This is a genomic window from Stenotrophomonas sp. 364 (assembly GCF_009832905.1).
Taxonomy (GTDB): domain Bacteria; phylum Pseudomonadota; class Gammaproteobacteria; order Xanthomonadales; family Xanthomonadaceae; genus Stenotrophomonas; species Stenotrophomonas maltophilia_AP.
In genome coordinates, this window is the sequence record NZ_CP047135.1 from 940,999 (window position 1) to 1,056,341 (window position 115,343).

Annotated in this window: 94 protein-coding genes and 3 pseudogenes (2 of these 97 only partly in view); 46 read left to right on the plus strand and 51 right to left on the minus strand. The window is 61.0% G+C overall.

The features are described 5' to 3' along the window. The 3 genes from katG to mutS form a co-directional block, all read right to left on the minus strand. Window positions 1-312, minus strand: the beginning of a protein-coding gene (gene katG / locus GQ674_RS04460) for a catalase/peroxidase HPI (protein ID WP_159496111.1). The gene continues 1,914 nt to the left of window position 1, outside the view; only the first 312 of its 2,226 coding nucleotides appear in the window; its start codon is at window positions 310-312; its stop codon lies off the left edge, out of view. Window positions 313-634: 322 nt separating this feature from the next. Beyond that, window positions 635-1,240 carry a DUF937 domain-containing protein gene (locus GQ674_RS04465; RefSeq protein WP_159496112.1) on the minus strand — a complete coding sequence of 202 codons (606 nt, stop codon included), beginning with the start codon at window positions 1,238-1,240 and terminating at the stop codon, window positions 635-637. Window positions 1,241-1,393: 153 nt separating this feature from the next. Continuing rightward, complete coding sequence (mutS, locus tag GQ674_RS04470; protein ID WP_159496113.1) at window positions 1,394-3,949, minus strand: DNA mismatch repair protein MutS; 2,556 nt, start codon at window positions 3,947-3,949, stop codon at window positions 1,394-1,396. Between the two features lie 202 nt (window positions 3,950-4,151). On the opposite strand from mutS, the gene GQ674_RS04475 reads away from it, so the two are divergent. From GQ674_RS04475 to GQ674_RS04485, 3 genes are all read left to right on the plus strand, one after another. Next, window positions 4,152-5,639 (plus strand): tyrosine-type recombinase/integrase, encoded by a 1,488-nt coding sequence (locus GQ674_RS04475; protein WP_159496114.1) that lies wholly within the window; start codon window positions 4,152-4,154, stop codon window positions 5,637-5,639. A gap of 32 nt (window positions 5,640-5,671) precedes the next feature. Next, window positions 5,672-6,253 carry a hypothetical protein gene (locus GQ674_RS04480; RefSeq protein ID WP_159496115.1) on the plus strand — a complete coding sequence of 194 codons (582 nt, stop codon included), beginning with the start codon at window positions 5,672-5,674 and terminating at the stop codon, window positions 6,251-6,253. Between the two features lie 304 nt (window positions 6,254-6,557). Continuing rightward, the gene (locus GQ674_RS04485) at window positions 6,558-7,157 is read left to right on the plus strand and encodes a hypothetical protein (RefSeq protein WP_159496116.1); all 600 of its coding nucleotides are present in this window, start codon (window positions 6,558-6,560) and stop codon (window positions 7,155-7,157) included. A gap of 7 nt (window positions 7,158-7,164) precedes the next feature. Here the strand turns inward: GQ674_RS04485 and GQ674_RS04490 are convergent, their stop codons facing one another. The 3 genes and pseudogenes from GQ674_RS04490 to GQ674_RS21570 all read right to left on the minus strand — a co-directional run bounded on the left by GQ674_RS04490 (window position 7,165) and on the right by GQ674_RS21570 (window position 9,423). Then, window positions 7,165-7,593: a DUF6216 family protein gene (locus GQ674_RS04490; protein WP_159496117.1), complete on the minus strand. Its 429-nt coding sequence runs from the start codon at window positions 7,591-7,593 to the stop codon at window positions 7,165-7,167. Between the two features lie 325 nt (window positions 7,594-7,918). Continuing rightward, window positions 7,919-8,656: a hypothetical protein gene (locus tag GQ674_RS04495; protein ID WP_159496118.1), complete on the minus strand. Its 738-nt coding sequence runs from the start codon at window positions 8,654-8,656 to the stop codon at window positions 7,919-7,921. Between the two features lie 104 nt (window positions 8,657-8,760). Beyond that, a pseudogene (locus tag GQ674_RS21570) lies at window positions 8,761-9,423 on the minus strand (HAD-IA family hydrolase). Window positions 9,424-9,744: 321 nt separating this feature from the next. Here GQ674_RS21570 and GQ674_RS04510 point away from each other — a divergent pair. The 6 genes from GQ674_RS04510 (at window position 9,745) to GQ674_RS04535 (ending at window position 15,551) form a co-directional block, all read left to right on the plus strand. Beyond that, a complete protein-coding gene (locus GQ674_RS04510; protein WP_159496121.1) occupies window positions 9,745-10,368 on the plus strand; it encodes a glutathione S-transferase N-terminal domain-containing protein in 624 nt (207 codons plus the stop codon). A 511-nt stretch (window positions 10,369-10,879) separates the two neighbouring features. Then, on the plus strand, window positions 10,880-11,962 hold the full coding sequence (locus GQ674_RS04515; protein WP_159496122.1) for an ankyrin repeat domain-containing protein: 1,083 nt from the start codon (window positions 10,880-10,882) through the stop codon (window positions 11,960-11,962). A 66-nt stretch (window positions 11,963-12,028) separates the two neighbouring features. Continuing rightward, the gene (locus GQ674_RS04520) at window positions 12,029-12,697 is read left to right on the plus strand and encodes a hypothetical protein (protein ID WP_159496123.1); all 669 of its coding nucleotides are present in this window, start codon (window positions 12,029-12,031) and stop codon (window positions 12,695-12,697) included. 88 nt (window positions 12,698-12,785) lie between these two features. Beyond that, window positions 12,786-13,019, plus strand: coding sequence for a hypothetical protein (locus GQ674_RS04525; protein WP_159496124.1), 234 nt, complete (start codon window positions 12,786-12,788; stop codon window positions 13,017-13,019). Between the two features lie 158 nt (window positions 13,020-13,177). Further along, window positions 13,178-13,840 carry a hypothetical protein gene (locus GQ674_RS04530; protein WP_159496125.1) on the plus strand — a complete coding sequence of 221 codons (663 nt, stop codon included), beginning with the start codon at window positions 13,178-13,180 and terminating at the stop codon, window positions 13,838-13,840. A 1,486-nt stretch (window positions 13,841-15,326) separates the two neighbouring features. Then, window positions 15,327-15,551, plus strand: coding sequence for a hypothetical protein (locus tag GQ674_RS04535; RefSeq protein ID WP_159496126.1), 225 nt, complete (start codon window positions 15,327-15,329; stop codon window positions 15,549-15,551). Between the two features lie 636 nt (window positions 15,552-16,187). Here GQ674_RS04535 and GQ674_RS04540 read toward each other — a convergent pair. Continuing rightward, window positions 16,188-16,787: a TetR/AcrR family transcriptional regulator gene (locus GQ674_RS04540; protein ID WP_159496127.1), complete on the minus strand. Its 600-nt coding sequence runs from the start codon at window positions 16,785-16,787 to the stop codon at window positions 16,188-16,190. Between the two features lie 115 nt (window positions 16,788-16,902). Between GQ674_RS04540 and GQ674_RS04545 the strand changes: the two genes are divergently transcribed. Together GQ674_RS04545 and GQ674_RS04550 are read left to right on the plus strand one after the other, a co-directional pair. Continuing rightward, entirely contained in the window at window positions 16,903-17,643 is a 741-nt protein-coding gene (locus GQ674_RS04545; RefSeq protein ID WP_159496128.1) for an SDR family oxidoreductase, read from the plus strand. A 7-nt stretch (window positions 17,644-17,650) separates the two neighbouring features. After that, complete coding sequence (locus GQ674_RS04550; RefSeq protein ID WP_159496129.1) at window positions 17,651-18,394, plus strand: SDR family oxidoreductase; 744 nt, start codon at window positions 17,651-17,653, stop codon at window positions 18,392-18,394. Window positions 18,395-18,419: 25 nt separating this feature from the next. On the opposite strand, the gene GQ674_RS04555 is transcribed toward GQ674_RS04550, so the two are convergent. Next, window positions 18,420-18,560, minus strand: a complete 141-nt coding sequence (locus GQ674_RS04555) for a hypothetical protein (protein ID WP_236546273.1) — start codon at window positions 18,558-18,560, stop codon at window positions 18,420-18,422. Between the two features lie 614 nt (window positions 18,561-19,174). On the opposite strand from GQ674_RS04555, the gene GQ674_RS04560 reads away from it, so the two are divergent. Then, the gene (locus GQ674_RS04560; protein ID WP_159496131.1) at window positions 19,175-19,687 is read left to right on the plus strand and encodes a hypothetical protein; all 513 of its coding nucleotides are present in this window, start codon (window positions 19,175-19,177) and stop codon (window positions 19,685-19,687) included. Window positions 19,688-20,140: 453 nt separating this feature from the next. Here the strand turns inward: GQ674_RS04560 and GQ674_RS04565 are convergent, their stop codons facing one another. Beyond that, window positions 20,141-20,644, minus strand: a complete 504-nt coding sequence (locus GQ674_RS04565) for a hypothetical protein (protein WP_159496132.1) — start codon at window positions 20,642-20,644, stop codon at window positions 20,141-20,143. 333 nt (window positions 20,645-20,977) lie between these two features. After that, window positions 20,978-21,439: a hypothetical protein gene (locus GQ674_RS04570; RefSeq protein WP_159496133.1), complete on the minus strand. Its 462-nt coding sequence runs from the start codon at window positions 21,437-21,439 to the stop codon at window positions 20,978-20,980. Between the two features lie 1,296 nt (window positions 21,440-22,735). Between GQ674_RS04570 and GQ674_RS04575 the strand changes: the two genes are divergently transcribed. Continuing rightward, complete coding sequence (locus GQ674_RS04575) at window positions 22,736-23,026, plus strand: hypothetical protein (protein WP_159496134.1); 291 nt, start codon at window positions 22,736-22,738, stop codon at window positions 23,024-23,026. Window positions 23,027-23,053: 27 nt separating this feature from the next. On the opposite strand, the gene GQ674_RS04580 is transcribed toward GQ674_RS04575, so the two are convergent. From GQ674_RS04580 to GQ674_RS04590, 3 genes are all read right to left on the minus strand, one after another. After that, window positions 23,054-24,793 (minus strand): sensor domain-containing phosphodiesterase, encoded by a 1,740-nt coding sequence (locus GQ674_RS04580; protein ID WP_159496135.1) that lies wholly within the window; start codon window positions 24,791-24,793, stop codon window positions 23,054-23,056. A 355-nt stretch (window positions 24,794-25,148) separates the two neighbouring features. Continuing rightward, the gene (locus GQ674_RS04585) at window positions 25,149-25,445 is read right to left on the minus strand and encodes a hypothetical protein (RefSeq protein ID WP_159496136.1); all 297 of its coding nucleotides are present in this window, start codon (window positions 25,443-25,445) and stop codon (window positions 25,149-25,151) included. A 1,558-nt stretch (window positions 25,446-27,003) separates the two neighbouring features. After that, window positions 27,004-27,489 (minus strand): PaaI family thioesterase, encoded by a 486-nt coding sequence (locus tag GQ674_RS04590; RefSeq protein ID WP_159496137.1) that lies wholly within the window; start codon window positions 27,487-27,489, stop codon window positions 27,004-27,006. Between the two features lie 485 nt (window positions 27,490-27,974). On the opposite strand from GQ674_RS04590, the gene GQ674_RS04595 reads away from it, so the two are divergent. Next, window positions 27,975-28,994: a PLP-dependent aminotransferase family protein gene (locus tag GQ674_RS04595; RefSeq protein ID WP_236546184.1), complete on the plus strand. Its 1,020-nt coding sequence runs from the start codon at window positions 27,975-27,977 to the stop codon at window positions 28,992-28,994. 111 nt (window positions 28,995-29,105) lie between these two features. On the opposite strand, the gene GQ674_RS04600 is transcribed toward GQ674_RS04595, so the two are convergent. Continuing rightward, the gene (locus tag GQ674_RS04600; RefSeq protein WP_201290216.1) at window positions 29,106-31,352 is read right to left on the minus strand and encodes an ATP-binding protein; all 2,247 of its coding nucleotides are present in this window, start codon (window positions 31,350-31,352) and stop codon (window positions 29,106-29,108) included. 843 nt (window positions 31,353-32,195) lie between these two features. Between GQ674_RS04600 and GQ674_RS21755 the strand changes: the two genes are divergently transcribed. Further along, window positions 32,196-34,466, plus strand: coding sequence for a methyl-accepting chemotaxis protein (locus tag GQ674_RS21755; RefSeq protein ID WP_159496139.1), 2,271 nt, complete (start codon window positions 32,196-32,198; stop codon window positions 34,464-34,466). 269 nt (window positions 34,467-34,735) lie between these two features. On the opposite strand, the gene GQ674_RS04610 is transcribed toward GQ674_RS21755, so the two are convergent. From GQ674_RS04610 to GQ674_RS04620, 3 genes and pseudogenes are all read right to left on the minus strand, one after another. After that, window positions 34,736-35,074 carry a hypothetical protein gene (locus tag GQ674_RS04610; protein WP_236546185.1) on the minus strand — a complete coding sequence of 113 codons (339 nt, stop codon included), beginning with the start codon at window positions 35,072-35,074 and terminating at the stop codon, window positions 34,736-34,738. Then, on the minus strand, window positions 35,071-35,388 hold the full coding sequence (locus GQ674_RS04615) for a hypothetical protein (RefSeq protein ID WP_159496140.1): 318 nt from the start codon (window positions 35,386-35,388) through the stop codon (window positions 35,071-35,073). The genes GQ674_RS04610 and GQ674_RS04615 overlap by 4 nt, the downstream gene beginning before the upstream one ends. A gap of 29 nt (window positions 35,389-35,417) precedes the next feature. Next, window positions 35,418-36,188 (minus strand): annotated as a pseudogene (locus tag GQ674_RS04620) (hypothetical protein). 110 nt (window positions 36,189-36,298) lie between these two features. On the opposite strand from GQ674_RS04620, the gene GQ674_RS04625 reads away from it, so the two are divergent. Both GQ674_RS04625 and GQ674_RS04630 read left to right on the plus strand, forming a co-directional pair. Next, on the plus strand, window positions 36,299-36,634 hold the full coding sequence (locus GQ674_RS04625; protein ID WP_159496141.1) for a helix-turn-helix transcriptional regulator: 336 nt from the start codon (window positions 36,299-36,301) through the stop codon (window positions 36,632-36,634). A gap of 538 nt (window positions 36,635-37,172) precedes the next feature. Beyond that, entirely contained in the window at window positions 37,173-37,316 is a 144-nt protein-coding gene (locus GQ674_RS04630) for a hypothetical protein (RefSeq protein ID WP_159496142.1), read from the plus strand. Between the two features lie 417 nt (window positions 37,317-37,733). Here the strand turns inward: GQ674_RS04630 and GQ674_RS04635 are convergent, their stop codons facing one another. Further along, complete coding sequence (locus tag GQ674_RS04635) at window positions 37,734-39,314, minus strand: sensor domain-containing diguanylate cyclase (protein ID WP_159496143.1); 1,581 nt, start codon at window positions 39,312-39,314, stop codon at window positions 37,734-37,736. Window positions 39,315-40,945: 1,631 nt separating this feature from the next. Between GQ674_RS04635 and GQ674_RS04640 the strand changes: the two genes are divergently transcribed. Continuing rightward, the gene (locus GQ674_RS04640; protein WP_159496144.1) at window positions 40,946-41,551 is read left to right on the plus strand and encodes a hypothetical protein; all 606 of its coding nucleotides are present in this window, start codon (window positions 40,946-40,948) and stop codon (window positions 41,549-41,551) included. Window positions 41,552-42,963: 1,412 nt separating this feature from the next. Beyond that, a complete protein-coding gene (locus GQ674_RS04645) occupies window positions 42,964-43,350 on the plus strand; it encodes a hypothetical protein (protein WP_159496145.1) in 387 nt (128 codons plus the stop codon). A gap of 65 nt (window positions 43,351-43,415) precedes the next feature. On the opposite strand, the gene GQ674_RS04650 is transcribed toward GQ674_RS04645, so the two are convergent. Continuing rightward, window positions 43,416-45,215, minus strand: a complete 1,800-nt coding sequence (locus GQ674_RS04650) for a sensor domain-containing phosphodiesterase (RefSeq protein ID WP_236546186.1) — start codon at window positions 45,213-45,215, stop codon at window positions 43,416-43,418. A gap of 558 nt (window positions 45,216-45,773) precedes the next feature. Between GQ674_RS04650 and GQ674_RS04655 the strand changes: the two genes are divergently transcribed. Beyond that, on the plus strand, window positions 45,774-46,220 hold the full coding sequence (locus GQ674_RS04655) for a BLUF domain-containing protein (RefSeq protein ID WP_159496146.1): 447 nt from the start codon (window positions 45,774-45,776) through the stop codon (window positions 46,218-46,220). A 145-nt stretch (window positions 46,221-46,365) separates the two neighbouring features. Further along, a complete protein-coding gene (locus GQ674_RS04660) occupies window positions 46,366-46,545 on the plus strand; it encodes a hypothetical protein (RefSeq protein ID WP_159496147.1) in 180 nt (59 codons plus the stop codon). A 68-nt stretch (window positions 46,546-46,613) separates the two neighbouring features. On the opposite strand, the gene GQ674_RS04665 is transcribed toward GQ674_RS04660, so the two are convergent. The 5 genes from GQ674_RS04665 to GQ674_RS04680 form a co-directional block, all read right to left on the minus strand. After that, window positions 46,614-47,267 (minus strand): response regulator transcription factor, encoded by a 654-nt coding sequence (locus GQ674_RS04665; RefSeq protein ID WP_236546274.1) that lies wholly within the window; start codon window positions 47,265-47,267, stop codon window positions 46,614-46,616. A gap of 684 nt (window positions 47,268-47,951) precedes the next feature. Next, window positions 47,952-48,500 carry an isochorismatase family cysteine hydrolase gene (locus GQ674_RS04670; RefSeq protein ID WP_159496149.1) on the minus strand — a complete coding sequence of 183 codons (549 nt, stop codon included), beginning with the start codon at window positions 48,498-48,500 and terminating at the stop codon, window positions 47,952-47,954. Window positions 48,501-48,519: 19 nt separating this feature from the next. Continuing rightward, entirely contained in the window at window positions 48,520-49,158 is a 639-nt protein-coding gene (locus tag GQ674_RS21490; RefSeq protein WP_201290217.1) for a DUF6766 family protein, read from the minus strand. Window positions 49,159-49,686: 528 nt separating this feature from the next. Then, window positions 49,687-50,181 (minus strand): DUF892 family protein, encoded by a 495-nt coding sequence (locus GQ674_RS04675; RefSeq protein ID WP_159496150.1) that lies wholly within the window; start codon window positions 50,179-50,181, stop codon window positions 49,687-49,689. An 80-nt stretch (window positions 50,182-50,261) separates the two neighbouring features. Further along, complete coding sequence (locus GQ674_RS04680; RefSeq protein ID WP_159496151.1) at window positions 50,262-50,690, minus strand: low affinity iron permease family protein; 429 nt, start codon at window positions 50,688-50,690, stop codon at window positions 50,262-50,264. A 684-nt stretch (window positions 50,691-51,374) separates the two neighbouring features. On the opposite strand from GQ674_RS04680, the gene GQ674_RS04685 reads away from it, so the two are divergent. The 7 genes from GQ674_RS04685 to GQ674_RS04715 all read left to right on the plus strand — a co-directional run bounded on the left by GQ674_RS04685 (window position 51,375) and on the right by GQ674_RS04715 (window position 59,129). Further along, a complete protein-coding gene (locus tag GQ674_RS04685; protein WP_159496152.1) occupies window positions 51,375-52,337 on the plus strand; it encodes a Ku protein in 963 nt (320 codons plus the stop codon). A gap of 190 nt (window positions 52,338-52,527) precedes the next feature. Next, the gene (locus GQ674_RS04690) at window positions 52,528-52,806 is read left to right on the plus strand and encodes a hypothetical protein (protein WP_159496153.1); all 279 of its coding nucleotides are present in this window, start codon (window positions 52,528-52,530) and stop codon (window positions 52,804-52,806) included. Between the two features lie 327 nt (window positions 52,807-53,133). Beyond that, a complete protein-coding gene (locus tag GQ674_RS04695; RefSeq protein WP_159496154.1) occupies window positions 53,134-53,310 on the plus strand; it encodes a DUF3606 domain-containing protein in 177 nt (58 codons plus the stop codon). 12 nt (window positions 53,311-53,322) lie between these two features. After that, on the plus strand, window positions 53,323-55,920 hold the full coding sequence (ligD, locus tag GQ674_RS04700) for a DNA ligase D (protein WP_159496155.1): 2,598 nt from the start codon (window positions 53,323-53,325) through the stop codon (window positions 55,918-55,920). 41 nt (window positions 55,921-55,961) lie between these two features. Beyond that, window positions 55,962-56,771, plus strand: a complete 810-nt coding sequence (locus GQ674_RS04705; RefSeq protein WP_159496156.1) for an OBAP family protein — start codon at window positions 55,962-55,964, stop codon at window positions 56,769-56,771. 131 nt (window positions 56,772-56,902) lie between these two features. Continuing rightward, complete coding sequence (locus tag GQ674_RS04710) at window positions 56,903-58,678, plus strand: YbhB/YbcL family Raf kinase inhibitor-like protein (protein ID WP_159496157.1); 1,776 nt, start codon at window positions 56,903-56,905, stop codon at window positions 58,676-58,678. A 100-nt stretch (window positions 58,679-58,778) separates the two neighbouring features. After that, complete coding sequence (locus GQ674_RS04715; RefSeq protein WP_159496158.1) at window positions 58,779-59,129, plus strand: hypothetical protein; 351 nt, start codon at window positions 58,779-58,781, stop codon at window positions 59,127-59,129. A gap of 27 nt (window positions 59,130-59,156) precedes the next feature. On the opposite strand, the gene GQ674_RS04720 is transcribed toward GQ674_RS04715, so the two are convergent. The 4 genes from GQ674_RS04720 to gcvA all read right to left on the minus strand — a co-directional run bounded on the left by GQ674_RS04720 (window position 59,157) and on the right by gcvA (window position 63,999). After that, window positions 59,157-60,839: an ATP-binding protein gene (locus GQ674_RS04720; RefSeq protein ID WP_159496159.1), complete on the minus strand. Its 1,683-nt coding sequence runs from the start codon at window positions 60,837-60,839 to the stop codon at window positions 59,157-59,159. Between the two features lie 16 nt (window positions 60,840-60,855). Continuing rightward, complete coding sequence (locus GQ674_RS04725; protein WP_159496160.1) at window positions 60,856-61,572, minus strand: response regulator transcription factor; 717 nt, start codon at window positions 61,570-61,572, stop codon at window positions 60,856-60,858. Window positions 61,573-61,598: 26 nt separating this feature from the next. Next, on the minus strand, window positions 61,599-62,399 hold the full coding sequence (locus GQ674_RS04730; RefSeq protein WP_159496161.1) for a MipA/OmpV family protein: 801 nt from the start codon (window positions 62,397-62,399) through the stop codon (window positions 61,599-61,601). A gap of 655 nt (window positions 62,400-63,054) precedes the next feature. Next, window positions 63,055-63,999: a transcriptional regulator GcvA gene (gcvA, locus tag GQ674_RS04735; protein WP_159496162.1), complete on the minus strand. Its 945-nt coding sequence runs from the start codon at window positions 63,997-63,999 to the stop codon at window positions 63,055-63,057. Between the two features lie 101 nt (window positions 64,000-64,100). On the opposite strand from gcvA, the gene GQ674_RS04740 reads away from it, so the two are divergent. From GQ674_RS04740 to GQ674_RS04755, 4 genes are all read left to right on the plus strand, one after another. After that, window positions 64,101-64,955 (plus strand): MBL fold metallo-hydrolase, encoded by an 855-nt coding sequence (locus tag GQ674_RS04740; protein WP_159496163.1) that lies wholly within the window; start codon window positions 64,101-64,103, stop codon window positions 64,953-64,955. Further along, a complete protein-coding gene (locus GQ674_RS04745) occupies window positions 64,952-65,812 on the plus strand; it encodes an MBL fold metallo-hydrolase (RefSeq protein ID WP_159496164.1) in 861 nt (286 codons plus the stop codon). The genes GQ674_RS04740 and GQ674_RS04745 overlap by 4 nt, the downstream gene beginning before the upstream one ends. A gap of 59 nt (window positions 65,813-65,871) precedes the next feature. Beyond that, window positions 65,872-66,570 carry a hypothetical protein gene (locus GQ674_RS04750; protein WP_152153247.1) on the plus strand — a complete coding sequence of 233 codons (699 nt, stop codon included), beginning with the start codon at window positions 65,872-65,874 and terminating at the stop codon, window positions 66,568-66,570. Window positions 66,571-66,920: 350 nt separating this feature from the next. Further along, window positions 66,921-68,219: an alpha/beta fold hydrolase gene (locus GQ674_RS04755; RefSeq protein WP_236546187.1), complete on the plus strand. Its 1,299-nt coding sequence runs from the start codon at window positions 66,921-66,923 to the stop codon at window positions 68,217-68,219. 883 nt (window positions 68,220-69,102) lie between these two features. Here the strand turns inward: GQ674_RS04755 and GQ674_RS04760 are convergent. The 12 genes from GQ674_RS04760 to GQ674_RS04815 all read right to left on the minus strand — a co-directional run bounded on the left by GQ674_RS04760 (window position 69,103) and on the right by GQ674_RS04815 (window position 83,588). Beyond that, the gene (locus tag GQ674_RS04760) at window positions 69,103-70,221 is read right to left on the minus strand and encodes an alpha/beta hydrolase (RefSeq protein WP_159496165.1); all 1,119 of its coding nucleotides are present in this window, start codon (window positions 70,219-70,221) and stop codon (window positions 69,103-69,105) included. Window positions 70,222-70,416: 195 nt separating this feature from the next. Beyond that, window positions 70,417-71,463: a sialidase family protein gene (locus tag GQ674_RS04765; protein WP_159496166.1), complete on the minus strand. Its 1,047-nt coding sequence runs from the start codon at window positions 71,461-71,463 to the stop codon at window positions 70,417-70,419. Between the two features lie 5 nt (window positions 71,464-71,468). Beyond that, window positions 71,469-73,028, minus strand: a complete 1,560-nt coding sequence (locus GQ674_RS04770; protein ID WP_159496167.1) for a sodium/sugar symporter — start codon at window positions 73,026-73,028, stop codon at window positions 71,469-71,471. Continuing rightward, complete coding sequence (locus GQ674_RS04775; RefSeq protein WP_236546188.1) at window positions 73,025-73,966, minus strand: SMP-30/gluconolactonase/LRE family protein; 942 nt, start codon at window positions 73,964-73,966, stop codon at window positions 73,025-73,027. Before GQ674_RS04775 ends, GQ674_RS04770 begins: the two co-directional genes overlap by 4 nt. Next, window positions 73,963-74,718, minus strand: a complete 756-nt coding sequence (locus tag GQ674_RS04780; protein WP_159496168.1) for an SDR family oxidoreductase — start codon at window positions 74,716-74,718, stop codon at window positions 73,963-73,965. The genes GQ674_RS04775 and GQ674_RS04780 overlap by 4 nt, the downstream gene beginning before the upstream one ends. Before the next feature lie 14 nt (window positions 74,719-74,732). Further along, a complete protein-coding gene (gene dgoD, locus GQ674_RS04785) occupies window positions 74,733-75,881 on the minus strand; it encodes a galactonate dehydratase (RefSeq protein ID WP_159496169.1) in 1,149 nt (382 codons plus the stop codon). Then, window positions 75,878-76,513, minus strand: a complete 636-nt coding sequence (locus GQ674_RS04790; protein WP_159496170.1) for a 2-dehydro-3-deoxy-6-phosphogalactonate aldolase — start codon at window positions 76,511-76,513, stop codon at window positions 75,878-75,880. The genes dgoD and GQ674_RS04790 overlap by 4 nt, the downstream gene beginning before the upstream one ends. A gap of 10 nt (window positions 76,514-76,523) precedes the next feature. Then, the gene (locus GQ674_RS04795) at window positions 76,524-77,240 is read right to left on the minus strand and encodes a FadR/GntR family transcriptional regulator (RefSeq protein ID WP_159496171.1); all 717 of its coding nucleotides are present in this window, start codon (window positions 77,238-77,240) and stop codon (window positions 76,524-76,526) included. Between the two features lie 102 nt (window positions 77,241-77,342). Then, window positions 77,343-80,087, minus strand: a complete 2,745-nt coding sequence (locus tag GQ674_RS04800) for a TonB-dependent receptor (protein ID WP_159496172.1) — start codon at window positions 80,085-80,087, stop codon at window positions 77,343-77,345. Window positions 80,088-80,160: 73 nt separating this feature from the next. Beyond that, window positions 80,161-81,309, minus strand: a complete 1,149-nt coding sequence (locus GQ674_RS04805) for a cellulase family glycosylhydrolase (protein WP_159496173.1) — start codon at window positions 81,307-81,309, stop codon at window positions 80,161-80,163. Window positions 81,310-81,419: 110 nt separating this feature from the next. Next, on the minus strand, window positions 81,420-82,523 hold the full coding sequence (locus tag GQ674_RS04810) for an aldose epimerase family protein (RefSeq protein ID WP_236546189.1): 1,104 nt from the start codon (window positions 82,521-82,523) through the stop codon (window positions 81,420-81,422). Window positions 82,524-82,658: 135 nt separating this feature from the next. Then, window positions 82,659-83,588 carry a 2-dehydro-3-deoxygalactonokinase gene (locus tag GQ674_RS04815; RefSeq protein ID WP_159496175.1) on the minus strand — a complete coding sequence of 310 codons (930 nt, stop codon included), beginning with the start codon at window positions 83,586-83,588 and terminating at the stop codon, window positions 82,659-82,661. A gap of 104 nt (window positions 83,589-83,692) precedes the next feature. Here GQ674_RS04815 and GQ674_RS04820 point away from each other — a divergent pair, with 104 nt between their 5' ends. Beyond that, entirely contained in the window at window positions 83,693-84,703 is a 1,011-nt protein-coding gene (locus GQ674_RS04820; RefSeq protein WP_159496176.1) for a glycoside hydrolase family 43 protein, read from the plus strand. Window positions 84,704-85,306: 603 nt separating this feature from the next. Then, window positions 85,307-85,759 carry an ankyrin repeat domain-containing protein gene (locus tag GQ674_RS04825; protein WP_159496177.1) on the plus strand — a complete coding sequence of 151 codons (453 nt, stop codon included), beginning with the start codon at window positions 85,307-85,309 and terminating at the stop codon, window positions 85,757-85,759. Between the two features lie 123 nt (window positions 85,760-85,882). Here the strand turns inward: GQ674_RS04825 and GQ674_RS04830 are convergent, their stop codons facing one another. From GQ674_RS04830 to GQ674_RS04850, 4 genes are all read right to left on the minus strand, one after another. After that, the gene (locus GQ674_RS04830) at window positions 85,883-86,179 is read right to left on the minus strand and encodes a hypothetical protein (RefSeq protein ID WP_159496178.1); all 297 of its coding nucleotides are present in this window, start codon (window positions 86,177-86,179) and stop codon (window positions 85,883-85,885) included. Continuing rightward, window positions 86,164-86,643, minus strand: a complete 480-nt coding sequence (locus GQ674_RS04835) for a glycoside hydrolase family 15 protein (RefSeq protein WP_236546190.1) — start codon at window positions 86,641-86,643, stop codon at window positions 86,164-86,166. Before GQ674_RS04835 ends, GQ674_RS04830 begins: the two co-directional genes overlap by 16 nt. A gap of 1,766 nt (window positions 86,644-88,409) precedes the next feature. Beyond that, window positions 88,410-89,267, minus strand: a complete 858-nt coding sequence (locus GQ674_RS04845) for an IclR family transcriptional regulator (protein WP_159496180.1) — start codon at window positions 89,265-89,267, stop codon at window positions 88,410-88,412. A 64-nt stretch (window positions 89,268-89,331) separates the two neighbouring features. Next, window positions 89,332-90,003: a hypothetical protein gene (locus tag GQ674_RS04850; protein ID WP_159496181.1), complete on the minus strand. Its 672-nt coding sequence runs from the start codon at window positions 90,001-90,003 to the stop codon at window positions 89,332-89,334. Between the two features lie 148 nt (window positions 90,004-90,151). Between GQ674_RS04850 and GQ674_RS04855 the strand changes: the two genes are divergently transcribed. The 7 genes from GQ674_RS04855 (at window position 90,152) to GQ674_RS04885 (ending at window position 96,676) form a co-directional block, all read left to right on the plus strand. After that, the gene (locus GQ674_RS04855; RefSeq protein ID WP_159496182.1) at window positions 90,152-91,414 is read left to right on the plus strand and encodes an MFS transporter; all 1,263 of its coding nucleotides are present in this window, start codon (window positions 90,152-90,154) and stop codon (window positions 91,412-91,414) included. Window positions 91,415-91,432: 18 nt separating this feature from the next. After that, window positions 91,433-91,636: a tautomerase family protein gene (locus tag GQ674_RS04860; protein ID WP_159496183.1), complete on the plus strand. Its 204-nt coding sequence runs from the start codon at window positions 91,433-91,435 to the stop codon at window positions 91,634-91,636. Continuing rightward, window positions 91,633-92,427, plus strand: coding sequence for a fumarylacetoacetate hydrolase family protein (locus GQ674_RS04865; RefSeq protein WP_159496184.1), 795 nt, complete (start codon window positions 91,633-91,635; stop codon window positions 92,425-92,427). The genes GQ674_RS04860 and GQ674_RS04865 overlap by 4 nt, the downstream gene beginning before the upstream one ends. Before the next feature lie 40 nt (window positions 92,428-92,467). Further along, the gene (locus tag GQ674_RS04870; protein WP_159496185.1) at window positions 92,468-93,406 is read left to right on the plus strand and encodes an acetaldehyde dehydrogenase (acetylating); all 939 of its coding nucleotides are present in this window, start codon (window positions 92,468-92,470) and stop codon (window positions 93,404-93,406) included. A gap of 10 nt (window positions 93,407-93,416) precedes the next feature. Continuing rightward, the gene (gene dmpG, locus GQ674_RS04875; protein WP_159496186.1) at window positions 93,417-94,457 is read left to right on the plus strand and encodes a 4-hydroxy-2-oxovalerate aldolase; all 1,041 of its coding nucleotides are present in this window, start codon (window positions 93,417-93,419) and stop codon (window positions 94,455-94,457) included. Next, window positions 94,454-95,242 (plus strand): 2-oxo-3-hexenedioate decarboxylase, encoded by a 789-nt coding sequence (gene dmpH / locus GQ674_RS04880; RefSeq protein ID WP_159496187.1) that lies wholly within the window; start codon window positions 94,454-94,456, stop codon window positions 95,240-95,242. Before dmpG ends, dmpH begins: the two co-directional genes overlap by 4 nt. Before the next feature lie 81 nt (window positions 95,243-95,323). Then, window positions 95,324-96,676: a DcaP family trimeric outer membrane transporter gene (locus GQ674_RS04885; protein WP_236546191.1), complete on the plus strand. Its 1,353-nt coding sequence runs from the start codon at window positions 95,324-95,326 to the stop codon at window positions 96,674-96,676. Window positions 96,677-97,265: 589 nt separating this feature from the next. On the opposite strand, the gene GQ674_RS04890 is transcribed toward GQ674_RS04885, so the two are convergent. From GQ674_RS04890 to GQ674_RS04905, 4 genes are all read right to left on the minus strand, one after another. Continuing rightward, complete coding sequence (locus GQ674_RS04890) at window positions 97,266-98,402, minus strand: sensor domain-containing diguanylate cyclase (protein WP_159496188.1); 1,137 nt, start codon at window positions 98,400-98,402, stop codon at window positions 97,266-97,268. 1,284 nt (window positions 98,403-99,686) lie between these two features. Then, window positions 99,687-101,150, minus strand: coding sequence for an EAL domain-containing protein (locus GQ674_RS04895; protein WP_159496189.1), 1,464 nt, complete (start codon window positions 101,148-101,150; stop codon window positions 99,687-99,689). A gap of 252 nt (window positions 101,151-101,402) precedes the next feature. Next, window positions 101,403-101,690 (minus strand): TetR/AcrR family transcriptional regulator, encoded by a 288-nt coding sequence (locus GQ674_RS04900; RefSeq protein ID WP_236546192.1) that lies wholly within the window; start codon window positions 101,688-101,690, stop codon window positions 101,403-101,405. A gap of 10 nt (window positions 101,691-101,700) precedes the next feature. After that, on the minus strand, window positions 101,701-102,099 hold the full coding sequence (locus tag GQ674_RS04905; RefSeq protein WP_159496190.1) for a response regulator: 399 nt from the start codon (window positions 102,097-102,099) through the stop codon (window positions 101,701-101,703). Window positions 102,100-103,897: 1,798 nt separating this feature from the next. On the opposite strand from GQ674_RS04905, the gene GQ674_RS04915 reads away from it, so the two are divergent. From GQ674_RS04915 to GQ674_RS04930, 4 genes are all read left to right on the plus strand, one after another. Beyond that, window positions 103,898-104,785 (plus strand): NAD(P)H-binding protein, encoded by an 888-nt coding sequence (locus GQ674_RS04915; RefSeq protein WP_159496192.1) that lies wholly within the window; start codon window positions 103,898-103,900, stop codon window positions 104,783-104,785. Between the two features lie 534 nt (window positions 104,786-105,319). Further along, complete coding sequence (locus GQ674_RS04920; RefSeq protein WP_159496193.1) at window positions 105,320-106,513, plus strand: OsmC family protein; 1,194 nt, start codon at window positions 105,320-105,322, stop codon at window positions 106,511-106,513. Between the two features lie 108 nt (window positions 106,514-106,621). Then, entirely contained in the window at window positions 106,622-109,633 is a 3,012-nt protein-coding gene (locus GQ674_RS04925) for a TonB-dependent receptor plug domain-containing protein (RefSeq protein ID WP_159496194.1), read from the plus strand. A 5-nt stretch (window positions 109,634-109,638) separates the two neighbouring features. Beyond that, the gene (locus tag GQ674_RS04930; protein WP_236546276.1) at window positions 109,639-110,616 is read left to right on the plus strand and encodes a DUF1684 domain-containing protein; all 978 of its coding nucleotides are present in this window, start codon (window positions 109,639-109,641) and stop codon (window positions 110,614-110,616) included. Window positions 110,617-111,348: 732 nt separating this feature from the next. On the opposite strand, the gene GQ674_RS04935 is transcribed toward GQ674_RS04930, so the two are convergent. From GQ674_RS04935 to GQ674_RS21585, 3 genes and pseudogenes are all read right to left on the minus strand, one after another. Beyond that, a complete protein-coding gene (locus GQ674_RS04935; RefSeq protein WP_159496196.1) occupies window positions 111,349-111,657 on the minus strand; it encodes a hypothetical protein in 309 nt (102 codons plus the stop codon). Further along, a complete protein-coding gene (locus GQ674_RS04940; RefSeq protein WP_159496197.1) occupies window positions 111,654-111,905 on the minus strand; it encodes a hypothetical protein in 252 nt (83 codons plus the stop codon). Before GQ674_RS04940 ends, GQ674_RS04935 begins: the two co-directional genes overlap by 4 nt. Window positions 111,906-114,330: 2,425 nt before the next feature. Continuing rightward, a pseudogene (locus GQ674_RS21585) lies at window positions 114,331-114,444 on the minus strand (IS3 family transposase); the annotation flags it as partial. Window positions 114,445-115,235: 791 nt separating this feature from the next. On the opposite strand from GQ674_RS21585, the gene GQ674_RS04945 reads away from it, so the two are divergent. Then, window positions 115,236-115,343, plus strand: partial view of a hypothetical protein gene (locus GQ674_RS04945; protein ID WP_159496198.1) — the start only. It continues 1,206 nt past the right edge of the window; 108 of the gene's 1,314 nt are visible here — the first part of the coding sequence; its start codon is at window positions 115,236-115,238; the stop codon falls past the right edge of the window.

Below are 115,343 nucleotides of genomic sequence, written 5' to 3' on the forward strand. Positions count from 1 at the left end.
ACGCCCGTCGCCGATGCGGTAGGTGCCGGCGCTGTGCCAGGCCATGCGCACGAACAGGCCGCCGTAGTGGCCGAAGTCGGCTGGCCACCACTCCTGCGAGTCGGTCATCAGTGCGGTGAGGTCGGCCTTGAGTGCGGCGTAGTCCAGCCCCTTGAACGCGGCGGCGTAGTCGAAGCCGTCATCGAGCGGGGTGGAGCGGTTGGAATGCTGGTTGAGCAGGTCCACGCGCAGCTGCTTGGGCCACCAGTCGCGGTTGGTGGTGGCATCGCCGACAAGGGCGTGGTTGAACGGGCACTTGGCTTCGCTTTTCATGGGTCGCTACCTGTGTACTTGCGAATGTGGGCACCTGCCGCGATTGGGCAGGGCGATCGGAAAGAGCGCATCGCTCAGGGCGAGGAGCATCCGGCACGGTCGATGGGCAGGGATTGGACGCGCGTGCGCGATGGGGTCAATCGATGCATCCGACGATCTCCTGCGGGAATGCCTCTACGTTAAGCACGTTCAGGCATTCGGTAAATTCGAACGAATCAACCAAAATGATAGGCCTGCCCTATAGCGAGGCGCGGGTAGTGCCGGCCGGTGGCCGGCTCCACGCGCCCTTGCCAGCGGCACCCCCCCCAAGGTCCGCGCGAGATCATCGCTTGCCGAGCAACCCGCCGCCCAGCTTGAGCAGGTCGCCGATGCCCAGCTGGCCATCGCCGTCCTGGTCGAGCACCGAGGTGAGCAGGCCGCCGCTGCTGGCCGCTTGAGCTTCCTGGCCGAGTGCCTGGCTGAGCTGGCCGGCATTGCCGCCGTTGGCGAAGCGCTGCGCCAGGTAGGACATGACGATCGGGGCGAGGATGGCCAGGAGCTGGCTGGTCTTGCTGCTGTCCAGCCCGGTGGCCTGGCTCAGGCCTTGGGCCGCACGGTCGCTGTTGCCGCCAAAGACATGGCCGAGGATGCCGGCGCCGTTGGTGGCATTGCCACCGCCGCCGCCGAGCACGCTGCCCAGCAGACCGCCCAGGTCGAAGCCGCCTCCGGCGGCCGGCGCGTGATCGCGCTGCAACGCGCCAAGCAGTGCATCGGCACCTTCCGGTTGCTGGGCGTTGCGGCCCATCGCGCCGAGCAGCAGCGGCAGGGCCGCGCCCACGGCGCTGCTGGCCTGGGCAGGTTCGATGCCCAATTGCCGGGATACCTGCTGCAGGCCTTGGCCCTGCTGCAGTTGTTGGAAGAGGGAGGCGGCAAGCGATGCGTTGTTCACGACGGACTCCAGTCAGGTGGATGACCGCCCGAGCATACCGCCGGATTTACTACGGCAACGCGAAGGGACCACCCGACCAATGGTCGGGTGCCGCCGGCTGGGCGATGCCGCATCACCCGGTGGGGCACGACCGTTGGTCGTGCCGGGCGAAGGTCAGATCAGCGCCTTCAACCGGTACAGCGCTTCCAGCGCCTGCTTTGGGGTGAGCTCGTCGGGGTCGATGGCTGCCAGCGCGTCTTGGGCAGCGGTGTTGGGGGCGTTGAACAGGCCGAACTGCTGCGGTGCATCCAGCGCTTGCGGGGTGACCGTGGCGACATGGGTTTCCCCGCCCCGCTGCTCCAGTTCGGCCAGGCGACGGCGGGCCTGGGCGACCGTCGATTTCGGCAGGCCGGCCAGTGCGGCCACCTGCAGGCCGAAGCTGCGGTTGGCCGGGCCATCCTTCACTGCATGCATGAACACCAGCGCGTCGCCGTGCTCCACCGCATCCAGGTGCACGTTGGCGATGCCGCTGGGGCCGCCTTCGTGCTGCTCGTCGGCCAGTGCGGTCAGCTCGAAGTAGTGGGTGGCAAAGAGCGTGTAGCAGCGGTTCTGGTAGGCGAGGTGGCGCGCCACCGCATCGGCCAGGGCCAGGCCGTCGTAGGTCGACGTGCCGCGACCGATCTCGTCCATCAGCACCAGCGAGTGGGCGCTGGCGTGGTGCAGGATGTAGCTGGTTTCGGCCATTTCGACCATGAAGGTCGACTGCCCGCGCGCAAGGTCGTCGCCGGCACCGATGCGGGTCAGGATGCGGTCGATCGGGCCGATCACCGCGCGGCTGGCCGGCACGAAGCTGCCGATGTGGGCCAGCAGCACGATCAGCGCGTTCTGGCGCATGTAGGTGGATTTACCGCCCATGTTCGGGCCGGTGATCACCAGCATGCGGCGGTCCGGGTGCAGGTCCAGGTCGTTGGGCTCGAACGGCTGCTCGCGCACGGCTTCCACCACCGGGTGGCGGCCACGTTCGATGCGCAGGCACGGCGCGGTCTCCAGCTCCGGGCGCGCCCAGTCCAGCGCCTGTGCGCGCTCGGCGAAACCGGCCAGCACGTCCAGCTCGCTCAACGCACCGGCGCATTCCTTGAGCGGCTCCAGCTGCCCGCCCAGCGTGTCCAGCAACTGCTCGTACAACACCTTCTCGCGCGACAACGAACGTTCGCGCGCGGACAGCACCTTGTCCTCGAACGACTTCAGCTCTTCGGTGATGTAGCGCTCGGCATTGGTCAGGGTCTGGCGGCGGGTGTAATGCACCGGCGCCTTGTCGCTCTGTCCCTTGCTGATTTCAATGTAGTAACCATGTACGCGGTTGTAGCCGACCTTCAGCGTCGCGATGCCGCTGCTGATGCGCTCGCGCTGCTCCAGGTCGATCAGGAACTGGTCGGCATGGGTGGACAGGCGGCGCAGTTCGTCCAGCTCGGCATCGAAGCCTTCGGCGATCACGCCGCCATCGCTCAGCTTCATCGGCGGCGTCGGCGCGATCGCACTGGCCAGCAGGTGCGCGCATTCGTCATGCTCCCCCAGCGCTGCATGGAGCGCCACCAGCCGCGGCGAATCCAGCGGCGCCAGTACCGCGCGTACCTCGGGCAGCAGGCCCAGGCCGTCGCGCAGGGTGGAAAAATCGCGCGGGCGCGCCGAACGCAGCGCCACGCGGGTGAGGATGCGTTCCAGGTCGCCGAGTGCCCGGAAGGCATCGCGGATGTCGCCCTCGGCACCCCGGTCGATCAGCGTGGCCACTGCATCGTGGCGGTGCACCAGCACATCGCGCAGCCGCAGCGGGCGATGCAGCCAACGGCGCAGCAGGCGCCCGCCCATGGGCGTCACCGTGGTGTCGAGCACGCCCAGCAGGGTGTTGCGGGTATCGCCGTCAACGCGCGTGTCCAGTTCCAGGTGGCGGCGCGTGGCCGCGTTCATCGCAATGGCTTCGCTGGCCGTTTCGGTGGCGATCGCGGTCAGGTGGGGCAGGCGCTGCTTCTGGGTCTCTTCGACATAGCCCAGCAGCGCGCCGGCCGCGGCGGTGGCGCGCGGCTTGTCGTCGATGCCGAAGCCGGTCAGGTCGTGCAGTTTGAAGAAGGCGAGCAACTGGCGGCGGCCGCTGTCGGCATCGAACAGCCACGGCGCACGGCGGCGGATGCCGTTGCGGTGCTTGAGGAACTCGGGCCAGTTTTCTTCATCGGGCACCAGCAGCTCGGCCGGCTCCAGCCGGGCCAGCTCGGCTTCCAGCGCGTCTTCCGAATCGACCTCGTTGACCAGGAAGCGGCCACCGGCCAGGTCGGCCCAGGCCAGGCCATAGCCGTGCTTGCCGCGCGACAGCGCCATCAGCAGGGTGTCGCGGCGCTCGTCCAGCAGCGCTTCGTCGGTGACCGTGCCAGGGGTGACGATGCGCACCACCTTGCGTTCCACCAGGCCCTTGGCCAGGGCCGGGTCGCCGATCTGCTCGCAGATCGCCACCGATTCGCCCAAGGCCACCAGCCGTGCCAGGTAGCCTTCATAGGCATGCACCGGCACACCGGCCATCGGGATCGGCGCGCCGCCGGAGCTGCCGCGCTGGGTGAGGGTGATGTCCAGCAGCCGCGCGGCCTTGCGCGCGTCGTCGTAGAACAGCTCGTAGAAATCGCCCATGCGGAAGAACAGCAGCAGGTCCGGGTACTCGGACTTTGCGGCGAAGAACTGCTTCATGAGCGGGGTATGCTCTGCCGCGCTTCCGGATTTCTGCTGCTTTTCAATTTTTGACATATCAATCAATGCTTTAAGTAATCTGTGTGGCAGCAACTGTGAACGAGTAGGGACATCTATTCCCGTCTTTGGACAGTCACCTGTAGCGCCAAAGTAGCACCCTAGGATAACGTCCAGCGAAACAGGGTCGACCCGGAGCTACACGATGGAAAACAAGGCCTCTCGACGTCTGGCGCTCACGGCGACCATGGTCAAAGAGCAGCTGTCCTTCACGCGCGTGCCGGAGGTCAACGCCGACGGCAAGATCGTCAAGTTTGCCCCGAATACGGATCAGAAGCGCTATGTGGTGTTCGACAGCCACCGAGATGCGCCGGTTGGCTTTGGGGTGGCGGTGAACAGAACCGGGATGAGCTACATCTTGCAGCGGCGCATCGGACCCCGTGTGCTCAAAGCGACGTTGGGGAACTGCCGGGACATCACCCTTGCCAAGGCCCGTGAAGACGCCAAGGTTGCACTGGCCTCCATGCAAGCCAGCGGAAAGACGCCCGCCCAGGCCAAGCAAATCGACAAGGACGAGATCCGGGTAAGCCTGATGACGGTGGAGGCGTGCTTCGCGCTCTATCGCCGTCACCTGATCGAGCGGGCAAGGCCCGCCAAGGACAGCAGTCTTCGGGGGCTCGAATACGCGGAGAAGCGGCTCGGTCGGGCTGAGGTGGATCTGTTGGATTTGCCTATCGGTGACTTGGTCAACGAACAGCGGATCTTGGACGCGTTTGACGAAATCGCCAAGGGCAAGCGCCATCTGGCCGAGGGGACGAAGCGTGCAAATGCCACAACCACGGCTTTTGATAAGCCAACCGTTACCACCGCAGAACTGACCTTCCGCTGGGCCAGCCGCGCGGTGGGCTATTGCATGGATCGGGAAAAGCGAATTGCCGCCAACGCGGGCCGGTCGCCTTCGTTGCAGATCAATCCGTTTACGGTGCTTCACCAAGAAGGGCGGTACCGAACGCGGGAGCAGTTGGAGGCGGACTATGAAGCAAGCCAAGCTCGCAACCCGATGCAGCTTCGCGATGGTTCACTCGGGCGCTTCTTGGCGGCGCTTTGGGAGCGGCGAAAGGTTGATAACTACCGCACGGCGTGCGACTACCTGCTTTTGACGCTTCTCTGGGGCACCAGGCGGGGTGAGGCAGCCCCGTTGAAATGGCGCCATCGGATCGATAAGCGAGATCTTTCGATCAGCTCTTGGGTGGATCTGGAAGGCGGGTGGGTGTCGTTTGCCAATACCAAGAACGGCTCCACCCACACGCTCCCGCTTGCGCCAGGCGCCAAACGCCTTTTGACCCTGCGCGAGGAGGCGTCTCAGAAGAGCCAGTCTCCCTGGGTCTTCCCCGCTCGGAGCAGCAGGGCCGCGCGAGGCCACTACTTGGACAGTAAGGCGATCTTGCAGGGTTTGAAGAAGGCTGGCGAGATCGAGGCGCTTCGGACCCACGACCTGCGTCGGACCTTTGCTACAGTGGCCGAAGAAGTGGCTTCGTATGCGGTGGTGAAGCGGCTCCTCAATCATCGTAACAGCCGGGACGTTACCGGCCGCTATACCAAGGTGGACGATGCGCGATTGCTGGAAGAGATGACGCGAGTTGAGCGAGTGATGCTGGGAGCAGATCCTCTGCTCATTTCCGTTTTGACTTAAGCGCTTTAACCTCAAATATCAAGGAATAGATGATGAGTAGCTTTTTCTTCATTAGTTTGGCTAAGGCAGGGCTGAATGATCCGATCTGTGGGACAGGCCTTGAAGATGACGCGCAGCGAGGGGGAAGTCAGTTCGCCGTCTTGGATTATGAGCCCCGAAATTCCGGCAACAATGCGCCCGATTTCAATCTCTTGATGCATCCTGATGGCTTCACCGGACAAAAATCATTCGATGCCTTCGCTAAGTATGCTCACAGTGACTGCGGGTGCAAGATCGCAGCAGCCGGAACTGATCCCGCAACCATAGAGTCAGTATGGAGTGATCTTAGTGACTCTTTTTCCGTAAACACGTATGAGGGGATGGAAGAGTTTGCCGGTTCTCCCGATAACCGGTTTCAAGTGATGTTTATGACCATTTTTCTCCCGAGCGGAGAGAGGGCGCCGTGGCAACCCGGTGCGAGATATGTGTTATTCGCGAGAGATCAGGGTCTCGTCTTAAAGGCATTTCTCAACCCGGTAGCCGCTTATCATGCAGCGATGGTGCAGGAAAAGAAAGAGCATCAGGCCGATGATGGCATCAAGGCCCGTGTTCGGAGGCGGCGGAAGAGTATTTGAGATGGGGTCTATTTCGCGGAATTTGCGTCAGGGAAGGCCCGAGAAATATCCTGATCTTTCCAGTGAACTAAGTAGGCCGGTTCCCAATGCCGTTGATGCGACCGCCAATGTTCAATACAGAGTTCAGTGGCAAGGTCTGCCTCGCGGCGGGCGTCTCTGGCCGGCAAGCGAGTGAGTGCGGCGATGTATGCGCTGTTCCAAAATTCTTCGATGTTCATAAATAGTTGAGAAGTTGAAGTTCTCCGTGTTTAAGGCAAAGCGCGCACCTGTCAAGTATGAATGCTTGGCAGGAGTGGAGGCTCTTATGAACGAAAGCAGTGACATCCCATTCCGATTGACCCAGGTTGCGCAAAAGCGCCTGACCGCTGATCAGCTCGCGGAAGTGCGGCGCCGTTTGGAAGAGCGTCCCGAAAACGCCGACTTCAATGCTGTAGAAGCGGCGATCTATGTGGGTAGAAGCACCAAGACCTTGAAGCGCGCGATTGATGCGGGAGTCGGACCGGCTCGGGCGAAGAACCCTGACGCCAGTGGCCTTTACGCAACCAATCGTCATACGCGCTACCGAAAGGGAGACCTCGATGCGTGGCGTTCGAGCTTGATTGGCTTTGCGGTCGAGTTCAAGCGATTCGACGACCTCACCTCTGATGCACCTTGGATCGTGACAAGCGAGGGAAAAATCTGGGGACACCTTTGGGACGCTGAAAGCGTCGATGACGTCCTGCGCGCGCTGAGCGAGGAAGCGGTAGTCCTTGTCCCTCTCCATGAAGCACTGAGAGAGGCATGGTCGAACATGCCTGCGCGCCGGGCCTACGAGGCGGTCTTTGATGACCTTGTGGAGCATGAGTGCGCTGCCATCAAAGCAGCAGGCCAGCGTGACGAACTTCGTTTAGATATCGGTGCTTAGATCAATATCAGTCAGTCGCAGCAGTCTTTTCAGAACGCTGGGCTGGGAAAGCTGTCGCCAGCGCAATGCCGTTCATCGCGTACCCCCACTTTCCAGGCGACTTGTGCGGCTTGACTGCAAGTGCCTCACGATCAAACGCGTCGCCCGCAGCACCAATGAGGTGAAGCGGCAAGTTATGCGTTTTCGCGCCCGTGATGAGTGACTCGATTTCGGTGGTGGTATCTAGATGGATGCCGTAGATCATCCCGAAGGAAACGACAGCGGAGCGGTCAGAAATACTGTCCCGAATGGCGCCGTGCTCCACGTTGTCGCGGCTGATGAGAAGCCGCATCAGTCGATTTCGAAGCGGGTGAATCGTTCCCGATGTGTAGCAAAGATAGAGTGAGATGCAGGGTAGCGTCAGCAATGTCACGGCCGCTTCAAGCAGCGTGAACATCTCGTTCCAAGTCGCAGTCGTTTCCATCGTGCGTCCATGCAGTAGCGGTAGCTCGTTAGCGACTGCTGGCGCGAAATATTGAGGTGCAAAACGACAGTTCTCGATGCGTGCGCTGGGACGGGAGGCGCTTAACCGCGAGTGGCATTGCCTACCCCGAATTTTGCCAACTCGCTAAGCCCCCTTAACACGTGTCGACGAGGCCAAGTGAGGTGTGAGTCAGAGCTTTTGGAGGCGCCAGATAAATCTGCCAGCCATTGCTTAGACCGTCACAAGTGCTAGTAGTTCGCTCTCAGACAGTGCGGAGGCCCAACTGGCGCAAGTGCGCTCACTTGCCAGTAAGTGGCGCTTTCCCTGATCGGATTTCATACCCAGTGCGTTCGAGCGTGCGAACCAAGTCAAGATCTTGGTCATAGATGGCAACCAGCGCCTCAGAAGAGGCGATGATCTTGCCGCTGACCTCCTTCTTTCCGTCTCGCCAGAGTTCAGCAGAAGGAAGCTTGGCGCCGTCCTCGTTTTTGATCGCTTCGCGCTCTTTCAAGGCTTGATGATGCCCGGCCCGTTCACCAAGCCACCCAGGGATGAGGGCGAGAAGTGTGCCGATCAAAGTCATCGTTAGCGCCACATAGAGCACGGCGGCGGATCCCGCCATCGCTTTGACTGGCTCGCGGACCCAGAATGGTCGTGCTGCGAACCAATCGTGAAAGGCTGTGCGTTGAACGGTGGGCAGGTTTGCGACAAAGATGGCTATCGTCATGCCACAGAACGCGTAGAAGACAAGAAGCCAAGGGATATCAGAGATCAGTTGGCTGCCTTGGAGCACGATGGCGTAGTAGCCCCTAACGACCTTCCAATCCGCTGTTTGCGGGAACAAGCCCTCTTGCACGCCCCAGTCGTTGAGGTAAGTGCTGTATGCCACATGGCCGCAGCCATGAAGAACAAATCCAAGCAGCGTGGCTAATGCCACCAGGCCGCCGGCAATGGTGGCCAGTGTCATCAATGCACTGGGGCTTGGCTTCTCAGAGGGGGCGGTTGGCTTGGCGGCAGGTGTCGCGGGAGCGTTCATTGGCATCCGTCCGTGGAATGGGAGGGCAACAGTAGGGAGGTTCACGCGTGTGGCCTCCCTTTACACATGGAGCACTGATCAGCACCCCATACTAATGCGAGTAACTACGGGTTGATGTTGCGCTCAACATAGCCAATGTTGAGTGCCTCTCCAATGACCTCGATTGTGAGGTCTTCCAGCGAGGCAATGTCGATGACACGAGCGTTTTGCTCGGGATGTCGCGGACCGACATTCAAGACGACGGCTCCTGCGGCAAGGCCAGCCTCTATCCCAGCGCGAGCGTCTTCAATGACCACACAGTCCATGGCGTCGAGTCCGAGCCGCTTTGCGCCGAGTTGATAGCAAAAAGGGTTGGGCTTGCCAGGATTGGCATCCTCAGCGAAGACCGCCGTCGTCGGCAGTTGGAGCCCTGCTGCGTTCATTCGATTTTGCGCAAGCTTTTAGCCGGCCGAGGTCACCAGAGCGACTTGATGCGATGGAAGCGAGCGGAGCAGCGCGGCAGCACCGGGGGTGGCGACGATCCCTTCGACGTGTTCTTCCTCATAGCGCTCCAATATTTTGGCTTCTTGCCACGCCGCCTCTGTGTCGCCCAAGTAGTGCCTGACAAGATCGATGGTTTGCATGCCGTGAGCCCTTGCTCTCACTTCCTCATATTCCAAACCGTGCTTGGCGGAGAACAATCCAAGAACGTGCTCTACAAGGACCAGGGAGTCGATGAGGGTTCCGTCCATGTCTAGGAGGAGGGCTTTGCAGTGCAGGGTTGGCATAAGGCGATCCAGGTGGGGTAGCACAGAATAGCGGGGCTCCGTGCCGCTGTCCTTGCACGGAAGGCCCGTTCTCAGACAAGGGCATCCGTAAGCGGATCGGATGCCTTCAACCCGGAAAGGCGAGGAAGCGCTCGTTTGGGTGGTTCTTCTTCCAGTCGCTGTGCGCAACGGTCCCTTCCCAAGCGAGAAACGCCTTTGGCGGACGGCCCCGACCTGACGGCGCTGGAGGACCAGGCCGCCTGACAGTGACCCCAAATCGACCCAACCTACAGGCAACCCGTTGTACGCTCAGCGATCTCATCGGTTGCGTCGGAAGGGTACATGTTGGAGCTTTATGGGAAGTCCACCTCGATCAACGTGCGCAAGGTCCTGTGGCTGTGCGATGAGCTGGGGCTCGGGTACCGCCACGTGGTCGGCAACGCTTCTTCGGACGCCTACTTCGATGCCCGCCTAGCCCGAATCAATCCCAATCGGCAGGTGCCCGTACTGCGTGACGGTGACTTCGTGCTGTGGGAATCCAACAGCATCTGCCGCTACCTAGCCGCGCACGCGCAGCGCCACGACCTATTGCCGACCACGCCGCGGGCAAGGGCTCTTGTGGAGCAATGGATGGACTGGCAGGCCACCGATCTGAACTCGGCGTGGCGGGGCGCATTCATGTCCCGCGTGCGAAATCACCCTGACTACCCGGACGGCCCGGCGGCCGAGGCAAGCTTGGCTCGCTGGAATACATTGATGGGCCTGCTGGACCAGCAGCTCACGCGGACCGGTGCCCACGTCGTGGGTGCGTCCTTCACACTTGCCGACATCGTGCTGGGACTGTCGACCCAACGCTGGCGGATGACCCCAGGTAATAAACCCGACCTGCCGGCCGTGGAGGCGTGGTTTGCGCGCTTGGCTGGTCGCGCCGGCTTTTCCCAGCACGTCGACAACGGCGTGCCGTGACCGCACCGGAAGCCGTTCGAGGAAGATCAGGCGGCCTGATCCGGGCGGAGCGGCACCACGTTGCCGGTGCGCAGCCGGCCCCAGGTGGTCCGCCCATCCTGCATCACGCGGTCAGTCATATGAGGGTGTGTTGGCTAATACGCTTACGAGGTATGTGCGGCCGCATGCCCCGCACCTGCTTTTCCTACCATCAGGATTCGCAGCGAGCGGGTGTTCCAGCCAGGCGCTACGCGGCGAACCCCTGGTGGTGCTGAGCAACAACGACGGGCGCGCGGTCGCCCGAGCTGGAACTCTGACTGTGCGTTGTCTCATGAAGGATAGGCAGGCTGATCAGCGGCCGACCGGCGACGTATCAGCCTCTACGACGAGGCCTCAGAATTGAGCCATGGGAAAGACTGTCGGGGAAAAACTCCGCTGGGGACGTGGTAAGGCGGCCGGGCTCTGGGAGCGGCTGAACGCTCTACTCGTCGTTGAGTCTTGACGAAGTCAATTATGGCGATACGTTGGAAGGATGAGCAATAAGAACAGAGAAAAGTTCTATCGAGGACTTAAGAAAGCGATCTATGAGGGCGATTTGGGCACGATCGTATCCCTCTGCGAGAAGCAAAAGGATGTAGACGAGGCGGCTCGAAATGCCATCGTCTTGGCGATCAGGCTGGATCGTGACAATGTGATCGAACAGCTCCTACCGCTGCTGACGGGCTCCTGGCAGAGCGAGCCACTGAACGAAGCCGCTAAGTCTGGCAGGACAGAGTGCGTGGCGAGACTAATCCCGTTCTGCAACGTCGAAAGTGGAGATGCGCTTATCCACGCAGCCAGGCATGGGCACGTTGACGCGGTCAAGCTGCTTATGCGCTCTTGCAGCCCTTTGGAGGGAGACTCCCAAGCGCTATATGAGGCCTCGCTTCATGGCCACGCCGATGTCGTTTTCCAGTTGGTTCTATTCTCGAATGCCAAGGTCAGGGGCAGTCGAGCACTCATCGCTGCTTGTAGGGCAGGTCATCTAGAAGTGGTGAAGCACCTTCTACCGTTTTCTTCCAAGATCCAATGCGCGCAGCGGGGATTTGAAGCTGCGGCGGAGCACAACCATGAGACCATTATCAAGTTCCTGATCGGGGCCGGACTTCCCGATCCAGAGGATACGTACAGCGTAGGATTGAACATCGCAGCTGCAAGGGGGCATGTCTCGTTGGTCCGAACTCTGCTTTGGGCCATTGTCCGAACTGGCTTTGCGCCGCGCGACTTCGGCCAAGAGGCCTTATTCGTTGCCGCCAAGAACGGTCATGCCGAGGTGGTGAAGTCGGTAATGGAATTTGCGCATAAAACTGCTTATCCCGAAGCGGCCCTATACGCCGCATTGCTCGGCGCACACGATGCGGCGGCCGATCTATTGGTTCGCCGGGTCAATCTGGATCACGTGCGTGAACTGATTTCAGACGAGGACGTTGAGGTGAGGCTCGATCGATCAATCGCGAGAGTTGCTGCCGCAGCGCAGAACAAAGAACTGCGATTCAATGAGAAGAGTCGGCAAAGAGAGCGTGAGGCGGCGGCGGGAGGTCTGCCTAAAAAGTCCCATCCTGCGCGCAGACTCTGATGTGAAATTTAAGGCATAATTTACGCAGATTTGGAGTGGCGTTGGGGCAAGGGAGGGCTCGAACTAATGACACTGATTAGCAATCAAGACAGCTTGGAAGAGGGGTTCATTCGCTCCGCCTTAGAGATCATTGCCAACCCTGGCAAAAGATCGTCCGTTGTAGCGCGATCAGACCATCAAACGGTCCGCCAGCTCTTGGATCAGGCGCCAAGGACCACACTCTTCACGCAGTCAATGGCCGAGTTCTATTTGGCCATCCCACGGCGACAATTCGAGGCTCTAAAACGCGCACATTCCAACCCGTTCGCCAAGAGTGTTGGCCGGCCCAAGATGATCAGCAAGGACGACCTCTTAACCTGGTTCGGGCTGGTCAACAAGTCTGTGCATGCCATGCCTGAAAAATTTGAAGGGCGTCTTGGCAGAACGGCAAACGGGACGCCCTTCATCGTGATGCGCGACAAGCATAAGAAGATCAATCGCATCATCTCGCATGCCGGCATCACAACCCTTGATCTAGACGCGATAGAAGAGGCCTTCGCCCGTGGCGCCAAGATCGCCGCGCTCGGTGTTGATCAAGCATTGATGCTCCCCTGGGCTAATCTTCCCGAGAAGTGTCTATGGCGACAGGCCTACCGAATCCATATCGACCGCACTCATTCAGAAACAGTGGCGCTCTTGGATAGGCAGGAGCTCGATGAAGCAACGGTCATTTCGCCTGAATCGACGGTCAGCTAGTCGGTACGGTTCCGTACTCGATGGTCCAAGCAACTCACTGTAACTTTTGCTCCGAAGCCGGGCAGGGTGCTCGGCAAGGAGAAGCTCCATGAAGTACGAAGTTGAGTTCAATGGCTTTGCGCAGTGCGCGTATTATTTGGAACTCGAAGCTGAAAGTCCGGAAGACGCCTTGAGGATGGCCAAGGAGGCGGTCCTGTCGGATGCGTCATTTGCCATCGAGGAATGGGTGAATAAGCCCACGATTGAGAGCTTGAGCGAAGATGGCATGCCCATCGCAAGCAACTACGAGTTGGACATCGCGAACGTGGAAGACTACGAATGACAGAGGGACTCTTGCCCGCATCGGTCCCAAGGGTTGAATTGAAAGCCCTTGCCGTGCATGTCCTCGCGTTGCGGCTCTCTTTTTCCGGCAGGTCGCAGCTTTCAGGAGGGCGCTGGAGCACACGTTGACAGTTAAGGACGTTAAGCTAACGTGGATGAATGGATCAAGCTTCGAATTCTGACAGATCGGCGACTCCGTCTGATCTTGAGCAAGGCCAAGATGAGGAACAACGCCGCTGTCTGTTGATTGCAGTGTTGAGGGGCGACTGTTGTGCTGTGAGACTGGCGCTGGCATCTCTGTCGGATGGGAAGAGCGCGCAACACGCGCTGAGAGTGGCCGCAGGTTTGGGTCATGCCAATATTGCTTCGATGATCATTCAAAGTGCGCTTCCCGATGCTGCCGATGCCTTGGATGCGGCGTTGGCGGCAGCGATCAAAGACAGTCAGGCCGCGACCGTCCGCCAATTGCTTTACGAGGCATCACGGTTCGCTGAGCCCCCCGCGTTGATGAAATCGCTTTGTGCCGCTGGAAGTGTCGGCGCTGTGGATCTAATCGATGAGATCATGTTCACGTATCGCCCGTCCAACAAGTCGCTTATCACCGCTTTTCGTTTCGCGCTGGTCGAGAAGAGATGGCCGGCTGCTGTGCATATCTTCGATGCGGCCGATGCCAGGCTATTTGATCGGTGGATAACGGAGACCGATCGGAGTTGCATGAATGCATACCGCGCAATTCGGCAGTCCGATACTGTCCGGAAAGAGTTGGATCATTGCACCAAGCCTCTGGCAGTAAAGCATAAGCTGCCTCAGCCGAGATTTTGAGCGCCCCCCAAAGATGCGTGAGCAGCGGCCGCCAGTGCTCTTGCTGCGAGGCTCAGAGACAGCAGCCTGACTCCTCGATCGCTGACAGCGCTTTCCAGGCGCGCCGAAGTCGGGCCACATGCTCCCATCTCGGTAGCGTGACGAGTACCCAACAATCGCTTGGGCTGCCTTGAGTCAGTTTCCGCGATGAGCGTCGCTGGCGGTAGGCTTAGGGATGTGCGTTCTGATGCCAACTCGCCAATCGAGCCAATCTCCGCACTTCAGCAGCATGACGAGCTTATAGCGGCTTTTCCCCGAAGGGGCGTCGGCCTGTATCGAGGGCCGCGGCAGGGAACGAGCAAGAGCGCGGATTGCAAAAGCGCGCCTGAGCGCGTCGAAAAGCATGAGACAGGTCCACGCCAGAAACGCTGAGGCAAACAAGAAAGTCAGGCGTTGTTCGCGAACCGATCTTATCAGTTCCACGGACGTCCTCGGATCTGCCCAGATGTCGCAGAGGATATCTGGGTCGGCTGGACGAAATCCATCCGCGCCTTGGTCTTCGTACTTTGTTCCTGAGGTATCGGTGCACGACGCGACGGAGAAGATCGGGCGCTCTCCTGAAAGGGTAGGCTTGGCAATCTGTGCTTGATCCTTCCCGAGCCAAAGCCAAGTTCCCGTGGCATTGAGTGAGACAAGTAGTCTCTGCTCGGTCGCACCGTACGCGAGGATCAACATAAGCCAGAAGCACGCAAAGAGCATCAGGCCGCAAAGGGCGACACCGATTCCGCGTGGGCGTTTCCTATCGATGACCGTAAAGTTATCGAGATCGAACGCCCCCCGGCCAAGCCCACGAGGGCAAGCGGCACGTTGCGCGCTTCTGCCTTCCCGATGATCTTCTTCGCGTCAGCCAGCGTTTGGGCATGAATTCCGTAAGTGAGCCGAAAAACCGTAAGCGCGGAATAATCCGAGAGATTCTTCTTAACCAAGGGATCCTGGATGTCGTCGCGGCTAATGAACAACCTCAGCAAACGATTGTTCAATGGGTGCAAGGAACCGGCTCGCCAGCAAATATGAAGTGCTGCCCCGACTAGCCCGATCACCGAGAGCCACTCTGGGGCTCCAGAGTAAATGCTATCCTAATTCATCCTAACGTCCTGTTTGTTCTGCGATTGGAAGGTTTATCTCCTCTCGCTATCGGCATAGGACAGGCGAAACTTGAGATGGTCTTCGGGGAGGCGACTGGGTACGTGGACCGCGTTGGTGTGGAGAAGGCGATCGTTTTGGCTAACGTTATGTGCGTGAGGAGAGGCTTGCCATGGACCTACGTCCGCCTTTGGCCTTTTCACCGTGGCTCCGCCAGATCAGTGCTTTCTCAGCGCGCTGTTCCACTGGTTTCAGTTAGGCGCCAACCGCGCTGACACCGATTAAAACGAGGACGGAGGAAAATCTGGGTGGACAGTTAAGTCAGTTGGGCGATAGTCTCCGTGTTTTGATCAGTGGCGATCTGATGAGCATCCTCAATGTGTTGCTTCGCGCCGACCAACTGCTCGTCGCGGTCGATACGTGGGCTGAGGACGCGCCGACTCAGAAGCCATCGGTGGGCGCCAAGCTCTTGCTCATCCCTCAGCACAACCTTGCCAACTTGCCCTTGGCATCATCGTTAGGCCTCCGCAGCCGCAGGGGAAAGCCCAGCCTGCCAGGGGAAACCTTGTTTTCATCGTTCTTCCCTTAGGGATGAAGCCCCCCACCGCACGCGGCCTATAGCTGGACCAGTCGAGGTGCGCCGCAGATGACCGCACAGAGTCAAGCCGACCTGGCAGTGAATAATAATCGCCATTGCTCGGGCGAGCTGGGGTTGCTTCCGCTTTCAAGTTGGGCGCTCTTTCGTACCGCGGCCAGCCGGAGCATAAAATAATCGGTGAGATCCGCCTGCCTTTCGCCTTCTAGCAGGCAACCCAGAACCCGCCCGCCATCTATCCCCATTCATTATTCCCGCCACCGAAAGGCTTGACGAGGGGATGGACATTGTGTGATATGCATCACATTATTGGTCCGCCGGGAGCCTCCTGGCGGGTTGTCCCACATTCGATAGAAGGAGCTTGCGATGGCTGGTGGTAACTATTGGTCGGGCCAGGAGTGCCAGAAGACAGCAACCTATGGGCAATACAACGATGCGAGTGGAACGTATGCGGGCAATGCGAATGACCGGCGCGTCGAGAAGGGGGAGCGGTTCCCCCCAAGTTTGAACAACCATCACTTTAGGGAGAAGTGATGAAACGGAGGGAGGGCTTAGGCCCTCCCTTCTCAGCGGCACTCGTCAGGCAGCGTTGGCCTCAGTGCGCCGTCCTCGAGAATCAAAAAATCCTCTTCAGATCTCCAGCAGTTTTTTGCAGTTTTCCACCAGCCGTTCGCCGTACTCAGGCGTCAGGGGAGTCACCTTGAGCAGCAAGTTGAAATAGAGGCTTCCGAAGATTGCATCGACCACAAGCTCTGGATCGACGTGTGCAGGCACCAACCCCTGATTCTGGGCGGCAACGATCTCGTTGACCGTCCCCGCTCGCCGCGGCTTGATGTATCGCTCACTGAACTCGCGGAGCACCTCGGGATCGCTCTGCGCCTCGGCAACAATCTCCGCGATTACTTTCCCGAAAAAGCCGTTGAAGGCCGAGATTAGGTTGCCCACCTTCTGGCGGATGGCGTCTTCGACGGACGTGGCCATGGGGGCATCCAGCGCCGGAATGATTCGCTCCTCAAACATTGCGATGACCAACGCGGCCTTCGTTTTCCACCAGCGATAAAGCGTCGGTTTGCCGACGCCTGCACGTTTGGCCACGCGTTCCATCGTGAGTTCGCGCAATGACATCTCCTGCAGCAGGTCATACACCGCCGTCAGGATCGCCTCATGGGAGTCTGCGATAGCGGCGGGAGGTCGGCCGAGGCGAGTTCCCGCGCTTGTCTTCGTATTCATGCACATGCCACCCTGTTTAAGCGATCCACGTTAGCATGACGGTACGTTTCAAAAAAGTGTTGACGTCCAACCTTCGTCGCCTACGATCAGTTTCAATATATGGAGGGAGAAGAAGATGACGACCATCAGATCCAAGGTAGCGCTGGTCACCGGCGGCTCGCGCGGCATCGGTGCGGAAATTTCCAGGCGTTTGGCAGGCGAGGGCTTCGCAGTGGCCATCAACTACGCCAGCAACCCCGACGCCGCTCAAGCGGTAGTGAGGAAAGTCCAAGCGTCAGGAGGCCAAGCGTTCGCGATCCATGCAGACGTCAGTGACGCACATGCTGTGGAGACCATGTTTGCCGAGGTTGCTAAGTCGCACGGGGAGGTCTCGGTCTTGGTCAACAACGCAGGAATCATGGAGCTCGCTCCGATTGCCCAGATGGATGGCGAGACGTTTGATCGGATGCTGGCCATCAACTTCAAGGGCAGTTTCAACACCTTGCAGCAAGCGGCAAAACGGATGGAAAGCGGTGGGCGGATCATCAACCTGTCTACCAGCGTCACCAAGCTCAAGCTTCCCAACTATGGCCCGTATGCGGCCACCAAGGCCGCCATTGAGACCCTGACGGCGATTCTTGCCCGTGAGTTGCGTGGCCGTGGCATCACGGTCAACGCCGTCGCGCCTGGTCCGACGGCGACCGAGCTGTTCTTCAAGGGCAAGTCGGACGAGCTGATCGGCAACATCCAGAAGATGGCCCCCTTGGAGCGCTTGGGTGAACCCCGGGATATCGCGGCTGTTGTGTCCTTCCTAGCCGGTCCAGACGGGGCGTGGGTCAATGGACAGACGATCTTTGCTAACGGCGGCGCAATCTGAGCGGGGTATGGGCATCCTGAAACCACAGAAGACTGCGCTCGTGACTGGTTCCTCCCGCGGTATCGGGGCCGCCATCGCTGCACGGTTGGCGCAGGATGGTTTTCTGGTGGTGGTCAACTACGCCAAGGGCGAAGATGCCGCCCAAGAGGTCGTCGAGCGAATCGAGGCCGCCGGCGGCCAGGCCGTGTCGGTCCGGGCGGATTTGACCAAAGATGACGAGCTCGTGCATTTGTTCGAAAGGACCGCCGGCCTGGGTGGACCGCTGCAAGTTGTCGTCCACAACGCCGGCATTCAGTTGCTGGGATCGCATGCAGAGATGAGCGGTGAAGACTTAGACCGCCTGATCGCCGCCAACCTGAGAGCAACGTTCTCTGCGGTTAGTCAAGCTGCGAGAAGGGTCGTGGAGGGCGGACGAATCATTGCGCTCTCCTCGGGAACGTCGGTGGTACTTCCGCCCCGGTATGGCGTTTACGCCGCCACAAAGGCGGCGACGGAAATCCTCATCGGGGTGTTGGGCAAGGAGCTGCGGGGGCGAAACATCACCGCCAACGCCGTCTCCCCCGGGCCCGTTGCCACAGACCTGTATTTGAAGGGAAAGAGCGCGTCGGATCTGGAGGCCGCGGCTTCTCGCTCGCCGCTAGTGCGCATTGGGAAGCCGGACGACATCGCTGGCGTCGTGGCCTTTTTGGCCAGTCCCGATGGGCAGTGGATCAATGGGCAAACCCTGCTCGCCAACGGCGGCTTTGCCTAATCAAGGCGGCATCCCGCGCAACTGCTCAGCGCTTGGCGTAATCCCTCCCCAAGCCGTGAGCCAAGACAATCACGGCGCGAGCCTCGAGAAGTGAGCGTCCGTCCGTTGTTAGATTGTTGATCAGGGATTCGCCGAGCTTCAGGATATCCACGTTGATCTCCGTCATATATGCAAAGTTGCTGTATCCACTTCCAAAATCATCCACGGCGAGGCCGATCCCGCAAAGCCATGATCTTGAGGTGCCGGCCCGCCAGCGATTTTGCCCGCAGCAACTCCTCTTCAGTGATTTCTATTTCGACGTCTTTACAGGGATGCAATGGGCGCATCCAATCAGCTGACGCCGTAAGCTGTGATGGAATTGGCCTCGGAAGCAGTGGTGGTGCGGTTGCCGCCCGCTTGGGCGCGATCCCAACTGCCACCACGACCAGACCAACGGGGACAAGGTTAGATCCTGCTTTGGAGGTTCCAGGGCCAAAGACGAACGCTCAGCCTTTCGCTGATTGGAACAGCTTCCCAATCCCCAGCGTCCCGCGCGTCGTATCAAGACTTTCACCGAAGTTTGGCTGGCCCTCGCTGGGCGATGTGGTATCGAATCGCTTGGAGCGCGGGCCTCTAGCCTCCCACACAACTTGTACTCGGACTGGTTCGTTCCCCCGCTAAGGCGGTCGAGTAGTTCGCCTGATCGAATTAGCTAAGCGCCGCGAGTTTGATGCCGCCAATGCGGGGCGTTACGATGCTCTGGGGCTGCCGCATTTCACGGGGGCTTGGAGGAGTGTGAGGATGCGCTTTGAGCGCTTGAGGTTCTATTTGTCAGGTCTGGCGGCTGTTGTTTTTTATTTTTACATGTTTCATGCGTTAGAGCGGATCGTCAATCGATGTGGAATTATTACCAGAATCCACTATTCGTCGCCCAAGAAAAAATGGACCTACATCGGTGACAACTGGTATTTTGACGAAGTAACGGATGATTTCACTAGCGTTGTGGTCTTTCTTTTTGTACCTGCGTTGGTGCTGAGCTACTATTTTGCAAGGCTGGTATATTTTTGGGACCTCAAGCGCGTATTTTCGACGTGGTGCGATGCGGGGCTTGCATCGGGCTGGATAGTTGGGTCAGCCGTACTCATCGCAGAGCAGACGCTTCTTGCGAATCTATCGTATGAGTGGGGACTGCTGGAACGGTGGCCGAACGCTACCGGTTGGGCGATCCTCGGCATCCTCGTTGTATCGGTTCGCCTCATCGTAGATGGCTGGACGGCGATGCTGCGGAATTGCGCGCGATCAAGTGCAAAGTGATCCTGTCTGCGGGCCTCAACGCGGAATTTTCCGGGTGTCGTCAGAAGTGGTAATTACTTCCTTGGTGTCATCATCGGGCAGTTATGCCTGGACGAGTACTTATGCTCATCCTGGAAAGGAACTAAACTCGGAAATCAATTTGAAAAGAGTTGCATGCGTGTTCGGCTGCGGCCATCAAATGGTGGAAATCTAACAGGGACGTATCAAGGGCCGACGGCTCGTTTCATTCTGCCCACCGGAAAAACGGTATCGGCTCACTTGCCAGCGCAGCCAAGGTCGCCCGTTTGGGCCGAGCTCAGCAAATTGGACGCGGCTTTAACGTCGTCACATTGCCCTGTGGGAGGGCTGACCTACCTCGAGTCTCTGGGCTCAAGGCTCTTGTCTTTCGATCCGAGGGACGCATCGCCGGAAAAGAGCGGGAAGCTACTCGACGCGCCCGCCGCCGTGCGTTTTCTACTTAGAGCGAGAAAAGCCGATTGATTGCGTTCCGCGTTTCTGTGACGGCTTCATCGTCTCGTTGCCTTTATCATCGGAAGTCGCGCCCAGCGATTCTGGGCGCCAAGGGGCGAGCATTGGTGGTTCCTGCCATAAGATGCGGCGCAGATCTTCCAGCGAGAACTGAGCATTGAGCATCGTGCACGCCAAAGCGTAGATGACATCGTCTCCGCATATGAAAAACAGCGCATCCTTTCTCTCTGCGGCAGCGAAAGCATCCCTCATTCTCACGGGGACCTCCCAGCCGGACGAAAGCTCAATGTGCGTGGCGTTTAATGCGGCGCGCTCAAGAGTCGTCAAGGCCAAGAATGCATTGCCCCCGACTTCTAGCTTGCCTCGTCCGCCACCCTTGCCCACAGCGCAAGCAACCCGCACGAGCTTGCCTTTGAAGCGGGTGTGGAAAACAGTGGCTTCCGGAGTGCCATTGGCCGGAAAACGATGAGAAAAGGCGCTCCAGATCACCGGTGATCCCAGGGTAGTGCAGTGCCGCAAAATGCTATCACGTTCGCGTGCCTACGGTTTTTGCATCGCAAGGCCTATCACCGATATCGCTACGACACCGCTAGGGGGCGGAACACGGACGATCTGTTGTAGTGCCCGGTGTATTTCAGGGGAGCCAAGAGGTGCAGTGGCATGGCGAGGGTGCGAGGCCCGTGTTGAGCAAAGAACCCCGCCATGGCCGCTCGTGACGCTCTTCCTGCTTTGGGTAGCTGTCGCCCTAATGGCCTTTTTGGGGCTGGCATCCGTCGTCGTGGCAAGGTGGAAAAAGGTGGATATGACCTGTGGCACGCGGGGTCAGCGAGAGGGCTGTACCAAGAGGACGGACCCACTGATCGCGTCGATATCAACCCGATAGATTGCTTGGTCGCGTTTCTTGGTGTACATGCAGCTAAACACACTCTTCGAGTCGTGGGGGAAGTACTCAAGCCATGAGAAAGTACCCTCTTCAAGCTTGTCGTTGATAGCTAGACGATCGGGAATTTTCGTCAGCGATTGAGTGCTGCCGTCAACCACGTGGAGCGTAGCAATCAACCGTGACTCATCGGTGTTCAAAAGAATCGCGAGCCGCTCACGGTCCGGTACGACGATCGCTAAGAGGCCGAGTGGGTTCGCCAAGCTTAGGCTTTCACCTCCCCATTTCCAGCGAGCCTCTACCACGAGAGATGGCTTCCATCCCAAAGCACTCATCCGATCAACCGTTATGCCTTCGTCGATGATCTTGCCGTCTTCGCGAAGAAGCAAAAAATCGGTTATCACAAGTTCTCACTCCAATTCGTCAACCGTGGCACCGTGCAGCGGGTGTAAGCTGCGGCGGCGGGGACTGTAGCCTACACTGCCTCGGTATCTTGGGTGCGAATCAGGAACCGCGACGGAGGATAAAATGGCCTGTATGGGGCATGGCGGAACCTCTGATTTGCGGGACTCATGCTGCGACCTAATAAACGCTCCTTCCACTAGGTTGCCGGTGATTGATTCATCACTGCGGCGTGGAGCGAAGAGTGGGCCATTTTGATTCCATTGCGTAGCGACCTCTGAAGCACCTTCGATATCCAAGATCCTCTACTCCGATGGGAACTCAAGGGAGCTGGAGGAATGGAACGTGCCTTATGGCTACCCAAGATCCGAACTGCGAGTCGGCCCTCTCTTCCGCGCGGCTGCGACCCGGGTCCGAGGCGGGGTGGGCGGGGCGGTATCGCAGGGATGGGGGTCAAAGCGAACGGGCCGCAAATGGACTAACTCGTACTCTGGGCACGCGGTGTTCGCTTCGCACCGCAAACGGTGGTCACCGAAGACGGGGCGGACGATGGCGACGACCCGCTCTAAGGATCCGCGTATTGGCCCAGCACGGATGCAGCCGCTGGAAGGCGGCGTGGCCTAACCTGGGGAGCCGCTACGCGGGCGGCAATAAAGCTTCAAACTTAGGGCCGACTTGGAGGCTGGACGGCTGCAGACGGCCTACCTCAACAGGAGCCCGGGGCGGACCGTTGCTGGAGGGGAGGGGGGCTGCTGGTTGCCGATATGCGCAAGGGACAAGTGATCATCACCGATGTGGCGGGGCTGTAATCTCACCGTCACGCCTCAATCGGGTGCATGTGCTCGTAGGCGGACTTGCAGGTTGATGGGAGTTCCCTGCGGATAGACTCTGGGCACCTTATTAGAGGTCCAACAAGTTGTCCCCACTTGGGGTCCGAAGCTTGGCTCGCTTCCCTTTGGCATGATTATTGGGCTACAGGCGGCTACTGTGAACGCGGTCGCCTGGCTGGCGAGGACAGGCCTGGTTTGTTTTCCACACTTGAGGCCGGAAGGCCGTGATTGAGAGCGGGCGAGGGTCAAATGACGCGCAATTTCCATGACCAGCGTTCGGGCGGCCAATCCACCTCCCAAAGCCTGCTTGGGGGAGGTATTCATGTCCGTCCCCTAACAGAAGGGGTGCGGGAACCTTATACAGCGAGCGATCAAGCCGATTCGAGCCGTCGCGTATTCACGCCCAGGACTCTGATCTCAAGAGATGATGCTCAGGAGAAAGGAAGTCGAGAGGAAAGGAGAACAGCCATGAACCGCGCGAATGAGACGGAGGTCCGCTGGCTCAGTTTTCGCCTCCGGAACGGCCAGTCGATTGGTCCAGAGAAGCTGCGGGCTGCTTGGGAACAGGCCGCGGAGACAAGGAGGTGTGCCGTCCGAAGAGAGGTCTTGCCGGGCGGTCTAGCTGTTTACTCGCTCTACGGCCCAGGGTTTCTCATCTCACCTCAAAAGGCAGAAGAAAGCATTCGGGCGTTTCTTATAAAAGAAGGCTATCTTTTCACCATGACACACGTGGTTGGGAAAGAAAGAAGCCCCACCTGACCTAAACTAATCTTGTAAATCCTACGATTATGAAGAGCCAAAGCCGGACACGAGCCGATCTGCGAGATCCGTTGCGCTCATGGGCTTGGCTAAGGCAAAACCCTGTATTTCGTCGCAGCCTAAGCTCTGCAATAAAGAGACTTGCTCCTCGGTTTCGGCTCCCTCGGCCACCGTGATGTATCCCAAGCCGTGAGCCAAGCCGATGATGGCGCGAGCCTTGAGAAGTGAGCGTTCGTCTGTTGCCAGATTGTCGATCAGGGATTTGTCGAGCTTCAAGATGTCCATTGGAAGCTCTGTCAAATATGCAAAGTTGCTGTATCCACTTCCGAAATCATCCACGGCGAGGCGGATCCCGGCCAAGGCCATGAGTTTGAGCTGCCGACCTGGCAGCGAGTCTGCCCGAAGCCACTCCCCTTCAGTGATTTCTATTTCTACGTCTTCGCAGGAAAGGCCTTTCGATTTGATCTTTGCGATGAGCCGTTCGGCGGCGTCGGCGCGGGCTACATCTTTGGCGGACAGGTTGATGGAAAGCCCCAGCGTCAAGCCGAGCCTTCGCCAGGCGGACAGTTGGTCGAGCGCGTGGTCAACGACCCACTCAGTGACGCCCTCCATCAATGCGGTTCTCTCAAACACGGGAATGAACTCCGCCGGGCTGACGGAGCCCAGACGAGGGTGGTTCCACCTGATGAGCACCTCGGCAGAGACCGGCTGCAGGTCGCTGGATCGAAATCTCGGCTGGTAGACCAGATGGAATTCGTCTTCCTTCAAGCCGCGCTGGGCGTCGGCGGCAAGCCGATAGCCCCGTCTCAGCCCGTCATCCCTGCCTGCCGAGTACCAGGCAAAGGAGACTTGGTCCGCTATGGATGCATGCAAGCCAATGAGCATCCTTCGGATCACGTCATCCGCACCGTCCACACCCAGCGTCACCGCACAGATCCCCGCATGAAAAAGAGGGGACATCGGGACAGCCGCAGCGACCAGCGGCCGAAGCATCCGCGAACGCAGCTCCTCGACTAGCCGCTCCACATCTTCAGCAGTGGGTAGGTCGACGAGAAAGGCAAAACGCGTCACGCCAACGTGATAGACGACCGCCAAGCCTTCAAGCGCAACGTTGAAGCGCACGCCTGCCCGCTTAATGAGGGCCTCTAGTGGGCCCATCCCGAGCACCTGGCCAGCTTCGTTTGCCCTTGGAAGATCAAAGATGTCAACGAGCACGGCATAGAGCGCCTTGTTAGGTTCTCTCTCCGACCAACCTGCATAGTCGATCGTGAACTGGTGGCGGTTGGGCAGCCCGCTCACGGGCTCTCGCCGCCCTGAGAGCACCCGCAACTCCAGTTCATTCATCGCAGCACGGGCCAACGTCTCAAGCTGTCGCGTTTCTGCCGTTGTAAATACCCGAGCCACCTTGTCCATGACGCAAAGGGCGCCGATCGGCGTGCCGTTCTGGGCGATCAGCGGGCACCCCGCATAGAACCGTAAGTGAGGCTCGCCATCGACGAGCGGGTTCTTCGCGAAGCGCTCGTCCTGTTGAAGGTCGCTGACGACCAGGGTTCTTCCCTGACTAATGGTGTGCGAACAAATCGAGTCGTGGATGGTGGTTTCTGTGACCTCTAGCCCACGGCGCGAGATCAACCTCTGTCTATCGGCATCGACTAGTGAGACGAAGGCGACCGGGGCATCGAGGGCGTAGGTGGCCAGCTCAATGAGCCTGTCCAAGGAAGCGCCCGCTGCATAGTCCAGGACGTTTAGCCCTTCCAGCGCAGACATCCGTTCTTCAGAGGCAGTGGGGGCCATGCGCAGTTTGAAATGTGGGAGGGTGATTGCAACCATACGCCCGAGAGGTCACGTTCGGGAAGGGGCCCCCCGGAAGAGCGCTCAGTCCGCACGTCTAAATTGAAACCGTTCCTGCTGTCCGTCGAGTGAATGGGGCGCAGCGCTCGTTCCTGGCATGCTACTCCGCATCTTCCCAGCACCTAGAGGGTCGCTGTCGACTGATCTCATCGCGGCGTTGACACCTCCGGGGCTTGGCTTACTCCAAGTGCCAGCAGGGCCGCGGCATCTGATGCTCGCTGGATGAGAGGCAATTCCCTAGCCAACGAGGCATCTCTTTGGCTCTCGTGCCCTAAAAGACAAAGACGACCATCTTCTCGGCAGGCACGCCGGGCGGGGCAGGCACCGAGCTCAGCAAGCGCTCAAACTCTGCAGTGTCCGAGTGGTGGATCACCAACGGATGGTAGTCGGTGCAACTTGCGGACGGCACTCGGCTTGATGTGTCCAGATGGCAGCTGTTGACGATTGTGATGCTTATCCGCAGCTCTTCCTCATGGGCCTGCGCATGCAACACAGCCGGGCAAAAGCCGAAGAGAAGTGCGGTGTACAGGGCCGTCCGATTGCCCGGCGCAGTCGTGTTAGGTTTCATGCGATTGTCCCGTATCGAGCCTCTTCATCAGGGAGGCAAAGCGCGCCCCTGAGATGGCCTGCCGATTGCAGCATTTTGGACAGCTGAGCACGACTCCCCGACTGATTTGTTCCAAGCCGCTGGATGGAGATGTTGCAGTGAACTCAGCGGAACATCCCTGGCACTGTGCGGTCACCGACCTGAGTTCTTCCAAGACTTCGTCCCTGTAGCTGGCCTTACCTACAACAGAAAGCAAACGGAATGCGCCAGTATTTGGCATGGCTCGCGGCTCCTTGGCGAGATCGACTGAGTGGGCAATTGGTTCGGCTCATGACCGACACCACGGCGCTATGTTATGCGTCGACGACCTCTTCACCGGTGAAAGGCCCGTCGAGACGGCGTCTAAGTCTGGACCAAGGGGCAGGGGCCAACAGTGAGTGAGGACGTGGATGTGGCCTACAGGTCGTTCGCGCAGTCGCTCAGGCAGCGCCCAGCAATTGGGGATGGTTCCTCGACGCTCTGGGCTTTGCGTGCGCGCAATGGCCGGCGGAGGGAATCGTCCCAATAGTTAAGTCGCCCTTCTGCTGCGCACGTCCGCAGCACGAAACCCAGGCCGGACGTGACTAAAGCTCGGCCCTATCCGGCCGCTATTCGTGTATGGAGGATACATATCAGGACGCCAGCCCGCATAGCCCACGCGAGTCGGCGGCCTTGCGCACCCTCGACGTTGAGCTATTGTTTCGGCTGGAAATGACGGCCAGGCAAGTTAGGGTGCTATTTGCTCACCCCGGTTGGGCGGGGCAGGAGGCCCAGAGTTCGGAATGGGTCGTTGATGAGGTCTGGACGGGCCCAGCTTGGGGTGGGCAGCTACTGAAGGACGCTGTGGAGGTGATACAGAATTCTTTCGAAGAGGTGGCGAGAGCGCCCATTTTTGGGCCTGCTTCGAAAGCAACCGCATTGGAACGTGAGAGCCTGCTTCGAGCCCGCCTGCTGGCCTATCCTGCGGGACGCGCGATCTTCATGCCGTCGGGACTAAAAGATGGCGAGGAGAGATTCTTCACCATCGTCGTTGGGTATATTGCGAGGCATCAGATCAGCGTCAAAAAGGACGTATTCGTTGCCAATTGGCTTTTGCAACATCCGGAACAGCTTCAGCAGCTTTTTGAGCTGGTCCGACGCTCCCAATCAGCTGGTATGGATCCTACGGTGGTTGCGGACGCATTCTTAGGTCCATTCCTTCAACGACACCGCCACGTTGTTGTGGCTAGTACGCGCGGAGACAGTGGTACGTCGGTTGGTAGGTTTCCTTGCCCGCAGCAATCGGCTGGTTTCGCGATTCCTTGTCGAGCACTCTGCCGCCCGGGGGAGCGAAAGAGGCACCAATGATAGTCCATAGCTACGCCAAGTCACCGTGCGTGCGAAAAGCGTAGACGGCGCCGAATAGGCCGGCAGGCGGTGGCCTTGTGGTGGTTTCCTCCTAAAGCTCAGTCGAGAAACCATCACGATCGCGGCTACTCTTTTGGTGTTCTTGTTTGCTCTCGATGTGCTCCGGTAAAGGTTGCCCGTCCTAGCCGAGTAGTCACCTGCCCTCTGCCCGATCTTGCGTGAGCGTCATTACAATGCTGGTTGCTGTAGCGACGGTCATGCCGTCCTCGCGCTGGATATCGCATCTATAGTGGCTAATCGTCCGACCGCGATGCGTGGGCCAAGCGTGAGCCCTTAGCCTGGCTTTCCACACAGGGCGCAAAAATGAAATGGACAGCTCGATGCTTGTGAAGCTCGTTGCTGGCTCGATCAGGGTGGAGTGAGCGGTGCCAATTGCAGCATCAGCTAGCTCGGCCAAAATGCCACCATGGACCGTGCCTTGCTGGTTGCCGTGTTTGGCCGAATCCGCTTCAAGCTCTAGAGTTGCCATTGCCTCTCGTATGGCGATGAGCTTGAATCCGAGAAGTGCCGATATAGCGGTGGGATAGCGAAGGTGAGTAGTTTGCGCTGCCGATAAGGTTCCATTGAGTTGCTTTTTCAAAAACTCAAGGACCGGTAAGTGTTGGGAACCTGCTTTCACGCTGCCCTCCTTTAGCCTTGTCTGGGTTAGACGAATTTTTAACGGCCTGCCACGCTCGCCCACGTTGCTGTAGCTTTAGCTAGCCGGCCAGCTGAGGTCTTTAGGTTGGGAGTTTGTAGGTGTAATTTAGGACAATCAATTTATTGTCCTAAGGACGCCGCATGAGATCCCGTTCCATCTCATCAGTGACGGAAGCGCTTGTTAACCGAATTGACAGTGGCGACTTGGCGCCCGGGGTGCAGCTTCCGACGCACCGAAAGTTGGCCGCCCAATTCGGCATAGCAGTGGCGTCCGCCACCAAGGTCTATGCCCAATTACAAGCGTCCGGACACGTTATAGGCGAAATAGGCAGGGGGATGTTTGTCCGTGCACGCCGAAGAGAAGTGGCCTGGGACCCGGAGAACGAAGCGAGGTCAAGTTCTAGTGCGATCGACCTGTCATTCAATCACCCCACGTGGCCAGGGCAGGAGGCGATGGTGAGATGCATGTTGCGCGAGTTGGCAGCTTCCGCGGAGGCAAGGTCACTCCTGCATCAGCAGCCGCCCGGTGGACGCGGACGGGAGCGGCAGATCATGGGCGAGTTCTTGTCCGACCAGCGTGGAGTCAAATGCGCGGTTGGCCGGACCTTCTTGGTTGGTGGTGCTCAGCAGGGCTTGGACGTCGTCGCGAGGGCGGTGCTTGGGGTCCACGACCGTGTGGCCGTTGACGCGCTGACTTATCCCGGTTTTAAGATGCTGGCGAGGAGCCATGGGATCGAGTTGATGCCCGTTGCTTGTGCGGCCACTGGCCCGGACCTCGACGCTTTGGACGCTGTGTGTGATCGAAACCGTATCCGAGCCGTGTACACAATGCCTACGATGCACAATCCCTTGAGTTGGGTAATGAGCGAGTTGCATCGGCGACGGCTCGTTGATATCGCCCGCCGCCACGACCTTCTGATCATTGAAGATGCCTCCTACTCTTTTTTGGCCGAGGGGGCGCCAGCGCCGTTGGCCTGCCTAGCCCCTGAAAGGACTTTCTACATCACCAGCCTTTCTAAGGGGCTGGGAACCGGGCTTCGCTTTGGGGCCATTGTTTCGCCGATTCAATTTAAGGACCGCGTCACCTCAGCCATTCGCGCAAGTTACTGGAGCCTGCCCAGTATTGTTGCGGTGATGGCGACGCGTTGGATTGAGGATGGCACGCTCAGTCGTGTTGAGGGGGATCTTGTCGAACAAGCGCGCCGGCGTCAGCTGGTTGCTGCAGAGGTGTTTAGAGGAATGAATACCGTCACCGGTCCAACCTCAATGTGCTTGTGGATGCCTCTACCCGACGGGCTCCGAATGGACCAGGTTGCAGCGGCATTGGCCGAACAATATGTGGCGGTCTCTAAAGCTAGCGCATACGCCGCGACCCCGCAGGCGCCACATGCGCTCCGCATTGGTTTGAGTTCGGTGGAAAGTGAAGGACTTTTGCGAGAGGCCTTGATGACGGTGAGGAAGACTGTAGAGTCCTTTCCAATCTGAGGGAACAACTGAATCTGCCCTCCTCAAATGCGCCGTCATACGTGTGAAGGCGCGCAGAGTGAGTGGGAAAGGGCCGTTTAGGCTCGACCAAGCACTCAGTCATGCGCTCATTCACCGGGATATCAGTTCCTTTACCCGCTCGGTTAGAACGCCAATATTGAAAGGTTTGGTTAGAACCGACATTCCCGGTCCTAAATGGCCTTCGTTCAGCATCGCATTCTCAGCGAAGCCAGTGACAAATAGAACTTTGAGGGAAGGGCGCGATACGCGAGCCGCCTCTGCCATCTGACGGCCGTTCATGCCACCTGGCAGCCCTACGTCGCTGATGAGCAGATCCAGCCTGATATCGCTCTGCAATATGCTCAGCCCAGTCAGGCTGTCTGCAGCTTGGATAACGTGGTAGCCCATGTCTTCCAATACATCGGAAAAGAGCATTCGGATGGTAGGCTCGTCGTCGACGATCATCACGGTCTCGCCGGCGTCCGTGGGGACCAGCCGTAGAGGTTCGGTGCTGTGGTCATTGTCCATTGCACTGCCGCTGTAACGGGGCAGATAGATGCACACGCTCGTTCCCTCGCCGATCTCCGAGTAGATCCGAACGTGCCCGCCAGACTGCTTGGCGAAGCCATAAATCATTGAGAGTCCTAGACCAGTTCCGGCACCTATCGGTTTGGTGGTGAAGAACGGATCGAAGGCTCTGGCCACCACCTCCGGCGGCATGCCCGTTCCATTGTCACTGACGGACATTGAGAGGTATTGTCCTTCTGGGATGGAAAGCTCCTTGCCTACATCTCGGTCGACCCGGCGGTTGCAGGTTTCGACGGTCAGTAGGCCTCCGTCAGGCATGGCATCCCGAGCGTTGATGCATAAGTTGAGCAAGGAATTTTCAAGTTGAGAGCGATCGACCAGTACGGTCCAAAGGTCGGCGGCGCGCATACTTTCGACCCGTATCCCAGGACCGACGGTGCGCTGGATCATGTCCAGCATGTCCCCTATAAGTCGGTTCACGTCAGTCGCAACGGGCAATAATGTCTGTCGACGTGCGAAGGCGAGCAATCGATGCGTAAGGGCAGCGGCCCGGTCGGCTGCGTCCTGAGCCGTGCTGACATATTTTGCTAAGTTTTCAGTACGGCCTTGCTCTACGCGCATGGAAATCAAATCAAGGGCTCCAGATATCCCGGCCAGCAAGTTGTTGAAGTCATGTGCCAGGCCGCCAGTCAGATGCCCCACTGCCTCCATCTTTTGTGACTGACGCAAGGCTTCTTCTGACTGCATCAGCTCTCGCGTGCGCTCTTCAATCCGGTGTTCCAAGGCAGCATTGAGATTGCGTAGCTCTTCGATAGCTTGGTCGCGTTGAGCGAGAAGTTCACGCTTCTCGTCGAGATCTAAGATGACGCCTGGGAAGCGAAGCGGGGTCCCATCATGTGCATGCTCCACTCGCCCGTTGGCTTCCACCCAGTGATAGTCTCCGTCCTGCCTGCGGACGCGATACTGGTGCGCGTATGGACCACCTCGGCAGATCGCATCTCTAATGGCGTTGGCCAATCCTTCTTGGTCACTGGGATGCACATTGGAAATGATCCCAGCAAGCGGGATGTCGTCGAGCCGGTTTAAGCTCTCAAGACCAAAGCTTTCAGAAAATCCTTCGTCGATGGTGAAGCAATCTTGAGTAAGGTCCCAACTCCATGTCCCGACGATGGCGCCAGCAGCCAGTGCAAGCTGCACGCGTTCTGCATCACGCGCGGCGACGAGTTTGGCTTCAATCGCTTTGTCTCGCTCCAGTGTACGAGAATCGATTGCCTCGGCTAGGCTGATGTTCTTTCGGCTGAGCAGCTTGTGACGAGCATCTCTTGTGTGGTTGGCGATAACTTGATCGCTGGTTTCGATGGCGACATTCAGTATCCCAACGATGGAGCTATCTTCTCCAAAGACCGGGGAGGCCGTGGCATTCCAGTAGGTGGTCTGGCGGACACCCGACCGGGTCATGGGAAGGAGGATCTCGTTGCTCCCAAAGCCTTTGCCGCTGGTCATGACCTCGGCGAACGCATCGGCAATCGGGGCGTAAGTTTCTCCCCATACCTCCGTCACGGGCCTCCCCAGCGCCCAAGGGTGCCGGTCCCCAAGCATTATGCGATAGGCATCGTTGTAAAGAAGCCGGAGCTCCGGTCCCCAGAGCACCGCACCCAGCAGGGTTGAGTTGAGGACAAAGCCCAATGAGGTTCGTAGGGACTGGGGCCAAGCCTCGGGTGCACCCATCGGCGTCTGATCCCAAGCATAGGAGCGGAAGAACTCCCCCATCTGTCCTCCCGCTGAGAGAAAACTGAGCGCTTCGGACTTCGGGCCAATGGAAGGGGACATCGTTTGGGCTCACACCGGGTCGTCGTTGATGCCGTAGTGTCTCATGCCGACCGCGAGGCCAACTCGACGACGGTAGGTTCTGTACGCTGGAGCGTGGTCTGCCTCGTCCCTCGAGCAGGCGAACGATCCCAACTCCCGCACTCACGCCATTTTTTACCTGTTCCTGCCTGTACCTATCGCAAAAGCATGAAGTATGCGCCCCGTCTGGTCACGCTCACATGTTTTTCTTAGTGCGTATGGTAGGCCCGCCCGCTGTATCAAGAGCTAGCTGCGGCAAATCGATAGGATAAATCTCTCGATCCGGGGCTTCAGATTGTTCGTGGGGCGCCGCTACTTTCCAATCGCCGCTCTCAGACCGCCGCCTTGCTCGATGCTCCCTTCAAAGCCGCTCCTATCAGGACTTTCCGCATGCTCCTATTCGGCGATGCAATGCGGCGAGCATTGGGCCTCGCAGACTCCAGTGGAGATTAGGGGCTCAGGGTGCAAGAGAGATTGGGGCGCAGTTGGTTCGGCGCGGGCGGCGTGACGCTCAGAGACGTTAGCTGCCAAGGATGTCCCAGCCTTTGACGATCGGTCTTGGCGTTGCCCCCTCGGAGTGCGGCCCCTCACCGACTTGTCTGCCAACGCTGCGGCCCTTTAGGTGGGCTGGCCGCGCGGCGAACGATGGCTGCGGCTAACACAGGGGCTGAAGTCAAGCGGCGATTTCAATCTCCCGGCCGGTGAAACGCTTTGGAGGATGTTGTGAAAGCAGGTTTTGGTATGCGATGGATGCGACTCAACCGAAAACCAGAAAAGAACAAAGTCGGTAGCCATGTCGCAACTTAACGAGCAGGATCAACCTTGATGAATTGGTTCAAAAATCTAAGAATATCCCAGAAATTGATGCTGGCCTTCGCGGTGACCACCGCCATGACGTTGGCCTTGGGCGTGTTTACGGTCATTCGCGCCTCCCAGTCCAAGCAGGAGCTTTCGCGTATTGCAACAGTGTGGGCGCCCGGCAACTATGCCATAGGTGAAATGCGTGCCCAGTTGGGCGACCTCCGGATCTACGAGATATCCCAAGTTAACGAAATCGCCTCCCCTCAGGTGGTGTCAGAGTATGAGGGGCGAATCAAAGTAAGTAAGGCCAAGATCGACGAGCTAGTGCTTCAATACCAGGCGTCTTTCGCGAACAAGGAAGACGAGGCGTTGTTCAACCCTGTCATGCAATCGTTGGCGGAATACTTCGCCATGCATGACACCCTTCGCGACGCCGTGGTCGCCGGCGATGTCGAAGAGGCCAAGCGGATTTCCAACACCGAGTCCCGTGCCAAGCGCGTCGCCTTGTTCAAGAACATGGAGAAGGTCAGCGAATACAACCTCGACGGAATGAAGACCGAGCTGGCTACGAACGCGGCCAGCTTGGATAGGCTGATGTCCATCACGGCCGTAGTTGTACTCGTGCTTTGTGTGGTTGCCAGCGTTCTGGGCTGGGCAATCAGCCGTTCGGTAACCCGCCCAATTGGTCAAGCACTTGAGGCCATTCGTAACGTCGCGAAGGGCGATCTGGCTGTGCGCACCGACTACTACAGCCGGGACGAAGCAGGTCAAATGCTGGCATCCCTGCGCGAGATGGTCACAACCTTGGATCGGTTCTCCAGCGACACCAAGGTGATGATCAAGAAGCACGAATCCGAAGATATCTCGCATCGTATTCCCGAAGACCTGCCGGGGGTGTACGGTGAACTAGCCAAAGGCATGAACACCATGGTATTCGAGCACCTCGATGCCATCTTGGATGCCGTTGCGGTGCTCAACGAGTATGCCGCGGGCGATCTGCGCCGGGATGCGCGCCGACTGCCTGGCTCGCGAGCTTTGCTTCACGAATCCATGGACGCAGCCAAGGCTAGCCTCCTGGCCATCAACACCGAGGTCAAGCGCTTGGCGGTTTCGGCAGCCGACGGCGACTTCTCGGCTCGTGGCGACTCGTCCGTGTTTCAGCATGACTTTGCCATCATGGTGGGCGACCTTAATCGCTTGATGGAGACTGCGGACCACAGTTTGGAGGCAGTTTCCAACTTGCTCCGTGCAATTGCGTCGGGTGACCTGACACAGCGCATGGAAGGGGACTTCCGTGGGGTGTTCGCCACCATGAGCGAGGACGCAAACGCAACCATCGCGCAGCTGACAGGCATCGTTTCGCGCATTCAAGTTGCGTCTTCGGCGATCAATACCGCCTCGTCGGAGATCGCGTCCGGCAATGATGATCTGTCGCGCCGCACCGAGCAGCAGGCGGCAAACCTGGAGGAGACGGCTGCGTCCATGGAAGAGCTTACTTCGACGGTCCGGCAGAACGCCGAACATGCCCGACAGGCCAGTGCGCTGGCGAATGGGGCGTCCGAGGTTGCGGGGCAGGGCGGTGGCGTAGTCAGCCAGGTGGTCGTGACCATGGCTGAGATCGAAGCGTCTTCGCGTCGGATCGGCGACATCATTTCGGTCATTGACGGCATCGCGTTCCAGACCAACATACTGGCCCTTAACGCTGCCGTGGAGGCCGCGCGTGCGGGCGATCAGGGAAGGGGGTTCGCCGTCGTCGCATCGGAGGTCCGAAACCTTGCTCAGCGCTCAGCGTCTGCCGCCAAAGAAATCAAGGCCTTGATCGAGGATTCGGTAGCCAAGGTTGCCCATGGATCTGAACTTGTAGATCAGGCGGGTCAGACAATGACGGAGATCGTCAGCTCGGTGGCGCAAGTTTCGACCATCATCGACGAGATCTCCGCAGCGTCCCAGGAGCAGGCTTCGGGGATCGAGCAGGTGAACCAAGCCGTGGCGCAGATGGACGAAACGACGCAGCAGAACGCGGCGCTTGTGGAGGAGGCAACAGCAGCCGCCCGTGCAATGGAAGATCAGTCGGTTCAGCTGGCAGATGCCGTGTCGGTCTTTAGGCTGGAAATTGGTGGCGATCCTCGCTCTCCGAGTAAAGAAGCGGGAAATGGAGCGAAGCATTGTGGAGCACGTGCTGCGGCTACCGCCCTGCGCCTCAAGCTTCCCAACGGTGCTTCTCCTACTGCTAATTCTAGAAGTCCGAACCCAGTTCTGGCCGCTGCTGAGACGACGCATTGGCAAGAGTTTTGATGGAGGCGGTTTGCCAATTCTAAATTTGGTTTGACTTGGACTCGTCCTTTGGCAGGGTGGATGAGGGCGAGCCCGGGCAGGCTGAAAGGCATGCTTGATCGTCTTCCTTGCTAAGTTTTTCGGGGGGGGGCACCTCCTCCAGAGCATCGACCGGGGTCAGCCGCTAGTGCGGCTGGCCATGGTCCGGCGGACGGCGCGCGGTGGATACCAGCAACGCTTTTGGGAGACGCACGTTGCCAAGCGTAGCGTTGCCGCCCATTCTTCAGGGCCTACTGGGTAAGCTGCGCGTAGAGCAGCAAAAGCATCATGGGAAGAGTGCTCAGCGCCGCGATTGCCCAAAACGCGCCCAGCACGGTCAACGGCGTCATGTGCCACCACTGCCAGGTGAACCCATGATCCCGTTGCCGAGCCTCCCAGGCCGCCGCAGGGTGATTCTGTTCTACTTTCCGCGTTGCTCGCCGGGCCATCAGCGGCCCGACAATGAACCCGAAAGGTCCGAGGAAGAACAGGGCTCCCGAATACCACCAGAAGAAGCGATCGCGCGGGGTCATCAGCCTCTTATGGTTGACCGGAGTGGTGGCAATTTCAGGGCTGGGAATGGCGGTCATTGAGCGTGGGCCCTCCAAGCCCCGTTTGCTTTCGCATACCTCAGATTCTTGTCCACCGGCAGCGGCACCCGGTTGCCCATCATGTCCAGGATCACGGTGCCGCGGGTATCGCATCGATAGCCGTCCGCGTCCTCCGCCCGCGTGCACCCGGTCAGGGTGAACCCATCGATCGTGACGACGGGGGCCGAGGCGCTTTGTGCCATCAGGTCGGCAAGGGCTTGCTTGGCCTGCTCTTCGGCAGGCTTGCTACTGCAGGCGGTCAGAGTGAGGGCCGCCGCAGCGGCCAGAGTCCATGCTTTCATGTCATTTCTCATCCTATTGGTGGGCGCTCAGGTCCCGGTGTTCATCGATCGCGGTTGCCGTCGGCGTTAAACCCTGCGATCCACATCCTGGCGTCCTTGAACCGGGTCAACATCCCCGAGGCCCCCGGATGGAGTTCGCTGGTCTGGATGAAGCCCGAGACCCACGCGACCCGAAGGGCCACATCGACGGCTCGGTCGGACACCCCCGGGCGACTCACGTTGACGACAAAGGGCTGGCTGGGCGGGTTAGGACCGGTAGAGCGGCCGGCGCCGGTGTCGGGCTTGCTTGCAGGCACTCGAATGCCCGTCAGCGTGTCCTGCCCCTTCCAGAGCGCCGACGTGTTGAGCTCCGCCGTGTCGCCCAGGTCGTCCGTCTCGTTCACTGCCGCACTGGCGCAGGTCCGGAAGGTCTCGGTGGTTGAGGCAGAAGAGCTAGTCCAGATGCGGGCTTCGACCGTCCAGCACGGCAGAGAGGTGCCCCATTCCTGGAAGGTCAGCGTCACCCTCGGCCAATCAAGCTTCCCAAGCTGCGCCTGTTGGTGGTTGTCCGCCCTGAACAGCTTGGGCAGCTTGCCGGCTCCACTGAGAGGCGTGTAGATGGCTCCCAAGCCGTTCGAGTGTCCAGGCGCCGCCCGCTTCGTGGGGGACTTGACACCGATTGCCTGCTGCCCGGCGTCCTTGAGACTTGTCCCAAGCTGGCGAAAAAAGCCAGGCTTGTTCGGAGCCGCCGGCACCTCCTCCTAGGCGAGGACGGGGAGGGAGATAGACAGTGCAAGGAGCGAGGCGACCGCTCCGTGTCGTGAGTGCTTCATATGCAGCCCTTATAGACCGCCAACCGGCGACATTTACGAGAATCGCAGATGTGCAATCCAGTTCCAACCGTCAGACTTGGATGGAGTTCAGTCGTGGTGCAAGATTTCCGATGCAGCCCAAAACCCCTTCGACGGTCTATGGCAAACGCCTGCGCAATGCGCGGCTGGCCAAAGGCTGGACGCAGGCGCAGCTCGCCGAGCGTATTGGGATGGTGGACTCAGGCTCTGGGGCGACCCGGGTGAGCCGCTACGAGACCGGGCAGCACGACCCGGACCCAGCCACGTCTGAGGCGTTGGCTAAAGCGCTCGGCCTGCCGGTCGCGTATTTCCACGCGACATCAGACGTGTTGGCCGAGGTGATTCTGCTCGTCAGCAAGCTGCCCTTAGCCAAACAAAGGGAGGCCCTCGAGAAGCTTAAGGAGTTTGCTGGCAAGACCAAGGCCTGAGTTTCGCCGGCGTGCGGCTTGCTGCAACGGGGCGGGTCGAAAGGCTTTCGGAGTCGCGACGCGCCTCCCTCGGCCTTTCATACGGCTTGGGCGGGTGTCTGTCTTAAGGAACTCTGGTTGCTGCCGATAGTCCATGAGGCGCCCAGGACGGCCCGGCAAGAAGGGCTTCGTCGGGCCCATCAGCAGTGGTCTTCAGTTCGTGGTCTGAGCCGGATTGTATCTGTGACAATCAATAGGGAGCGTTGGATGGGCATGGAATCAAGAGCTGAAACCTCGGGTTGGGGCAGGGCATACGCGACAAACCCCGATTTCAAAGCGATCTTCGACGAAATGCACGAGGCCTTGGATGGGCTGCCTCCGCCCTCCACGCCAGGGGGCAAGAGCTTCCGTTCCCACAGCTCCATCACGCATGCCTCGGCGCAGATCTGCAGCTGGTGGCTGCCCTCCTGGATGCCGGTATTGCGGCCGACGTATATATCCCTGCACCGAAGACGAAGACGACGAGCCGGCTTTGGTGTGGCTCGCTCGAGACGACCTCTTGAACACTGACGAAAAGATCAGGCTCGCGACCCTGTTGCTTGACCGCGGCGCGGACGTGAATGAAGGTGATCCGCTGGAACACGCCAAGGAGGCCGACCAGCCGCAGTTCGTTGTTTTTCTGTTGAGCCGTGGAGCAGGATGAAATGCTGTTGCTCTTGCTTGGGGCGATGTAGTGCCGCCTGACGCGGCCAAGGAGGATCGCCGGCCACCGACTCGGGCTTTGCAAAGCAAAAACGCGGTCATACGCTGGCGTAGACCAGAGGAATGCGTTGGTTGAATTTGACTTGCTGGAGCTAAACGTTCTAGAGGTTGAAACGATGGCCGCAAGAGTCGGCGGCTGGAGTGAGCGGACCTGGGGGTTGCTCAACCTCGCGCAGGAGCTGTTGCTGCTTCCTAGGACGGACTCCCTGCCAGATGAGCGGTGGGCAGTGCTGGCAGCGCCAGCGAGGAGCTTGAACAGGCGCCACGCATGTCATGCACAGTTGCGTTGATTGGTAACAGCGCCGGAGGTGCTGGACCCAGCGCATGGGCCTGCGGCCAGCAGCCAGCCGCACCTGACTCAACGCCCCGCCCTCCTACGGTGATAGCTGACCACCCGATCGCGCCCCTCGCCCTTAGCCTTGTATAGGGCCTTGTCGGCCTGCCGAATGGCGTGGTCGGCGTCCTCGTGCGTCTCTGGGAAATGACTGACGCCCATGGAGGCAGTGATGCTGCCGACGATGGGGAATGCGTGGTCATGGATGCTTCTGCGGAGCCGCTCGGCGACGAACTCAGCGGTCTCAGCGCTCACGTCGGGCAACAACAGCAAGAATTCCTCGCCCCCGATGCGGCAAAGGATATCTTCTGCCCGGGAGTTCTGTCGCATCAAATCGGCCACACCCGCAATTACCCCATCACCTACCTCATGACCGTGGCGGTCATTGACCTTCTTGAAATGGTCGATGTCCAAGGCAATGATCGCAAACCGCGTTTCCGAGTTCTCCAAAATACCGAGCGCTCTTTCGAGCCCCCGGCGATTGAGCAGGCCAGTCAGCGGATCGGTCAAGACGGCCTGATCCAGTCGACCAATGCGATCGTTGAACGCATTGAAGCTGATCAGCACAGCCTTCTGCAATTCATCTGCTTCGTAATACCAGGTATCTACGGCGGTCACGGTCAGAATCGCCTGAGACACATCGCTGTTTTGGGCCGTCGATGCCAGTTGCCACAATGGCCGTGAAATGCGTCTGGAAACCACCCAGATCAGGAGAAGCGAGAGGATGCCCAAAGGAGCAGCGTTGAGTAGCACCGTGTTCATCAAGCGTGCCAGTGGCGCCAAGGTTGCCTTGACGGGACGTTGAGAAACGATTCCCCAATGTACGGCTGGAATAGGGGCATACCCGGCCAGCATATGAACCCCGTGGCTGTTAACCGTGGGCATGGCACCGGCTTCTCCGCGAGAAAGAGCCTTGACCACTTCATTCTTTAGCGCTGATTCACCCACCCGGTCGGGCTCGGGGTGGTAGAGAAGCTTTCCGTCTTGGCCTACGACGTAAAGATATGACCCGTCGCGGTAGTAGTGCGTTCCAAGTAAGGTATGGAGCACGTTCGGCTCTTTCAGGTGGATGGACGCGCTGATGTAGCCTTGGTAGATCCCAGCCGTGTCAAAGATCGGTTGCGAGATGGTCAGGACCAACTTGCCGGTCACAGATACGTACGGGTTGCTCACAAGAGGGGCGCGACTGGCAATCGCCAAAGAGTTCGCTAAGTCGGAAAGAACTTGGCCATCGATCTGCGGTAGGGTCGGGGAAGATGCCGTCACTCGTCCCTGGTTGTCGACCACCACAACCGAGTTGAACGCATTTGTCTGGGATTGCAGCCGATGTGCCTCGGCGGAGTCGGCGCCACTGCCGACGCCATTTGCGCCAATGGCCCGCGCGCTGTATTCCAGCTGCTGCTGCGTCGATACGAGAAAATTATGAGTTGTCTGCGCGAGCTTGTGGGCATAGACGCGGTTCGATTCAAGCGCGTTATTGATCAGCTGCTCGCGTTGGACCTGATATGCCGCAAACACCGCATTTGCCAACATGACCCCGGCTGAGAGGATGGCAAGGCCGACGATCAGCCGTTGGAGGTTAAGGTGTTTGGCGATTTTCCTCATATGTCCTACCCTTCGAGCGATTCCATAATTGTCTCAGGCAAGCAGCACAAGCGTCGGTATTAAGGGTGGGGGCAACCGGGTAGTTGGGCATGATGTGCGTCCATTTTGTATCTCAAGCCTACGATGACTGCGGCACATGAACAAACAGCGTTAACCGGACGGCCCCGGGGCGAGCTAGCCCTTAACGGTTAAGCACACAGGGGTTGGACCCGGCCCCAGATCAGTAGCGCAAAAACAGTGCCGCACCCGCTGGTCACGACGGCCAGCACTGGAGCGTCATCGCCTGGATTTCACTACGATAGTTTGGGGGGAACATCGTGGGAAGACAATCAGCGGCGCGCGGCTGCCTTAGTCGAAGTTGGATGACGCAAGGCGGTTTTTGATCATCCCACCCAAGATGTAGAGCGCGCGTGGACAGGCGGTGAGGAGGTCATTCAAAGACTGACCACCCAATCCGGGTGCTTTCGTGCCAGGAGAGCAGAACCCGGTACGGCACCCGGGAAGAAAAGGGGGCTGGGGATTTGGGTACGGTCCGGCTACTGAGTGTTCTGCGGCCATGGTGAGCAGAACACCTAATGGTTTCTCTCCGGCAGGTTGACGCTGGTTGAGGCCTATCGGGCGGAGTTGGATTGCAAGTTACGGCCCCCCGCCTGTAGTCTCTTATGGATGCAACTGATCTTATCTTGAGCGTGGGTGGGGGTATGGATAAGCGAGCGCGACCAATCCCGGCGTACTCGCTACGACGTGGCCTTGGGGGCGATCAAGGTGTGAGGGACTTCTTTGCAGAACTGCAGGGGGGAAGAAGGCTCCTTCTGAGGGCAATGAAGGAGGGGTGCCCCGGCGCCGCCAAGAGGGGCAGGGGAAGATCGCGAGGCCGGGGAATGGGGCGCCGCACCGAGGCAGTCTGATCGTGTCTGGGCACGCTCACGGCCTCTGTACTCCCGCAACCGGACTATTGCTGTTCATCCCCGGTCTTCCCTGGATCAGACATGACCCCTAGTGCCCGCTCCGCGATGGCTCATTGGGCTTCTACACCCACGTTCCTGGACTTTACCGTGGGGATAGCCGCCGAACAGATGCGAGAAATCTTGCCCCATTATCCGCATCCGTCGGATCAGCCCATCGCCATCTGCGTAAACGGTTACCGCTGGTTCGGAAGTGAAATGGAAGCTCTAGCCGATGCCATCCACCGAGCCGCCCGTCGGCCTCACCTCCATCAGTTGTCCTTGGCAGGTGCAGACTGGGAGGTCGAAAAAAACAGAGATGGGCTATGGGCGGTCCCCGGACGGTGTTCGCCGCGCAGCTGCAACGAGCGCGTCCTCGATAGTCTGGGGACCGTCAATGCCCTCATCCGGACCACGGGCTCGGCGACCGCCTAGCTAACGATCCAGATTGGAGCGTTGCGGGCGCTTGCAGTTTTGGGCCAGGTCACTTGGAATCAGGACGCCGATTGCAGTACCCGGGATGGCAAACCGCGCCCATCAGAAGGAGCTTCTGAAAGTGAAGTCGGTGCTCGGCGTCGCTGAAAAACCTCGGCGATGCGCGTCACATTTTCTACGGGGGGCGGTTGGCTGGCCGAGGTGAGCAGCGTCATAACGTCTGGCATACTTTCGCCGCCGGAAATGGGGGGCATGCAAGTGAAAATTAAGAAGAAGGTTAGAGCAGTGGGCGAGGCTTCCTATCACCCGTGGCCGGAGCTGAACCACGCTGCTCGGGTTCTGCGACGGACAGCCCGCGAACAGGGCGCAGCCAAGCTGCACGTGGTCACCGGCGCGGTGGTTCTGACTGCTTTCGCGGTCGAGGCGTTCTGCCAAGTCCTGGGGCCTGATTTGTTCCCCGATCGCTGGGCTTCAGGAGCTAAGCCCCTTGTCGAGAAGACCGTGCTCCGCAAGCTAGAACTGATTGGCCACGAGGTTGGTGTGGACGTGGATTATAACCAAGAACCTTGGACCCACCTCGGCGCGTTGTTTGAAGCCAAAAAACAGCTCCTGACTCCAAGCACTACCCCGGTACCGCTAGATGAGAACGTCTCGGTGGATGAGGACGCAGATCCCAGCTTCGATGTCCATGCGGCGGTCCAGCGGCGCTTCCGACCACTCCACAATTTGGTTCAGCTAGAAAAGGTGGCGGCGGAGGTCAACAAAGGCCTGCTTAACATCTGGGACGCCGCCGGCAGAGCGGATACAGTGCTCGATGTGTTGGGACAGACCACTTGGTCGATACAATCAGTCGAGTAATACGCCGGCACCCAGGTCGGGGTTGGCCAAATTAGGCGTGGAGGGTGCCGCTTGGCGACAGATCAATCCGATGAACGGTTTTACTCCGTTCGTTTGGCGACGGAGGACACAGGGTACTTGGCCGAAGTTTGGCAAGACGCTCCTGATCGATGGGTGCTGCTCGCCGTAACTCCGGACGTGGGCCGCGCTCTTCTGGACTTGAGGCGGCCGTTCCCGTCTTTGAAGGACTCGCTTTTGGCAGCGGAGGCTCTCGCGAGGGACGCCATACGGGATACGCGCCAAAACACGAAAGGAATCGACCGGTAGCTTGGCGACTGCGTCTTTTGCGCAGTGCGGGGTCATTTGGCGGCCATGACCATCCTCCGCCGGTCTTTTTTCATATTTATGGCGTTGGACAGGAGTCTCACTCTCCGCCTTGCAGTTTGGTTGGCTGCCGCCGCTCCATGGCGCTTAATTCCACAAGCTCGGTTGCTGCGTGTTTGAGGATGCCCCTCTTTGGCAGCCCTCCTTCTCTATCGCGGGCCGGCCTCTGGTTACTCAGTCGGTCGAAGAGCATGTCGCAGACGCCGTATCCAATCCTCGAGACCATGCAGAAATTCGCTGAGCCGTAGCTCCATTGCGCCGTCCAAATCGGCCGCGCGGATGTCGAACGAACGGAAGGCGTCCGCAATGAGCGGCCGTAGCGCAGGCACCGTCAAGGCGCCCACCGCGGTCGGGGCGGCTGGCAAGGCGGACTCCGCCGATTCCGTCCTTTTGCTACCCGGTGGCTGCTGCTGCGGCCGCCTTCGCGCGCGCTCACCCAAGAATGGAGTTGTCCGTACTGGTGAACAAGCGGGTGGGCAACTCGTTCCAAGGTGTCGACTTGGCGGTCCGGATGGATAGAGACCCCTTCCGGACGAACTCCTTTATCCGGCTATGAGCCCAGCGCTCTGGGCAATCAGCCCACTGTCCCGAGGGTCGATTGCGTGCTCGCGATGACCTTGCTTCATGACCGGGCTCCTTCCGCAAGCTGGGAGCAGTGACGTCGCACATATGGCCCCTCAACCTTGTCGCTCGCCAGCGGAGCTCGACTCGCATCTTCCGATCTTGTGCTTCGCTCAGCTGAGCTGGGACATGGGGAGTCGCTTGCCCGCGGTCAATTGGCGTAGTGGAAGGGACCCTGTTGAGGACCTTTGGCTTTAAGGAGGTGCGTGCCTCCCAATGCCTACTGGATTTTCCGTCCGGACCCGACCTCTGAAGCACGGGCCATGCCGATTGCACCGTGGTTGCCTGGCTCAAGGAGCAGGCAGCGTAAGATAGGTCCCTGTGAGGGAAGCAAGACCAACGGCGCGCTCATGCAGCGGTCACGAAGAGTTGACGTGCCCTTGGCGATCACTGTGGATACTCCGGCCAAAGATCCACAGAGGCACCCCATGGTCACCAGCATTCCGGCTCCCGAAGTTGTGCGCATCGAAGTGATGGGCCTAGATGCTGGCGAAGTGGCTGCTATTGCCCAGCTCGATCAGCAACGGCCAGCCGAGTGGGTGGAAGGCCTCTGCCATACCGTCGATTCGACCCCAGGCATGGAGGAGGTGGAAGTGCGCTTGGACCGGTATTGGCTTTTCTTCGTGGGCTTTGGCGCGGGCAGCAACTCCGCCATTCACCACCGTGTTGCGCAACTGATCTCCTCCGCAAGGGATTCTGGTCGCGGCTCGCGGCCAGCTATGAAGCCGAGAGCGGCCAGCAATAAGGAAACGCCGACGCATATCGCGGACCAGCGTTTCACGGAGGTTGCTGCGACGCATGCGTTGCAGCTCTAGGGCAGGGCGCTGCTGCGAAAGGTCCACGACGGAAACGAAACCGACCTCCCGGCCGCATGGAGGCCCTAACAAGTCACAGGGGGCGTGTCCTCAACGTCTCCGGTTCCTCGGCCACTGAAAACCTGAAGCAGCGCCTCGGGATTGAGGGGGCGCGAGAGGAGGTAGCCTTGGATCTGATCACATCCGTGCTCCTGCAGAAAACAGAGCTGAGCTGGTGTCTCCACACCTTCTGCCACGGTGTGGTAACCGAGCTCGCGAGCCAAGTTGATGATCGCCATGACCTTGGGCTTGGCCTTTGGATCGGTCTCCAGATTATCGATCAGGGACTTATCCATCTTAATGGTGTCGATAGGCAGATCAGACAAGTAGCCGAAATTGCTGTAGCCGCTCCCAAAGTCGTCAATCGCAACCTTGATGCCGGCTTCCGCCATCGCCCTGATCTGACGCCCAGCGACCGAGTCGGCGCGTAGCCACTCGCCTTCCGTAATTTCAATTTCAATGCAGTCAAAGGGTAGGCGACGCGCCTCAAGCTTTGAACGAAGTCGATTCCAAGCGTCTTCAGAGGAAAGATCAGCGCCGGACAGATTGATGGAGAGGCCTAAATAGTGACGTGCAGCGCGCCATGCGGCCAGTTGATCCAGCGCGGCATCGAGCACCCACGGGGTGACGGCCTCCATCAAGGCGGTCCGCTCAAATATCGGGATGAATTCTCCTGGACTTACCGGCCCCAGGCGTGGGTGCGTCCAGCGGAGCAATGCCTCCGCCGATACGGGCTGAAGGTTAGACGTGCGGTAGCGCGGCTGATACTCCAAGTAAAACTCGCCCTTCCGGAGCCCGCGCTCCGCGTCTGCGGCCAAGCGGTATCCCCGCCGCATGTGATTATCTCGCTGCTCGGAATACCAGGCGAAAGGCTGCCGCGCTTCGAAGGATTCGTGCAGCCCGATCAATACCTTACGAATCACATCGTCACCGGTGTCTTCGCCTAAAGTCACGGCGCAAATTCCTGCGTGAAAGCGCGGAGACATTGGAACTGCCGCTGCCATCAGCGGCCGGGACATGCGCTGGCGAAGTTCGTTAATCAGTACTTCCATCTCTTTTGCACTGGGTAGGTCGACCAAGAACGCAAAGCGTGTTACTCCGACGTGGTAGACGTCCGCCAAACCTTCAAGCGCTAGCTTGAGCCGGACGCCTGCTCGGCGAATCAAGACCTCCAACGGCCGCATGCCCAGGGCTTGGCCGGCCTCATTGGCGCGGGGGATATCAAACACGTCCAAAAGAACCGCGAACATTCGCCGCCCGCTGTGCCTCTCTGCCAGGCCGGCATAGTCAATCTGGAACTGGTGTCGATTGGGGATTCCACTGACAGGTTCCAGGCGTCCGGACATGTTCCTCAGTTCAAGTTGCGCGATCACCAACTGCGCCAGAGTGGACAGCTGAGTGCGCTCTGGCTCTGAGAATTCGCGCACCTTCGTGTCCATGATGCACATGGCGCCTATAGCGACACCGTTCTTCGCCACAAGCGGTGCTCCGGCGTAGAACCGCAAGTGCGGCGGAGCGACGACCAAGGGGTTGTTTTCAAAGCGCGGGTCCTCCCGAAGATCCGGGACGACCATCACCTCGTTGCAGGCGATCGCATGGGCGCAGATGGAGAACCGTATATCCGTCTCTCCGACCGGCAAGCCGATTCGGGAAATAAATCGCTGCTTGTCGTCTCCGACAATTGAAACGAACGCTACTGGAGCGCTGAAGGCGAAGGTGGCCAGCGAGGTGATGCGATCCAAGGATGGCCCGGACTCCGAGTCCAAAACATGCATCGCTCCCAAAACGGCCATCCGTTCCTGAGCTTCGGTGATAGGCACATTCATAGCAACTGCGCGGCAACCATTCGACGGTAAGTTAGCTCTATATCATTAATTCGAACCACAGCCCATGAAATCCGGATGAGTTGGGCCCAACCCCGCTAGTTATGATAACTACCGTGTCGCTTCGTCCTGGAGTGCGACGTCCGGCACCGGTTCGGATGCCCCACACTTTGGGCAACAAACGATAGTTGCACCCTCTCGACGGTCGAAGCCGTCTACCCCGGTCAGCACTGCCACCCAGCGACCGTGGCAGGACAGACACTCGATGTCCATGCTTTCAGCCCCAGGCCATACGGGCTGCTCAGCAACTGCACTGGTCGTCAAACGCTTTGCCTCGGTGACATTGGTGATGATGAATCTTTCAGTGACAAGCACGTCGGCATCTCCTCTGTCTGTTCATCCTGGCGCTCAGCCCTCAACCAATGGGCACCCCTGGCTATGATCAACCTTTCGCGGGCCCGATCAATCGTATAATGGCTCCTATGTGAACAATTCAGCGTTCCATTCGTCGGCAGCAGACTCCGCTCCGTTGGCCGAAGTCGCTGAGATATCATAGGGGGGATGACCGACAGCCCGCCTATTTACGCCTTGGCCTACGCCAGCCGCTCCTCTTCAAATCTCGACAACTCGGATTTGGAAGAGATCCTCGTCGACGCGTCGGCCCAGAATCGAATGGCGGATGTGACGGGGGTGCTGCTCTACGACGGCACAACGTTTCTCCAATACCTGGAAGGCCCCGAGGAGGGAGTTGCCTCGGTTTTTGACCGCATAAAGAAGTCTAAGCGGCATGCAGATATCCGGGTGCTCACCAGTGGTGAAGTGCCAGAACGCTACTTCTGGAACTGGTCGATGGCTTGCCGGCATGCCGACGCCTCCATGATCCAGAAGATAGAAGCCGCACGCTGGAGCGAGCGCTGTCACCCTTACTTGGAAGAGGATGCTGAGCACAACCCGGGCCTGCGTCTGCTGGCCGAGTTCTGGTCCGCCCAAGCCCCACCGACAACGTAAAAGCCCATCCCGTTCGCCTGGTGAACGAGTTAGGAAGGTGCGCGGCCTGTCTAGGCGTTCATGTGTCCGGCTACGGAAACCTAACTGATAGCAAGGTAGGGTTTGCCCACCGGCTTCATGGTGATGCCGAACATGGAGAATGATCATGGGCAATCAGAATCAGCAGAATCCGAATCCCGGTCAGAACCAACCGGGTCAGCAGAACCAGCCGGGGCAACAGGGGCAACAGGATCGCGATACCCAGCGCCAGGGTCAACAGCAGCAGGGCCAGAACGACAAACGCGAGCGGTCTGGCCAGCAGGGCGGCAAGGACGAGGAAGAGTAAGCTTCCGAAACGTTGATGAGACAAGGGCTCGGCCGTTCAGGCCGAGCCTTTTCTGTATTAGGGAACGCTCAAGTCAGGATTCCGTCTTCCCGGGCCACTCGAACCATCTCCAGCGAGTTGCCCACATTCAGTTGACGCATAATGGCGCGTTTGTGGGATTCCACCGTGCGCGTGGAAAGATGAAGCTTCTGCGCGACGTCTTGGGCCCTCATGCCCAAAGCCACGTGCTCCAGGACCTGCAGTTGCTTGGCGGTCAGCATCGCCTGCCGCCTCTTGGGAGCTGCAGCTTCCGCTTCCGCCTGCGAGGCAAGAAAGCTCGCTGCTACATACGTGCATCCGTCCATGATGCAATCGATCGCGCGAAACAGCTCTTCGCTGCTACAGCGCCTGTGTAGAAATCCCTTCGCGCCGGTCGCTATCGCCTGGGTCACAGTGTCTGGGCCGGCCTCTGCTAGGAGAAACATGAAGGCCGGCGCCCCCTCCTGCTGCAGCGTCCTGTCCATCAGAGCTATGCAACTGGCGCCAGGCAAGTAGAGATCGGTTATCACCAAGGTCGGGCGGACTCGGCTGACAAGCTCTTGGAAGCGCGGCGCCGTTGAAGCAATCCAGATGCGTGAGAACCGGCTTTCCAGTAACTTTGCGATCCCCTCCGCCACCAGTGTGTGCCCGTCGACGAGCAGAAGACTACCGAACTGCTTACGCTCCGGCGGGTTACAAGCCATATCCACTGCAGCGTTCCTCGTTCGGGGGTATCCAAGCTAGCAGACCCGGTGACTACGGGGAAAGGGCATGGGCGACGGGTATTCGTGCTTGGCAGCTAGACGGGGACCGGAGGGGGGCGCTGTGCTGGGCATGTCGGCTAGCAACCACAGCAAGAAGACGCCCTTTTCGAGAGTAGGGCGAATTTTTGGACTTGATCGGGCCCGCGACTCAAGCTCATCCAAGAACGCGGTGTCAGACGCGAAGTCAGTCACGGAGGGCGTCAAAAGTTCAGCCGCCGTCGCCAGCTCTGCGGGGTCAAGTAGGGCGTCGTCGCAGACGAGGGAGATCAGCGTGGTCTTGTCCAAGGCGGTAAGGCCGAGCTGTGGCGGTTTGGCAATCATTACCCATACAAAGCCTGCATCCACGAGCTCAGTCGCCCGCGAAGGGGAGGGACGAAAACCCTGTGCCACCATGCTCAGGTCCGTCATTAGGCTAGGGCTTTTTTCTTCGAACGCCAACTGCAAGCTCCCGTGTCGTATGGAAAATGTGTCACCGACTGTGGCCGCCATCAAGCGCATCGTTAATGAACGCCCAAGTCCCTTCTCGGATAGGAGAGGTTCTTTCCCAGTGAGTCGCCGACACTTCTCAGTGCAAGCCAGCATTGGTCGCGTGGGCAGGGCGTCTTGGGCTGCGGCTGAAGGACTCTAACCGAGGAGGTAGCGATCTATCGGCACCACCTTTGCTGCCTGAGAGTCCTCCAGCAGTTGCAGCGCTCTCGCCTTCCTTGCTCCGATGCCCGCGATTGCCTCTGGAACGGCAACCGTCTCGTATTCCCGGGAGTTGCTGTCAAAGCAAGTTGAGGCAATGCAGGAGTCTGCGGCCATCCCGCACACCACCAATTGATTGCATCCCAGCTTTGCGAGAAGGACGGCTAAGGGGGTTGCCAGGAACGCGGAGTGCTTGGGCTTCAGAACGAAGTAATCATCAGGAGCAGGGCGAAGCAGAGTTGCAATCTTCGCCGAGACGCCGTCCGCAGCCAAGCACTCTTGAACCAAATCCTTGAAGTCCATCTGCCAGTTTGCAAAATTATCATTGGCGTAGATAACCGGATCGCCCTCGTCTTTGAAGTGCTGCCGGAGGCGGGCGATGGCCTTTGAAGCGCTCAGCGCGCTGCTCGCAATCAAGTCGGCCTCCGGGAAGTCAAATCGACTGAACATGTCAACGATGAGCAGGGCGGGCGTCGTTTTCTTCATGCGCGGCTCCCGGAGCCGCTCAATCGCCCGTTTGGCTGTGGGGAGCAGCCATCGGCTTAGACTGAGGTGAATCCTTTTGGCGAAGGAAAATTGTCAATATCACCAATGACAACACTGCCAAGAACTCACTCTGCCAGTTCTGGAACGACTCAAACCAGAAACTGCTGCTCCACAAGTGTTCCCAGCACGTGGGAGGCGGAAGTCCTTTGGAGGCCATCTCGTCAACTTCAGCGCGCCAGCTGCCGGCCAAGTGGAGAGAGAAGCTCATTAAGAACAGAAGCCCGAAGGCGATAGCTAAAGAATGCCCATAGAGAGCCTTCCACGCTCCCCCGCGCCGCACCGGCCATGGCGTGGGCCCATCTTCAACACGCTCTTCTTCCTCATCGGGAGAGAGGGGCCTGGATTCTGCCGACCCCTTCTGGCGAAGGCTTACAGTCAAAAGGACATACATCCCCATCTGCAAGAACTCGCTTTCCCAATTCTCGAACGTGGCGCTAACGAAGTGACCGCTGTGGAGATACTCCCATAGCCCCAACAGGGGCCTGTGTGCCTCCTTGAGCTCTTCATTGTGTGCCAAGAAGCCGGTCCAGATCTGTCCCAACAAGAAGCAGATGAGTAATAGGATCAGGACTATCGATAAACCGTTTCTTTTCCACATGGCCAGTAGTGCCTAATGTTGTGCGTCTGCCAGACCGTGGGGGAGGTATGGAGCCGATGGAACAGGGGACTGAACGAAAAGGCTACACCCCGGCGTCGCCTTTTTTCTAATCAACCTGCAAAGCCTGGCGTTCCTCCAGAGCTACCGACGTCACCGAAGTTCGGCTGGGTGCTGCCCGATGGATCGGAAGCATTCCCCGACCCGGTTTCACTGCCCTTGACGCCCTTGCCAGGGCTAGGCGGGTCCCCACTTAGGCGGTGAGCGTCAGAGGAGTCCGAGGCGCTGTCGTCCGCCGGTGGTTTGGCGGGCACAAACGGTGAAATAGGGTCACTTGCCGGGAACGTCTCTTCCAGCGCTTCTCCATGGTTGCGGTGAGTGCGCGCCTCTCGGACTCGTTGCTCCGCAGGCGATTCTCTGGGGTTGTTTTCCCCCGGAAGAGGTGGGTCTTCTTGATCTCTTTCCACGGCTGACTCCTGAAAAGTGCAGGCAGCACGAAATGCTGCCGCAGCGGTGCGGCAGCGCTCGGAACTAGGCGGCCGCAGCAGCCGCGTTCCCGCCGGACTGCGCCAGCAGGGTTAGCTTTTCGTCGGTCGCCTTCTCTTCTTCAAGCGTCTCGAGAAGAAGCGGAATCGCGGCCTTATAGCCCAGCTGCCTGGCCAACGCGGCGATGGTGCCGTAGGAGGCAATTTCGTAGTGTTCCACCTTTTGCGCCCCGCCGATCAAGGCCGCGTCGCGGACCGGTCCTTCTTCAATGCTGTCGATCGCTTCTTTGCCTTCCTCGACAAGCCCCTCCATCGCGGCACACTTGATGCGCTTGAGACGGATGCCCAGCAGTTCGACGACCTTGTCGATGCGCTCGATCTGCCCTTGCGTTTCCTCCAGATGAGTCTCGAAGGCGGCAGCGAGGTCCGGATTGGAGGCCGCACGAGCGAAGCGAGGCAGGGCTTTGGTGAGCTGCTTCTCAGCGCTGTAGATGTCAGACAAATCGTGGATGAAGAGGTCTTCGGCAGTCTTAATCGCCATGTCAGCGGTTCCTAGAGTGGGTGGGTGTTAGACGCTATGCTTCGCGACGTTAGTTTCGATCGGGTTGGCGTGAAGGGGGACTACACACCGGCGGGTTCCTCTTCCTCGCACGCCCCAGGCATGCAGCGGTCTTTCTTGGCTTTCAGGTGAGCGGCCGTCTTAGCGAGCTGCTCGTAACGCTGGCGGACCTCCTCCAACCTGTCTTGGTCCATTTCCTCCAGATTGAGCAGTTCGTCGTTCGCGTTGTGCGTGGCGCGGATCAATTCGTCAAGCTTGATATGAATGGCCGCGGTGTCTGCGTTTTGGGTGTGTTGGATCAGGAAAACCATCAGGAACGTTACGATCGTCGTGCCCGTATTGATGACCAGCTGCCACGTGTTGTTGAAACGAAACAGCGGGCCGCTCCCTGCCCATACGACGACAACACCCAAGGCGGCTACAAATGCACTCAGCGATCCGGAAGCCTTGGAAACACTGCAAGCAACCCGGTTAAAAAAGACGTTTCCCATGTGCTCATTCATCGAGGGGTGGTGGAAGGACCATAGGAACTCTCTCGTCTTCGCTTGGTGAGCGTTATGGCAAAGAAAAGGCAAGAACCTAAATAGTTCAGGTCCGGGTGCGCCACGTCACGGTTCACAGCAGCCGAACCGCGAATTAAGGGTTTTTTCCATTGCTATCGCCTGACTGCGACGGCCGAGGAACGAGGCTGAACTCCTGAGCGGAATGAGGGCCGGGGCATGACTCCTGCCATCGTGCGTCGACTTGAGATCTGGGCCTCAATGAAGGGTTTTCGCTGTCTTACGGTGCGTGACGCAGCGGAGCATCTTCAGGAGTTGGTGCCCGGATTCCCGGGACTAGGGGACGGGCCGACGAAGGTCTCGCCTGACGGTTGTCGTTGATTTGACCACGAGATGGAGGCAGTAGCAGACGCCATCTACCAAGCCGTGAGCTGCTCAAGCGATTTGGAAGAGACCTTGGAAAGCGATGACTGGCACGTGGATCGCGACAGTTCAGGAAGGTGGTCCGTTCCAGGGATCTGTCTGCGGGAGTGGCCAGTCAAACGCCCGCTCTTGCCGCCCTCTCGGCAAGGCTGGTTTCTGCGGTGAGCCACGCCTTGGCGCACCGTTCACGGATACGCGACGGTAGGGGCGATAGAAGGAGGGAACGACCGGACCACGGCCACAAGGATTGCTATGGCCAGGCCTATCTGGAGTGGATCGCTGTCGTTTGGTCTCCTCAACATTCCGGTATCGCTGATGTCAGGGGAGCGCCGAACTGATCTCAGCTTCCGGATGCTCGACTCCCGAGACAAGAAGCCGATTCGATTTGAGCGGGTAAACGCTGACACCGGCGAAGAAGTACCGTGGAAAGACATTGTCAAAGCCTTTGAATACGACAAGGGAAGCTACGTTGTCGTGGAGAAGGAAGACATTGCCGCTGCGGCCCCGGAGACCCACGAATCTGTGGACGTAGAGGCGTTCGTCGACGCATCCAGCATCGGTCTGCGGTTCTTCGAAAAACCTTACATCCTAGTCCCGGGGAAGAAGGCCGAGAAGGGTTATGTCTTGCTTCGGGAAACGCTGAGGGACACAGGAAAGGTCGGCATCGCCCGAGTGGTGATTCGCACCCGCGAATACCTGTGCGCGGTCATGCCTGAAGGTGACGCCTTGGTCCTCATCCTGCTTCGATATCCTCAGGAATTGGTAGCACCGGATGACTACAAGTTGCCGGCTGGACAGACGGGTGATTACAGGATCGCTCCCAAAGAAATGGAGATGGCTAAGCAGTTGATCAACTCGATGACCAGTAAGTGGGCCCCGGACAGCTATCACGACGAGTTCCGCGAAAGGCTTTCGGCAATCATTCAAAAGCGGGTCAAAGATGTAGGCGCCACAACCAAGTTTGAAGAACCCGCGCATCAAGAAGACACCGCCACGAACGTGGTTGATTTCATGTCTCTCTTGCAGAAAAGCCTGGAGACGAACAAGCGCACGCCCGCCAAGAGTGTTCCCGTAAAGACGGCCTCCAAGGCTCAAGCAAAATCGGGAAAGGAGGAGGAAAAGGGTGCGCCGCAAAAGAAGGCCGCCAAGAAGGCCTCCCTCAAGAAGGCTTCTCCCAAGAAGACACCGGTCAAGAGGGCGCGCAGGTCTGCCTGAATGGCGCACATTAAGGCAGTGGACGTTCTCTGGCTCACGCGACGCGCACGCCGCAACGTCATTGGATGTAGGCCGCTTACCCCGAGGCTGCCGGTGTTTTTCGTCTCCGAAAGGTCGGCTGCGTTGTGGGTTAACGCGGCATTGGCGTTCATTGCACATAATTTCCTCCTTCTATCCGAAGGAAGCAGCCATGGTCGCGACATCTAAGCCTGTTCCAACGCCAAAAGTCGTGCGCGTCGAAGCAGTGCCGGTTGAGGTGGGAGGCGCTGGCGTAGTGGTGGAGCTTGACGCTCCGGTGCCTAGGCGGTGGCTGAAGGCCCTCAAGAGGGAGATGTCTCGCGCGGAAGGGATGCAAGTAGCGTCGGCGAAGTTTGATGGCTACTTCGTCTATATCCATGGCGTGGCCTTAGACCCCCCAAGCGCGGCGAGGCGGGTAAGCGGAATGCTTGCTACAGTCCAGGCGGGCTGAATTTCGGAAGCGATGCATTAACCTGCGGCGACCAGATCGCTCCATCCGAATAGTCATCTTCCCCGAGATCTTTTCGCGGAGCATGCCCCGCCTTCTGCCCCGAACTGGTCGATCGTCTGCAAGTGCCACGCTCACCAAGCCTTTAAGCAGTGCCCTTGCCCGGCCCTTGCCTGCTGGTGTGTCTAGTCGAGCTAGGACCTTATGGATGCAGCGAAGTGGCGACGGGCTGCCGGAGGAGTAGGTGTGAAGGGGTGGGCAACGTCAATTCACGGGGACCCGACGGGCGCAGGGCTAGAAACGGGCTACTTGCCAAGGAGTTACAGCGCCATGAGCGACGAGAAAAAGAAGACTGGAACGCCCGATCGCGACCGGATCAATGTCAACGAAGACTACGAGGTCCAGTATTGGACCAAGGCGTTGGGCATCACGGCTGCTCAGCTCAAAGAGGCGGTCAAGGCCGTCGGTCCCACATCGGCTGCGGTTCGTAACCACCTGGGCAAGTGACGGGCGCGGGGCATGTCCCTCACCGAATACCGCCGCAAGCGCAGCTTCAGCAAGACCAAAGAGCCCGAACCCGGCAAGGCACTACCCGCCGGGCAGCGAGCCATCTTTGTCGTGCAATTGCACCACGCCAGCCGGCGCCACTACGACTTTCGTCTACAGGTCGGTGACGCTCTCAAGAGTTGGGCTGTGCCCAAAGGGCCAAGCTACGACCCGAAGGTCAAGCGGATGGCTGTCGAGGTGGAAGACCATCCCGTCGACTACGCTGGTTTCGAGGGCGAGATCCCCAAAGGCGAGTATGGCGGCGGTCATGTTGCTCAGTTCGATCACGGGGTCTGGGCCACCGAAGGGGATCCCGAGGCCCAACTCGCCAAAGGGCACCTGCGCTTCGAAATGTTCGGATCCAAGCTCAAAGGCGGATGGCACTTGGTTCGATCCGGCAAGCCGGCGCGCCAGCCGCAGTGGCTTCTCTTCAAGGAGGACGATGCCTACGCCAGCCAGGTCGAGGCCGATGACCTGTTGGGGGATGTCGCCGTGCCCCCTGCCGCAGACCTCAAACGGGCCGGCAGCGGGAAGCCCGACAAGAAGCGACTCAAGGCGATCCCCCTCGCAAAACCCGCTCGACGCGTGGATTGGGCCAAGAGGGCGTCGGCGCTGACCGGTGGTAAAAGGGCCGAGGCCCCCCAGGGCCCGTTCGAACCCCAGTTGGCCAAGCTGGGCGAATCGCCCCCAAAGGGCGAGCAGTGGGTTCATGAGATCAAATGGGACGGCTACAGGATCCTGGCCACGGTGGCGGAAGGCGAGGTTCGCTTGTGGTCGCGCAACGCGTTGGAATGGACCAGCAAGATCCCGGAGATCCGTGACGCCATTGCTGCCTTGGGGTTGAAGTCCGCGGCCCTGGACGGGGAGCTGATCGCGGGGCGCGGGACCAAGGAAGACTTCAATCTACTTCAAGCCACCCTATCTGGGGAGCGCCAGGGTGCGCTGTCCTATGCGCTCTTTGACCTTCTGCATATCAATGGCGTGGACATCGCCGATGCTCCGCTGCTGGAACGAAAGGCGCTCTTGGAGGAAGTCCTCAAGGGAGCCCCGACCCATCTGGCCATGAGTTCGCACATCGCCGGCGATGGGGAGGCGGCCTACCGTTTGGCGGGTGAGCAGCATTTCGAGGGCATCATCTCCAAGCGCGCCGATCGCGGCTACCACGGCGGCCGGGGCGAGGATTGGAAGAAGACCAAGCAGTTGGCCAGCGACGAATTCGCCGTGGTCGGCTACACCGCGCCCAAAGGAAGCCGCACCGGTTTCGGATCGTTGCTACTGGCCAAGCCCGACCCCAAGCATGGATGGCTCTACGTGGGGCGCGTCGGCTCGGGGTTTTCGGACACCCTGATCGGGGAGCTGACGGCGCTGATCGGCACCGCCGGCGGGAAGAAGCCCACCGCCCATGTCCCAACGACAGAGACCGACTTGCGGGCCGCCACCTGGTTTGCACCCCGGTTTGTCGTCGAGGTCTTCTACCGAGGCATTGGCGGGCAACAATTGCTGCGCCAAGCGTCGCTGAAAGCGGTGCGGCCCGACAAGGACGTAGCCGATCTGAAGGACTCGGATCGGAGCAACGATTCCGGCGGCGGTGCTGCATCTGCCAAGCCGAACAAACGCGGGAAGCAAGCCGTCACCGAACCCGAGCGCGGTGTTGCCGTCAAATCCACGAACAGCAAGGGCAGGGCGGATGCTGGAGAGCGGGTTCCCCCAAAGCTCTCCAGCCCGTCCAAGGTGATCTTTCCCGACATCAGGGCCACCAAGCAGGATGTGTGGGACTACTACAGCGCGGTCATGGACCATCTGCTGCCTGAGATCCTTGGGCGTCCACTGTCGATCATCCGCTGCCCAGCTGGGACCGGCCGGCCGTGCTTCTTCCAAAAACATCACACTGCGGGTCTGGAGTTGGTCATCTCGGTGAAGCTCAAGGAAGATAGTGGGATCAATGCCTACTACCTGGTGGTCGAAGACGCTGCCAGCCTCTTGGAGCTTGTGCAGTTCAACGCCTTGGAGTTCCACCCTTGGGGCAGCCGCGCCGATTCGCCCGACTGCGCTGATCGCGTGGTGTTCGATCTTGACCCAGGCCCGGACGTGCCGTTCTCGGAGATCAAGAAAGCCGCCACCGACATTCGGAAGCTCCTTCAGCAGTTGGAGCTGGAGTCCTTCCTACGCGTTTCCGGAGGCAAGGGCTTGCACGTGGTGGTGCCCCTGAATCCCGGATGCGATTGGGATCTCACCAAGCGGTTTGCCCATGGGTTCGCGGACGCCCTGGCACAGTCCGAGCCGCAGCGATTCTTGGCTACGTCGACGAAAAGCCTGCGAAACAAACGCATCTTCGTTGACTACCTGCGCAACGGGCGGGGTGCCACCGCTGTTGCGTCGTATTCCTTGCGAGGTCGGCCAGGCGCGCCCGTGGCAATGCCCATCGCGTGGAGTGAGCTGTCGAAGCTCACCCGGGCCGATAGCTTCACCATGAAGGACGTTCCCGCCAAGCTCAAACGCAGGCGCAAGGACCCTTGGGAAGGTATCGAATCAATCCAACAGAATCTGGCACGGTGGGCGCAGGACGACTGATCCCACTTACCAGCTGCCGTCGCTTTTCAGGAGGAATCACTATGCGTCGATCCATCGTTTGCGCCGCCGTCGCGTTTGTCCTGTCTGCGTGCGGGGGCGGGAACACAGAGTCCAGCGTCCAAGCGCCGGGGACCGAAGAAACCGCGAAGACCAAAGCGCTGGACGCTGGCGCCGCGGTGCTGCAGGACCGGCCTCCGGTCGACGCCATCAACGCCTATCTGGACGGCTTCCATTTCTACAACGGTCAGATGAAGGTCCAGATGGAAGCGCACCACTACTGCTCCATCCTCAACGAGGATGTCATCCAGTGCACGATCTACGACGGCAATGTGAAAGACGCCAAGCTGATGGGGGTGGAATACATCATCAGTGAGAAGCTGTTTGCAGGCCTCCCTGAGCAGGAAAAGGCGCTGTGGCACAGCCATGTTCAAGAGGTGAAATCGGGTCAGCTCATTGCGCCAGGGATTCCCGAGGTGGCCGAGCATGCGCTGATGGATAAGCTCATCCACACGTATGGCAAGACCTGGCACACCTGGCACACAGACCTGGACAAGGATCTGCCCCGAGGCATGCCCCAATTGATGATGGGGTTCACCGCAGACGGCCAGGCGGACCCAGCCATGGTCGCTGCCCGTGACGCAAGGTTGGGCGTCAGTAGTGAGGACAAGCGGAAGCGCCGTACCGACATCGTCGCGCCCCCCATCGATGCAGGAGCGGATGCTTGGCAAAAAGGGAGGGTCATCCAGATCAAGGACCCGGCCGCTGTTCATGCTCACTCTGGCAAGGACAAGCCCGATGCGACGTCGGACCCGGATGCTAATGCAACGTCTACGGGAACTTCCCAAAAGTAGGGTGAAACGCCGTCAGGACTCAGACCTTCGGAATATGGACTGATCACGCGGCGCTCGCAATGCTTTCGCGGTCGCTTGATCGGTGCGGCACGATCCTTCAGGTCCCGGTTAACCTTTTGGAACGCCCGCCCATGAAACGGACCCTCGTATGCGCCGCCCTGCTCACGACGTTAGCGTGGCCGGCCCTTGCTCAGCAGGGCGACGGGACGGATGTCCCCGCCCGGGTCAATACGTTCAAACCCGACAAGGTTCCGGCGACCGACGAGCGCATCGCCGGCCTGAAGGTGCCCCAAGGCTTCGAGGTAAAAGCCTTCGCCAAGGATCTTCAGAACATCCGCATCATTGTCGTGGCGCCCAGCGGCGACATTTACGTTTCCCGCCGTGACCAAGGGGACGTGTTGCTGCTAAAGGACGCCAACGAGGATGGGGTGTTGGATGAAGCCCCGCGGACCGTGGCTCACCGTCCGAGTGTCCATGGATTGGCCATCGGCGACGGCCACCTCTACATGGCCACGGCGACCGAAGTGTTCCGGGCGCCTCTCAACCCCGATGGGTCTTTGGGAGCCATTGAGCGAATCATCAATGATCTCCCGGACGGTGGGCAGCACCCCAACCGGACGCTGGCGTTCGGCCCTGACGGCATGCTGTATATCAGCGTGGGTTCCTCGTGCAATGCGTGCAATGAATCCAATCCTGAGCACGCGACCCTGTTGCGCGCCTCGCCGGACGGCAAGAGCCGCACGATCTTTGCGAGTGGACTGCGCAACACCTTGGGCTTCGCTTGGGATCCTAAGACCGGCGAACTGTGGGGCATGGATCACGGCATTGATTTCCTTGGCGACGACGTTCAACCGGAGGAATTCAACCACATCGTCAAAGGCAAGCAGTATGGTTGGCCGCATATCTGGGGCAAGGATGGGCAGAATCCACAGAGCACACCTCCTGGGGAAATCACGAAGGCCCAGTGGGCTCAGATGAGCGAACCCATGGTCTTGGGCTATACCGCGCATGCGGCCCCCATGCAGCTGGTCTTCTACACGGGTAACCAGTATCCCGCCGGCTTCCGAGGCGACGCGTTCGTCACCATGCGGGGGTCATGGAATCGGAAGCCGGCCTCGGGCTATGAGGTGGTGCGGATTCGGTTCCGCAACGGGCAGCCGACCGCATTCGAGCCGTTCCTCAGCGGATTCCTGACCGATGAAGGCCGGACCCATTTCGCACGCCCAGTGGGCTTGGCTGTCACGCGGGGCGGGGCACTCTTGATGGGTGACGACGCCAACGGCGTTATTTACCGCGTGAGCTACAGCGCTGGAAAGGCCACCCCTGCTGCCCCCGCTGCTCCCCCGGCGCAGTCCCTTGAAAAGCAGGTGGCGACCGGAAACGGCGTCCCGTTAGCCCTCGATCGCGTGGCGCAGGCCACCGCGGTTGCCGTCCGGTCCCCGGCCTTCCAAGCCGGTCAGGCGCTCTCCTCTCGTTTCAGCGCGTATCACGAAGGGCTGTCGCCGCCGCTGATATGGGATGCAGTGCAGAAGGCGGTGACCTACGTGGTTATTGTCGAGGACCCGGACTCCACGCCCATCAAGCCGTTCGTGCATTGGGTCGCTTGGAACATCCCCGCATCCGTAACCAGCTTGCCGGAGGGCGTCCAAGTCCAGCCCCGGCTGACCAACCCCGCAGGGCTCCTCCAAGGCGCAACCAGCCGCGGTTCCGTAGGCTACTACGGGCCCAGGCCCCCGGTGGGCGACCCGCCACACCACTATCACTTCCAGGTGCTGGCGCTGGACAGGACACTCGACGTTCGTCCGGGCGCGACGCGGGATGAGGTCCTTAAGGCCGCGGCGGGACACGTCTTGGCAAAAGGCGTCGTCGTCGGCACGTATCAACAGAGCGATGCGCCGCTGAAGTGAAGCAACCGAGATAGCCCTTCGGCATGCGCCCCATTGAGCTGAAATCCAATGGGGCGCGATGACCCAGGGAAAGGTCAGCGCTTCGCGATATAATGCGACCATGACCAGTGCATCCCCAGATACCGGTGCGCCCAGACTTCTGGGCTTCGACGTCCCTGATCTACAGGAAAACGTTGATCAAACGGAAGACGAGGCAATCATTGCCATGCTGGACGTTGCGCCGCATCCCAGCTGGCTTGCCCTGTTCGACGCGCGTATTGATGCGTTGAAGAACGACTTGGGCGTGGCCGGGGTGGAAGTCGACGGCGCCTCCATCCGCTTCTACGGCTCCATTTCAGACGGAAGGCGATTGGCGACCGCGGTAGCGTCGCTGATCAACGACGTGACGTTGGACTACCGAGCCCAATCCAGTGCAAACCGTGGACCCTCGGGTCCGGCAAATCCAGTCTAGGCGACCACCTGCGTAAGCAACGTCGGCCTAAGAAGCGCTCGTCCCATGTCGGCGCGCGAAGTCCTCAAATCGGACTAGGCTGATGGCTTGGTGCTCGCCACACTTGGGACAACGGAGCGTGGCACCGCCATCCAAGGGTTCAAGCCCTTGAGCGGGCGTGGCTGTGAACGCCGCACTGCATTGAAGGCAGCGACAAAAAACCCTTGTCAACTCCAAGAGTCGGTCGTCCTCACTTCTCAGACCTTCAACATCCAGAAGGTGGAAACGACCTGTATTGGGCACTGTTGCTCTCTCTCTAGTAGGCGGGCAGGACGGAACGCATGGCGTTTGGGCTAACACTCCCGCCTTGGTCGCCCGAGAATACTCAGTGGGTAGGTCGAGGTGAGACTCAAGTGGCGGGTTTGTATCCACGACAAATCGCGCACCTCTGTCTTGGGGTGCATCATAACGGAGAGCCCATCCGTGGGAGGTGCAGATTTCCAAGCAGATCGCCAATCCAAGTCCAGCCCCCATGCTGTCCCGCGGCTTGGCTCGCCAGAAACGCTTGAACAACAGGGGCTGCTGCGAAGGGGCTACGCCGGGGCCGTCGTCCTGCACGGAGAAGCCCCCAAGGAATAATTCGATGCGCACTCGACCGCCCAGGGGCGTATGGTGGATGGCGTTTTCAATCAGATTCTTGGCCAGCACAAACACTGCCGACGCATCCGCCAGCACCGGCACTTGCCCGCATTGGTCGTTCACTTCAACCGTCACCGTGCGTTGTTCGGCCATGCGTATCAGGTAGTCGGCCGCATCCTGAAGGATCGCCGCAAGGCGAACCGACTCGAAGCTGTAGTTGTGCGCCTCGCTCACTTCCGCCAGATGCAGCAGCTGATGGATCTGGCGCGCCATATGCCCGGCGTCCTGCAGCAGCAGTTCCCTATTGGGCGCGTTGCTCAGCTCAATCTCCGCGGTTAGCAGGGACAGGGGCGTCTTCAGTTCATGCGCCGCCGCAGCCAGGAACTCCTGTTGAACCCGAAAGCCGTTTTCCAGCCGGGCGAGGGCGCCATTGAAGGCCTCCAGCAACGGAATGACATCGGCGGGAAGCCCCTCGCTGCGGAGCCGGGTTCCTAAACTTCTGGGGTTCACCTGCGCGGCGACCGCCGAGACCTCCCTGAGAGGAGCGATCATTCGCCTGATGGTCCAATACACCACGATCGCGAAGGTCAAGAGCGCCAAGAGCAGCGTCGTCAAGCCCGCCCTGAGGTAGAGCGTGCCCGCGTAGTCACTGAGTGTCAGCACGAGCCGATCACTACGCGCCACCCGGACAACGTAGCGATGGCCTTGGAGGTCCACTGGCCCTTGCATCACTCGAAGACGAACGACCGTCCCATTGCTCGGCACCATCATCGAGTCAGAGCCTGTAGGCAGCGCTGTCAGGGCATCCAAGGCCGGGCCGGGCGAGCTTTGGAGGACAGTGTTTCCGGCACTATCGACGATGCAATAGGCAGAGTCCTTCGTCATGGCGTCGTAAGCGTTGACGTTCTGTGGCTTCAAGTCGACGAAGAACTTCCCTTTCGCATCTCTTCTTGTTCCTTCGATCAGGTGATCAAGCTCCTCTTGCAGTTCCGTGCGAAGTAAGCGCTCAGGCAGCTTAGGAGAGGTCATGGCGAGCATGACCAAGATGGCAGGCATTGCGGCGACCAGCACCGCCAGCATGGTGCCGATCATCAAGCGCGCGGTCAGGCTACGCGGCAGCATCGGAGGGGAGGAGAGAGAAGCCCAAATTGCGCACGTTGATGAGGGCAAGCGGGGCGTCAATCGCAGCAAGCTTTTTCCGTAGGCGGTGCAAAGCGACGTCCAAGGCATTGGGGGTGACAGCGTCTGAAACGCCCCAAGCGGCAGCCTCCAGTGCGGTGCGGCGGACCACTTGGCCAGCGGCCCTCACCATCAGGATGATGAGTTGCAGCTCTGCCGGTGCCAGACTGATCTGCTCTTGATGGTGCCGCATGCAGCTGAGTTCGGGCAGGATCTGAAGACCGTGGTAGCTGAGATGAAGCTCGCGGAACTCTGCGGGCCGTCGCATCAGCGCTCGCACACGCGCTGTGAGTTCTTCTATGGCAAAGGGCTTGGGCAGGTAGTCGTCGGCCCCCGCGTCCAGCCCGGCCACGCGATCATGCAGCGCGTCCTTGGCGGTCAGCATCAGGCACGGGAGCTGATTGTCCGCCGCGCGCAACCTTCGGATCAGGGTCAAGCCGTCGCCATCGGGTAACCCGCGATCTACGATGGCCAGCGCGTAAGGAAGGCGCAGCAGCCCGTGCCAGGCGGCCTCCAAGGTGGCGAACGTGTCCACGGCGATGCCTGCAGCCCCCAGTCCACGCTCGACCAAGCTGGCCAAGCGTGGATGATCCTCAACCAAGGCAATTCGATTGGAAACGGCCGGGGCGGGCACGGAGGGGACCATGGGGGCTCAGGTTTTAGTATGAACGATCAGAAGCTCCGGGATATTCCAAAGCGCACCCCGGCGGACCCGTTCGACTCGGGCTCCAAAAGGGGGCTGTCCACCAGTTCGTTCGGCAGGAACTTGTAGTCCACGCCGCCGAGCACCCGCCATTTGCCCCCCAATGGGCGGGAGAAGCCCACGCTGACTTGGGGAACCAGCGCTGAGCCGGGCTGGTAGCTTGCCACGCCCCGACTGATTTCTTCGTCCAGGGTCCCGTAGTAGTAGTTGACCAGATCCTTGGACATCCATCGAACCCCGGCACCAGGCACGATCGTGGTGCGCCCCCATTGCAGGGCATAGCCGTAGTCCACAGCAAGCTCGTAACCCCCACTGGTGTCGGTTACGTCGGCCAAGGCGCTGACCTTCAGCTCCCCGGCCCGCCCTCGCCAGCTGGCGGCCACGCCGGCGTCGAGCCCGTCATCGCGGTCCTCCAAGGCAGTCGCGTCCAGGCCATTTCGGGCTAGGCCGGCGCGGGAAAGGTCCTTGATGTCAAACCCGTCGAAGCGTCCAGAAAGGACCGCATCCAAGGAGAAGGCCTCGCCCTGGATGAGGTGAACCCCTCCAGACAGCCCGCGCCAAAAGAAGCGCTGCCCGTCAAAGGTCACCAAGGGGAGGGGGCGAACGCGGGTGCCCTCGCCGACATAGGGGCTATCGCGGACAGAGACGGCGACGCCTAGGGACCATCGGTCGTCTTGAGCATCGGCGAGCAAGTCACTGCTGCTGGAAACGCCTTGGGCCAGGGCAACGGTGGGGAGAAGGAGCGGAAGGGCGAATACGGACTTGAGCATGAAAGTAGCGTCGTGGGAGGACGCTACGAGCTTTGGTCATCCGAACTTACAGGGAACTTACTAACGCGGGGTCCGGGGCTTTCCGTTCAGTGAAGGCCATCCAATCGCGCCAAGATCCAGCGACTGGCTGTGGTCACCCTATGAGGTGGCTACCTCGTCATTGCAAGCGGCAGCGATGGCGCCCTGGCGCAGATGGACTTGCGTGCCGAAGTCACCTCTCGGGGAAGCGGCTTCGACGCCGACGTCCCCCCACCGGTGGGGCCTTGGATGGCCGACAGCCGAGCGTTGCTGACGGCTTGGTGGCAACCGCAATGGGCGCACCGGAACAGTGCACCGCCAGGCAATTGAACCAGGGAGCCCGTTCCTGAGGATGAGGTCGCCTTGCACTCGCCACACTTCATTGTCAGGGCGAGGATGCGCTCCACATCGCCCGACGAGGCATAGATCGCTTCAAAGGAGCGGATAACGAAGGATGCTGACGTGGGCATCGCTGCTCCTGAACAGGGGGGGGGCTGAAACGCAGCATCTCCGCCTGAGCGTGATGGGGGTGTAGTGACGGACCACCTCCTCTCCGGAGCGGATGCCCCGGCTCCCTGACTCTGGCGCCCCCGAGCCTGCTCACCGGCTTCGGACCGGCCCTTGATTTGTCGAGGGGTCAAGGGGCACCGGTCTGCTGCAAGGCGGGTGAGGAAAGAGTTCCGGTGGCTTCCGCCTGCAGCCAGTGACAGAAGGCGTCTGTTGCGCTTTTACGACGTGCGGCGAGCGGGCGGACCGCCCAGAACGCATACGCATTAGGCAGGCTGCCGTCGAACGGCCTAACAAGCCGTCCTCGCCGCAGATCTTCTTCTACCAGGGGAGCCAATCCCAACGCAACGCCGTGCCCGTTGACCGCTGCCTCCTGGGCCAGATAGATACTGGGAAACAAGGGGCCGGCGTTAGCGGATACGCCCTGCAAGGCAGCCGCCTGCAGCCAGGCCGCCCAATCGGGAACGCCCGGGCGCCCTTCAGCGCTTTGATCGTGGATAAACGCGACATGGGCGAGATCGGCAGGCGATGCAATCGGCTTTCCATCCCTCCGTGACGTGCCCGGGGCGCACACCGGAAACACAGGGGCGTCCATCAACTTCTCAACCTGCACGCCCGGGTATGTCCCCAGGCCGTATCGGATCGCGACATCAACTTGGTCCTGGCCAACGTCGACCAGCTGATCGGTCGTCAAAAGCCGAACGTGGATATCCGGGTGGGCGTCGTGGAACCGATGAAGCCGGGGCGCCAGCCACTTCGCGGCGAAAGACTCCATGGTGCTGACGCGCAGGTGGCCGGGTTCAGCCGGTGCGGCTCGGTCCAGTGCGAGATCGAGCATCCCGAAAATCTCGGCGAGGGACGCCGCAAGGGTGGCGCCCTGCGAGGTGAGCGTCACGGCCCGGTGGCCGCGCTCAAAGAGCTCGGTGCCCAGATAGGCTTCGAGTCGTTTGACCTGGTGACTCACCGCCGCCGGTGTGACAAACAGCTGGGTAGCGGCCTTCTGGAAGCTGAGGGATCGTGCTGCGGCCTCAAACGCTCTCAACGCATTCAAGGGAGGGGCGTGGCGAGGCTTCATCGGACGTTCCTACCTGCACGGTTGACCGATCTTATCAGGTTAGTTTTAGTAATCTGAAGGTCAAATCTTCTCGTTTGTCGCCGTCTGCGTACCCGTCAATCATGGCGGCCTCCATTCAACGGGAAGCCGATGTGCATCTGAAACCGCTGGGGCCTGACGTGTTCTTGTGCGTTGGCGCGGACCACCAATCCGTTGCGACCGTGTTCCTCGATGATAACGACGCGCTGCTGGTGGATGCACTGGGAAGCGCAGCCGACGCGGCTGCGTTGCGCGTGCTGATCTGCGACGAGCTGGGGAAAACGGTGCGCGTCATCGTCGCCACCCATTTTATGAGCGACCACATCGCGGGGCTCTCGACCTTCCCCAATGCCATGGTCATCGGGCACCGCAATTACCGCCACACCTTTCTCTCACAGAACCGCCGAGTTGACGCGTTCTACCGCGAGCCGCAGGTGGTGTTCGACAGCGCGATGCGTATCCGCTGGGGCCGCCATGAGCTTCGCCTGCTGCACAATCCCGGCAAGACATTGGATCACATCAGCGTGGATGTTCCCACCGCCGACCTGGTCTGCGTCGGCGACAACATCGTGGGGAACATCGTCTACCTCTCAAAGGCCGACCCGGTCCAGATTCGAACGGCCATTGGTCGGGTGAAGCAGTTCGGGCGCGGCACCGTCGTCGGCGGGCACATGGGCTGCTTTGCCGCCGCCGTGCTCGACAACGCACTGCACTACCTGGACCGGATCCGCCAGAACGTGGTGGCGATACGCGCGCAAGGCGAGGGTGAATCGCTGGCGTCCCGGTTGGCCACCCTTCGGATCGGGGACTGCCTGGCGCCCGGCGTCGAGGCAAGCGCGTTCGAAACGGCGTGGCATCTGCGCAATCTGGAGGCCATTGAAGTTCAGGGCATCTTTGAGCTGGACACCTACCTGGCCCGTTCGGCGGATGTCGCATGAGCGGCGACGTGCCAGATGGCGCACGCATGGGCCGTCGCGTCTTTCTCTCCGGCCTCGCCGCTGGCGCCACGGCCGCGCTGTTGCCGGTCTCCCACGCCGTCGCACGGCCAGCGTCGGACGACCTGCGGATTCAGCGCCTTGCCTGGGCGGGCATTCGCCTGCAGCTGCCAGGCTCAACCTTGCTGATCGACCCCCTGACCAATGCTGCGGAGTGGGGCAGGGCACTGCCGGACGTCCTGGTTCCCGTTGAGGGCGGGGTGGGCGACACGACGGTCTTGCTGACGCATGTCCACTCGGACCACTTCGACGCCGGGGCTGTGGCGCAGGCACTGCGGAACGGCGGGAGCCTCATCTACCCCGAGGGAACCCATCCGCTTCCCATCCCTGGAGGTGCCCGGGCACGGCCAGCACGCCTTTGGGAGCCGCAGTTGTTGGGTGACTTCACCGCCACGGCGGTGCCCGCCTCGGACGGATACGGCGACACCCAGGTCTCCTGGGTGGCGTCGGCGGCCGGCCGCCGGATATTCCATGGGGGAGACACGATGTGGCACGGCCACTGGTGGAAGATCGGCCGTCAACTCGGACCCTTCGATGTGGCGTTCCTGCCGATAAACGGCGCCAGGTTCGGATGGCGCAAGCCTGTCAACGGACAGCCGGGCGTTCTGACGCCCGAGCAGGCCATCGCCGCCGCAACCGTCCTGGGCGCGCGGCTTCTCGTCCCAATCCACTACGGCATATCGGGGGTTGATGAGTATCAGGAAGTAGACGATCCTCTGGACGCTCTGGTCAGGGTGGCGCGGGGAACTGCCATCGACGTCCAGTCAGTGCAGCCGGGGGCGTGGGTGACGTGGAGTTGAGGTCTTGCTGAAGTGTCAAAGCGCTACGCCAGAAGCCATTAACCGCCACGGGAACTTGTATGAAGAAACTTGCCTTCGCCGTTTTCCTCGCTTCCATGTTTGTCTCTCCTCTCTCAAATGCGACGGAGGATTCAGCCCCGTCCCGACCCTCTCTGGACGCGCTGCAGCGCATCATTGAGTCCCGCAGTCCGGAGACAAAGGTCGCTAAGCCCGACCATGATCGGATCACTGCACAGCGCATCGATATCGTCGATGAGAACGGGGTCATCCGCATGACACTTTCAGGCCGGACGCCGGCGCCGATCATCGATGGGATCCAATACCGCCGGGCGTTCAACGTCGCCGGGCTGGTGCTTTACGACGACAAGGGCAGCGAGCGGGGCGGCTTCGGAACCGCCGACGTGGCCGGGGGGATGGCCGTTCTGGCCTTGGATCACCCGGCGATGGATGCCATCGGCTGGCGCGTCTCGCCGGACGGCGAGGTGGCGTTCTCGATCAACCAAGCACCGCCGCTGCTGCGTGAGCCTGCCCTCGACAACCGCTTGGTTCCCGGGGTTAAAACGTCCACGCGCATCCGAATGGTGGTGGGTGCAGACGGTGCCCCTGCGATCGCATTGAACGACAAAGCCGACAAGACACGCCTGCGGCTGACCGTAACCGAAGAGGGATACGGCGCCATCGAGTTCCTCAATGCAAAAGGGGAGGTAATTCACACCCTGGCGCCAGAGGCGGAAACGGGACTGGCGAGGGTGCAATAGGCACTGAAGCGCAGCCGGTGTCCAGAATGAACTTTGCCTGGTGGGCAAGCGGTGCTGGTTGACGCTGTGACGCCCGAGGCTGGCCTCCTGCATGGAATCCCGACGCATTGGGGTGAGAGGCCAGCAGCGTTTGGCAGCCTGTCTGCCTAATCTCAACCCCCAATTGGAGATCAAGCCATGAGCACACGCTGGAGCTACCTGACTGTTCAAATCGAAACGAATCCGATAGGCGAACCGAAGGGCGATCCCAGACGAAGTGAATCGGCAAGGGCGGCCGCGCTCGGAACTGAACGACGCGGTCCACCTGCCGTCGGCGCCGGCGGCGCGGATTCTCAAGAAGGAGGTGCGAGATGCGCGCACTGACACGTTGGGGCATGGGCATGATGCTGCTTTTCACCGCCACGCTCGCCCAAGCTGCGCCGCCGGCACAGACCGCTGCCGCCCTGCTCGATCATCTTCAGGCCGGTGAGGCTACCGCGGCCGAGGCGATGTTCACTCCAGAGATGGCAAAGGCCGTGCCGGCGGCGCAGCTGCAGGCCCTGTGGCAATCGTTCGGCGCACTGCAAGATCGCGGCGCGGCACAGGTCACTGCGCGCGGCGAGGTGAGCGTGGTGACACAGCGGCTGAGGTTTGCGGTGGTCGACATCGACACGCAAGTAGCGGTAGATGCCGGCGGCCGCGTTGCCGGCCTGAACTTCAAACCGGCGACCGCACAAGCGCCGCCAGCGCCCCCAGTGCCAGCCGATGCAAGTTTCCAAGAGCTGCCTTTCGACGTGGTGTCTGACAAGGGCGCCCTACCGGGCACGCTGGCCCTGCCCAAGGGCAAAGGGCCGTTCCGCGCGGTAGTGCTGGTGCACGGGTCCGGTCCACAGGACCGCGATGAAACGATTGGACCGAATCGTCCGTTCTTGGACGTAGCGCGCGGATTGGCCGCCCACGGGATCGCGGTGCTGCGCTACGAAAAGCGCACCAAAGCACGGCCGCAGGAGTTCAGCGGCAACGACTACACGATGGACGATGAAACCACCAACGATGCCGTCGCGGCCGTCGCCGGCCTGGCCAAGGCCACCGGCATCGACGCGCACCACGTCTATGTGATGGGGCACAGTCAGGGCGGCATGCTGGCGCCCCGCATTGCGCAGCGCTCGGGCAAGGTGGCGGGGCTGGTCCTGTGGTCAGCGCCGGCCCGCTCGCTGCTGACCGTGTTGCCGGAACAGAACCGCTACCTCTTGGGCTTGGATGGGAGCATCAGCGCCGACGACCAGGCCATCCTGGACAAACTGGACGGGCAGATCGCCGCCGCACGGGGCACGGCACCGGTTGCTGCCAAGGACCTGCCACTGGGCGTGCCGGCGAGTTACTGGCGCGCGTTCGAGAACATTGATCCGGTCGCCGACGCCAAGGCCTCAGCACTGCCCATTTTGCTGCTCCAAGGCGGCCGTGACTTCCAAGTCGTGGATACGGACTGGCAGCTGTGGCACCACGGCTTGGCTCGCCAGCGCCAAGCCAGCTTCAAACACTATCCGGCGGTGAACCACCTGGGCGTCGCCGGCCAAGGCCCGGGTTCGCTGCAGGAATACAACACGCCCGGCAACGTCCTTCCGCAGCTGGTGGACGACGTGGCACAGTGGATTGAGGCACAGCGATGAAGGTTTGGACGGCGATGGTCGCGGATTGGGCCGTAGCCCGCCCACCTGCATAGCGGCTGCTGTGGTTGGTGGGTCTCGATGCTGTGCGTAGCGGTGATGCTTGCCGCTGGCATGCAATCGACGCGGCGCGCCCCCATGGCCTCAGCTTCGCCTTGCCATTCTTGGTGACGGCGCGGTTGATCTGGGCGGGGCTGCAGCTTGCCCGGCTTCCACTCCGGGCAATATCTGAGCGACCGGAGCAAGGCGTGCTGCTTGGTCACCGATACCGACCGCGCGCTTCCATTCGGCTGCGAGATGGCAGCGCTCTGTCGCTTTCACCCTCTCTTTATCCCCTCCCTCTCCCTACCCACGTCGCGCGTCTCTCTTGCATCCGGTCAATGAATGAGTCAGCAAGTTAGGTGGTGCACGGATGATCTCGACGTAAACTGGCTTGCAGTTGACTCTGAGCGGTCCGTGGCAGGAGAGACACGGGTAAATTCGTTTCAGGCGGGGAGGCATCGGGAAGAGGCCGACCCATCACGGCGATAGAAGATCCAACAATTGATACAACCTCGTGTCGAGCTCAGCGCGATTCGATTTCTTGGCTACGGCGCCAATGGGCACCCGCAGTTCAGGGTCAGGCTCTCGGAAAGCGGGCGGGGCGCCCTTCGCAGTTTTTCCATGAATCGGGCGGGCACGTGGATCCATTTGGATTTGGACGGCGCTCGTCTGACATCGGCCTTTATTGGTCCCGCGATGGATCTGCAGGAATTCACTGCTAGCGTCGATCGGCCTGAGCTGGCGGCCAAACTCCACGCAATCGCGCAAGGGCTGGTAGCCCTTCCATGGCTGGTTTTGTGGGCATAAAAGTGCGTGGAACTTACTCTTTGGCGGGCCCCCTCATTTAAGGTGCTGTATCGCCTGCGCGTTCTGCAATGGGGCGAACTTGTTGGACGAGGGTAAGCAGTGTCTTGCCCGGCTCTTCAATCATGACCTCGTGAGCAGACTGTTCAAACCAGATGATCTGCTTCTCGGGAGCGGTGAGCTTGTCGGCCCACTCGGCGGCCAGTTCCGAAGACACGTTGTGGTCATGACGGCCCAAGAACAGAAACACGGGTGTGTCGATGCGACGCACCGATGACATGTCCAGGGTTAAGACCTCCGACAGCAAGTGCTCCATCGAGAAGTCGTTGCCGTTCCAGATGGCCGCGACGTCGGCATCCGAATACTCCGGGGAGAGCTTTATCGCTGCAGCTTCCGCATCGCCGCCACGGCGGTTGTGAACCATGCCCCCGTAGTGGTTGAGCCACTTGCGCTGTTTGAAGAGGCTCTGCAAGGGAACCGGCGCGGCGCCTTGCGCATACGGGGCTAGCTCTTGGAGCTCGGCAACTGCTTTCGCGTTTCCGTCCTCCTTGGCTTGGTGAAGGGTCCACGCCCACCCGCGCCGCTCGCTCTCCGGGGCGTTGGATATCTGTCCGATGCCGATGTAGGCATGCAGCCAATTGGGATGGCGTTGCGCGACCTCCAGGCCGAGGTAGCTGCCCCAAGAGTGGCCCAGCAGGAAGATCTTCTCCTTTCCGAACTCCCGCCGCAGCCATGCAACCATCTCCTCCGCATCGGCGACCATCTGTTCGCGCGTCATGGAGGGTGCTATCACGGACGGTTCGTTAGCGGCGTAGGTCTTGCCAGCGCCGCGCTGGTCCCACTGGACGACCGTGAAATACTCTTCCCAGCCGCGTTGAAAATACCAACTGGTGGGCATCGATACCCAGCCCGGCCCGCCATGGAGCATGAGAAGCACTGGATTGCGACGATCCGACCCACGGATCGATACCCACTGATCGATGCCGCCGATGCGGACCTTCTCCAGCCGCTCCACGCCGTCGTCCGCAACCACTCGGCGGATCTCCGCGACCACTTTTACGGCATCGCTACGGCTTTCAGGCCAAGAGGCGGCGGACGAGTCGAAAATCGCAAGCCCGGCAGCTGTCAGAGTGAGGAGCCAGAGGATTCGATTGCTCATTGGAATGGAAGAGCATGAGGGAACAGGTGCGAGTATTGTGACGCAATGGCTGCCGCCATAGAAGCAGTAGCCGAACGGGGTTTTTTCGCTGGGTCACCTTGGTCAGGTGGGTGAACTGAGTAGCATCTCCGCCGTTGGCCGGTTGAAGCCGACGACGCGCTGACCTATGTGTTCACTAGCCAGGGTTAGCGGTACTCAGTTGCGATCCGTTGACGTGTAAGTTCCAAATCGGACTTTTACGCTTCCGTCGACCACATTGACCACGCCAATTTCCTGCGGGCCGAATTCGATCACTGCCGGCCATGAGTGGCGGAAGCCGATCGGCCATGCGGGTGGCCTCACTGTCTTCCAATTGGCACCGCCATCCTCGCTTGCGCTCACTTCGTTGGAGCAGGAGGTGACAAACATGGTGCCGCTTTGGGTGGTCATGACGTGGGGGCCACAGCGCTGGTCCGCCAGCGGAGTGCCCAGGCCTGCCGGCCAAGTGTGGCCATCGGCGGAAGTCTTGTAGGAAACCGGACACTGCGGGTCATCCCCGCAGGTCTCAAGCACCATCAGGTAACCTCCGTCCGGACGCCGCGCCATCACAGGCATGCCAGGCCGGAGCAGGCCGCCACCGGGTTGGTTGGCGATCGTCACCGCCTTGCTCCAGGTGCGCCCTCCGTCGCGGGACAGTTGCTGCGATACCACCTGGTTATAGGAGGGCTGCTCGTCCGCCCGGGTTTCGTCGGCGTAGACCACCGATAAGGTGCCATCTTCCAAGTACGTGAACACCGGCTCCCACACCCCCCGGTCCTTGCGACCGGCAGGGGATTCGTTGCGTGTGATGGTGCTGAGGAACCGCCAGCTGCGCCCCTGGTCGTCGCTGGCATACACGTTCAATCGGTAAGACACGCCATCGATGAGCGAGCGCATCGCCAGCAGAACGCGACCTTCGGGCAGGACCATCAGCTCGCCGTTGTCGAGCTTTCGCTTGGGCTCTTCCACCCGGGAGAGCGGCGCCCACGTGCGGGCTTTGTCGTCGCTGACAGAGAACTGCAGCGTGGTGGTCTCGCCACCGGGATAGCGCGTCGTCACCGCCAGCCAGCGTCCGTCCGGCAGCCGTGCCAGGCGGCCCCAGCCCGCATTCTCCGCATCGACCGTGGCCGTATCGGTCCAGGTCACCTCGGCCGCCAGCGAAGGGAGCGCCACGGCTGTCAGCACGGCCAGCATCAGGGTGCGCAGGGGAAGCATCAGTTGCATGTCCATCACCAGTAAGTTGCGTACAGGGCCACCAGGATCGCCAGTACCGCAAGCGAGGCGACGTTGAATGACGGGGAGGTGGCATAGCCCACGTCATCGGTACGGATGCGGTCGCGGTCGCCACTGGCGCGGGTAGCCAGCGCAACACCGACCCCAAGCAGCAGGGTCGCCAAGAACACCACGCCCATGCGGTCCAGGAATGGCAGCGACGGCCACAGCAGCTTGAACACCAGCGATAGCAAGAACGAACCCACGGCGGCTGCCAGCGCGCCGGCCTCATTGGCGCGCTTCCAGAACAGACCCAGCAGGAAGATCACCACGATGCCGGGCGTGAAGAAGCCGGTGAACTCCTGGATGTATTGGAAGCCCTGGTCGAACCCGCCCAGCAATGGGCGTGCGGTCATCACCGCGACGATGATGGCGATGGAGGCGGCAATGCGGCCCACCCGCACCAGCTTCGCCTGCGAGGCGTCCGGCGCGCGCTTGGCGTAGAAATCCAGGGTGAAAATGGTCGCCACCGAATTGATCTTCGAGGCCAGCGACGCGACGATTGCCGCCACCAGCGCCGCGAAGACCAGCCCGAGGATGCCACTGGGCAACAGGGCCAGCATGGTGGGGTAGGCGGCGTCGGGTCGCTCCAGATCCGGCGCCAGCATCACCGCGGCAATGCCGGGCAGAACCACGATGGCCGGGATCAGCAGCTTGAGGAAGGCGGCGAACACCACCCCTTTCTGGGCCTCGCGCAGGTTCTTGGCCGCCAGTGCCCGCTGGATGATGTACTGGTTGAAGCCCCAATAGCTGAGATTGGCGATCCACATGCCGCCCAGCAACACCGACAGGCCCGGCAGGTCCTTGTAGAACGGGTTGTCCTTGCTCAGGATCATCTCGAACCGCTCCGGGTGCTGCTGCCAGAGCTGCATGAAACCGTCGCTGACGCTGCCATCACCGATTTTGCTTAGTGTGATCACGGTTACCAGTAGGCCCCCCAGCACCAGCAGGCACACCTGCACGATATCGGTCAGCGCCACCGCCTTCAGGCCGCCGTACAGCTGGTAAGCCAGCGCGAACGCGCCGAGCAGCACCAGTGCAACATCCTGGTTGAGGCCAGCAACACCGGCAATGGCAATCGAACCCAACCACAGGATCGAGGTGAGGTTGACGAACACATACAGGCCTAGCCAGAACACCGCCATGAGGGTGCGGATGCGGTTGCCGTAACGCTCTTGCAGGAACTGCGGCATGGTGGTTATGCCATTGCGCAGGAAAATCGGCAGGAACCATTTGCCGACGATCAGTAGGGTGATCGCGGCCATCCACTCATACGACGCGATGGCCAGGCCGATCGCATAGCCCGAACCGGACATGCCGATGATTTGTTCGGCCGAGATGTTGGCTGCGATCAGCGAGGCGCCGATGGCCCACCACGGCAGGCTGCGGCTGGCCAGGAAGTAGTCCTGCGCAGACTTCTGCTGGCCGGCTTTCTCGCGCGATACCCACTGTGCAAGGATGAAAATGCCCGCCAGGTAGGCCAGCACGATGCTGATATCAAGGGTGGAAAGGCTCATGGAATCTCCGCGGAAGTCCCACGCGGTGCGCGGGGCGGCAAGCTGGTGGGGTCGCCGGCGAACCGGGCTTCGGGAAGGCCGGCGATACCGGCGTTTTCGATGGAGAGCAGGTGCCCGGCAAGGGGGTCGACTGCACGCGCGGCGGCATCCAGCCCCTCGTGCGCACTGGTGATGAACAGCGTGCGGTGTCCAGGCCCGCCGAAGGTCGGGCGAGTCGGTTGGCTGACCGGCGTGGCAATCGAGCGGTCCTCGGTACCGTTGGGCAGGTAACGCACCACGCGTGCATCGCCCCACCGGGCGTTCCAGAGGCCGCCTTCGGCATCGACGGTGCTGCCGTCGGGCTCGCCGGGTTCGGCCTGCAGGTCAACGAACAGCTGCGCCGGCCCGAGCGTCTTGCCGTAATTACATCGCAGGATCTGCTTCTGTAGCGAATCACAGAAGTACATCGTGTCGCCTGAGGGGCTGAAGGTAATACTGTTGGAAATGGCGGCCGGCGGCAGCGGCAGGGTTTCCAAAGTAAGGTCCGCATTGAGGCGGAGGAACGGCGCTATCGCCTGCTTTGGGCCTTCGGCGGGCTCATGCAGCATGCCGAACACGAATCTGCCTTGACGGTCGCAAGCGCCATCATTGGCACGCGTATCGGTGGGTGCCAACCCACGCAGGTCCTGCAGGTCGCGGAATTCGTTGCGTTCGGGGTGGAAGAACGCCAGCCGGGAGGCAAGGGCGAGCAGCAGCCAACCGTCCGCTTCGCACAGCGCCATCGCGGCCAGACGCTCCGGCATCGGCCAGCGGGTGATTGCCCCGTCCTGTGGACGGTAGCGCCACAACTTCGACTGCTGGATGTCGGTCCAGTACACCGCCTGCTCGCGGTCGCACCACAGCACGCCTTCGCCCAGGGTGTTTCCCGAGGGAACCGCCACGCTCATCGCGGCGGTCACACCCAGCCTCCGTCCACGATGAAGTCCTGGCCGGTGCACATGCGGCTGTCGTCGGCGGCCAGGAACAGTGCGGCACGGGCAAGATCGTCCGCACGCAGGTAGCCCGGCAGGCATTGCGAGCGCCGCAGCTGCGCTTCACCCTCCGCATCCAGCCACAGCCGCTGCTGTTTCTCGGTGATCACCCAGCCGGGGACCAGCGCGTTGATGCGGATACGGTCCTGGCCCAGCTCGCGGGCCAGCCCGTTCACCAGCCCGTGTACCGCGGATTTGGCCATGGCGTACAGCGGGTAACCACTGTTCTTGATCATCCAGCCGGTCGACCCCAGACAGATGATCGAGCCACCGCCCAGCGACCGCATGTCCGGCGCCACGGCCTGGATCGCGAAGTACTGGTGGCGCAGATTGACCGCCACGCTGCGCTCGAAATCGGCCACGCCGGTGTCGGCCAAGGCATGGCGTGCGTCGTTGGCCGCGTTGTTGATGAGCACTGAAAACGGCCCCACCAAGCCACGGGCCTCGGCGATCGTGGCTCGGAAGGCCTCGATATCCGTGATGTCGCAGCGCAGGTAATGCGGTACCGGCTCAACGTCACGCAGCTCATCGAGCAGTGCTTGGGCGCCGCTTTCATCGATGTCCAGGAACGCCACCTTTGCGCCCTGCAGGGCGAAATGCTCCACGAAAGCGGCACCAATGCCGGTAGCGCCGCCGGTGATCAATACCGCGCGGCCCTTTAAACTGGGGTAATGGGTCATGGTCTTCACCGCGCTCACCACTCGGCCACGCTGCCATCGGCATGGCGCCAGATCGGGTTGCGCCAGCGGTGGCCTTCAGCGGCTCGCTCGTCGACGTAAACCTGGTTGATCTCGATGCCCAGGCCGGGGCCATTGGGAATCTTGACGAACCCCTCGTTGTAATCGAAGGGCGAGCGGTCAACCAGGTAATCGAGCAGGTCGTTGCTGGCGTTGTAGTGGATGCCCAGGCTCTGCTCCTGGATAAAGGCGTTGTAGCAGACCGCATCCAGCTGAAGATTGGCGGCCAGAGCAATCGGGCCGAGGGGACAGTGCAGGGCGATGGCAACGTCATACGCTTCTGCCATAGCTGCGATCTTGCGGGTTTCGGTAATGCCGCCCGAATGCGAGGGGTCAGGCTGCAGGATGTCCACGCCGCCCGCCTGCAGCACCCGCTTGAAATCGTACCTGGAGTACAGGCGCTCCCCCAGTGCGATCGGGGCGGGGGAGAGGGCCGCCAGTTCCGGAATCGCCTCCAAGTGTTCGGACAACACCGGTTCTTCGATGAACATCAGACCAAACGGCGACAGCTCACGCATGAGCACCTTCGCCATCGGCTTGTGCACGCGGCCGTGGAAGTCCACGGCCAGGCCGATATCGGGGCCGACCGCATCGCGCACGGCCTGTACGTTTTCCAGCACCCGCGTGACCTTGTCATGGGTGTCGACGATCTGCATTTCTTCGGTGCCATTCATCTTCACCGCAGTGAAACCGCGTGCCACCGCTTCGCTGGCCGCACGTGCGGTATCGGCCGGGCGGTCACCGCCGATCCACGAATACACGCGGATGCGGTCGCGCACGGGGCCGCCCAGCAGAGCGTGCACGGGAACGCCTAGCGCCTTGCCATGGATGTCCCACAGCGCTTGGTCGATGCCGGCCAGCGCGCTCATCAGGATCGGGCCGCCACGGTAGAATCCGCCGCGATAGAGCACGTTCCAGTGGTCTTCGATGTGCCGGGGATCCTTGCCGATCAGGTAATCGGAAAGCTCTTCCACCGCAGCGGCCACGGTATGCGCGCGGCCCTCTACGATTGGCTCGCCCCAGCCGATGATGCCGGCATCGGTTTCGATCCGGACAAACAGCCAGCGCGGGGGCACCAGGTAGGTGGTGATGGCAGTGATCTTCATACATGGGGGTCCGTGTTGGTGCTGCTCCAAGCGTCGATGAACGCGCGCGCGCGGCGCGCCACTTCTGCTGGCGGGGTCTTGGGGGCGTACAGGGCCGAGCCGATGCCGAACCCGGCCGCGCCCCCTTGGCGGTAGGCCGCCATGCGTTCGGGGGTGATGCCGCCCACGGGCAGCAGCGCGGTGCCGGCGGGCAGTACGCTGGACCAGGCTTTCAGCACAGGCGGCGGCAACTGCTCGGCAGGGAACAGCTTCAATGCATCAGCACCGGCACGCAATGCGGCGAACGCCTCGGTGGGCGTGGCCACGCCGGGGGTGCAGCGCATGCCCTTGGCGTGCGCGGCAGCGATGACCTCAACGTCGGCATGCGGCATCACGATGATGCGGCCGCCTGCATTGGCCACGTCATCCACTTGGGCGGTGGTGAGCACGGTGCCCGCCCCGACCAGGCAGCGGTCACCGAGCTGCCTGGCCAGCAATTCGATGCTCTCCAGTGGCTGTGGAGAGTTCAGCGGCACTTCCAGGATATGAAACCCGGCATCGGCAAGTGCGGCACCGACGGCGGGCGCCTCCTGCGGGGTGAGCCCGCGCAGGATGGCAACCAATGGGAGGGGTTGCATCCAGGCGGTGCTCATGGGAAATCCTTCAGCGTGGTGGTTTGCGTGGGGCGCGAATTCCCTTCAGGTTGGCGCGAGAATCGGCAATCATGTCCAACATGGCCGCGCGCGCCGCCTCCGGCTGCTTTAGCCGGATCGCGTCGTACACTTCGAAGTGGCGCGGCAGCGAGTACTTGAAGTCCTTGGCAGTCTGCGCCGAGAGCAGGAAGAACGTGCCCAGCGCGGCGTCGATCACCGAGAACAGCGAGCTCAGCAGCTCGTTGTTGGTGGCCTCCAGCACACTCTCGTGGAAGGAGAGATCCGCCTTGGCCCACGCGTCCTGGTCCGGCGCGTCGGCCATCGCCTGGTAGGCCGCCTTGATCTTGGCCAGTTGCGCGGGCGACCGCCGCTGCGCTGCCGAGGCGGCCGCCGCAGGTTCGATCACTTCGCGCATTTCCACCAGTTTGTCCACGAAGTCCTGGGTTGGCATCAGCGCGCAGCGCCACGCCAGGATGTCGCTGTCCAGCTGCTTCCAGAATCGGGGCTCGCGCACCCGCGAACCGGTTTTCTGCTTCGTTTCGATAAGCCCCTTGGAGCCGAGCACCTTCAGTCCCTCGCGAAGCGCGGAGCGGCTCACCGACAGCGTCTGTGCCAAGAGCTCTTCCTTGGGCAGATACTCGCCCGGCTTGATCGTGCCACTGATGATGCGCTGCCCGATCTCCTGGGTAACCTGATCGTGAAGGTTGCGTAGCTCGATCCGTTTCACAGACACCCCTTTGGCTTGGTGCTCCGCTGAGCGCGGTCACTCCTATTATCCGACAAAAGGGGTTCGGCAGGGTGGCTTGCTTTGACATGGGGGCGGCCGCCATCACAGTTTGAACCGGAAGCCCATGGCCACAGTCTTATCCTGGTAGCGGATGTCGCGCGGCCGCGTATCGCCACTGCCCCAGAACTGGTGCAGATTGTTGCCCAGCAGATTGGTCGCCGAGAACACCACGGTGGCGCGAGGGGTCACGTCGTAGCTGATCGAGAAGTCCAGCGAGCTGGCCGGCTCGACTTGGTCTTCGGTTCCAGCAACGGTCGGCTGGGTGAAGAAGTCGATGTAGCGGCTGCGATAGCCGTAGGCCAAGCGAGCCGACAGACCGAAGTTCTCGTAGAACAGCACGGCGTTGTAGTTGTTCTTGGATACGTTCTGAAGCGGGCGGGAAATCACCGGGCCACCGATGAACTCCGGCGATTTGGTGTCGCCCTCGATGTAGGTGTAGTTCAGCTGCGCACCCAAGCCGCTCCATGCGCCGGGCAGGAAGTCGAAGGTCTGCTGATACGCCAGTTCCACGCCCTGCAGATGGCCGCTGCCGGCGCTCTGGGGCGAGGAGAGCTCATAGTCCTCGCCGGCGATGGCCACATTGGTGATGTAGTTCTGGATGTAGCCATCGATATCGCGATAGAACACGCCCGCACTGGCATAACCCACCGGCGAGAAGTACCACTCCAGCGACATGTCGTAGTTGGTCGACTTGATCGGGCTCAGGTCCGGGTTGCCGCTGCTGGCCACACCCGCACGATTGACAGTGCCCGGGTTCAGCGAGATCGACGGGTTCAGCGCACCGAAATCAGGGTAACTCAGCGTCTTTGCGGCCAGCACGCGCAACTGCCAAGCATCATTGAAGTGCAAATTCAAGCTGGCATTGGGCAGCGTATTGGTGTCCTGCGTATTCCGCTTGATAGCGCTGTAGACGCCGGTGCTGGCATCGAACGAGAAGGCATTGAGGTCGCGCTTGATTTTCTCTGCGCGCACGCCCACCAAGCCATCGACACGCAGGCCGAATACATCGAAATCGTACTTGGCTTGCACGTAGCCAGCCGACTTGCGTTCTTGGATGTCGAAGAAGCGACCGGGGTTTTCGGCAGCCAGGCCATCCGGCAGGCCGTAATAAGCGCGCAGTTCATCCGCGTTGTTGATCAGGTAGTCGTAGCAGGGCGTGAGGAAGGACTGGCTCAGTGCCGAGTTGCCACGCTTGCTGCAGAAGGAGCTGTTCGCCGGGAACAGCCCCACCACCTGGTTGGCAGGGTTCGGGTTCGCGGTGATGTTGCCGGTGCCTGCGCCGCCCGGCGGCGGCGTGCTGATTTCCACGCTGCCCTTGGCGCTGGCGTTGCGGTCTGCGTAGCGGAGGCCGAATTGCAGGGATGCGATCGGGCCGTCGAGGAAATCGAACTTCCCATCTCCTCGCCAGCTGTTCTCTTCACCGCGGGATTCGCCCCAAGTCTGGAAGAGACCATTCAGATAGAACCGTGACGGATCCATGGCCGGGTCGCCCGCCAGGTACCAATTCTGATGATTGCCGGCCGTGCCATCCCACACCGTTGTGATCGGACCGCTCAAGAACGTATCGATGATGAAGTTCTCATCGCGGTAATAGCCGGACGTGCGCGCGACCTCGGTGGAGAGGTGCAGCTGGTCGCCATTCCACTTGAAGCCGAGCGCGTTCTGAATGTCCTGGCCGCGCTGCTTGTGAGCCTGGGTACTGCTGGCCGCGTAGGTATCACCGGTCCAGGAACCACTGGTGGCATCGCAGATGGTCTGACCCGAGAGCGGGCCCGCCAGCTGGTTGGGATAGCAGTTGCTGCCCACCTGCAGCCCGGTGGGCGGCACCACGCCGACCGGGAAACTGAAGAGGAACGCCTGGTCATAGTCGTCGCGCACGTAGTCGTAAAGACCTTCGACGTAGACCTCGGTGTTCTCGCTCGGCTTCCACTGCAGGGCATAGTTGAATGCGCTGCGCTTGCGGTCGCCATGGTTGTAATTGGTGCCCCAGCCGTTGGGCGCCGCGATCAGGTTGCCGTCATCGGTCCGCATCGGCGAGCCGCCGGGGTTCTCCAGCACCTTAGGGAAGTCGCCCCAGACCGCGTCGTATGCGTAACGCTTGCCGATATAGCCGAAGTTGACCATCGCACCGATCTCACCGGCATCGGTATCCCAGCGGTTACTCAACAGCAGGCTGGCCGAGGGATCGATATCGCCGGCGTACTTACTGTGGGTGCCGGTGACAGTGCCAGCAATTTCAGCGCCATCGAAGTCGAGTGGGCGGCGCAGCTGGATATCCACCAGGCCGGCGATGCCGCCGAGCGGCAAACTGGCCTCGCTGCTCTTGTAGACGTTCAGACTCTTGATGGCGGTGGCCGGCAAGTTCTGGAACGCGTACCCACGACCGGAACTGCTGAAAATCTCGCGGCCGTTTAACGTGCTGATCACGTTGGGAAGTCCGCGGATCACAACGCCGGTGGTTTCGCCTTGGCTGCCTTGGGCGATCTGCACCCCAGTTACGCGTTGTAGCGCATCGGCCACACTGTTGTCGGGCAGCTTGCCGATGTCCTCGGCGACGATCGAGTCGACCACCATCGCCGCCTCCTGTTTGATCGTCTGGGCGGTCTGCAGGCTCTGGCGCAGCGCGGTAACCGTGACGGTATCCAGGTCAACGGCGGTGGGCTGCGCAGCCGGGTCAGGCGTGGCCACATTTACCGCACCCGCAGTCTGCGCCTGCACTAGGGCGGGCAGGGCAAGGGCGGACAGGATGGCCAGGGAGAGCAGGGTGCGGGAGGAATGGCGAGTCATGGCGGTATCTCCGGATTCCGGAAAGCGAGCGCGGCGGGTGGCCCGCCATCGGTCGATGGCGGGCCGTCAGGTGTCAGAAGGCAGGAACGGACTTGCGCGGCGTTTTTGCCAGGGTGCGGAACAGCTCCGCCTCTCGAGCGCGATACGGCGTGCCATCGGCGTTGAGCAGGTCGTGGAACCACACGGTGGGTGCCTCCATCGTGTACGGGCGCTGCCAGCTGTCCCAAGGGAAGCGGGTCTGGATCGCGCCGTCAACGAAGCCCCAGTTGATCATCCCGATGTTCTCGCGGCGGGCGATCGGCAGGATCGTGTCCACATTGGAGCCGGCGCCGCGGGCAAGCCACTCGGTGCAGATGAGCGGGCGGCCATACTTGCGCAGTTGCTCGATGCGGGACACAAATGCTTCAGGCTGCTCGTAGTTGTGGAAGGTGATCACGTCCGAGCGCTCCAACTGCGTGCGCTGGATCGAGGTGAGGGAGGCGGCGCCCGGTGACCAGTCATCACCGATCCACACGCCGCTGGTGAGCGGCTGCACCGGCTTTTGGGCACGCGCCCAATCGAAGATCTGGGGCAACAGCCCGGCGATGCGCTCCTGCTCGCCCTTCAACTGCTTGTCCATGTAGTTGCCGCCACCGGGGTTGTCCGGCTCGTTCCACAGGTCCCAGGCCAGCACGCGCTTGTCTTTGGCGAATGCGCCGACCACGCCTTCCACGTACTCGCGGAAGTGCTTGTCGTTGGCTGGGTCCACCAGCATGTGGCGGCTCGGGCTCTGCACCCAGCCGGAGTTGTGCACGCCGGGAATGGGGCGGTGCTGCGGGCCCAGCTTCGGGTCCGGGTCCCAGCAGCTGTCGAACAGCACCAGCATCGGGCGGATGCCATGCTTTTCAGCGATGCTCAGGAACGTATCCACGCGCTTGATGAAGCCCTGCGGGTCCTGCTGCCAGAGCAGATCGTGGAGGTACACGCGCATGGTGTTCATGCCGAACTGCTCGTGCGCCCAACGAAGCTCGCGGTCGATGGCTTCCGGGTCGAAAGTGTCGGCCTGGAACATTTCCAGCTGGTTGATGGCGTTGGAGGTGGTGTAGTTCGCCCCCACCAGCCATTCCTGCTTCGCATACCAGCTTTCAGCCTGCGCCGGCGTCCAGCGTGCGGCTTCGGTCGCATGCGCCATGGGCGCAACGGCGAGCAACGTCGCCAGCAAGAGGGAAGGCCACTTTCGCATCAGATGCATCTCCTTGGATCATGAGCTGCCCGTCCTGGCGGAAACCGGGAGGCGGGCGCTACGTGGTGGTGGTGCCGGCACAGAGACCGGCAGGTGCGCAGGGCGCGGGATCAGCGGCGTTGGTTGGCAGCGCGGTCCGTAGTGAAGTCGTAGACGATCCGGTTCAGATAGGTCTCACCCGGCGCCAGTCGTGCCGAGCCGAAGGCCGGCTGATTCGGGGTATCGGGGAACAACTGCGGTTCCAGCGCGATCGCATCGCCTTGGCGATACACGCGGCCACTCTTGCCCACCGTGCTGCCATCCAGGAAGTTGCCCGAATAGAACTGCAGCCCTGGCTGAGTGGAGAGCAGCGTCATCACGCGACCGGAGCGCGGGTCGTGGACACGGGCAACTTCCCGCAGTTCACGCACCGGTGCCTTGCTGATGACCCAATTGTGATCGTAGCCCTGGCCGTGCAGCAGTTGCGGTTCGTCGCCCCGGCGCAGGTCGCGACCGATCGCCTTGGGCGTGCGGAAATCGAACGCGGTCCCTGCCACCGGCTGCAGCACCCCAGTGGGAATCAACGTCGCATCCACCGGCGTATAGGCGCTGGCCGGAATGGTCAGCTCGTGCTCCATCGCCGAGCCCGATCCCTCACCGGAAAGATTCCAGTACGAGTGGTTGCTGAGATTAACGATGGTGGGCGCCTCGGTGGTGGCGCTGTAGTCGATCTCCAGCCGGCCATTGCCCTTCAAGGCATAGGTCGCAGTGACCGTGAGTGTGCCGGGAAAGCCCATGTCGCCATCCGGGCTGACATGCCGCAAGGTAGCGTGGTCCGGGGTGACGTCCACGACCTGCCAGACCACCTTGTCGAACCCCCGGGTTCCACCGTGCAGGCTGTTGGGACCGTTGTTGACGGGCACTTGGTAGGTCTTTCCATCGAGAGTGAAGCGGCCCTTGGCAATCCGGTTGGCGAACCGGCCGACGATGGTGCCGAAGTACTGTGGTTTGTCCAGCGTGGCTTGCAGGTCTTTGTCGCCCAGGAGCACGTCGGCGAACGCACCATCGCGGTCCGGGACTTCCAGCGAATGCAGTGCCGCGCCCAGGGTCAGCACCCGCGCCTGCATGCCGCCGCCATCGCGCAGCAGGATGGTTTCCACTTGTGTTCCATCCGGCAACTTGCCCACCACCGTCCGCTCCTGGCCCTCGGCGACACCCACTGCGGAAAGTGCCAATACGCCGATCAATCCCGCTTTTTTCCCCTTGCCAGCACGCATTGCTCAAGACCCCTCTCGATGTCGTGGAGCGTACAAAAACATATAATCAGACAATACGCACGTTGCGACGCAACAAGCCTGCAATGCGGACCGTCACTGCGCTGCGGCAGTCATGGCATGGATGGCCGAAAAGCCGCGCACCACGGCGTCCGGCGACGCTGTTGGCTGCGCTTCGATGCCCAGTTCGGCCAATGCCGCCTGGTAGAGCCGGTTGACCGGACCGGAACCGACCAAGGGCACCGACGCATCTCTCAGGGAAGGAAACAGCGCCAACGCGTCGGCGATCTCCGCGCCGACCAGCAGGCCGCGCAGGTACGAACTAGTTTGATCGCGAGGCAGCGCACCCCGGATCATCCTCGCGCGAACGCCAAAGAGCAGGGCACCCAACCCGAGGGGGCCGGTTGCCGCCGCGCGCACACCTTCGGCAAAGGCCGGCCCGGGTGTGCCGGGCCCCTCAAGCACGGATGCGAGCAGGCCGGCGCTGGCCAAACGGTCGAACAGCTCACCCGACATTGAGGTCATGAAACTGTCCACACGCCCATCGATGAGCTGTATCCACTTCGTGTGCGTACCGGGCAGGGCGACAATGGCATCAAGGTCGATGTTTCCACCACTGAGCAAGCCCAGCAACTCTGTTTCCTCACCACGCAGGACATCGTGCGCCCCGTCGACGGGGCGCACGCATGCCATGCCGGGCACGATGCTCACGTCCAGCTTACCGATGCGGGCGGATACCAAGCTCAGCGCGACCGCCTCAACGCCCGCAGGACAATCCACATAGCCGGCATCGATCCACCCAACGTTGGAACCGATCATGCCGGCGGCATAGGCATGGCCCGCGTCGGGCCACCGTGTCCGGATCGCATCGGCGGCGGCGGCCATGCCTTCGCGCTGCAGCATTGCCACCCCGGCGGGCATCTCGTATGCGTCCAGCCGTCGTCCATCGGCCCCGATCAGGTAGGCCCGCAGATTGGAGCTGCCCCAGTTGATGCCAATGATGCTGTCCGTGTGACGCTGCTGCATGGCGAATCCTCAAGGCGGACGGAGTGTTGCCTATTGTCCGATTATATGATTTGGTTGTGCGGCGCTGGCAAGCCTGTCAGCGCGGCATTCCACGGGAGGGGAAGATGTTCAATGGCACGCTTCGTGCGCTGGTAGTCACGGCGCTCCTGCAGGCATCGGGCGGCGTATCCGCCATAACGCCGGCAACGGACAATCCGCTTCTGCTGTCCGGGCCGGACCCTTGGATCACCCGCGAGGGCCAGATCTTCTACTACATGGGCACACACGGCGACCGGCTGGCGATCCGCGCCACCACCGATCTTGCCAAGCTTGATACTGCACAGGAAATCACGGTGTGGCGGCCACCAGCGACCGGACCCAATGCCACCTCGATCTGGGCCCCGGAACTGCACCGCATCGAGGGCAAGTGGTACATCTATTACACGGCCGCCGCCAGCGGCATTGCCGAAGGGCAGGAAGACGCACACCGCGGCGTGTTCGTGCTGGAGAACATCAGCGCGGACCCCACCACCGGCGAATGGCGCGACCGCGGCCGCCTGGCCACCTCCCATCCTGGAATCGATGGCACGACCTTTAGCACCGGGGGAAAGCGCTATTTCGTTTACTCCCCCTATGTTGGCCCGGACAGCGTGCTGGCCGTCGTGGCCATGGCCAACCCTTGGACACTGACTGGAGCGGAAACCATCATCGCGCGCCCCGACCAGACCTGGGAGCGGAAGGGTGGCCGGCAGATCCTGGAAGGTCCCGAATTCCTGCAGGGCCCGAACGGTGACCTGTTCTTGACCTACTCAGGCAGCGCCTGCTGGTCCGATGATTACGCCATTGGCCTGCTGCACGCCAAAGCAGGCGCAGACCCCTTGGATGCAAAGGCGTGGTCCAAGGAAAAGCGCCCTATCTTGGCGAAGAACCCGGCCGGCAATGTATATGCGCCGGGGCATAACGGGTTTTTTCAGATGAGTGACGGAACGCCATGGATCGTGTATCACGCCAATCCGGGCCCTGAAATGGGCTGTACATCCGAACGTTCGCCGCGCGTGCAGCCAGTGCATTGGGATGAGGAGGGCAGGCCTGCACTAGACCTGCCTGTAGGGAAGAGCGCCAAAGTGCTCAAATAGCTTCGGTGGGGCGGATGTTCGAACTGACAAGAGCGCCCTAGGCATAGGGCTCAATACTCGGTTTATGGTAGCCAAACGCTTTAGCGCTCGGCTGGGGGCATTGCGCGCGCTGCCGCCGAGGCGTTCTCGGGACTCAGTCGCTCAATACTAGATTGAGCCCAGGAGAATATTCGCACGGCACATCGATACGTCACTGGATGCGAGTCGAGGGTGGATAAATTGGGCACCACGCCCGGCAGTGGCAGGATGGATGAGGATGCAATTTTCGAATTCCGCGGCGGGTCACCGGTCCGGACCGCCTCGCCGGCGTTGCGCCTAGCTGCATATCAGACCGCTCGCGGATCAGAGGTGCCACGAAGAGCTGGCAGCTGCGGCGATCGGACGGTTCGGGTTGGAGATCATCAAAGGATTGGTGGACTGAGCGCGTCCAGGCGTGGTCCGTGCGCTTCGCGGTGCCTAGTGAATCCTCATGTTGGTTCATTGGCCAGCCAAGATGGCAGCGACGATGACTTGGCCTCTACTTTTGTGACTGGGAAGCCGGTGGGTATAGGATGGTTGGGCGCGGGCCCGAGCACGCCAGCCCGGATTGAAAAGGAGATACCCATGGAACTGCTGCCGAAGGCGATAGCTGACGGGCGGGGCAAACTCTATGTGACCCTCCCTGAGTTTCGAGAAGCTTTTAGACAAATGTGCCAAGCGGTCGAGCAGCTCCCGAAGGCCATCATTGACCGCGGCAGGGCTTTGGCCTACCCGCAGTTGCATCACGCCTGTGTTCAGGGCGACATCGAGCTGGTCGAAGCGTTGCTAAGCCGAGGTGTAGGGCCTAACAGCTATCCTTTCACGGAAGACGAAGGCGATGAGCCGCCTCTGGTTTGGCTGGTGATGGCAGAAGAGATGAAGATTGACGCGAAGATATCTGTTGCGTCCGTCCTCATTCGATATGGCGCGGATGTGGAGGAAGGGGATGCCCTCTCGTTGGCACAGCAACTGGGAGACTGGCCCTTCGCAATTTACCTAGAGGAGGCGGGGCGAGGCCAGCCACCAACGGCTGCATAGGTGCTAGGTGAGTGCGAACAGGGGCAGTGCATACCCGAAGCGGTAGCAACCTGGGATAGAGCCAACTCTCGCGCCGGCCCTTTCAACGCCCCGGGGAACATCGGCCTAAGTGGGTGCGCGGCGCTACTCGCCATCCACCGCATTAGCAGCATGCACCAAGGCCAAGTGGCTGAGGCCCTGCGGCGTGTTGCCCAGTCCCCCGTTGGCTTGGGGATTCCACATCTCCGGCATAAGGCCCAGGTCATTCTGGACGCGGGCCAGCAGGGCGCCGAACAAGCGATTGGCTTCTTCCGTCTCGCCCAGCAGGCCGTAAGCTTCCACCATCCAGAACGCGCAGCTGATGAACGTCCCTTCGCAGTCCTGCATGCCGCTGTAGCGCCAAAGCAGATCGCCGCTTTCATCCGTCAGTTCGCGCCGCATGGCCTCCCGAGTAGCGGTGAAACGCTCCAGGCGCACCTCGCCCAGCCGAAGCGCGAAGCCAGCATCAGGCTCGCGTCCAGCCGGCCGCTGCCGGCATGCATCACGTAGCTCTGCTTTGCCTCATCCCAGCAGTGCTCGTCGATCCAGTCCAGGATGCGTTCCTTCTCGCGCTGCCAGCGCGGCAGACGGGCAGTGGTGATGTGGCCAGCTTCGGCGAGTTCGCAGGCTCGGCGGGGCGCCATCCAGCATTCCACCTTGGACATCGTGTAGTGCTGCGCGTCGCCCAGTTCCCAGAAGCCGCTGTCCTTGCGCATCCAGTTGTCGGCGCATTCGTCAGCCAGTTCGAGCAAGAGCCGGGCAGTGTTGGGGTCGAGGATGTGGCCCGCATCGATCATCCGGCTGCCCATTTCCAGGACGTCACCGTAGGCGCAGGTTCTCAAATGATCTACGGCGGCGTTGCCCATGGGGACCGGTTTGCTGCTCCGGTAGCCCGGCACTCCGGTGTACCGTTCTTTTTTCGACCGCTTGCCCGGTAGGGTGTGACACGGCGCCAGCTACGATGGTGGCGACCGGCGTTGGTTATAAGCCATATGGGCCGGCGTTTGCATCCGGCAGTGAGCCCAGGCGCAGAAAGGCCCTGATGATGTAGATGAGATGGCGCACCCAAGGAAAACGGCGGTCCCGGCTCTTGTCGCCACTGATTCGTTTGAGCAGCGAGGCGCTCACCGCTGTTGATGGCGCCGGTGGGGAACAGGTACAAAAACCTCAGCGCCAGCGCCGAGCGGATGACTTCGGGTGTGGCTGTTGATGAACTGAGAATCCTCGGTCCACGTTTGCCAATCGCAGTCTGATTGGTAGATTCCGGTGTCGCTCGACCAGGGTGCGTCGGAAAAAATCGTCCTGAGAGGCCAGCAGCGCAGCGATCTCCCAGTCACCCGGAACTTGGGCGCTATTCACCTTGCTCGGCGCAAAGCCGGCAGCAACGCCAAGGTGCTTCCCCACCGATGCGACTGTGATGCCGCCTGTCCGCGCGCGAAGCTGAATGTGCAGGCCGGCCGAATGACTGTGCGCGGCCGCCCCACTCGTGCCATGTGGGCGCCCTCACGCTTCTCGTCGGACCATACTGACATGCTTGCATCACGTCTGTTTGCGAGCGTAGCCCTGAGGGAAGTGGGAAAGACCTTGGTAAACACTTCTTATCCGGCGGCGCGAGTTGCGACTCTGATATGGGATCTAAGAGGTCCTGACAATCATTGAGGAGGATTGATGATGATGGGAAATGTTAGGCGATTTATGCGCCCGCCTGCGGGACTGAACTTCGATTTCAGCCGACCGGAGGGTGAGCGGGCGCTTGCGCCCGCAGACGGGGTTTCTTGGCGCATATTCGCCAATCCTATTTCGCTTTACATCGGTGGTGTGGCGGCCGTGATTCTCGAGTTGGCCGAGCCGTCTGTTCGGTCGGGTGTCTGGGATCACAGTGGCTTTCGGCGCGACCCCGCTTTGCGGCTGCACCGGACCGGGTTCGCTGCGATGGTGACTGTGTATGGGCCGCGCACGGTGGCAAAGGAGATGATCGCTCATGTTGTTCGCGTTCACGGCAGGGTGCGGGGCACCACGCCGGGCGGTGTTTCCTACCGCGCCAATGACCCCCGGTTGCTCGACTGGGTGCAGGCGACCGCGACATTCGGGTTCACCGAGGCGTACCACCTCTATGTTCGGGCCTTGTCGCCGACTGAGAAGGCCGCGGCCTTCGTCGAGGCCGAGCCCGCTGCGAAACTTTATGGCGCAACTGGCGCACCCAGATCGTGGGTGGAGTGGGAGGCACTTTACACAAGGACAGTGCCAGGGCTTGAAGGTTCGGACATCCTGGCCGAATTCATTTCAATCATGTCCACTGCACCCATACTTCCGGCGCCGCTACGCTGGATTCAAAGGCTACTGGTCTGCGCGGCTGTTGACATGACGCCTGAGCCGATAAGGTCCCTCCCGCAGCTGAGAGGATTCCGCTTGCGTTCGGGAGGCGCATTGTTGGTGAGAATGCTGGCCCGGGGGGCCGCCCTCGTTCCGTATCGTGATATGCCCCCGGCACAGGCTGCTAGGCGGTTAAAGTCCTCGCGCTCAGCGCCACCGGGTCGCTAGCCGCTGTCGGGATTCCCTTGCCCCTCAGATACGGCTCCAAGCCGGAGAGGCGGCGCCGGATCGGCAAGCTATGCACGGAGTACTCCGTGGGTCAGTAGTCAGCCGGGCCGCGAAGTCCCATGAGTTCGGAGATCTTTCGTGAGGTCTCCAGCAACGCCTGCACATGCGCCGGCTCCGGCGTTCCGGGCAGGTAGTGGATCGAACCGATGATCGCCACCGTGCCGAACAGTTCACCGTTGGCCTGCAGGAGTGGCGCGGCCAGCGCGTTGACGCCGATGTAGAGCTCTTCCGGTGCGTCGGCCCAGCCGCGGCGACGCACCAGCTCGATCTCGGCGCGCAGTCGATCAGGATCGGTGATGGTTCGAGGCGTGCAGGACTGCAGCGGCTGATCCAGGAACTGCTGTCGAACGCTCTCCGGTGCGAAGGCCAGCACCACCTTTCCCTGGGCGACGGTGTTCAGATGGAACCGCGTCCCGGGCCGAAGGCTGATCTCCACCGGCGCGGTGCCGCGCAGGAAGTCGATCACCACCACCTCATTGTCCGAGTAGGTGGCGATGACCACGGTCTGCCCGACCTGGTCGCGCAGGCGCTCCAGCACCGGTTTGGCCAGCGACATCACGTCGAAACGGCTGGTGCAGGCACGCCCCAGCAGGAACATCTGCCAGCCGACCCGATACTGGTTCGTGCGCGGGTCCTGGCCGACATAGCCGTGCTCGCGCAGCATGCTGAGGTGGCGGTGGATGCGGGCCTTGGGCATGCCGAGCATCTCGGCGAGACGGGTGACGCCCAGCCCGGCAGGGGCGGCAGCCAGCGCCTCGATGACTTTCAGCGAGACGATGGCGGTGGGAAGCCCGAGTTCCGCGCCCGTGTCGGCCGCCCCCGAATCGATGACGTCCGCGCCGTCGCTGGCGTTGATTTCCTTGATGGCACTGGGCGTCTGGCGGGGCATGGGAACCTTCTGGCGAACTCGAGGGACGTGCGGCAGGCGTTAGATTACCTCACGGTCAACCGGCTCACGGCAGGTCGATGTATCGCTCTGCGAAAACCCGGTACTGCTGAACCTTCCTGGCCGCGGCGTCCGCGGCATGCACGTAGCGGATGGAACTGCGGCCTTTCACCTGACGGGGAAGCAGGAAGCAGCGGATGAAGGTGGTCGGTTCGCGCTCTGTGGTTGGCGCCAGCACCGGGGCGTGCCCCAGTTCGAACCAGGCTTCCCCGGCAGGATAGGCATGCGCTTGGCCGAGCGTTTCGATATGGATCTCGCCGCTGAGGCAGATGCGAATTCCCGGCCCTTGATGCACGTGGGTGAGCGCTACCCCGGCCGGCGGGAAATCGACCCGGTCGCACCGCATCAGCCAGCTGAAGCGCGGGTCCAACTGTACCGGCGCTTCCAGCTTCAACGTGCTGGCGGCCGCGGGCGCAGAGGGCAGGGCGCCCGGGCCGGATGCCACGGCATCGCTCAGTTCCCAGCGCCACAAGACCGTCTCTTCGGCGCCATTGATGAGGGTGGTCTCCTCCTGAGCTACGGAGGCGTGGCCTTCGCCGAGCCACTGTCCTTGATCGTGCCCGTCGACGGCCAACCCACCCGAGCGCACATACACCGCACGCGGCAGTGCCGGGAGGTGGATCGGCGGGCAGCCCGCAGGCAGGCGGTCTTCGTGGAGGCGCAGGATGAGATCGGACATGGGCGTAATCCTTCGGAAGTGTGGGCGTATCGTACAGCGATACCTTCGTATCGTATATGTTCCGTTTCTCAAAATTGTGGTCTATAGTCGCCCATCGGTATCGATTGCCGATACATCACAACCGCCAAAAATTCCGGAGGGGGAACAAATGGCCAGTAGTACGTCCACGTCGCCATCAGGCGACGCCAGCAACAAACGCTGGTGGCAAGGCGCCACCCAGCAGCAGTGGGGCACCTTCCGGTCGGCCTATCTCGGCTGGGCGCTGGACATCATGGATCTGATGCTGTTTGCCATGGTCATCAAGCACGTCAGTGCCGACCTGGGGTTCGACAAGTCCGACGCGGGGATGGTGATGTCCGCCACTCTGCTGGCGACCGCCGCCGGCGGGTTGCTGTTCGGGTTCCTGGCCGACCGCATGGGGCGCGCCAAGTCGATGATCCTCAGCATCATCTTTTACTCGATCGGCACTGCGTTGTGCGGGCTCTCGGACACGCTTGGCCAGCTCATGCTGTTCCGGGTCATCGTCGGCCTGGGTGTCGGCGGGGAATGGTCGGCCGGTTCGGCGCTGGTCAGCGAGACCTGGCCGGCCCAGCACCGCGGCAAGGTGATGGCGTGGATCCAGAGCGCGTTCGCGGCAGGCTACGCGGCGGCGGCCATTGTCGCGGCTGTGGTGGTGCCGATGTACGGCTGGCGCTGGGTGTTCGCGGTCGGCCTGCTGCCGGCACTGCTGGCCTTCTACGTGCGCCGTCATGTCAAGGAGCCGGAGATCTGGGTCAACCAGACCAGGCGGTTGAGCTTCACTGAGACATTGGCCGCGCTGTTCAGCGCCCATCGGCGCAACACGCTCATCGGCCTGGCGTTCACCACGGCAGCTATGTGCGGCTACTGGGGGCTGTTCACCTGGATCCCGACCTACCTGGCCACGCCGGTCGCCGAGGGCGGTCCGGGACTGGACCTGGTCAAGTCCACGGTGTGGATCGTGATCATGCAGGTGGGTGCGGCGCTGGGCTACGTCACCTTCGGTTACATCGCCGATCGGCTGGGGCGCAAGAAGGCCTTCCTGATCTTCTTCGCCGGCTCGGCGCTGTCGGTGCCGCTGTTCGTGATGATCCACACGCCGGGGCTGTTGATGGCATTCGGCATCGTGGTGGCCTATTTCGGGACCGGCTTCTACAGCGGCTTCGCCCCCACGTTCGCGGAAATGTTCCCGACCGCCATCCGCGCCACCGCGCAGGGCTTCGTCTACAACGGCGGCCGTGCGATCGCCGCGATCGCACCGGCGCTGATCGGCTACCTGGCCAACCAGCATGGCGTGGGCAGCGGCTTGCTCGCCACTGCGGGCTTCTTCGCGCTGGCCGGCCTGATCGTGCTGCTGTTCCTGCCTGAAACCAAGGGCGCGGAACTGACTTGATTCACCCTGGAGACTGACATGCCAATCATCCAAGTAACCCTGGTGCAGGGGCGCGACGAACAGAAGGTACAGGCCTTCATCCGTGCGGTCGCCCGTGCTGCACACGAGCAGCTGGACGCGCCGATGCAGACCATCCGTGTAATGGTCAATGAAGTGCCACCGCAGCGCTTCGCGGTGGGCGATGTACTCAAGAGCGATCCGCCGGCCGGGGCATCCGCATGAGCGCCGCCCTGACCCCGGCCGAGATCGCCGAACAGGCCGCGCAGCTGTACCGTGCCCTGCGCGAAGGCGCGCCCCTGGACCCGCTCAGCGAGCGCATTGCCGGGCTGCGTATCGAGGACGCCTACGCGATCTCCAGCGACCTGCTCGCGCGGCGCGTGGCCGACGGTGAGCGCGTGGTGGGCAAGAAGATCGGTGCCACCAGCGCGGCAGTGCAGCGCATGCTCAAGGTGGACCAGCCGGATTTCGGCTTCCTCACCGATCGCATGGAAGTGCGCAACGACGCCACGCTGTCGCTTGATGGCCTGATCGCACCCCGGGCGGAAGGCGAGATCGCCTTCCACCTCAAGCGTGATCTGTGCGGGCCTGGCATTACCCACCACGAAGTGATCGCGGCCACTGAAGCGGTTTCGGTGTGTTTTGAGATCGTCGATTCGCGCATTCGCGACTGGAAGATCGGCATCACCGACACCGTGGCCGACAACGCTTCCGCTGCCGCCTTCGTCCTGGGTGACCGGCGCGTGTCACCCAAGGGCCTGGACCTGGGCACGCTGGGCATGGTGGTGGAAAAAAACGGTGAGCTCGTCGCCACTGGCGCCGGCGCGGCTGCCCTGGGGTCGCCGATCAACTGCGTGGTGTGGCTGGCCAATACGCTCGGCCGCCTGGGCACCTCGCTGAAGGCGGGCGAGGTGATCCTTTCCGGTGCCCTGGTGCCCCTCATCCCGGTGCAGCGCGGCGACCACATGCGCGTACGCATGGGCGCCCTGGGCAGCGCCGACGTGCACTTTGCCTGATCCCGCTTCATTCCCCCAAGCATCCCCACAGGAGTGCGGTATGACCCTGAAAGTCGCCATCATCGGTCCCGGCAACATCGGCACCGATCTGATGATCAAAGTAATGCGCAACGGCCGGCACCTGGAAATGGGCGCGCTGGTGGGCATCGACCCCGCCTCCGACGGCCTGGCCCGTGCGGCCCGGCTCGGCGTCCCGACCATCGCCACCGGCGTGGAAGGGCTGATCGCATCGGAGGTGTTTGCCGATATCGACATCGTTTTTGATGCCACGTCTGCGTCGGCGCATGTCCGCAACGATGCGTTGCTGCGCCAGGCGCGGCCGTCGATCCGGGTCATCGACCTGACCCCTGCGGCCATCGGGCCGTACTGCGTGCCGACGGTCAACCTGGAGGCCAACCTGGCCGCGTTGAACGTCAACATGGTCACCTGCGGTGGGCAGGCCACCATCCCGATGGTGGCCGCCGTCGCCTCGGTAGCCAAGGTGCACTACGCCGAGATCGTGGCGTCCATTGCCAGCCGTTCGGCAGGCCCGGGAACCCGCGCCAACATCGACGAGTTCACCGAAACCACCTCGCGCGCGATCGAGAGCGTCGGTGGCGCCCGCGCCGGAAAGGCGATCATCGTGCTGAACCCGGCCGATCCGCCGCTGCTGATGCGCGACACCGTGTATGTGTTGTCCGAGGCCGTCGATACGGCGAAGGTCGAAGCGGCGGTGAGCGAGATGGTGGCGAGGGTGGCTGCGTACGTGCCCGGATATCGACTCAAGCAGCAGGTCCAGTTCGACGTCATCGACGAACCGCTCAACGTCCCCGGCATCGGCCCCACCACGGGGTTGAAGACCTCCATCTTCCTGGAAGTGGAGGGCGCTGCCCACTACCTGCCAGCGTACGCCGGCAACCTCGACATCATGACCTCGGCCGCGCTGGCCACTGCCGAGCGCATGGCCGAATCGGTGCTGGCCCAGCCGGCAGGCGCCTGAGGAGACTCCCATGACCCAACGCAAACTCTACATTTCCGACGTCACCCTGCGCGATGGTTCGCATGCGGTGCGCCACCAGTACAGCCTCCCGCAGGTGCGCGCCATCGCAGGCGCACTGGACAAAGCGCGCGTGGACTCCATCGAAGTGGCCCACGGTGACGGCCTGCAAGGCGCCTCGTTCAACTACGGCTTCGGCGCGCACAGCGACCTGGAATGGATCGAAGCAGCGGCCGAGTCGGTCAGCCATGCGCGCATCGCCACGCTGCTGCTGCCCGGCATCGGCACCGTGCACGACCTGAAGAACGCCTATTCCGCGGGCGCACGGATCGTGCGTGTGGCCACCCACTGCACCGAGGCGGACATCTCGCGCCAGCACCTTGAAGCAGCCAATGCCCTGGGGATGGATGCGGTCGGCTTCCTCATGATGAGCCATATGATCGCGCCCGCCGCGCTTGCCGAGCAGGCGCTGCTGATGGAAAGCTACGGCGCGTCCTGTGTGTACGTGGTCGATTCCGGTGGCGCGCTGGGCATGAATGACATGCGTGACCGGGTGCAGGCCCTGCGCCAGGCCTTGAAGCCGGACACCGAGATCGGCATCCATGCCCACCACAACCTGTCGCTGGGCGTGGCCAACTCCATCGTCGCGGCAGAATCCGGTGCGATCCGCATCGATGCGAGCCTGGCCGGCATGGGCGCCGGTGCCGGCAACGCGCCGCTTGAAGTGTTCATTGCAGCGGCCGAACGCCTGGGCTGGGCGCATGGTTGCGACCTTTACGCCCTGATGGACGCGGCCGACGACATCGTACGACCGCTGCAGGACCGCCCGGTACGAGTGGACCGTGAAACGCTGGCGCTCGGCTATGCCGGCGTCTATTCCAGCTTCCTGCGCCACGCCGAGGCCGCTTCGCAGCGCTTTGGAATCAATACCGTCGACATCCTGGTTGAACTGGGCAAGCGCCGCATGGTCGGCGGCCAGGAAGACATGATTGTCGACGTCGCCCTGGACATGCTGCGCCGTCGTGATGCGGCTGCAGTGAAGGAACCCGCATGAGCCTTGAGAACGAAATCCTTGATCGTTGCGCCCGCCTGCTGCGCGACGCCGAACGCGACGTGCGTGAGGTGGTCAAACTGACCGACACCTATCCCGTGCTGGATGTGGCTGACGCCTATCGGATCCAGCAACGCCTATGTGCGCTGAAGCAGGCCGAAGGGGTGCGCATCGTGGGCATGAAGATGGGCCTGACCTCCCACGCGAAGATGCAGCAGATGGGGGTGGATACGCCCATTTACGGCTTCCTCGGGAGCGATAACGCCGTCGATGATGGCGCGGCGGTGGACACCCGCGTGCTGATCCATCCCAAGGTAGAGGCCGAGATCGCTTTCGTGACGCGCGATGCACTGCGTGGCCCAGGCTGCACCGCCAGTGACGTGCTCGCTGCCACCGACTACGTGGTGCCGGCCATCGAGCTGATCGACTCGCGCTACGAGAACTTCCGGTTCGACCTGCCCAGCGTCATCGCCGACAACACCTCGGCGTCGCGCTACGTCCTGGGGTCGCGCCCGACGGACCCGGCCACGCTCGATCTGCAGACGCTGGGGGTGGTGATGGAGAAGAACGGCCAGGTCGCCGAGGTGGGGGCCGGTGCGGCCGTGCTCGGCGACCCTGCCGCTGCAGTGGCCATGCTGGTCAACATGTTGTCCGAGCATGGCCAACCACTGGAAGCGGGCGCGGTCGTGCTGTCCGGTGCCATCACCGCGGCAATTGCCGTGCAGGCCGGCGACAACGTCCTGGTCCGCGGCGACGGCATCGGTACCGTCGCCATGCGCTTCATCTAGAACGCTCCACCCCGTTCGTCAACGCCACGCGGCCTGTTCACCCAGGCCGTGACGGCATCGCTATGCCCTGGGAGGGGAATCATGGTCGGAATGAAGAGGAGAACAGCGGCCTCGGTGCCGTTGTGGCTGGCGTTGTCCGCACTACCGCACACGGCGCTGGCGCAGGCCGTGGATACCGCCACGCTGGAGGCGCGCATGGCCGAGCTGGAAGCGGAGATGCAGCAGATGCGAGGGTTGCTGCAGCAGTACCAGCAGCGCGATGCCAAAGCGGCCGAAAACACCCCCGCGGTGGCCGTTGCAACACCGCCCGCGCAAGCGTCAACGCCGATCCTGCCCGGGGCGATTCCCGGCACCCGCTTCACGGCAGGCGGCTTCATCAAACTCGATGCCATGACCACGCGGACCAGCGACGGCGCCATCGCCGATGGCTCGGCCGGCCGTCTGTTCTACTTCCCGGCCGCCACCCCGGTCGCCGCGGATGGAAACGGCAAGAGCGCCAGCTACACCGACGTGCATGCCCAGTTCTCCAGGTTCTGGCTGGGCGCCGACACCGTCACCGAACGTGGCGACACGCTCAAAGCGTATATCGAGGCAGACATGTATGGCGGCGGCAACAACGCCTTCGCCGGGAATGAAGTGATCACCAACACCTACGCGCTGACCCTGCGCCAGGCCTATGTCAGCTGGAACCACTGGCTGGCTGGCCAGACCTGGTCCAACTTCCAGGATGTAGCGGCACTGCCGGACACGGTGGACTTCACCGGTCCGTCCGAGGGCACCATCTTCAACCGTCAGGCGCAGCTTCGCTACACGCGCGGTCCGTGGTCGTTCTCGTTGGAAAATCCGCAGACGACGGTGGCGACCTACCGGGGCAACGGCACCCGCCTCAACAGTGGCGATGACAGCGTGCCAGACATCACCGCCCGCTGGGCGCAGCGTGGCGCCTGGGGCCACGTCACGGTGGCGGCCATGGTGCGCAGCCTGCGTTACGACGGCCGTACCGACACCGGAATTGCGGCAAGCCTGTCCGGGCGCGTCAACGTCGGCAGCAATGACGACCTGCGCTACATGGTCAGCGGCGGGCAGGGCATTGGTCGCTATCTGGGCTTCGCACTCGGTGCCGACAGCGTGCTGGACGCCGAAGGGGAGCTCCATTCCCAGGATGGTTACGGCGGCTTCGTGGCGTGGCGCCACGCCTTCTCACCCAAGCTGCGCGGCAACCTCGTCTACTCCGGTGCCTGGCTGGACAACGATGCGCAATGGACCGGCGCGCTGGTTACCGAGCGCGCACAGTCCTGGCGCGTCAACCTGATCTACTCGCCCTTCCCGAAGCTGGACCTCGGCGCAGAGCTGAGTCACGCCCAGCGCCGTCTGGAGAATGGGGAGGCTGGCGATCTGAACCGGCTGCACACTCACGTCAAATATAGCTTCTGAGGCTGCTAGAGCTTCCCCATAAATGGCCGTGGGGAGAGCGGGCGCTGATATGCCACGTCTAAGTCAGCTCTCATTCCCAGTCTGTCGTCGACGATATCGAGGAGAAGTGCCGAATGCACGGGAACACGGGAGAAGGTTGGGGTAACTGGCGCGCGGGTGCGGAATTACGTGCGTTCTTTCCTGGCCATGGCGTAGATACTTGAGGGTGGCTCTTGCTGTGTGCTCCTAGGAACGGTGTCGCTATGAGGACACGGAGGGGACCCCAATGCCAAACTTCAAACCTCCGGCACGTGCGTAGTATCTGCGTGTGACGACGTGGTTACAAAGAATCTTCACGGGCTGGACCACATCAACTTCGCAACCGACCGGCGGCGCTGTGCGGTGCTGCGGTCGGACTGGCGACCAGAGCCAAGCTGGCCGCAGCCGCGCCGCCCAACAGTTCGTCGAGCATAAATTGCCTTCGACGGTAGACGACGATGTAGCCTTGTCACGCAGCATGGTGTGTGCCTCTCGACTGACTTATCCGCGTGTCAGGCTGGCGCGGGTTCGAACAAAACGAAGAGCAACACTGCGATCTCCGGACTAGAGTCTAGGCAATGACGCGATTTCGTCCCTGCTGCTTGGCCATGTAGAGATGACGGTCAGCCTCAAGGGTCAGTTCATCGAAGTTCGTTTGTCCGGCGATACCCACGGCGATGCCAGCGCTCAACGTAGCCTCAATACGCTGCCCGTTAACAGTTAGGGCAGCCTCCTGAAAGCCTGTGCGCAAGCGCTGCGCAGCGGCTAGAGCCTCTGGCGCACTGCAGTCAGGCAAGACGCAGAGAAATTCTTCTCCCCCGATGCGAAACACCCAGTCCTTCTTCCGCACTGCTTTTTGGGCCACACGAGCGGCAATGACGATAACGTCGTCCCCCAGTGCGTGACCGTGCTTGTCGTTGATCTGTTTGAAATGGTCTATGTCGAAATAGATGATAGCGCGTTGCCGCGCTTCGTGACGATCACTCCGCTGCCAAGAGACTTTCCTTTGGTCAAGGAAGCGTCGGTTGTACAGAGTTGTTAGGGGGTCGCGTATCGAGGCCTCATAGAATTCCCGCGATACGCGCTCCTTGCTCATCGACACCATGAGCGCGCTCGCAAGGAGTGCCTCGAGAACGATCTGGCCGTTAAAAAGCGCAACAGCCCAGGCCTGCGGCTGGGCCGCGCCCAGTGGTTGGGGAAGCCAAGTGACAAAGGGCAGCGTAATGCCCGCGAGTAAAGCGGAGACAGCAAAGATGACGCCTAAGGGAAGCTTAGAGGGTAAGGATTCATCTGCTTTCTGCAATAGCAGACGCGCCGGGAGACCGGAGTAAAAAGCAACCAAACCAATTCGTACGGCCGCATTGAGCTCTTCAAGCCCGTATGGATCAAACAGGAGAAAAGCAGCGATCAACCACGCGGTAGACGGGGCGATGAGCGATACCCATCGTGCCGGCAGGTCGAAGAACGCACGGACAGCTTGCCAGCCGAAAGCGAAAGCTAAGGAAATAAAGAACGCCCCGAAGTGTAGTCCAGCCTTTTCAGGAAGGCAGGCCGGGCTCACGAGGAACATGCATCCCAAAGCACCTGCGGCGAAAGGGGCGGCAAACCATGCGAACCGGCTTCCCGGCGGACGTATGGCCACCATTAGAAGAGCAATGGACCCGAGTAAGGCTGCACTGTATCCGAGGAGGGTGGGGATATGAATCATCTCGATGGTATTTAGTTCCGTGCGCTGCGACTTTAGGGGCGTCGAGAGTAAGTGACCCCGCAGGACCGGGATAGGCCTCGAATCGCTAAGCGCCGTATGGTCCGGGATTTCTCAAGATGTGGGCCATGACACATGTCTCGCTTTAAGCGCATGGCGGCCGGTAGCGGAGTGTCATCTATGCCTTAATGCATCTAAGGTTGGGGCCAGAGGGCTGAAGATATGGACTTGTTTTACTAGCAAAAAGGGACGCCGGCAGGAGCGGGCCGTGCCGGAGGGTCGATAAATCAGGTTAGCTATAAGCGATGATGGGCGTCACATTTTGCACCAAGCCGAAAAATGTAAAAATTGTCCGTGAGCGTCGGGCCTTACCCCCCCTCCGTCCCGGTCTAATTTTTGCCCAGTGCGCCAAAATTGATCCGCTGAAAATTAGCGCCCACAGCCTCTTCACGGCTGATTGAGCTTATTGCAATGCCCCACTTGTTAGAGTCTGCTGCAGGCGAACGCCCTCTCAAATGGTGATTTATGGGCCAAGGCTGACGCAGGGTAGTAAGGAATCGCAAGGACAGTAGAAATGGCGTTAACCGTGGCAATCAGATGGAGGTTCGCTGGCTCAGTTTCCGCCTGCCCAACGGCCGGTCCATTGGTCCAAACGTCGAAGTCTGCATGGTCCGAAGCCGCAGAGACGAGCAGTTGCGTCGTACGAAGGCAAGTACTTTGGAGCGCCTGTCGGTCCGCTTGCTTTATAGCCCGGGTTTCCTCATCTCGCCTCAAAGGCAGATGAGAGCATAAGGGCATTTCTGACTAGAGAAGGCCATATTTTCACGATGACATGTTGCTGGTAAAGAGCGGTCGTCTACGCACCTCTAGCGACCGCCATATCCCCAAGGCAACGAAGCCTAGGGTCCGAGCCTTCCAGAGCTGCGTGTGGCTCGGCCGCTTCGCCAACGGAAAAGCTACGTTTCCCCGTCGCCGCAGCTCCAAGGCGGAGCACCCTTGTTCTCTGGTTTCAGCGTCCGCCGCTGCGGTGATGTAGCCCACGTTGTGAGCAAACGCGGACACTGCGTTTGGCTGGAGCATGGTCACAAGCATGTGAGCACCGGAGGGCGCCAGCATTCGAGACCCTTTCGCCACTGCGTCCGCGCCGCTTGGTAGGGGGAGTGCCTCGTCGGGGGAGGCGCCCACAAGTACGAACGGCTCACGTAAGAACGCAGGCTCCCGCGGCGCGGGGCGATGAGCCGCCACACTGCAAACCCGTCCCTGGGGCGAAGGAACGACGGAGCATGATCAATGTTCCAGCGCTTCAGCGGCACTGGGGCGGCCAAGATGCCAGCCTTGGACCGTGGCTTTCGGAGCGATATGACGAATTGCTTCAAGCTGCACCTGGGATTCGACTCCTTCTACGGTCACTGCGAGGTCCAGCGTGATCGCGAGCTCGTAGATCGCAGGGAGAACAGAGCGAAGTGGTGAGGGCGTTGCCAAGGCGGAGGTGAAAAGCCGATCAATCTTGATGCCGTCGAATCGGGTCTTTGCAAGATGCGAGAAATTTGCGTTACCTGTGCCAAAATCGTCGATCAGGAAGGCGAACCCTCTGGACTGGAGAAATTGCATGTTCTTCAGAAAGTCAGGGTGCACGATGTCTGTGCGCTCGGTCACCTCGAACTTCAGCTGAGAGGGTCGGATGCCTTTGCGCGCGGCCACATCCTCCACGTATGAGGGGAAGTCGTTGTCGGCAATGTCCTCCGGCTCAACGTTCACGCAGACGTAGTAGTCGCGATCTTCCAACCGTGGACGAAGCTCGCTCAGTGCACGCTGCACAACATAGCGCGCCAGCGTCGTGCTCAGGCCGTGGATCTTCGCAAGGGGTACAAATATGTCCGGGGAGATGACTTCTCCCGAGGATGTTGTCCATCTGCTTAAAGCTTCCCAGCCCATGACTCGGCCGGTGATGCCATCGCACAAGGGCTGGTACTCCAAGGTGATAAGGCCCTTGCTAAGTGCAGACGCAAGTTTCTCATCCAGGTTCCTCGGGGCGTGTCGGCGCCTAAGAATCAGGATCGAAACGGCGGAGCCCGTTGCGGCAGCGCCACTCGCTAGGCATCCAAGCAGCCAAGCGTTGAGCTGCCAAAGGCTTTTGCGTGGAAGCCGCACAGCCGCGCAGGCCGCGATAGTGTTGCTACACAAATGCCTCACAATGACACTTTCGGAGAAGCCGCCAGTCATCCGCCGCGCTGCTATTGCCTTGAAGACATGTTTCTTGTCCTGGCTAAAGACCATGATCGAACTGCGATGCACGGGATCGATGTCATCGAACGCTGAGGGAGAGCTGACAGTAAGTAGGTCGTCGCGGAGTACCAAGTTGGTCTGATGATAACGGGATCCAAGGACCTCTTCGGCACGCCAAATCCTTAAACTTTTGCGGTGGTAGTTCGCCGGAGGAAGTCGGATGGGGGTGGCGAGGACTCCCCATAGCGCCGTACAAACGATTTGGTCGTTCTTTACTCGGCCAACATCGCTCAGGTAGGCAGAGCGGAATGTGATCTCCTTGAGCTTGTCGACATCGTCCGGAGAGCAAATGTCCCTCGCGTTGGCGGCGAGCCGTGCCGCTGCCTGGCTGTTAGAAGCAATTGCCTCGATCTGAGCCACCGCGCGCGCTGCGACTCGTTCGGCGCTTTCGCTGTCGTAGTAGTAGAGCACCGCCTGTACGGATGCCAATGCTATCAGCAACGAGATGCCGACCGACGTGGCCACAGTAAAGCACTCTAGAAGACGGGTCTGGGGCTGTCTCATTCGTTGTCAAAAGGTAAGCAGCGGCTGCTCCCCCACTATGGAGATCTCACGTGGAACTCTAAGTATCGGCCGTCTATCCGAAATATTGACAGCGCGATCCAAGGCGGCTTCTTTTTACAGGCTGCCAAGCGTGCTTGAGTTGAGACGACCTACCGTAGCCGGTGCGTGAACCCCTCGACGAGGATCCGAGTCGCTTCATAGGTCTCTGAAAAATCATGCGATGAAGCGTCGGGCCTGGGCCGCATGGGGCTGGTTGCAGTGGTCGAGGTAGTCGCTGGCGAACTGCAGCAGGCTGCCGCGCAGGTCGCCCTTGTCCAGACTGTGCAGCCCGGCGGTGGCCCGGCTGACATGCCGCTGCATCACCCGGCGCAGCAGTTCCTGCTTGCTGCCATAGCGGCTGTAGAGCGTCTGCTTGGAACACCCGGCCTGCTGTGCACCGCCGGGATCCAACGAGGGGGCGCGCCACTCCCGCGCGCGCGGGTTGCTCGATGCTGGAAACACACGGTTGCATCTATAGGATGCTCTGCACACGCACGAGCAGTTCTCTCATGGTGAACGGCTTTCCAAGCAGCTCAATACCTGCTCTCCTTAGAGAAGATGGCTCATTACCACCACCCGCGTAGCCGGTGATCAAGAGAACCCGTGTCGTGGGGTGCAGGGCGAGGGTGTGATTGGCCAAAGCACGGCCGTTCATGCCTGGAAGCCATATGTCGGCCACAAGCAAATCGAAGGGGCGTCCCAGCAGCAGCTTCTCCCGAGCGTCCTCGGCACTGGCCGCCGTCGCCACCTCATATCCCCATTCGGTAAGGAACTCGCCGGCGAGGTCGCGGATCGTGTCCTCGTCTTCAACTAAGAGGATGCGAGATGGAAGTTTGGGCATGATGACTTCGTCTACCTGCATTGCGCTCATTGATAGGATAGCCCTTTGAAAGTCACTTCATCGGCGTACCCGCCTCTGCCTTGATGGCAGCCCTTAGCATATCGCTGAAAATTCGTTGTCGCGGTCGGGCCCTGGCCAAGGCTGCGCCCATCCTCCGCACGCCGGAATACGAACGCCACGACCTTCTCCGCCGGACTCCTGGGGGGCAGGGACAGCAGGCAGTTGATCCTCAAACTAGACAGCATCGAAGTGGTGGATGACGATAGGACGAGCATTTCGCGGGGGGCGGCACCTTTACCGACAGGGCGATGGAGCCACTATTGACGATTTGTACGCTTAGCTGAACCTTCCTCATGACCCTGAGGACAGGTCCTAAATGGCAAAAGGATCCAAGCAAATAGCAGCGTTCGCCCCAGTGCACCTGGAGCGAAGGTCTAGGCATGGTTATTTCTCCCGGTGTCGCTGGGTCTTCTCATAGCGACGCGAAACGCGCCCCGGAAATGCTGGCCGTTAAGGCTAGTCGCACGACGAGCGAGAGAGGGCTGTGTTCGAGCGCTGTCCAGAGGCCTGGTCGGCGCCGGCTCCGATCTGCTCCTCCGGCGCGACCGGACAGCTAGGGCCTTGACTTGCGGCACCTCGCGCCCTTCACGATCCCCAAGGGGCCACATCATTGGATGCGCTTGCTCTGAGTTATACGCACGGGTGGGCAGCAGAGTCTACAGCCGAGAGAAAACCGAAGGAGGCGCAGCATCATGGTGGGTGGGTTGAGGGGGCGAGCCTTGGCTGCTTGCTCAAGGCCGACTTATATTTCAGTGGAGAGATGCCTAAGACGCGCTTAAAGGCAGTCGAAAACGCACTAATTGAATCGTATCCAAGCGAAGATCCCACCTGAGCGACCGACTCCCTGGAGTGCTCGAGCTGGTCGCAGGCCAGAGCCATTCGCCAGCGCGTCAGATACAGCATTGCGGTCTCCCCCATTGCAGCCCGGAATTGGGTGGCGAAGACAGTCCTGGACATCCCGGCCTCGGCCGCAAGGCTGCGCAACGTCCATTTCCTCGCTGGGTGAGCGTGAATAGCCTGGAGCGCTCGGCTCAGTCGCGGGTCAGCCAGCGCGGCCAGCAAACCCGCCCCGCTAGCGCCTGCCTCACTAAGATGTGCCCGCAGGGCGTGGACGAGCATGGTCTGGGCAAGATTTTGGGCCAGGAGCATTCCTCCTGGCTTCGATTCGCGCATTTCTTGCATCATGCGTTCGACCGCCCACCGCAGGACCGCCCGGTCGTCTGCGACTCTCAGATGAATCGCCGGCGGAAGAAGGCCCAGCAGCCAAGGAGCTTGACTGCCAGTTACAGCAAAGCGGGCCCCAGCTAAAGAAAACCCGGCCCCATCCGCCAAAACTACCGCGCCCCCACGGTTAGCCGGAGGAAAAAGCGTGGATGAGTCGATGGGGGGTAAGGAGAGATCGCTCGCAAGCCGAAACGGACGACCTCGGGGAAGCACAAATGAATCACCCTCTGCCAATCGCCAAGGTTCTTTAACCCCGTCCACGGCCATCCAGCAGGCTCCCTCGAGGATTGCGTAACACTTGATCTGGCCATGTTGATCCGAGAACTCGACTGACCATGCTCCCCCGGCTCTAAAGCCAGAAGAGACTGTTGCGACCGGATGCAAGAGGGAGAGCAGGTCGGAGAGAGGATCCATGGGCTGAACGATCGCGCAAATAATTAGGACTATAAAGAATGATTCGTTCGAAGCACAAGACTAAGCTGCTTCCACACGAAGGGGCCAACCAGCCGCTTCGCTCTCTGGTTCACCTCGTTAGGAGCGCCCGATGATTGTTGTAACGGCACCAACCAGTCAGATCGGTAGCCGGTTGATTCCTAGACTGCTCGCAGCGGAGGCACCCGTGCGGGTGATTGTCCGCGACCCTTCAAAACTACCGGTCGAAGTGCGCTCGCGAGTTGAGGTCGTGCAAGGAAGCCATGCAGACGCGCCTACAGTGCAACGAGCATTTCAAGGGGCACAAAAGCTGTTTTGGCTGGTCCCGGCGGATCCCGCGGCGGGAAGCGTGATTGAAGCCTATGTCGGCTTCACCCGGCCTGCTGCAGCTGAAATCAAAGCGGCCGGCATCACTCAGGTGGTGGAGGTCACCGCTTTGGGGCGAAACACGCCTCAAGCTGCCGATGCCGGCTATGTGACCGCGTCGCTCGCCATGGGTGACCTTATTTCGAGTACGGGCGTGCATCAGAGAGCGCTTGCGATGCCCTCATTCATGGACAACGTGCTCATGCAGGGGCGATCACTACGAGATAGGGGCGTCTTCTCTCTACCGATACCCCGAGATCTTGAACTGCCGTCCTGTTCGACAGACGACATTGCGGCAGTGGCGGCGAAGTGGCTGCTCGATGATTCCTGGGCCGGCCAAGCCGAGGTCCCCGTGCTTGGTCCTGAGAATATCTCATTCGATCAGATGGCAAGGGTGATGAGCGAGGTTCTCGGCCGTCACATAGCCTATGAACAAATTTCCCTTGCCAGCTACAAGGATCAGTTCGAACGCTTTGGCTTCTCTAGCGCGATGGCAGAGGGGATGGCTTCGATGGCGCGTGCAAAAAGTGAGGGACTTGATTTGGGTGTGGAGAGGACAGCACAAAACAGCACGCCCACAACTTTCAGAATGTGGTGCGAGAGCACCCTCAAGCCTTATCTGGCGGGACCATAGCCGTTCAACCAGGTAGGCGTGTGCCAAGATCCCAATGTCAATGCTCAGTTATCTCGTCGTCTGGCTTAGAGCCGGTCGCCCCCGCATCCAGCGTCGGCATTTCAGGGTTCCCGTGAGCGCGATGCCGAAGGCCCTGCTGGAACGCGCTTTGGCCTCGCGTCACCACGGATGGCTCGCTTAGGCTGCAAGCGCTGAACTATAGCCGCGCCGCCCCCCCCTGCACCCGCTCGATGGAGTCCGAGCTGGGGTCGAATTGGATGGATGGGCGCGTACGCTTGCAAGCTCGCGTCAAGGATCGAGTGGACGAACACCCTCGGGCTGGCTCGATGGGCGCAGTTGCCTAAGCGATGGGTGCGATGCATCAAATAGGGATTCTCAGCAATCGATGCCGGCTCGGAACTGGGGCAGGAGCCAGTCGGCCATGGTTCCTGTCGCCCCCCACTAATATGGGAATTGCCGACAGTTATTTAAACGTGGCGTTCGAACATGAAAGAGTGGGCTCTTGTTCAGATCGCTTCCGGAGCCCACCCCCCCATGTCCATCGCCCGTTATGCGCCGCCGCGCAAAGTTGTCGCCGCGACCCTCCTGTCTGCCACACTGCTGTTGGCGGCCCCGCTGACCTCTGCGGCGCAGGACAAGGCATCACCACTGCGCGATTATCTGACGGCCAAGCGCGCTGCCATCCAGACACAGTCGGCGCGGGTGGTGCCGCCCACGAAGATCCATGCCAAGGTCACCGCCGAAAGCCGCTCCGGCGTACGCCGCCTGCGTATCGGGTCCACCGGCGAGTTCCAGTACATCAGCGACAGCGGCCGCAATTACGCCGGTTACAACCTGGGTGCCGGTTCCTGGGATTCGCTGGTCGGCACGCTGGCCAGCTCGGTGGCCGATGAGTACATCGTGCAGGCGGCGGTGCAGGGCGTGCCACTGGATGCGTTGGATGTGGTGTTCACCAGCATCCCCGAGCGCAAGAGCGAGACCCTGGCGTATCCCAACAATCTTTCCTACGTGGCCTACATCGACTCGCCGGCCACCGATGCGCAGCTCGAAACACTCAAGCGCGCGGTGCACGCCAATTCCTCGGCTATCGATCTGGTGACCAAGCCGCAGCAGGTCAGCCACGCCGAGGTCGAGTACATGCATAGTGCGTCGGTGCGCGATCCAAAGCTTCCGCCCGGCCTGCGGGATTTCATCACCGAGGAGAAGCGCCCGGCGGTGCTCGCCAGGCAAGACAAGCCGGCCGCCGGCAAGGAAAAAGCGGCCGAGCCGGAAACCCTGGTGGCCCGTGCCCATGTCGAACCGCGCACCGGACTGCGTCGCGTGTTCTTGGGCAAGGATGGCTACCACCAGCAACTGCATGACAGCGCGCCCGGCCTGCTGGGTTATGGGCTCGCGCCCACGGTGGAGGAACACCTGCTCGGCGTGACCGGTACCTGCTTGACCCACATTTTCGAGGTGCAGGCGGCGGGACGAAACGTGTTGCTGGATGCGCTGGAACTCACGGTTGATGGGCAGCTGAGCCCGCGCTTCGGCAGCAATGTCCGCTCGCCGGCCCGCTACAGCGACATCCGCTACAAGGTGCGGATTGAATCGCCGGCGTCCGAAAAAGAGATCGACGCGCTGCGTCAGTCGGTCGAAGCCACCTGTCCGCTCTACAACCTGGTCAAGGACGAGCAGAAGCTGGAAGGCAGCATCGTCCGCGGCGCGTATACGGAAGTGAACGACTAAGCGCGCACCTGCGCGCCGCGGCCCCGCCGGCCGCGATTCTCGCGGGGACACCGTGGGTGGGGACGCCCGGGTCCACCGTGCCCTTCAGAAACGACATGGGAATACTCAATGACGCGCGTTCTTCGTTCGCAGCCGGCCGTGAAGCATCCGTGGTACGACGTGCAGGGGCTGCTGCCGCGTCGCGGCCGTCTGGCGCTTGCCCTGTGCACGCTGCTGGCGCCCGGGGCGCAGGCGGCGGAAGAAGGGGCGCTTGATCCGGAAAGGCAGCGTACTGATGCCCGGCTGTTGGACAAGGTCTCGGTGCTCGGCTCGCAGATCGCCGGCGGTGGCGCGCAGGCGGCGCTGCCGGTGGTGGCCGTGGACCGGGAACAGATCGATGCCACCGGGGCCACCAACGGCAACGAGTTGTTCCGCAGCCTGCCGCAGTTCGGTGATGTCGCTGTCACGGAAAAGGGCACCACCAACGCGGGGCGGAACTCCAATGTCGCCCGCGGCGACGTGGGCTCGATCAACCTGCGCAACCTCGGCGCCAAGTACACGCTGCTGCTGATCAACGGCCGCCGCACCGTGCAGCACCCGATCAGCAACAGCGGCGATGACACCACCTACAACGCCAATGCGATTCCGACCTTCGGCTTGGAGCGCGTCAACCTGCTGCTGGACGGCGCGGCCTCGATCTACGGCTCCGACGCCGTGGCCGGCGTGGTCGATCTGGTGACGCCGAGCAACCTGCAGAATGGGGGTGGCATCAAGGTGAACTACGGCAAGGTCTCGGACGGCCACCGCGAAGATGTCTCCCTGGACGGCTACTTCGGCAGTGACTTTGCCGAAGGCCGCGGCAACATCTCGGTGCTGTATGGCGTTTCCAGACGCACGGCGCAGCGCAATTCCGATGCCTGGTTCACCGCGACCGACGGTCGCCGGCCGCTGGGCGATGGCACCAGCGTGCCCGATCCCGACGGCACGGCCGGCTTCAGCACGCGAACGCCGTGGGGTCATCTCGACACCTACGCCAATGGCCGGCGCACCGGCAGCTGGCACGTCGACCCGGCCACCGGCGCGCTGATCTCCGGCACGGTGCCGACGCGCTATCACTATGATTCGGCCGCCGAGCCGGGTATCACCTCGTCACCGTCCATCCGCAAGGGAAATGTGTTCGCCAGCGGCCGCTTCGATCTCAGCGACACCATGCAGTTGTTCGGTGAGCTGGGCTACTACCGGGCCACCTCCGAATCCTGGGTAAGCAGCGAGTCGGGTTTCGGCGGGGACGGGTTCCTGCTGCACATCCGGCCGGATGCGTATTGGGTGCCCGAGTCCCTGCGCGGTGCCGATGCGATCCGGCTGCTGAACTACCAGTTCGCAGATTCGGGGATCCGCCGGGTGAAGGTGGACAATGATCAGTCGCGCGTGCTGCTGGGCCTTCGCGGATGGACCGAAGGGGGCTGGAACTGGGAAACGGCCTTGCTGTACTCCCGCGCCCGCAGCACCGACAGGCAGCAGGGCGGGCTGACCGATGCCTTCATCGCCGCGGTGAACCGTACCGACGCCGATGCCTACAACCCGTTCAGTGGCGGTGATCCGGCCAGCATTCGGGTGGGGGATGCCACGCCCTACGACACCTCGGCGTTCATTGGCGAGGCGACCCGCGAAGGCACGACCGAGCTGGCACTGTGGGACTTCAAGATCAACCGTCCGGACCTGTTCAGCTGGTACGCCGGTGACATCGGCCTGGCGGCGGGCGTAGAGTACCGCTATGAAAGCCGCACCGATGATCGCGACGAAAACATCGATGGCAGCCGTCCGTATACGGATTGGTACACCGGCACCGTCGCGGCCAGCAATTTCTTCACGCATAGCCCGCGGCCGGATGTCCACGGCAGCCGCAACGTCAAATCCGCCCTGATTGAACTAGCGGTGCCGTTGATCTCGCCTGCGCAGGAGGTGCCGCTGGTCCAGTCGCTGGACCTGCAGATCGCGGGCCGGTGGGAGGATTACAGCGATGCCGGCAAGGTGGCCAAGTCGAAACTGGCGGCGGCCTGGAAGGTGAATGACAGCGTGCTGCTGCGCGGCTCGGTCAGCGGCGGCTTCCGTGCGCCGGGGCTGGAGCTGGTGAACTCCCCGCCGACCTACGGGTTCGGCTTCAACAACGATGCGATCCGCTGCCATGCGTTGATCAGCAAGGGGGCGCAGCCCGATTACACGGCCTGCTTGAATGCCTACAGCAGCGGTTCGCCGGTCAAACCGTCGGTGAGCGCGGTGACTTCCTACGGCGATGACGTGAAGCCTGAGACCACCCGCCAGTCGTCATGGGGCGCGGTGCTGGAGCCGCAGTTCCTGCCGGAGCGGCTGGGCGCGGTCAGCCTGAGCGTGGATGCGTGGCGGGTGGAGGTGGAGAATCCGATCAACACCCTGGGCGAGGAACTGCTGTACGACGCCTACCTGCGCGTGGTGGAAGGCAGCAGCAACCCCAACGTAGTGCGTGCAGCGGTGACCGCCGAAGACGCGGCGCTGTTTGAAGGGTCCGGGCTTGCGCCGGCGGGCGTAGTGACGCACATCTACAACCGCTACCAGAACCGCCGGCCGCTGACGGCCTCGGGCGTGGACTACAACTTCAATTGGCGCGTGCGCGACACCGCGTGGGGCAGCTTCGCGGTCCTGCTTAGCGTCAGTCAGCTCAAGGAATACACCCAGCAGAAGCCGGCCGAGATCCAGCAGGTGGCGGCCGCCATCGGGAGCGGGCAGTTGAACATCATCGCGCCCGACCTGGGCGCGGCCAACGAGGTCGGCATCAACGGCGCCAAGCCGGAATGGCGCGGTAGCGCCACGTTCATCTGGAACCTGCAGGACTGGACGGTCCGCCTGCGCGACGATTACATCGGCAGCGTCAAGGCCGGCGCGTATTCCGACCGCACGCCCTACGTCGTCAAGGCCACCCAGCGGTGGGCGCTGTCGGTGAAGAAGGATTTCAACGAAGGGCGCCTCAAAGGCACTTCGGTGGAGGTCGGCGCACGCAACCTGTTCAACGAAGAACCGCCGCTCAATGCCTCGGGCAATTATCTGAGCGCGTTGCACGAAACCTACGGACGTTATCTGCACGTTGGCATATCCAAGAACTGGTGATCCGCATGAAAACCTACACACGTGTCACCTGCCTGCTGCTCACCTTGGCTGCGGTTGCGTGCAGCCCCCAGGGCGACCCCACCGCGGCGCAGGCGCAGGCGTCGGCCACCGCGCACGCTGCGCCGGATTTCGCGGGCGAGCATGCCGCATGGGTAAAAGGCCGTGCGGCGGACCTGGGCAAGGCCGATGGGTGGATCAGCCTGATCGGGTTGCACTGGATCGAAGCCGGAACGCAAAGCGTGGGCGCGGGTGAGGGCAACACCCTCCAGCTGGCCATCGCACCGGATCGACTGGGCCAAGTGGAGCAGCGCCCGGACGGCGTGTACTTCACGCCCGTTGAAGGCGCGCGCGTCACTTCCGACGGCACACCCGTGCAGGGCGAGGTGCGCCTGAAGCCCGAGGGACAGGGAGGTGGGACCAAGCTGACCTATGACGAGGGCAAAGGTCAGATCACCGTGATCAGGCGCGGCCAGCGCGTGGCCTTGCGGGTGCGCCACGCCGACGCACCGGCCCGGCTCCAGTTCACCGGACTGGATTTCTTCCCGCCCGATGAGCGCTGGCGTGTGAAGGCACGGTTCGTTCCGCACCCGGCCGGCAAGACCTTGCCGATCGTGAGCGTGATCGGTGAGGTCGCCGAGACCCCGAACCCCGGTTACGTGCTGTTCGAGAAAGAAGGGCGCCAGTGGCGCCTGGAAGCGCTGGGTGATCCGGCGAAAAGCCTGAACCTGATGTTCCAGGACAAGACCACCGGCCGGCAGACCTACGGGGTGGGGCGCTATCTCCGCACCGGCCCCGTGGCGGCGGACGGCACGGTCGCGCTGGATTTCAATCGCGCCTACAACCCGCCTTGCGCGTATACGGATTTCGCCACCTGCCCACTGCCGCCGCCGGAGAACCGCTTGGCCGAACAGGACACCAACGGCCAGCGGGTGCGACTGGCGGTGCTGGCGGGCGAGAAGAAATATGCGCTCGCCCAGCACTAAGCGGCCCTGCCGTGCACGTTCACCATGGGGGCGCATCTCGCCGCTCCTTTCGTGTCACTGCCTGGATACGTCAGCGAGCGCACGCAGCGCGTATTCTGGACGACGCCGGAGCTGTACGCCAGTGAGACAGAAGTACGGAACTGCTCCAAGGATAGGCCAGTCAAGGTCAGCTCATATGTATTGGAGCTAACTTGTATCAAGAGGTTCACAAAGGTAAGAAAGGCGAGTGTCGGCCGGCCGTGAGAGGTGAGAGGTGAGAGCTGCCAGTGTGGCCCGCAAGAAGTCTTCTTAATGCAGTAAAAGGTGATGGCAATCACGCTTTACTGATGAGTGACTGAAATACATTTGATCTCGTGTGCGAGGGACGCGACGACCTTGAACCTCGCAATCGACGAGTTTTTGCCAAGGGGCGCTGGACATGAACTTGCTTCTCAGCCTGCTGGGAGTTGCCTTGCTGTTTGCTTGCTTTCTGGGACTTGCGGCCCTGGGCGAGCGTGCCTGGAGACGACGCAGGCAGAGGCGGAAGGGAAGCCTTCCGGAGTGCAGAAGGCCCGTTCCCTGACCATGCGGATTTTTAGATGACGAAGCGAGGGCGGCACTGAGTGGTGACAGGGCCGTATCACCCCTGAATGGAAGACGCCCGATGCGAAACATCGGGCGTCCTTGATACTGAGGCAGGTAGGTGGATTGTCCCTCTGGTCGCAGACGAATTCACCTAGGTGCGAACAAGCCCTATCTGGTCAGTGATTCTTTCGCCACCGATAGCTCAACGCTTCCATTACAACCGATCAGTGCGATGTATTCCCGACCTTTTGCTTGGAAGTTCCACCGCCACATGCGGCTATCAGCGTTGTAGCGAGAAGAGTCGATAAACTTCACATCATTACGCGTCACGTCTTTCAGTGCTGGAAGCGTGTTTCCAACAACGTAGCGGTAGACTTGTTCCTGTTGTGCTTCGCTGCTCAAGTCCGGGCATTCTTCACGCGAACAGGCGGAGAGCGACACGGCCAGGAGTAATGCTGCAGCGTATACCGGCTTCACGGTCGGCTGCCCTGGGAGTGAACGGCGTTCCGGCCCGTAAAGTTGATCTGATAGTTCGGGGTGCCTACTGCATCACTGATCGCCTGAAGGAACGATGTCAGGGCTTCCTGGTAGCGAGGTCGGTTCAAAGGGTTGGCATCGTCGGCAGTGAGACTGAACTCTGGAAAGTCTATTCTGCTCTTCTCGAAGATGTCGAGCTGACCGTGAATCCCAACGAGGTCAGCGCCCATCGCTGGATAAAGAGCCATGAGTTGGATGCTGCGCTCAGGAAGGAGCCAGGCGTCTACTCCCCTTGGCTTCATCTGGAATGGCTACGCTTGCGGAACTAGCTTATCGAAGCCAGAGTCCGAAATACCTGTTTGGGAAAATCGCTCGTCTGGCTGAGGCCTTGGAGCTCAGGGGTGTTGCACCCGAAGTGCTCAAAGAAGCGATCACCGAAGTTGCCGCGCTAGCGGCTTGACCGCTCATCAGGCGCGGTTGGCTGATGAAGTGATCGAGCGCGCGGGTTTAAAGACAGAGCGGCCCTGCGACGAATGCGGCGGTAGTTCGTTTTAGACGCGACGAACCAACAGACAAGCCGCTGGCCAGGAAGCAGCGGCACTACCCGTTCGAGAGCAAGCAGGCCTTGCGTATCAGTGAGATCGAGCTCCTGACCCCCGCACCATGTGATACGGGGCTTGGCGCTACTCGAGCGACGCCTCAATTCTAACCCCAACGTTCAATGACTGATTTTTTTGGATGACCCTCCCAGCGCCATCGAAGGGCCAGCCAAGGACGACTGACTCTACGACTGCTGTCCTAAGGGCACGCAGTCAGCAATTCGGTCCCCATTAGCCGAGCGGTGACCAGGTCGATCTGCGCACCGTTTTCGATGGATAGAAACACCCGGCCATCGTCAGTGTCTGCGCTCGGCAAGAAGCCCAGGGAACGAACCGTGCCGTCTACGGTGGAAAGCTTCCTGACGCCCGAACTTTTCCCAGTTTGGGTGTTTCGAGCGTAGACGCCCAAGACGGTGGAATCCGCCCCCTTCCAGCTCGCCAGATAGACACCCGTTGCAGCAGGGCAGCGCGCAGCACCTAAATGAACTCCAGCTGCGAGCGAGCCGCCTGACCACCGTGACGGAGCTCCCGGGCTATTGTGAGTGCGTTGGGAGAGTCGATCGTAGATCCCTCCCTGGTCGCTTTTGGGAACCTCCTGTAGCCCACTATTGAGCGTCCGGACCACGGTCCCACCCTCGTGGGCAAGATTGCTTCCATCGTAACCGTCCAGTTTGGAGACGCACTCTCCAGAGAGTGACCGAGCCGAAGTCACCTTGAGGGCGTTTTTCGACCAATCTTCAGGCATAAACAGCCCTTCTATGCGTACCAAATCGGTGATCGCTGAGACAGTCGTGGTCTGAACGATGCCGCGTGAGGTAAAGCACAGGTCGTGTTGGGGAGAGTCAGGAGCATCCTTCCGAGTAGCCGCGGAGCATCCCAAAGCGGCGCAGCAGCCCGCTACCAACAACGTTAAGGCATGAGCCCTAAGCAGAGACGTCATCATCACATCAAAGCTCCTGCTGGGGCGGACGCGGAATCGTCCCACCACCACCACCGCCGCCAGACCGAGGCGAGCTCGGCGGTGGACCAAGCGGCGGCAGTGGAGCTGGGGGCGAAAATGTCGGGGTGCTTCCGCCATAACCATACGACAGGTTATCGACAATATCCGCTCCAATTGAGTTGCCAATCCCACAAGCAATGTCGTTGGCATACTTTTCGTTCGCGCTCATTTCTACGGCCGTGACCCAAATCATCGTCGCACGCCGGCCTGACGCCATTCGTAGTGCGAGGCGAGTCATCAGTGTAACTGGTGGGAAGGTTTAGGAAGTGTCTTTGGGGGTCTTGGTAAGCGCGGCGAAGCAATGTCTTCGCCTATCCAGGCCACCGAGGGCCCCGGTTGACCCTATGGATCCCCGACCGATCAACCTATGCCCATTGACCTCTAAGCGGTGCACTTAGCTTTGCCTGGGCCCGGCGTTGGCCCCGTAGAGGCCGTTGCAGGTTTTCTCTGGGTGGGGACGCTCCATTTTCTGGCGCTCAACTTGCTTCCCGGGACGAAACAAAGTTGAGCTCGCCTTTCACATACCGTTCTAATAGGACAAGTACACGCCCGGGCACCTTTCCGCCGTCTCGCGTTACCTGGCCGATCACCGACTGCACAATACATCGGCGTGCTTGGGATTCACTTGCTGTCAAAGGCAGCTTGCAGGGGATAAAGCGCCGGTTGAGGGGGCTAGATTGAGTCATGGGCTCAATCTAGCGGGAGAACTTCGTCTGTCAAATCGCCACGTTTGCCGTTCCTGCAAAGTCGCGCTGTGCGATAACTTCTGGCGTGGCGCCGAGAAAAAGCCTCTGGTGTTTGCTGTGTCGCTTATCAGTAGCTGGCTTGGCGCCAGAGAGTTTGGCCGAGGCGGGGTTCGGTCAGCCACCTAGGGATGCATCCCAATCCGAGAGCGGCTTTGGTTGCTGTCGCTTGAGCGCAACTGACAAAGGCACTCCCGGTGATCATTCTCCGCGACGGGAATGCGCGCGCTCACTGTGAAGCCGCGCTACATGGATGAGATCTCACACTGAAATGCGGCGGCGTCGGTCGTGGGTGATGGGGTCGTCGAGGCGTAAGGTCCCCCGTCGGGGACATTTCTAAAGTGGAGCTTCCAGCGTGGGCGATACGGTACTCGACATGGCTCATGCTGCTGAGTGAGTCATGAGGTTGGATCTCATTGCGATCGATCATCCACCAATGCGCTGCGTCGCACACGTCTGTCTTGACAATACGTTCCTTTCGTCTAGCTTGCGTGTCTTGACGTAGGAGGGGGGATGATTCAGGCAGCGTTGATACAGGGCGCCATGCGCAATTCGCGTGCTGAGTGGGAGGTATCTGAAGCGGAGGAAGTTACTGCCCCTCTCAGTGCGCATGACTATTTCTCAAGATTCGGACTAAACTTGGTTATTCGGCGGTCTGCTGATCCTGTTCCAATTCAAATGTTTTCCTTAGAAAAGGATGGATCAATTTTTTGGCTGGACTGCCTATCAAGCCGCGATTCTCTTGCCGAGCTCTGGGCCGCATGGATCCGCTATCTTGATGTTCTTCATTGGCATCGATGTTTCCTGACGGCTCTTTGTAACGTATATGCCAGAGGTTCCCCGGAAGTTCGCGTTCGAGTGAGGCAGTGGGCTGAGCAACGTGGTAGATCATTGGTTGATCAGCAGGAGCAATGGCCCTGGACTTCAGCAAGGTACTGTTCTTTCAGGGGACTGCTAGTGTTTGAGGGAGGGGCGTGGGAGACAGACCCCTCCATTGCTGAATGGTCGGGACGCCATGACTGTCGAGACATTCTAAACCTCGACCCTGCTCGGCCAAATAATTACATGGAAGCAGTTCGTCGTATGATGGTTCAGGCAGATGCGATAGCACTGCAAGATGTAACAGATCCGGCTGTTCGCGAGAAAGAGTCCTCTTCCCAGCAATTGAGGGTTCGAAGGCTCTGAGGCGTCAATGGCGCATTGACGCAAACGGCCCGTCATTGAGATAGTGGGCGCATGTCTACTGCGCCCAAGATCACGCTCACGCGTGTAAACAAGTTTAATCGGAATGCGAAGCCTAAGCCCGGTCATCCTCTTAGCTGTGATGAGGTTGAGGCGATCAGA

Excerpts from the sequence above, each read along its gene's own strand:
- GQ674_RS04755 (WP_236546187.1), top strand. The coding sequence starts at position 66,921 with ATGCGCGCACTGACACGTTGGGGCATGGGCATGATGCTGCTTTTCACC.
- GQ674_RS04530 (WP_159496125.1), top strand. The coding sequence starts at position 13,178 with ATGGATCAAGCTTCGAATTCTGACAGATCGGCGACTCCGTCTGATCTT.
- GQ674_RS04720 (WP_159496159.1), bottom strand. The coding sequence starts at position 60,839 with ATGATCGGCACCATGCTGGCGGTGCTGGTCGCCGCAATGCCTGCCATC.
- GQ674_RS04575 (WP_159496134.1), top strand. The coding sequence starts at position 22,736 with ATGAACCGCGCGAATGAGACGGAGGTCCGCTGGCTCAGTTTTCGCCTC.
- GQ674_RS04595 (WP_236546184.1), top strand. The coding sequence starts at position 27,975 with ATGTTGCGCGAGTTGGCAGCTTCCGCGGAGGCAAGGTCACTCCTGCAT.
- mutS (WP_159496113.1), bottom strand. The coding sequence starts at position 3,949 with ATGAAGCAGTTCTTCGCCGCAAAGTCCGAGTACCCGGACCTGCTGCTG.
- GQ674_RS04560 (WP_159496131.1), top strand. The coding sequence starts at position 19,175 with ATGCGCTTTGAGCGCTTGAGGTTCTATTTGTCAGGTCTGGCGGCTGTT.
- GQ674_RS04635 (WP_159496143.1), bottom strand. The coding sequence starts at position 39,314 with ATGAGGAAAATCGCCAAACACCTTAACCTCCAACGGCTGATCGTCGGC.
- GQ674_RS04800 (WP_159496172.1), bottom strand. The coding sequence starts at position 80,087 with ATGACTCGCCATTCCTCCCGCACCCTGCTCTCCCTGGCCATCCTGTCC.
- GQ674_RS21755 (WP_159496139.1), top strand. The coding sequence starts at position 32,196 with ATGAATTGGTTCAAAAATCTAAGAATATCCCAGAAATTGATGCTGGCC.
- GQ674_RS04740 (WP_159496163.1), top strand. The coding sequence starts at position 64,101 with ATGGCGGCCTCCATTCAACGGGAAGCCGATGTGCATCTGAAACCGCTG.
- GQ674_RS04930 (WP_236546276.1), top strand. The coding sequence starts at position 109,639 with ATGAAAACCTACACACGTGTCACCTGCCTGCTGCTCACCTTGGCTGCG.
- GQ674_RS04885 (WP_236546191.1), top strand. The coding sequence starts at position 95,324 with ATGGTCGGAATGAAGAGGAGAACAGCGGCCTCGGTGCCGTTGTGGCTG.
- GQ674_RS04540 (WP_159496127.1), bottom strand. The coding sequence starts at position 16,787 with ATGAATACGAAGACAAGCGCGGGAACTCGCCTCGGCCGACCTCCCGCC.
- GQ674_RS04475 (WP_159496114.1), top strand. The coding sequence starts at position 4,152 with ATGGAAAACAAGGCCTCTCGACGTCTGGCGCTCACGGCGACCATGGTC.
- GQ674_RS04870 (WP_159496185.1), top strand. The coding sequence starts at position 92,468 with ATGACCCTGAAAGTCGCCATCATCGGTCCCGGCAACATCGGCACCGAT.
- dmpH (WP_159496187.1), top strand. The coding sequence starts at position 94,454 with ATGAGCCTTGAGAACGAAATCCTTGATCGTTGCGCCCGCCTGCTGCGC.
- GQ674_RS04670 (WP_159496149.1), bottom strand. The coding sequence starts at position 48,500 with ATGAAGAAAACGACGCCCGCCCTGCTCATCGTTGACATGTTCAGTCGA.
- GQ674_RS04770 (WP_159496167.1), bottom strand. The coding sequence starts at position 73,028 with ATGAGCCTTTCCACCCTTGATATCAGCATCGTGCTGGCCTACCTGGCG.
- GQ674_RS04655 (WP_159496146.1), top strand. The coding sequence starts at position 45,774 with ATGACCGACAGCCCGCCTATTTACGCCTTGGCCTACGCCAGCCGCTCC.
- GQ674_RS04585 (WP_159496136.1), bottom strand. The coding sequence starts at position 25,445 with ATGAAACCTAACACGACTGCGCCGGGCAATCGGACGGCCCTGTACACC.
- GQ674_RS04805 (WP_159496173.1), bottom strand. The coding sequence starts at position 81,309 with ATGCGAAAGTGGCCTTCCCTCTTGCTGGCGACGTTGCTCGCCGTTGCG.
- GQ674_RS04490 (WP_159496117.1), bottom strand. The coding sequence starts at position 7,593 with ATGTTCACGCTGCTTGAAGCGGCCGTGACATTGCTGACGCTACCCTGC.
- GQ674_RS04835 (WP_236546190.1), bottom strand. The coding sequence starts at position 86,643 with ATGGGCAACGCCGCCGTAGATCATTTGAGAACCTGCGCCTACGGTGAC.
- GQ674_RS04510 (WP_159496121.1), top strand. The coding sequence starts at position 9,745 with ATGTTGGAGCTTTATGGGAAGTCCACCTCGATCAACGTGCGCAAGGTC.
- GQ674_RS04710 (WP_159496157.1), top strand. The coding sequence starts at position 56,903 with ATGAAACGGACCCTCGTATGCGCCGCCCTGCTCACGACGTTAGCGTGG.
- GQ674_RS04660 (WP_159496147.1), top strand. The coding sequence starts at position 46,366 with ATGGGCAATCAGAATCAGCAGAATCCGAATCCCGGTCAGAACCAACCG.
- GQ674_RS04580 (WP_159496135.1), bottom strand. The coding sequence starts at position 24,793 with ATGTCTGCGCTGGAAGGGCTAAACGTCCTGGACTATGCAGCGGGCGCT.
- GQ674_RS04865 (WP_159496184.1), top strand. The coding sequence starts at position 91,633 with ATGAGCGCCGCCCTGACCCCGGCCGAGATCGCCGAACAGGCCGCGCAG.
- GQ674_RS04780 (WP_159496168.1), bottom strand. The coding sequence starts at position 74,718 with ATGACCCATTACCCCAGTTTAAAGGGCCGCGCGGTATTGATCACCGGC.
- GQ674_RS04940 (WP_159496197.1), bottom strand. The coding sequence starts at position 111,905 with ATGGCTCTTTATCCAGCGATGGGCGCTGACCTCGTTGGGATTCACGGT.
- GQ674_RS04860 (WP_159496183.1), top strand. The coding sequence starts at position 91,433 with ATGCCAATCATCCAAGTAACCCTGGTGCAGGGGCGCGACGAACAGAAG.
- GQ674_RS04685 (WP_159496152.1), top strand. The coding sequence starts at position 51,375 with ATGGCCAGGCCTATCTGGAGTGGATCGCTGTCGTTTGGTCTCCTCAAC.
- GQ674_RS04515 (WP_159496122.1), top strand. The coding sequence starts at position 10,880 with ATGAGCAATAAGAACAGAGAAAAGTTCTATCGAGGACTTAAGAAAGCG.
- GQ674_RS04665 (WP_236546274.1), bottom strand. The coding sequence starts at position 47,267 with ATGGCTTGTAACCCGCCGGAGCGTAAGCAGTTCGGTAGTCTTCTGCTC.
- GQ674_RS04725 (WP_159496160.1), bottom strand. The coding sequence starts at position 61,572 with ATGGTCCCCTCCGTGCCCGCCCCGGCCGTTTCCAATCGAATTGCCTTG.
- GQ674_RS04705 (WP_159496156.1), top strand. The coding sequence starts at position 55,962 with ATGCGTCGATCCATCGTTTGCGCCGCCGTCGCGTTTGTCCTGTCTGCG.
- GQ674_RS04760 (WP_159496165.1), bottom strand. The coding sequence starts at position 70,221 with ATGAGCAATCGAATCCTCTGGCTCCTCACTCTGACAGCTGCCGGGCTT.
- ligD (WP_159496155.1), top strand. The coding sequence starts at position 53,323 with ATGTCCCTCACCGAATACCGCCGCAAGCGCAGCTTCAGCAAGACCAAA.
- dmpG (WP_159496186.1), top strand. The coding sequence starts at position 93,417 with ATGACCCAACGCAAACTCTACATTTCCGACGTCACCCTGCGCGATGGT.
- GQ674_RS04765 (WP_159496166.1), bottom strand. The coding sequence starts at position 71,463 with ATGCAACTGATGCTTCCCCTGCGCACCCTGATGCTGGCCGTGCTGACA.
- GQ674_RS04850 (WP_159496181.1), bottom strand. The coding sequence starts at position 90,003 with ATGTCCGATCTCATCCTGCGCCTCCACGAAGACCGCCTGCCTGCGGGC.
- GQ674_RS04480 (WP_159496115.1), top strand. The coding sequence starts at position 5,672 with ATGAGTAGCTTTTTCTTCATTAGTTTGGCTAAGGCAGGGCTGAATGAT.
- GQ674_RS04730 (WP_159496161.1), bottom strand. The coding sequence starts at position 62,399 with ATGCTCAAGTCCGTATTCGCCCTTCCGCTCCTTCTCCCCACCGTTGCC.
- GQ674_RS04615 (WP_159496140.1), bottom strand. The coding sequence starts at position 35,388 with ATGAGAAATGACATGAAAGCATGGACTCTGGCCGCTGCGGCGGCCCTC.
- GQ674_RS21490 (WP_201290217.1), bottom strand. The coding sequence starts at position 49,158 with ATGTGGAAAAGAAACGGTTTATCGATAGTCCTGATCCTATTACTCATC.
- GQ674_RS04625 (WP_159496141.1), top strand. The coding sequence starts at position 36,299 with ATGCAGCCCAAAACCCCTTCGACGGTCTATGGCAAACGCCTGCGCAAT.
- GQ674_RS04890 (WP_159496188.1), bottom strand. The coding sequence starts at position 98,402 with ATGATTCATATCCCCACCCTCCTCGGATACAGTGCAGCCTTACTCGGG.
- dgoD (WP_159496169.1), bottom strand. The coding sequence starts at position 75,881 with ATGAAGATCACTGCCATCACCACCTACCTGGTGCCCCCGCGCTGGCTG.
- GQ674_RS04815 (WP_159496175.1), bottom strand. The coding sequence starts at position 83,588 with ATGCAGCAGCGTCACACGGACAGCATCATTGGCATCAACTGGGGCAGC.
- GQ674_RS04535 (WP_159496126.1), top strand. The coding sequence starts at position 15,327 with ATGAGCATCCTCAATGTGTTGCTTCGCGCCGACCAACTGCTCGTCGCG.
- GQ674_RS04680 (WP_159496151.1), bottom strand. The coding sequence starts at position 50,690 with ATGGGAAACGTCTTTTTTAACCGGGTTGCTTGCAGTGTTTCCAAGGCT.
- GQ674_RS04640 (WP_159496144.1), top strand. The coding sequence starts at position 40,946 with ATGCAAGTGAAAATTAAGAAGAAGGTTAGAGCAGTGGGCGAGGCTTCC.
- GQ674_RS04820 (WP_159496176.1), top strand. The coding sequence starts at position 83,693 with ATGTTCAATGGCACGCTTCGTGCGCTGGTAGTCACGGCGCTCCTGCAG.
- GQ674_RS04525 (WP_159496124.1), top strand. The coding sequence starts at position 12,786 with ATGAAGTACGAAGTTGAGTTCAATGGCTTTGCGCAGTGCGCGTATTAT.
- GQ674_RS04690 (WP_159496153.1), top strand. The coding sequence starts at position 52,528 with ATGGTCGCGACATCTAAGCCTGTTCCAACGCCAAAAGTCGTGCGCGTC.
- GQ674_RS04845 (WP_159496180.1), bottom strand. The coding sequence starts at position 89,267 with ATGCCCCGCCAGACGCCCAGTGCCATCAAGGAAATCAACGCCAGCGAC.
- GQ674_RS04715 (WP_159496158.1), top strand. The coding sequence starts at position 58,779 with ATGACCAGTGCATCCCCAGATACCGGTGCGCCCAGACTTCTGGGCTTC.
- GQ674_RS04520 (WP_159496123.1), top strand. The coding sequence starts at position 12,029 with ATGACACTGATTAGCAATCAAGACAGCTTGGAAGAGGGGTTCATTCGC.
- GQ674_RS04495 (WP_159496118.1), bottom strand. The coding sequence starts at position 8,656 with ATGAACGCTCCCGCGACACCTGCCGCCAAGCCAACCGCCCCCTCTGAG.
- GQ674_RS04650 (WP_236546186.1), bottom strand. The coding sequence starts at position 45,215 with ATGAATGTGCCTATCACCGAAGCTCAGGAACGGATGGCCGTTTTGGGA.
- gcvA (WP_159496162.1), bottom strand. The coding sequence starts at position 63,999 with ATGAAGCCTCGCCACGCCCCTCCCTTGAATGCGTTGAGAGCGTTTGAG.
- GQ674_RS04915 (WP_159496192.1), top strand. The coding sequence starts at position 103,898 with ATGATTGTTGTAACGGCACCAACCAGTCAGATCGGTAGCCGGTTGATT.
- GQ674_RS04925 (WP_159496194.1), top strand. The coding sequence starts at position 106,622 with ATGACGCGCGTTCTTCGTTCGCAGCCGGCCGTGAAGCATCCGTGGTAC.
- GQ674_RS04485 (WP_159496116.1), top strand. The coding sequence starts at position 6,558 with ATGAACGAAAGCAGTGACATCCCATTCCGATTGACCCAGGTTGCGCAA.
- GQ674_RS04920 (WP_159496193.1), top strand. The coding sequence starts at position 105,320 with ATGTCCATCGCCCGTTATGCGCCGCCGCGCAAAGTTGTCGCCGCGACC.
- GQ674_RS04545 (WP_159496128.1), top strand. The coding sequence starts at position 16,903 with ATGACGACCATCAGATCCAAGGTAGCGCTGGTCACCGGCGGCTCGCGC.
- GQ674_RS04645 (WP_159496145.1), top strand. The coding sequence starts at position 42,964 with ATGGTCACCAGCATTCCGGCTCCCGAAGTTGTGCGCATCGAAGTGATG.
- GQ674_RS04750 (WP_152153247.1), top strand. The coding sequence starts at position 65,872 with ATGAAGAAACTTGCCTTCGCCGTTTTCCTCGCTTCCATGTTTGTCTCT.
- GQ674_RS04905 (WP_159496190.1), bottom strand. The coding sequence starts at position 102,099 with ATGAGCGCAATGCAGGTAGACGAAGTCATCATGCCCAAACTTCCATCT.
- GQ674_RS04855 (WP_159496182.1), top strand. The coding sequence starts at position 90,152 with ATGGCCAGTAGTACGTCCACGTCGCCATCAGGCGACGCCAGCAACAAA.
- GQ674_RS04610 (WP_236546185.1), bottom strand. The coding sequence starts at position 35,074 with ATGACCGCCATTCCCAGCCCTGAAATTGCCACCACTCCGGTCAACCAT.
- GQ674_RS04745 (WP_159496164.1), top strand. The coding sequence starts at position 64,952 with ATGAGCGGCGACGTGCCAGATGGCGCACGCATGGGCCGTCGCGTCTTT.
- GQ674_RS04695 (WP_159496154.1), top strand. The coding sequence starts at position 53,134 with ATGAGCGACGAGAAAAAGAAGACTGGAACGCCCGATCGCGACCGGATC.
- GQ674_RS04675 (WP_159496150.1), bottom strand. The coding sequence starts at position 50,181 with ATGGCGATTAAGACTGCCGAAGACCTCTTCATCCACGATTTGTCTGAC.
- GQ674_RS04825 (WP_159496177.1), top strand. The coding sequence starts at position 85,307 with ATGGAACTGCTGCCGAAGGCGATAGCTGACGGGCGGGGCAAACTCTAT.
- GQ674_RS04555 (WP_236546273.1), bottom strand. The coding sequence starts at position 18,560 with ATGACGGAGATCAACGTGGATATCCTGAAGCTCGGCGAATCCCTGATC.
- GQ674_RS04790 (WP_159496170.1), bottom strand. The coding sequence starts at position 76,513 with ATGAGCACCGCCTGGATGCAACCCCTCCCATTGGTTGCCATCCTGCGC.
- GQ674_RS04830 (WP_159496178.1), bottom strand. The coding sequence starts at position 86,179 with ATGCGGCGCGAACTGACGGATGAAAGCGGCGATCTGCTTTGGCGCTAC.
- GQ674_RS04550 (WP_159496129.1), top strand. The coding sequence starts at position 17,651 with ATGGGCATCCTGAAACCACAGAAGACTGCGCTCGTGACTGGTTCCTCC.
- GQ674_RS04600 (WP_201290216.1), bottom strand. The coding sequence starts at position 31,352 with ATGTCCCCTTCCATTGGCCCGAAGTCCGAAGCGCTCAGTTTTCTCTCA.